This window comes from Algoriphagus marincola DSM 16067 (assembly GCF_000429405.1).
In the GTDB taxonomy this organism is placed as follows: Bacteria; Bacteroidota; Bacteroidia; order Cytophagales; family Cyclobacteriaceae; genus Algoriphagus; species Algoriphagus marincola.
Genome location: NZ_AUBU01000010.1, coordinates 57261 through 172603 on the forward strand (window position 1 = coordinate 57261; position 115343 = coordinate 172603).

The 115343-nt window shown below is 41.8% G+C and carries 112 protein-coding genes and 2 pseudogenes (2 of these 114 cut by a window edge); 62 read left to right on the plus strand and 52 right to left on the minus strand.

Annotated features, from left to right (window positions below):
- Both dnaB and G457_RS0110745 read right to left on the minus strand, forming a co-directional pair.
- Positions 1 to 210 carry the 5' end (the start) of a replicative DNA helicase gene (dnaB, locus tag G457_RS0110740; RefSeq protein ID WP_026946482.1) on the minus strand. Its footprint begins 1362 nt before the window's first position, so only the first 210 of its 1572 coding nucleotides appear in the window; it begins with the start codon at positions 208 to 210; its stop codon lies beyond the left edge, outside the window.
- Between the two features lie 65 nt (positions 211 to 275).
- On the minus strand, positions 276 to 983 hold the full coding sequence (locus G457_RS0110745; RefSeq protein WP_026946483.1) for a lycopene cyclase domain-containing protein: 708 nt from the start codon (positions 981 to 983) through the stop codon (positions 276 to 278).
- A gap of 97 nt (positions 984 to 1080) precedes the next feature.
- Here G457_RS0110745 and G457_RS0110750 point away from each other — a divergent pair, with 97 nt between their 5' ends.
- Both G457_RS0110750 and G457_RS0110755 read left to right on the plus strand, forming a co-directional pair.
- The gene (locus G457_RS0110750; protein WP_026946484.1) at positions 1081 to 2442 is read left to right on the plus strand and encodes a UDP-N-acetylmuramate--L-alanine ligase; all 1362 of its coding nucleotides are present in this window, start codon (positions 1081 to 1083) and stop codon (positions 2440 to 2442) included.
- Complete coding sequence (locus G457_RS0110755; protein WP_026946485.1) at positions 2439 to 3245, plus strand: 3'-5' exonuclease; 807 nt, start codon at positions 2439 to 2441, stop codon at positions 3243 to 3245. Before G457_RS0110750 ends, G457_RS0110755 begins: the two co-directional genes overlap by 4 nt.
- A 41-nt stretch (positions 3246 to 3286) precedes the next feature.
- On the opposite strand, the gene G457_RS0110760 is transcribed toward G457_RS0110755, so the two are convergent.
- Complete coding sequence (locus G457_RS0110760; protein WP_026946486.1) at positions 3287 to 4090, minus strand: M48 family metallopeptidase; 804 nt, start codon at positions 4088 to 4090, stop codon at positions 3287 to 3289.
- 84 nt (positions 4091 to 4174) lie between these two features.
- On the opposite strand from G457_RS0110760, the gene G457_RS0110765 reads away from it, so the two are divergent.
- Positions 4175 to 4681 carry a DUF4442 domain-containing protein gene (locus G457_RS0110765; protein WP_035483667.1) on the plus strand — a complete coding sequence of 169 codons (507 nt, stop codon included), beginning with the start codon at positions 4175 to 4177 and terminating at the stop codon, positions 4679 to 4681.
- Here the strand turns inward: G457_RS0110765 and G457_RS0110770 are convergent.
- Together G457_RS0110770 and G457_RS0110775 are read right to left on the minus strand one after the other, a co-directional pair.
- Positions 4678 to 5415 carry a peptidase associated/transthyretin-like domain-containing protein gene (locus G457_RS0110770; protein ID WP_155847131.1) on the minus strand — a complete coding sequence of 246 codons (738 nt, stop codon included), beginning with the start codon at positions 5413 to 5415 and terminating at the stop codon, positions 4678 to 4680. The genes G457_RS0110765 and G457_RS0110770 overlap by 4 nt on opposite strands.
- A 54-nt stretch (positions 5416 to 5469) precedes the next feature.
- On the minus strand, positions 5470 to 6135 hold the full coding sequence (locus G457_RS0110775; RefSeq protein ID WP_155847132.1) for a DUF6503 family protein: 666 nt from the start codon (positions 6133 to 6135) through the stop codon (positions 5470 to 5472).
- A 30-nt stretch (positions 6136 to 6165) separates the two neighbouring features.
- On the opposite strand from G457_RS0110775, the gene G457_RS0110780 reads away from it, so the two are divergent.
- Positions 6166 to 7044, plus strand: a complete 879-nt coding sequence (locus G457_RS0110780) for a glutamate--tRNA ligase family protein (protein WP_035483672.1) — start codon at positions 6166 to 6168, stop codon at positions 7042 to 7044.
- Positions 7045 to 7128: 84 nt separating this feature from the next.
- Here the strand turns inward: G457_RS0110780 and G457_RS0110785 are convergent, their stop codons facing one another.
- The 4 genes from G457_RS0110785 to G457_RS0110800 form a co-directional block, all read right to left on the minus strand.
- Positions 7129 to 8610 (minus strand): S10 family peptidase, encoded by a 1482-nt coding sequence (locus G457_RS0110785; protein WP_026946491.1) that lies wholly within the window; start codon positions 8608 to 8610, stop codon positions 7129 to 7131.
- Positions 8611 to 8680: 70 nt separating this feature from the next.
- Positions 8681 to 9385, minus strand: a complete 705-nt coding sequence (locus G457_RS0110790; protein WP_051260789.1) for a potassium channel family protein — start codon at positions 9383 to 9385, stop codon at positions 8681 to 8683.
- The gene (locus tag G457_RS0110795) at positions 9378 to 10178 is read right to left on the minus strand and encodes a PhzF family phenazine biosynthesis protein (protein WP_026946493.1); all 801 of its coding nucleotides are present in this window, start codon (positions 10176 to 10178) and stop codon (positions 9378 to 9380) included. Before G457_RS0110795 ends, G457_RS0110790 begins: the two co-directional genes overlap by 8 nt.
- 1 nt (position 10179) lies before the next feature.
- Complete coding sequence (locus G457_RS0110800; protein WP_026946494.1) at positions 10180 to 10695, minus strand: DinB family protein; 516 nt, start codon at positions 10693 to 10695, stop codon at positions 10180 to 10182.
- A 296-nt stretch (positions 10696 to 10991) separates the two neighbouring features.
- Here G457_RS0110800 and G457_RS0110805 point away from each other — a divergent pair, with 296 nt between their 5' ends.
- Complete coding sequence (locus G457_RS0110805) at positions 10992 to 11537, plus strand: ferritin (RefSeq protein ID WP_026946495.1); 546 nt, start codon at positions 10992 to 10994, stop codon at positions 11535 to 11537.
- A gap of 290 nt (positions 11538 to 11827) precedes the next feature.
- A complete protein-coding gene (locus G457_RS0110810; protein WP_394373336.1) occupies positions 11828 to 12802 on the plus strand; it encodes a formylglycine-generating enzyme family protein in 975 nt (324 codons plus the stop codon).
- 48 nt (positions 12803 to 12850) lie between these two features.
- Here G457_RS0110810 and G457_RS0110815 read toward each other — a convergent pair whose 3' ends face one another.
- Positions 12851 to 13438, minus strand: coding sequence for a riboflavin synthase (locus G457_RS0110815; protein ID WP_026946497.1), 588 nt, complete (start codon positions 13436 to 13438; stop codon positions 12851 to 12853).
- Between the two features lie 107 nt (positions 13439 to 13545).
- On the opposite strand from G457_RS0110815, the gene G457_RS0110820 reads away from it, so the two are divergent.
- From G457_RS0110820 to G457_RS0110845, 6 genes are all read left to right on the plus strand, one after another.
- A complete protein-coding gene (locus G457_RS0110820) occupies positions 13546 to 14211 on the plus strand; it encodes a protein-L-isoaspartate(D-aspartate) O-methyltransferase (protein WP_026946498.1) in 666 nt (221 codons plus the stop codon).
- A 92-nt stretch (positions 14212 to 14303) separates the two neighbouring features.
- A complete protein-coding gene (locus G457_RS0110825; RefSeq protein ID WP_026946499.1) occupies positions 14304 to 14831 on the plus strand; it encodes an acyl-CoA thioesterase in 528 nt (175 codons plus the stop codon).
- Positions 14832 to 14900: 69 nt separating this feature from the next.
- Positions 14901 to 15476 (plus strand): hypothetical protein, encoded by a 576-nt coding sequence (locus G457_RS0110830; RefSeq protein ID WP_026946500.1) that lies wholly within the window; start codon positions 14901 to 14903, stop codon positions 15474 to 15476.
- Positions 15477 to 15788, plus strand: coding sequence for a DUF3817 domain-containing protein (locus tag G457_RS0110835; protein ID WP_026946501.1), 312 nt, complete (start codon positions 15477 to 15479; stop codon positions 15786 to 15788).
- Between the two features lie 5 nt (positions 15789 to 15793).
- Positions 15794 to 16816 carry a hypothetical protein gene (locus G457_RS0110840; RefSeq protein WP_026946502.1) on the plus strand — a complete coding sequence of 341 codons (1023 nt, stop codon included), beginning with the start codon at positions 15794 to 15796 and terminating at the stop codon, positions 16814 to 16816.
- Between the two features lies 1 nt (position 16817).
- A complete protein-coding gene (locus G457_RS0110845) occupies positions 16818 to 17609 on the plus strand; it encodes a cation transporter (protein WP_026946503.1) in 792 nt (263 codons plus the stop codon).
- 2 nt (positions 17610 to 17611) lie between these two features.
- Here the strand turns inward: G457_RS0110845 and G457_RS0110850 are convergent, their stop codons facing one another.
- From G457_RS0110850 to G457_RS0110860, 3 genes are read right to left on the minus strand one after another with little or no spacing between them, the layout of a single operon-like run.
- Complete coding sequence (locus G457_RS0110850) at positions 17612 to 18199, minus strand: Maf family nucleotide pyrophosphatase (RefSeq protein ID WP_026946504.1); 588 nt, start codon at positions 18197 to 18199, stop codon at positions 17612 to 17614.
- Entirely contained in the window at positions 18168 to 19478 is a 1311-nt protein-coding gene (locus G457_RS0110855; protein ID WP_026946505.1) for a DUF1015 domain-containing protein, read from the minus strand. Before G457_RS0110855 ends, G457_RS0110850 begins: the two co-directional genes overlap by 32 nt.
- Positions 19471 to 20979, minus strand: a complete 1509-nt coding sequence (locus tag G457_RS0110860) for an acetyl-CoA carboxylase biotin carboxylase subunit (protein ID WP_026946506.1) — start codon at positions 20977 to 20979, stop codon at positions 19471 to 19473. The genes G457_RS0110855 and G457_RS0110860 overlap by 8 nt, the downstream gene beginning before the upstream one ends.
- Before the next feature lie 176 nt (positions 20980 to 21155).
- Between G457_RS0110860 and G457_RS0110865 the strand changes: the two genes are divergently transcribed.
- A complete protein-coding gene (locus G457_RS0110865) occupies positions 21156 to 22406 on the plus strand; it encodes an aminotransferase class I/II-fold pyridoxal phosphate-dependent enzyme (protein WP_026946507.1) in 1251 nt (416 codons plus the stop codon).
- Positions 22407 to 22505: 99 nt separating this feature from the next.
- Positions 22506 to 22682, plus strand: a complete 177-nt coding sequence (locus tag G457_RS21355) for a histone H1 (RefSeq protein WP_035475384.1) — start codon at positions 22506 to 22508, stop codon at positions 22680 to 22682.
- Between the two features lie 63 nt (positions 22683 to 22745).
- Here G457_RS21355 and G457_RS0110875 read toward each other — a convergent pair whose 3' ends face one another.
- Positions 22746 to 24587 carry a M1 family metallopeptidase gene (locus tag G457_RS0110875; RefSeq protein WP_026946508.1) on the minus strand — a complete coding sequence of 614 codons (1842 nt, stop codon included), beginning with the start codon at positions 24585 to 24587 and terminating at the stop codon, positions 22746 to 22748.
- 167 nt (positions 24588 to 24754) lie between these two features.
- Here G457_RS0110875 and G457_RS0110880 point away from each other — a divergent pair, with 167 nt between their 5' ends.
- A complete protein-coding gene (locus G457_RS0110880) occupies positions 24755 to 27877 on the plus strand; it encodes a VPS10 domain-containing protein (protein WP_026946509.1) in 3123 nt (1040 codons plus the stop codon).
- Positions 27878 to 28041: 164 nt separating this feature from the next.
- Here G457_RS0110880 and G457_RS0110885 read toward each other — a convergent pair whose 3' ends face one another.
- Together G457_RS0110885 and G457_RS0110890 are read right to left on the minus strand one after the other, a co-directional pair.
- Positions 28042 to 28473, minus strand: coding sequence for a hypothetical protein (locus tag G457_RS0110885; RefSeq protein ID WP_026946510.1), 432 nt, complete (start codon positions 28471 to 28473; stop codon positions 28042 to 28044).
- Positions 28474 to 28549: 76 nt separating this feature from the next.
- The gene (locus G457_RS0110890) at positions 28550 to 29059 is read right to left on the minus strand and encodes a hypothetical protein (RefSeq protein WP_035483676.1); all 510 of its coding nucleotides are present in this window, start codon (positions 29057 to 29059) and stop codon (positions 28550 to 28552) included.
- A gap of 121 nt (positions 29060 to 29180) precedes the next feature.
- Here G457_RS0110890 and G457_RS0110895 point away from each other — a divergent pair, with 121 nt between their 5' ends.
- Positions 29181 to 30773, plus strand: coding sequence for an ATP-dependent DNA ligase (locus tag G457_RS0110895; RefSeq protein WP_026946512.1), 1593 nt, complete (start codon positions 29181 to 29183; stop codon positions 30771 to 30773).
- Entirely contained in the window at positions 30763 to 33222 is a 2460-nt protein-coding gene (locus tag G457_RS0110900; protein ID WP_026946513.1) for a ligase-associated DNA damage response DEXH box helicase, read from the plus strand. The genes G457_RS0110895 and G457_RS0110900 overlap by 11 nt, the downstream gene beginning before the upstream one ends.
- Here G457_RS0110900 and G457_RS0110905 read toward each other — a convergent pair.
- The 4 genes from G457_RS0110905 to G457_RS0110920 all read right to left on the minus strand — a co-directional run bounded on the left by G457_RS0110905 (position 33219) and on the right by G457_RS0110920 (position 38383).
- Complete coding sequence (locus G457_RS0110905; protein ID WP_026946514.1) at positions 33219 to 34664, minus strand: TrkH family potassium uptake protein; 1446 nt, start codon at positions 34662 to 34664, stop codon at positions 33219 to 33221. The genes G457_RS0110900 and G457_RS0110905 overlap by 4 nt on opposite strands.
- Positions 34665 to 34666: 2 nt before the next feature.
- Positions 34667 to 36013 carry a Trk system potassium transporter TrkA gene (gene trkA / locus G457_RS0110910; protein ID WP_026946515.1) on the minus strand — a complete coding sequence of 449 codons (1347 nt, stop codon included), beginning with the start codon at positions 36011 to 36013 and terminating at the stop codon, positions 34667 to 34669.
- 119 nt (positions 36014 to 36132) lie between these two features.
- Positions 36133 to 37371, minus strand: a complete 1239-nt coding sequence (locus G457_RS0110915) for a DNA recombination protein RmuC (protein ID WP_026946516.1) — start codon at positions 37369 to 37371, stop codon at positions 36133 to 36135.
- A complete protein-coding gene (locus G457_RS0110920; protein ID WP_026946517.1) occupies positions 37361 to 38383 on the minus strand; it encodes an alpha/beta fold hydrolase in 1023 nt (340 codons plus the stop codon). Before G457_RS0110920 ends, G457_RS0110915 begins: the two co-directional genes overlap by 11 nt.
- A 79-nt stretch (positions 38384 to 38462) precedes the next feature.
- Between G457_RS0110920 and G457_RS0110925 the strand changes: the two genes are divergently transcribed.
- Genes G457_RS0110925 through G457_RS0110940 form a run of 4 tightly spaced genes read left to right on the plus strand, consistent with a single transcriptional unit; the run spans position 38463 to position 41131 of the window.
- Positions 38463 to 39698, plus strand: coding sequence for an Nramp family divalent metal transporter (locus G457_RS0110925; protein WP_248602853.1), 1236 nt, complete (start codon positions 38463 to 38465; stop codon positions 39696 to 39698).
- Between the two features lie 50 nt (positions 39699 to 39748).
- Positions 39749 to 40297: an RNA polymerase sigma factor gene (locus G457_RS0110930; protein WP_026946519.1), complete on the plus strand. Its 549-nt coding sequence runs from the start codon at positions 39749 to 39751 to the stop codon at positions 40295 to 40297.
- Positions 40298 to 40331: 34 nt separating this feature from the next.
- The gene (locus G457_RS0110935) at positions 40332 to 40697 is read left to right on the plus strand and encodes a hypothetical protein (RefSeq protein WP_026946520.1); all 366 of its coding nucleotides are present in this window, start codon (positions 40332 to 40334) and stop codon (positions 40695 to 40697) included.
- Positions 40694 to 41131 (plus strand): hypothetical protein, encoded by a 438-nt coding sequence (locus tag G457_RS0110940; protein ID WP_026946521.1) that lies wholly within the window; start codon positions 40694 to 40696, stop codon positions 41129 to 41131. Before G457_RS0110935 ends, G457_RS0110940 begins: the two co-directional genes overlap by 4 nt.
- Positions 41132 to 41160: 29 nt before the next feature.
- Here the strand turns inward: G457_RS0110940 and mscL are convergent, their stop codons facing one another.
- Positions 41161 to 41586, minus strand: coding sequence for a large-conductance mechanosensitive channel protein MscL (gene mscL, locus G457_RS0110945; RefSeq protein WP_026946522.1), 426 nt, complete (start codon positions 41584 to 41586; stop codon positions 41161 to 41163).
- Positions 41587 to 41744: 158 nt separating this feature from the next.
- Between mscL and G457_RS0110955 the strand changes: the two genes are divergently transcribed.
- The 6 genes from G457_RS0110955 to G457_RS0110985 all read left to right on the plus strand — a co-directional run bounded on the left by G457_RS0110955 (position 41745) and on the right by G457_RS0110985 (position 48291).
- Positions 41745 to 43793 carry a S9 family peptidase gene (locus G457_RS0110955; protein ID WP_026946523.1) on the plus strand — a complete coding sequence of 683 codons (2049 nt, stop codon included), beginning with the start codon at positions 41745 to 41747 and terminating at the stop codon, positions 43791 to 43793.
- A gap of 92 nt (positions 43794 to 43885) precedes the next feature.
- A complete protein-coding gene (locus G457_RS0110960) occupies positions 43886 to 44257 on the plus strand; it encodes a methylglyoxal synthase (protein WP_024282615.1) in 372 nt (123 codons plus the stop codon).
- Positions 44257 to 45243, plus strand: coding sequence for a 6-phosphofructokinase (pfkA, locus tag G457_RS0110965; protein ID WP_026946524.1), 987 nt, complete (start codon positions 44257 to 44259; stop codon positions 45241 to 45243). Before G457_RS0110960 ends, pfkA begins: the two co-directional genes overlap by 1 nt.
- A 97-nt stretch (positions 45244 to 45340) precedes the next feature.
- Complete coding sequence (locus tag G457_RS0110970) at positions 45341 to 45886, plus strand: hypothetical protein (protein WP_051260791.1); 546 nt, start codon at positions 45341 to 45343, stop codon at positions 45884 to 45886.
- Between the two features lie 67 nt (positions 45887 to 45953).
- A protein-coding gene (gene prfB / locus G457_RS0110980; protein ID WP_134201715.1) for a peptide chain release factor 2 occupies positions 45954 to 47055 on the plus strand; the annotation gives its coding sequence in 2 pieces (ribosomal slippage) (positions 45954 to 46013 and positions 46015 to 47055; 1101 coding nt in all).
- Between the two features lie 36 nt (positions 47056 to 47091).
- Positions 47092 to 48291: an MFS transporter gene (locus tag G457_RS0110985; protein WP_026946528.1), complete on the plus strand. Its 1200-nt coding sequence runs from the start codon at positions 47092 to 47094 to the stop codon at positions 48289 to 48291.
- Positions 48292 to 48304: 13 nt separating this feature from the next.
- Here the strand turns inward: G457_RS0110985 and G457_RS0110990 are convergent, their stop codons facing one another.
- The 5 genes from G457_RS0110990 to G457_RS0111010 form a co-directional block, all read right to left on the minus strand.
- On the minus strand, positions 48305 to 49657 hold the full coding sequence (locus G457_RS0110990; protein ID WP_026946529.1) for a M24 family metallopeptidase: 1353 nt from the start codon (positions 49655 to 49657) through the stop codon (positions 48305 to 48307).
- 61 nt (positions 49658 to 49718) lie between these two features.
- A complete protein-coding gene (locus G457_RS0110995; protein ID WP_026946530.1) occupies positions 49719 to 51062 on the minus strand; it encodes an MATE family efflux transporter in 1344 nt (447 codons plus the stop codon).
- Between the two features lie 5 nt (positions 51063 to 51067).
- Entirely contained in the window at positions 51068 to 51607 is a 540-nt protein-coding gene (locus tag G457_RS0111000) for an NUDIX domain-containing protein (RefSeq protein ID WP_026946531.1), read from the minus strand.
- A gap of 54 nt (positions 51608 to 51661) precedes the next feature.
- Positions 51662 to 52156: an Lrp/AsnC family transcriptional regulator gene (locus G457_RS0111005; protein WP_029660975.1), complete on the minus strand. Its 495-nt coding sequence runs from the start codon at positions 52154 to 52156 to the stop codon at positions 51662 to 51664.
- A gap of 198 nt (positions 52157 to 52354) precedes the next feature.
- On the minus strand, positions 52355 to 53536 hold the full coding sequence (locus G457_RS0111010) for a tetratricopeptide repeat protein (RefSeq protein WP_155847142.1): 1182 nt from the start codon (positions 53534 to 53536) through the stop codon (positions 52355 to 52357).
- Positions 53537 to 53630: 94 nt separating this feature from the next.
- On the opposite strand from G457_RS0111010, the gene G457_RS0111015 reads away from it, so the two are divergent.
- The gene (locus tag G457_RS0111015) at positions 53631 to 54278 is read left to right on the plus strand and encodes a hypothetical protein (RefSeq protein WP_026946533.1); all 648 of its coding nucleotides are present in this window, start codon (positions 53631 to 53633) and stop codon (positions 54276 to 54278) included.
- Here the strand turns inward: G457_RS0111015 and G457_RS22540 are convergent.
- Together G457_RS22540 and G457_RS0111020 are read right to left on the minus strand one after the other, a co-directional pair.
- A complete protein-coding gene (locus G457_RS22540) occupies positions 54262 to 54414 on the minus strand; it encodes a DUF2256 domain-containing protein (protein ID WP_081701428.1) in 153 nt (50 codons plus the stop codon). The two genes, G457_RS0111015 and G457_RS22540, sit on opposite strands and share 17 nt — an antisense overlap.
- Before the next feature lies 1 nt (position 54415).
- Positions 54416 to 55885, minus strand: a complete 1470-nt coding sequence (locus tag G457_RS0111020) for an FAD-binding domain-containing protein (RefSeq protein WP_026946534.1) — start codon at positions 55883 to 55885, stop codon at positions 54416 to 54418.
- 39 nt (positions 55886 to 55924) lie between these two features.
- On the opposite strand from G457_RS0111020, the gene G457_RS0111025 reads away from it, so the two are divergent.
- Positions 55925 to 56209, plus strand: coding sequence for a TIGR03643 family protein (locus tag G457_RS0111025; protein WP_026946535.1), 285 nt, complete (start codon positions 55925 to 55927; stop codon positions 56207 to 56209).
- A gap of 27 nt (positions 56210 to 56236) precedes the next feature.
- On the opposite strand, the gene G457_RS0111030 is transcribed toward G457_RS0111025, so the two are convergent.
- The 4 genes from G457_RS0111030 to G457_RS0111045 form a co-directional block, all read right to left on the minus strand.
- Positions 56237 to 56572 carry a rhodanese-like domain-containing protein gene (locus tag G457_RS0111030; protein WP_024282629.1) on the minus strand — a complete coding sequence of 112 codons (336 nt, stop codon included), beginning with the start codon at positions 56570 to 56572 and terminating at the stop codon, positions 56237 to 56239.
- A gap of 76 nt (positions 56573 to 56648) precedes the next feature.
- A complete protein-coding gene (locus G457_RS0111035) occupies positions 56649 to 56906 on the minus strand; it encodes a hypothetical protein (RefSeq protein WP_051260792.1) in 258 nt (85 codons plus the stop codon).
- On the minus strand, positions 56885 to 57760 hold the full coding sequence (locus G457_RS0111040; RefSeq protein ID WP_026946537.1) for a sterol desaturase family protein: 876 nt from the start codon (positions 57758 to 57760) through the stop codon (positions 56885 to 56887). Before G457_RS0111040 ends, G457_RS0111035 begins: the two co-directional genes overlap by 22 nt.
- Before the next feature lie 9 nt (positions 57761 to 57769).
- Positions 57770 to 58576, minus strand: coding sequence for a sulfite exporter TauE/SafE family protein (locus G457_RS0111045; protein ID WP_026946538.1), 807 nt, complete (start codon positions 58574 to 58576; stop codon positions 57770 to 57772).
- Between the two features lie 192 nt (positions 58577 to 58768).
- On the opposite strand from G457_RS0111045, the gene G457_RS0111050 reads away from it, so the two are divergent.
- On the plus strand, positions 58769 to 59569 hold the full coding sequence (locus G457_RS0111050) for a universal stress protein (protein WP_026946539.1): 801 nt from the start codon (positions 58769 to 58771) through the stop codon (positions 59567 to 59569).
- A 1-nt stretch (position 59570) separates the two neighbouring features.
- Here the strand turns inward: G457_RS0111050 and G457_RS0111055 are convergent, their stop codons facing one another.
- Entirely contained in the window at positions 59571 to 60227 is a 657-nt protein-coding gene (locus tag G457_RS0111055) for a Crp/Fnr family transcriptional regulator (RefSeq protein ID WP_026946540.1), read from the minus strand.
- Positions 60228 to 60483: 256 nt separating this feature from the next.
- Here G457_RS0111055 and G457_RS0111060 point away from each other — a divergent pair, with 256 nt between their 5' ends.
- The 6 genes from G457_RS0111060 (at position 60484) to G457_RS0111090 (ending at position 67909) form a co-directional block, all read left to right on the plus strand.
- Positions 60484 to 61746 (plus strand): NAD(P)/FAD-dependent oxidoreductase, encoded by a 1263-nt coding sequence (locus tag G457_RS0111060; RefSeq protein ID WP_026946541.1) that lies wholly within the window; start codon positions 60484 to 60486, stop codon positions 61744 to 61746.
- An 88-nt stretch (positions 61747 to 61834) separates the two neighbouring features.
- On the plus strand, positions 61835 to 62449 hold the full coding sequence (locus G457_RS0111065) for a hypothetical protein (RefSeq protein ID WP_026946542.1): 615 nt from the start codon (positions 61835 to 61837) through the stop codon (positions 62447 to 62449).
- A 93-nt stretch (positions 62450 to 62542) separates the two neighbouring features.
- Positions 62543 to 62767 (plus strand): FeoA family protein, encoded by a 225-nt coding sequence (locus G457_RS0111070; RefSeq protein WP_035483680.1) that lies wholly within the window; start codon positions 62543 to 62545, stop codon positions 62765 to 62767.
- A gap of 3 nt (positions 62768 to 62770) precedes the next feature.
- Positions 62771 to 64906, plus strand: a complete 2136-nt coding sequence (gene feoB / locus G457_RS0111075; RefSeq protein WP_026946544.1) for a ferrous iron transport protein B — start codon at positions 62771 to 62773, stop codon at positions 64904 to 64906.
- Positions 64907 to 65071: 165 nt separating this feature from the next.
- Positions 65072 to 66547, plus strand: coding sequence for a lipopolysaccharide biosynthesis protein (locus G457_RS0111085; RefSeq protein WP_026946545.1), 1476 nt, complete (start codon positions 65072 to 65074; stop codon positions 66545 to 66547).
- A gap of 441 nt (positions 66548 to 66988) precedes the next feature.
- Positions 66989 to 67909, plus strand: a complete 921-nt coding sequence (locus tag G457_RS0111090; RefSeq protein WP_026946546.1) for a universal stress protein — start codon at positions 66989 to 66991, stop codon at positions 67907 to 67909.
- Here G457_RS0111090 and ypfJ read toward each other — a convergent pair.
- The gene (gene ypfJ / locus G457_RS0111095) at positions 67906 to 68799 is read right to left on the minus strand and encodes a KPN_02809 family neutral zinc metallopeptidase (protein WP_026946547.1); all 894 of its coding nucleotides are present in this window, start codon (positions 68797 to 68799) and stop codon (positions 67906 to 67908) included. The genes G457_RS0111090 and ypfJ overlap by 4 nt on opposite strands.
- 121 nt (positions 68800 to 68920) lie before the next feature.
- Here ypfJ and G457_RS0111100 point away from each other — a divergent pair, with 121 nt between their 5' ends.
- Positions 68921 to 69700 carry a 3-keto-disaccharide hydrolase gene (locus tag G457_RS0111100; protein ID WP_026946548.1) on the plus strand — a complete coding sequence of 260 codons (780 nt, stop codon included), beginning with the start codon at positions 68921 to 68923 and terminating at the stop codon, positions 69698 to 69700.
- Positions 69701 to 69760: 60 nt separating this feature from the next.
- Here G457_RS0111100 and G457_RS0111105 read toward each other — a convergent pair whose 3' ends face one another.
- The 6 genes and pseudogenes from G457_RS0111105 to G457_RS0111125 form a co-directional block, all read right to left on the minus strand.
- Entirely contained in the window at positions 69761 to 70177 is a 417-nt protein-coding gene (locus G457_RS0111105) for an energy transducer TonB (RefSeq protein WP_026946549.1), read from the minus strand.
- A gap of 29 nt (positions 70178 to 70206) precedes the next feature.
- A pseudogene (locus G457_RS23130) lies at positions 70207 to 70530 on the minus strand (energy transducer TonB); the annotation flags it as partial.
- A gap of 216 nt (positions 70531 to 70746) precedes the next feature.
- Positions 70747 to 71484, minus strand: a pseudogene (locus G457_RS23135) (M56 family metallopeptidase); the annotation flags it as partial.
- Entirely contained in the window at positions 71481 to 71855 is a 375-nt protein-coding gene (locus G457_RS0111115; RefSeq protein WP_026946551.1) for a BlaI/MecI/CopY family transcriptional regulator, read from the minus strand. The gene G457_RS0111115 and the pseudogene G457_RS23135, both read right to left, overlap by 4 nt.
- Positions 71856 to 72072: 217 nt before the next feature.
- Entirely contained in the window at positions 72073 to 72906 is an 834-nt protein-coding gene (locus G457_RS0111120; RefSeq protein ID WP_026946552.1) for a DUF4249 family protein, read from the minus strand.
- On the minus strand, positions 72906 to 75293 hold the full coding sequence (locus G457_RS0111125; RefSeq protein ID WP_026946553.1) for a TonB-dependent receptor: 2388 nt from the start codon (positions 75291 to 75293) through the stop codon (positions 72906 to 72908). Before G457_RS0111125 ends, G457_RS0111120 begins: the two co-directional genes overlap by 1 nt.
- 139 nt (positions 75294 to 75432) lie before the next feature.
- On the opposite strand from G457_RS0111125, the gene G457_RS0111130 reads away from it, so the two are divergent.
- The 13 genes from G457_RS0111130 (at position 75433) to dprA (ending at position 87466) form a co-directional block, all read left to right on the plus strand.
- Positions 75433 to 76398: a vWA domain-containing protein gene (locus G457_RS0111130; RefSeq protein ID WP_026946554.1), complete on the plus strand. Its 966-nt coding sequence runs from the start codon at positions 75433 to 75435 to the stop codon at positions 76396 to 76398.
- Between the two features lies 1 nt (position 76399).
- Positions 76400 to 77044: a hypothetical protein gene (locus G457_RS0111135; RefSeq protein WP_026946555.1), complete on the plus strand. Its 645-nt coding sequence runs from the start codon at positions 76400 to 76402 to the stop codon at positions 77042 to 77044.
- A complete protein-coding gene (locus G457_RS0111140; protein ID WP_026946556.1) occupies positions 77034 to 77648 on the plus strand; it encodes a hypothetical protein in 615 nt (204 codons plus the stop codon). Before G457_RS0111135 ends, G457_RS0111140 begins: the two co-directional genes overlap by 11 nt.
- A gap of 41 nt (positions 77649 to 77689) precedes the next feature.
- A complete protein-coding gene (locus tag G457_RS0111145) occupies positions 77690 to 78871 on the plus strand; it encodes an acetyl-CoA C-acyltransferase (RefSeq protein ID WP_026946557.1) in 1182 nt (393 codons plus the stop codon).
- Between the two features lie 46 nt (positions 78872 to 78917).
- A complete protein-coding gene (locus G457_RS0111150; RefSeq protein WP_155847133.1) occupies positions 78918 to 80009 on the plus strand; it encodes a toxin-antitoxin system YwqK family antitoxin in 1092 nt (363 codons plus the stop codon).
- A 54-nt stretch (positions 80010 to 80063) separates the two neighbouring features.
- Positions 80064 to 81008, plus strand: coding sequence for a phosphoribosylaminoimidazolesuccinocarboxamide synthase (locus G457_RS0111155; protein ID WP_026946559.1), 945 nt, complete (start codon positions 80064 to 80066; stop codon positions 81006 to 81008).
- Positions 81009 to 81107: 99 nt separating this feature from the next.
- Positions 81108 to 81497 (plus strand): STAS domain-containing protein, encoded by a 390-nt coding sequence (locus tag G457_RS0111160; RefSeq protein WP_026946560.1) that lies wholly within the window; start codon positions 81108 to 81110, stop codon positions 81495 to 81497.
- Positions 81494 to 82411, plus strand: a complete 918-nt coding sequence (locus G457_RS0111165) for a ribonuclease Z (RefSeq protein ID WP_026946561.1) — start codon at positions 81494 to 81496, stop codon at positions 82409 to 82411. The genes G457_RS0111160 and G457_RS0111165 overlap by 4 nt, the downstream gene beginning before the upstream one ends.
- Entirely contained in the window at positions 82408 to 83199 is a 792-nt protein-coding gene (locus G457_RS0111170) for a queuosine precursor transporter (RefSeq protein WP_026946562.1), read from the plus strand. The genes G457_RS0111165 and G457_RS0111170 overlap by 4 nt, the downstream gene beginning before the upstream one ends.
- Before the next feature lie 219 nt (positions 83200 to 83418).
- Positions 83419 to 85140 carry a DEAD/DEAH box helicase gene (locus tag G457_RS0111175; protein ID WP_026946563.1) on the plus strand — a complete coding sequence of 574 codons (1722 nt, stop codon included), beginning with the start codon at positions 83419 to 83421 and terminating at the stop codon, positions 85138 to 85140.
- Positions 85141 to 85214: 74 nt separating this feature from the next.
- Positions 85215 to 85919 carry a 16S rRNA (uracil(1498)-N(3))-methyltransferase gene (locus tag G457_RS0111180; protein WP_026946564.1) on the plus strand — a complete coding sequence of 235 codons (705 nt, stop codon included), beginning with the start codon at positions 85215 to 85217 and terminating at the stop codon, positions 85917 to 85919.
- A 94-nt stretch (positions 85920 to 86013) separates the two neighbouring features.
- Entirely contained in the window at positions 86014 to 86367 is a 354-nt protein-coding gene (locus tag G457_RS0111185; protein WP_026946565.1) for a MerR family transcriptional regulator, read from the plus strand.
- Positions 86348 to 87466: a DNA-processing protein DprA gene (gene dprA, locus G457_RS0111190; protein ID WP_026946566.1), complete on the plus strand. Its 1119-nt coding sequence runs from the start codon at positions 86348 to 86350 to the stop codon at positions 87464 to 87466. Before G457_RS0111185 ends, dprA begins: the two co-directional genes overlap by 20 nt.
- Here the strand turns inward: dprA and G457_RS0111195 are convergent, their stop codons facing one another.
- The 3 genes from G457_RS0111195 to G457_RS0111205 form a co-directional block, all read right to left on the minus strand.
- Positions 87467 to 88015, minus strand: coding sequence for a PepSY-associated TM helix domain-containing protein (locus G457_RS0111195; RefSeq protein WP_035483684.1), 549 nt, complete (start codon positions 88013 to 88015; stop codon positions 87467 to 87469).
- Positions 88016 to 88017: 2 nt separating this feature from the next.
- A complete protein-coding gene (locus G457_RS0111200) occupies positions 88018 to 88866 on the minus strand; it encodes a hydroxymethylglutaryl-CoA lyase (protein WP_026946568.1) in 849 nt (282 codons plus the stop codon).
- 89 nt (positions 88867 to 88955) lie between these two features.
- Entirely contained in the window at positions 88956 to 90311 is a 1356-nt protein-coding gene (locus G457_RS0111205) for a DEAD/DEAH box helicase (protein ID WP_026946569.1), read from the minus strand.
- A gap of 164 nt (positions 90312 to 90475) precedes the next feature.
- Between G457_RS0111205 and G457_RS0111210 the strand changes: the two genes are divergently transcribed.
- From G457_RS0111210 to G457_RS0111235, 6 genes are read left to right on the plus strand one after another with little or no spacing between them, the layout of a single operon-like run.
- On the plus strand, positions 90476 to 91537 hold the full coding sequence (locus tag G457_RS0111210; protein ID WP_035483689.1) for a carboxypeptidase-like regulatory domain-containing protein: 1062 nt from the start codon (positions 90476 to 90478) through the stop codon (positions 91535 to 91537).
- A 10-nt stretch (positions 91538 to 91547) separates the two neighbouring features.
- Positions 91548 to 93422 (plus strand): gamma-glutamyltransferase family protein, encoded by a 1875-nt coding sequence (locus tag G457_RS0111215; protein ID WP_026946571.1) that lies wholly within the window; start codon positions 91548 to 91550, stop codon positions 93420 to 93422.
- Between the two features lie 30 nt (positions 93423 to 93452).
- Positions 93453 to 94910 carry an amidohydrolase gene (locus G457_RS0111220; RefSeq protein WP_026946572.1) on the plus strand — a complete coding sequence of 486 codons (1458 nt, stop codon included), beginning with the start codon at positions 93453 to 93455 and terminating at the stop codon, positions 94908 to 94910.
- A 57-nt stretch (positions 94911 to 94967) separates the two neighbouring features.
- Positions 94968 to 95423 carry a DUF4440 domain-containing protein gene (locus G457_RS0111225; protein WP_026946573.1) on the plus strand — a complete coding sequence of 152 codons (456 nt, stop codon included), beginning with the start codon at positions 94968 to 94970 and terminating at the stop codon, positions 95421 to 95423.
- A gap of 7 nt (positions 95424 to 95430) precedes the next feature.
- Entirely contained in the window at positions 95431 to 95697 is a 267-nt protein-coding gene (locus G457_RS0111230) for a hypothetical protein (protein ID WP_134201678.1), read from the plus strand.
- 1 nt (position 95698) lies between these two features.
- Positions 95699 to 96181 carry an acyl-CoA thioesterase gene (locus G457_RS0111235; protein ID WP_026946575.1) on the plus strand — a complete coding sequence of 161 codons (483 nt, stop codon included), beginning with the start codon at positions 95699 to 95701 and terminating at the stop codon, positions 96179 to 96181.
- Between the two features lie 16 nt (positions 96182 to 96197).
- Here G457_RS0111235 and G457_RS0111240 read toward each other — a convergent pair whose 3' ends face one another.
- The 4 genes from G457_RS0111240 to G457_RS0111255 all read right to left on the minus strand — a co-directional run bounded on the left by G457_RS0111240 (position 96198) and on the right by G457_RS0111255 (position 99354).
- Positions 96198 to 97868: a DUF6909 family protein gene (locus G457_RS0111240; RefSeq protein ID WP_026946576.1), complete on the minus strand. Its 1671-nt coding sequence runs from the start codon at positions 97866 to 97868 to the stop codon at positions 96198 to 96200.
- Between the two features lie 77 nt (positions 97869 to 97945).
- Complete coding sequence (msrA, locus tag G457_RS0111245; protein ID WP_026946577.1) at positions 97946 to 98530, minus strand: peptide-methionine (S)-S-oxide reductase MsrA; 585 nt, start codon at positions 98528 to 98530, stop codon at positions 97946 to 97948.
- 32 nt (positions 98531 to 98562) lie between these two features.
- A complete protein-coding gene (locus tag G457_RS0111250; RefSeq protein ID WP_024282674.1) occupies positions 98563 to 98802 on the minus strand; it encodes a DUF3253 domain-containing protein in 240 nt (79 codons plus the stop codon).
- A 6-nt stretch (positions 98803 to 98808) separates the two neighbouring features.
- A complete protein-coding gene (locus G457_RS0111255; RefSeq protein ID WP_026946578.1) occupies positions 98809 to 99354 on the minus strand; it encodes a class I SAM-dependent methyltransferase in 546 nt (181 codons plus the stop codon).
- A 78-nt stretch (positions 99355 to 99432) separates the two neighbouring features.
- Here G457_RS0111255 and G457_RS0111260 point away from each other — a divergent pair, with 78 nt between their 5' ends.
- A complete protein-coding gene (locus G457_RS0111260) occupies positions 99433 to 101436 on the plus strand; it encodes an LTA synthase family protein (RefSeq protein ID WP_026946579.1) in 2004 nt (667 codons plus the stop codon).
- A gap of 2 nt (positions 101437 to 101438) precedes the next feature.
- Here G457_RS0111260 and G457_RS21365 read toward each other — a convergent pair whose 3' ends face one another.
- From G457_RS21365 to G457_RS0111285, 5 genes are read right to left on the minus strand one after another with little or no spacing between them, the layout of a single operon-like run.
- A complete protein-coding gene (locus G457_RS21365) occupies positions 101439 to 102620 on the minus strand; it encodes a hypothetical protein (protein ID WP_051260793.1) in 1182 nt (393 codons plus the stop codon).
- Between the two features lie 9 nt (positions 102621 to 102629).
- The gene (locus G457_RS0111270; RefSeq protein WP_026946580.1) at positions 102630 to 103859 is read right to left on the minus strand and encodes a YaiO family outer membrane beta-barrel protein; all 1230 of its coding nucleotides are present in this window, start codon (positions 103857 to 103859) and stop codon (positions 102630 to 102632) included.
- Entirely contained in the window at positions 103856 to 105319 is a 1464-nt protein-coding gene (locus G457_RS0111275; RefSeq protein WP_026946581.1) for a glycosyltransferase family 2 protein, read from the minus strand. Before G457_RS0111275 ends, G457_RS0111270 begins: the two co-directional genes overlap by 4 nt.
- Complete coding sequence (locus G457_RS0111280) at positions 105312 to 106874, minus strand: HEAT repeat domain-containing protein (RefSeq protein WP_026946582.1); 1563 nt, start codon at positions 106872 to 106874, stop codon at positions 105312 to 105314. Before G457_RS0111280 ends, G457_RS0111275 begins: the two co-directional genes overlap by 8 nt.
- A 1-nt stretch (position 106875) precedes the next feature.
- Positions 106876 to 107235 carry a response regulator transcription factor gene (locus G457_RS0111285; RefSeq protein WP_024282681.1) on the minus strand — a complete coding sequence of 120 codons (360 nt, stop codon included), beginning with the start codon at positions 107233 to 107235 and terminating at the stop codon, positions 106876 to 106878.
- 422 nt (positions 107236 to 107657) lie between these two features.
- On the opposite strand from G457_RS0111285, the gene G457_RS0111290 reads away from it, so the two are divergent.
- The 5 genes from G457_RS0111290 to G457_RS0111310 form a co-directional block, all read left to right on the plus strand.
- Positions 107658 to 109346, plus strand: a complete 1689-nt coding sequence (locus G457_RS0111290; protein ID WP_051260794.1) for an amidohydrolase family protein — start codon at positions 107658 to 107660, stop codon at positions 109344 to 109346.
- A 4-nt stretch (positions 109347 to 109350) separates the two neighbouring features.
- Positions 109351 to 110733 carry an amidohydrolase family protein gene (locus tag G457_RS0111295; RefSeq protein ID WP_026946584.1) on the plus strand — a complete coding sequence of 461 codons (1383 nt, stop codon included), beginning with the start codon at positions 109351 to 109353 and terminating at the stop codon, positions 110731 to 110733.
- A gap of 19 nt (positions 110734 to 110752) precedes the next feature.
- Positions 110753 to 112054, plus strand: a complete 1302-nt coding sequence (locus G457_RS0111300; RefSeq protein ID WP_026946585.1) for an amidohydrolase family protein — start codon at positions 110753 to 110755, stop codon at positions 112052 to 112054.
- Between the two features lie 83 nt (positions 112055 to 112137).
- Entirely contained in the window at positions 112138 to 113307 is a 1170-nt protein-coding gene (locus tag G457_RS0111305) for a C40 family peptidase (RefSeq protein WP_026946586.1), read from the plus strand.
- Positions 113308 to 113309: 2 nt separating this feature from the next.
- Positions 113310 to 115343: the 5' portion of a M28 family peptidase gene (locus tag G457_RS0111310; RefSeq protein WP_035483692.1), read on the plus strand. Its footprint extends 69 nt past the window's final position; only the first 2034 of its 2103 coding nucleotides appear in the window; the start codon lies at positions 113310 to 113312; its stop codon lies beyond the right edge, outside the window.

A 115343-nucleotide genomic window follows, 5' to 3' on the forward strand; every position in this document is an offset into this window, starting at 1 on the left:
CTGAAAAATGGCCTGATGCGAATCCTTGTAAAAACTCTCAACCTTTAAGATATCAATGACCTGCGTCAGTGCATCTTTTTCAAGCATAAGAGCACCAAGGACTGCCTCTTCCAAGTCAGTAGCTTGCGGCGGAAGTTTACCTAGGTTGTTCGGGTTTTCGTAAGTGGGCTTTTTACGGGAATTACGTGGGTTGGCTGGCTGTTCACTCATTTAACAAATGTATTTTCTTTCTGCGGGTATTTTTAAACAAGTTTTCCAGAACTTGTCCACAAAAATTAAGCCCCGATCGGGGAAACTTCCTTGTAGTACACTCCATTTCTATACCCACGAAACATGGAGCAAAGCACCGCCCAACCAAAATGCCAAAGCATTTCAGAGACTGGAATACCGATTATTTTATAACCCAAAATAGGCTCATCGTTCAGCATTCCATATTTATCCCAAAAATCAGGATAGAGCAGGCCAAAGGTGATGTAATAAATAACCATAACGATGGCCAAAGTAGCAAAACCCGAAATCAGCGAAAGCTTGATCAAATCGGGCCTTTGGATCCAGATATAAGTCGCTAAGCCCATGAAAGTCAGGAATGTGACATATCCAGAGTGAATATCCAGAATCAGACTGAAAACTGTCAAGCTAGCGCATCCGATCAACCATAAAATAAAAAAATCACGGTTTTTGGCGGCTGTTTGCCTTTCGAAGTCTATCTCCTTTTTAGTAAAAGAAGAGTGGATATATCCACCAACTCCAAACATCGCAAAGCCAATAATAAAATCCTCAATTCCCGGCCAACCGGTTTTCCAAATCATCGGAGGTCTCCAATAATCGTGGAAATACCAAACTTCTGCAATGATTCCCATCAGCCCGCCAATAATTCCCACTTTGATCATCCCACTCTTCCAGGGACTTTTGATAAAAACTACAAACCAAGCCAGTAGATAGAGTAAAGAAAGAATCAGGTATGCATACTTGTCATCCAGCATATTTTCTCAGTCTATTAATTTTGGTGAAATAGTTTGATAATGATTCGTTAGGCTTCCGCAAAGATTTAACTTTATATCGAAAACTAAAACAACCCAAATGAATAGCTATCATTTTATAGCCATTGGCGGAGCAATCATGCATAATTTGGCTCTTGCCTTAGCAAAAAAAGGACATCAGGTGAGTGGTTCGGATGACGAAATCTATGAGCCTTCGCGAAGTAGACTGGAAAAGGCGGGCATTCTACCGGACAAATTTGGCTGGTATCCTGAAAAAATTCATGAAGATCTAGATGGCATTATTTTAGGTATGCACGCCCGCATCGACAATCCAGAGTTGATCAAAGCCAAAGAGCTTGGCATTCCTATTTATTCCTTCCCTGAATTTGTTTTCAATCAAAGCCAGGACAAAAAGCGGGTAGTCATAGCAGGTTCGCATGGAAAAACTTCTATTACCTCCATCATTCTTCATGTTCTGAGAGATCAAAAAGTCCAGTTCGACTATCTCGTAGGAGCGCAGATTGACGGTTTTAATTTGATGGTTAGGCTATCTGATGCTCCTGTCATCATCATCGAGGGAGATGAATATTTGACTTCCCCCTTGGATAGACGGCCAAAATTCTACCACTACAAGCATGACATTGCACTTGTCTCAGGAATAGCCTGGGATCATTTTAATGTTTTTCCTGACTTTGATGAATACAAGGGGCTTTTTGCAAACTTGATGAAAATGACTCCAGAATCAGGAACTCTGATTTATTGCGAGGAGGATCCTTTAGTGAAACAAATTGCTGAGACTGAATCAATCAACGGGAAAAAAGTTCCCTACCCTACACACCCGGCAGCGATCAAAAATGGGAAAACTTACCTGATTACTGATCAGGGTGAAATCCCTATCCACCTATTCGGAGACCACAATCTCCAAAATCTCAACGGAGCAATGAAAGTTTGTCTGGAGCTCGGCTTGACTCAGGAGCAGTTCTATCAGTCAATCCAGACCTTCAAAGGTGCGGCTAAGAGGTTGGAGCTTCTGACGGAAAAAAGCGACGGTGTGATGTACCGTGATTTTGCCCACGCCCCATCGAAACTGAAAGCCACCGTCGAAGCTGTAAAGCGACAATTTCCCGACAGGAACCTGGTTGCTGTTCAAGAATTACACACTTATTCCTCGCTCAATCGGGATTTTCTACCTAACTATGCACATACGATGGAGGAAGCAGATGAAGCTATCATCTATCTAAACCCACATGCAGCAGCCCTCAAAAAGCTGGAAGTTTTGGATGAAGAAACTCTCAAAAGAGGCTTTGAGAGAAGTGATTTGAAGGTTTTTACACAGAGTCAGAAGCTGTTTGATTACCTTATTTCAAAGGATTACAAAGACACCAACCTATTAATGATGAGTTCGGGAAATTATGACAACCTTAACCTTCCGGCTCTTGAGAAAAAATTTAAAGAATCATGACCTTAAACCTTAAAAATCCCATTGTATTTTTTGACCTGGAAGCAACAGGAACAAATGTAGGGACAGACCGAATTGTAGAAATATCCTTGGTAAAACTCTTTCCTGATGAAATGAAAGAGATTTATACACAGCGCGTTCATCCCACTATTCCCATTCCTTTGGAGTCTTCTTTGATTCACGGGATTTATGACGCAGATGTTAAGGATAAGCCTTACTTCAAAGACATTGCAAAAGATGTACACCAATTTATTGGAGGTGCGGATTTGGCAGGTTTCAATGTATTGAAATACGATATTCCACTTTTGGTTGAAGAGTTTCTTCGCTCCGGAATTGACTTTGATCTTGACAAAAGAAATCTGCTAGATGCACAAAAGATCTTCCACCTGATGGAAAAGCGAAATCTCTCTGCAGCGTATAAGTTTTACTGTGGCAAAACTCTTGAAAATGCACACAGCGCTGAGGCAGATACCTTGGCTACCTTGGAAGTTTTTCGATCACAGGTAGTTCGGTATGCAGGCGAAGAAGTCGAAGACCTTCAGGGTAATAAACTTGGAGTTTTTGAAAATGACATGAAGAAAATCCATGACCTGGTCAATGAAAAAATGGTTGATTTGGCAGGTCGGTTTATTTTCAATTCGGAGGGGGTAGAAATCTTCAATTTCGGAAAGCATAAGGGGAAAACCGTCGAGCAAGTACTCAAGGAAGAACCAGGGTACTATGACTGGATGATGCGCGGAGACTTCCCGCTCGATACCAAACGGAAGCTTACTCAAGTCAAGCTGAGGGGATTTGGGTCCCGATAAGACAACAAAGCCGATTTCTTAATGAAATCGGCTTTTTTGATTTATTGCTTTTGGCTCGCCTCGTAGTACTCCATTGCCTTTGGCATGTTTGCTTGAAGCTGTTCGATTCTTCGATCTGGACCAGGGTGAGTTGACAAAAACTCAGGGGGAGCCTCACCTCCTGCAGCGTTCATTCGCTCCCAGAATTTTGGGGCTTCTCTAGGATCATAACCTGCCAAAGCCATAAAAATCAAACCCAACTCATCAGCTTCTAATTCATGTTTTCTGGAAAAAGCGAGCATTCCCACTTCTGATCCCATCCCCACAGATTGAAGCAATAATTGATTGGTGAGTGTGGGATTTTGACTCAAAGCTGTGGAAAGAACACTCATGCCAAATTGCTGCAACATCCCATTAGACATCCGCTCTCTAGAATGAGAGGCGACAGCATGGGCTACCTCATGCCCCATTACGACAGCGATTCCGGTTTCGTCTTGGCAAATTGGCATGATTCCGGTGTAGAAAGCAACTTTACCACCGGGCATACACCAAGCATTCACTTGCTCAGATTGTAGCAGATTAAACTCCCACTCAAAGGTTTCTACCAATCCAGAATAGCCTTTTTCGATAAGATAAGACTCTACTGCCCTTGCAATTCGCTGTCCCACTTTGACTACCTTTTGACCATCGGATGTATTGGTAAGGACTTTTGATTCATTCTTGGTCGCTTCGTATTGTTGATTGACTAGAGGCTGGATTTCTTCACTGGAAACCACTGCTAGTTGCTTCCTGCCTGTCAGGGGAACGGTGGCACACGCATAGAAAAAAAGTCCTGTCAATAGGACTGCTATAATTCGCTTCATAATGACAATTTTTAATGATAAAACTCAAAAAAGATACCAAGATTACCTTACGTTTCAAATTTTATTAACTTCAGAAAAATTTCAATTATGGAAACTAAGGTTCGAGAAATTACCCTAAACGACAAAGCGAAAGATTATCAGAAAAAGATGAGAAGTCCGCTTATTTTCTGGTTTGCAATGCTAGCAAAGCTTCCTTCCGCGGTCTTTTGGAGATTAAGAATCAAGGAGTTGACGGGGGACAAATGCCAGGTAACCATCCCTTATTTCTGGAGATCTCAAAATCCATTCAAATCTATTTATTTCGCAGCCTTGGCGGGGGCAGCTGAATTGAGTACCGGCGCTTTATGCCAATTGGCACTTGCAGGAAAAGGGAAATTCAGCATGCTGGTAGTGGATTTTCGCGCGGAATACCATAAAAAAGCAAATCAGAAAATCACTTTTTCTTGTGATCAAGGCAGGGAACTCTTTCAGCTCATTGATTCACTAAATGTGAATGATACCGCACAACTAACCATGATCTCTACTGGGACTTCTGAGTCAGGAGATGTGGTGGCAAGATTTTATGTCACCTGGTCTTTTAAAAGAAAGTCTTAATTTAAAAATGAGGTTTCGATTCGGATAAATTCTTCAAAGCTCTTCCTGACTCTCACCTCGGACCAATCCAAAAACTCATGTTCCTGATGAAACTGATTAAAGCGGATAACCAACTGATCCCAAGACTCTCTAGTCAACTGGAACTCTTCCATTAATTCTGCCCTTACCGTGTCGGACTCAATTATCTGATAATATCCTTTTCGACGCGCAAGCCATTTTTTTTTACGCTCATATTCCCTAGCCAATCTCGCCTTCTTGGTAAAATAGGAAATCGGACCACTGATTCCGATGCCACCTGTACCGTCACCATTGTCCAAAGGTCGAGTGATAACCTCCCCTTTTCGTGATGGCTCTTTGGCTTCATTCTCATCGCGGATTGTTAACCTTCCATCCTTAAAGCTATACGAGTAATTATTGCCCTCTACTTCAAAAGTGGGTAAGAATCGAGCTTTATCTTGCAACTCTATCATCAAAAAGAACTCAGAACTTAAAGCCTGACGCTGTGAGACAAATCCGGGAAAGGAAAAAACCAAGGTATCACCCAGAAATGCGGAAATAGAAAAATAACCTCTGCTATTACTCAATACTTCTTCGCCAGAACTTATGGATTGCACTTTCACTCCTTCCAAGAACCCCTTGTCCTGACTATCGATGATATTGCCAGAATAGGTGCGCTGTGCCAAAGCAGAAAGCACTAGGAAATAAGCGAAAAGAAAAAAGATAAAACGAATCACCAACGAAAATAAGCCTAGCTCCAGTTATCATAAAATAATCTCCGTTAAAAGACCTTAAGCTCCTTCAGAGGCCCTCACCAAAAAATCAGTTCCAAGAAACTCATCTTTCTCAGTTCTATACCAGGTTCGCACTTTTGGGATTTTCATGTCTGAAACTTCCAAAAGGCCATCCAGATAGATAATTTCTCCTTTTTGGGCAGCCTCATCTTGATAAAACTTGTAAGCTTTCATCTCAAAACTTTCTTTGTCCAAATAGAAATACCAAACATCTTTTTCATAAGGTACCTTCACCACCCAATAGGCTACTCCATTCAAAACCTCGGTTTTTATTTCTTTTTCAATTATGGTTTTTGGATCTTGAAGCTTCATGGGAAGCCCCCACAGATAGGAGTAATAATTTCGAAGCATAATGGCCCGGTCTTGAGCTATTTCCCCCTTGAAAACTTGGACTGAGTCATTCCAAACGATAAAATGAAGATCATCCTTCCGGTAGATGACCTTTGAAAGCTCATTGTCAAAAGAAACTGCATATTTCCGTGATGGACGATCTCCAGGAAGACTATCCTCGATTTCCAAGGTTCCCTTAAACTCAGCCCAATTTCCATCTGGGTCATGAAATTGAATGGACTTTTGAATCAGCTGAGGGCCTGTCAACCCGTCGCTTTGCCGCGAAGAGCATGAAAAAATCAAAACTGTACAAAGACAAATAAATGCACGCATTTTTTGTTTTAAGGTACGTATTTTTACTTGATGAAATTCAATCTGACTCGGATCGCTCCTACCCCTAGTGGCTACCTTCATTTGGGTAATGCCTATTCTTTTTTGGTGACCAAAGCATTGGCAGAAAAATCAGGTGCGAAAATCCTTCTTCGAATTGATGATTTGGATAGAGAGCGATTTCGGATGGAATATCTGGTTGATATTTTTGAGACTTTGGACTTTTTGGAAATCAACTACGATTTGGGGCCCAAAGGACCTGAGGATTTTTTGGTCAATTGGACGCAGCTGAATCGCCTTGATTTGTATCGAGAAGCTCTGGAAAGGCTTTGGGCCGAAGGCTGCCTTTTTTCTTGTACCTGCTCTCGCAAGAAAATTGCTCAAATGAACTCTTCAGGCTACTATCTTGGACATTGCTTGGATAGAAATATCTCCAAAACCAAAAAGGAAGCTGCATGGCGAATCAATACCTTTGAAGATGAACTGGTAAAGATTCAGGATATCCATGGGAAATCAAAAGAGGAGGTTCTTCCTGAAGATGTGGCTTTTTTCATCGTTCGAAAAAAGGACGAAATGCCGGCCTATCAATTGACATCGGTAATTGATGATACGCATTATGGTGTTGACCTTATCGTAAGAGGAAGAGATCTTTACAATTCCAGTTTAGCGCAGGTCTTTTTGGCCAAAAGCCTGAAGAATACAGCTTTTGAAAAAGTGAGTTTTTATCATCATCCAATTCTAAAGGGTCCAGATGGAAAGAAACTTGCAAAGTCGGATGGATCTACTTCCATCCAATTCTTGAAAAAAGGGGGGAAAAGTCTGGAAGAAGTATACCTCTTACTGGGAAAAATGATGCAAGTAGAAAAGCCTATTAGAAACTTTGATGAATTTAAGGTAGCATTAGCTTTTTGAAAAAGTCTGAATAAAAAAAGCTTGAGTGCTTCAATCAATTTTGACTAGCACTCAAGCTTATAATTTTTCAGTATTTAAATCAAATTAATCGTATTTGGCAGGCATACCTTCTTCGACCATGGATTTTTGGATAAACTGCCGGATATCCTCATTGGATGTGGCCAAATCTTCAGCTCTCAAATACATCATATGACCTGATCTGTAACCTTTGAATGATATTCGATCCGCCATTTTTCCATTTGGATCGATGTGCCAAAGGCTATATTTCGCATTAAAGAAATCGGTGCCTCCATCAAAGTATCCCGACTGAACCATCAGGTGCAAGTAAGGATTTTGCCGCATGGCCTGCCCCAAATCATATCCTGTAGTCTCATTGGATCGATCCCAAGGATGTACGGGTCCGAATAGATTGTAGGTTAGGTCAGTTTCGAAGCCCAAGACGTTTTTCGAATAATGATTAAAAGCCGGAGCAAAAGCATGATTCCAACTTGTCAATGCTGGATCGAAATCATATCGAACTCCTGCCTCCATCCGATCGAAACCTTTGTAGCGGCTGTCCAAACGACCCACAGTCATTCCTTCATCTCGAAGAAGTTCTTTCCAGAATAGGCTTGTTCCAACCATTAGGTTATTGGAAAGGAAAACCTCTTTGTCAAGGCCGGAATACCGAGCCATTTTGGTAGCCATTGCATCCTTTTCCGATGCAGAAAGGCTTCCACCTTTGACCATGGCTGGAAGAGCTTCCTCAACGGCAAATTTCTCCACTTCTGGAATGATTTCATCCAAATCCTTGCTTTGCAAATCAGATGGAAGCTGTCCATGATACCAAGCTGTAGCCGCGTAATATGGGAAATAGTTTGCCATTTTAACCGGTCCACCTCTTTCAATTCCCATATCGGTTGGTGAAACCAAAATCACCCCATTGAAATACATCCAGTGTGAATTCTGAAGTTGTGAAACCAAGCCAGCAACTCGCGTGGTACCATAACTTTCTCCAATTAGATATTTTGGCGAAGCCCAGCGATTTTGTCTGGTAACAAAAGTATTGACCCAATCCGCTAGATATTTGATGTCAGAATTAATACCAAAGAAGGTAGATCGTGGAGTTTCTTCATTTAGAATTCTTGAATAACCGGTATTCACAGGATCTACATAGACGATATCAGCCACATCCAGAATGGAATGAGGGTTTGACTTTGTGCCATAGGGCTGAACCGGGTATCCTTCATCATCAATTTTAAGTAAAACGGGCCCGGTATAAGCCAAGTGCATCCAAATCGATGCTGAACCAGGACCTCCGTTGAATGAGATTACCAGAGGACGCTTGGACTTATCACTGACGTCAGTCCGCTCATAAAAAGTGTAGAATAATGAAGCAATAGGATCACCGTTTTCATCCCAAACAGGCTGTGTTCCAGCTGTTGATTTATAAGGAACACGCTTTCCTTTGATGGTCACCTCAGCCAGCTTCTCAACTTTCGTTTCTACAGGGAGCTTACGAATTTCTTGCGCCCAGCCAATGTGGCAAATGGATGCAAATAGGATTATGAGTAATTGTTTTTTCATAGATAGGTAATTTGATCCTTAAAATAAGGATTGATCTTTTATTGCGAATTCAATTTTACACTAATGGAAGCTAGCGCCTTGATTCTCCTACCAGTTTGGCGATCACCACAGCAGGATACAAGATGCCGACGGTAGAAAGAAAAACAGAAAGCATTTTGGACATTACATTGATTGGATAAAGATCACCAAAACCTACGGTAGTCAATGAAACCATGCTGAAATATATGTATTCGGCAAAATCATCGTCCAAACCTAAAAGCGCCCTATCCCCGCCTGCTATGCTAGAACCGGTTGTTAAGTGAATAATTTCAAATACGAAAGCACCTAATATCGCTACACTTAAATAGACATTGATAGCTCCGATCACACGGTAAAGATTGACTTCCCTATCTCTAAATAACAAGCTGATATTCAATAAAATAAATATCATCATATTAAGTATACCTACGATTCTTTCTAGGAGATAGAATTCTACAGGAAAATCACTAAAACGCAATAGCCTCAATCCCAATTGCGTAAAGAAAAGCCCTGTTGTAAGGAAAATAAACACCTTTCTTTTTGAAGACCAGATTCCCGTAAAAAATAGAAAGAGGAAGACGAGGTTTACATAGAGCATGTCGATATGCCCATACTCAATCAATATTGGTAAGATGAAAACCGTGAATAACAAAACCAGAAGCAATATGCTAAAACTGGCATCTGTCAGCCAATAGTCTGTAAAATGCCTAAAATACCTTTTAATAGGTCTTCGAGTTGATTGTATATGATCAGTCATTTTTCAATTCCATTTCCGCTTGATAAACGACAACTGCCTTACCTTTGATGAGCACGCGATCATCATGTTTTTCCAGTTCCAATTCACCGCCTCTCCTACTTGCTTGGTATGCTTTCAATTGGGTTTTCCCTGTTTTTTGATTCCAATAATCCATTAAGGCGCAGTGTGCAAAACCAGTGACAGGATCTTCTGGCACTCCTACATTTGGACCAAAAAAGCGGGATACGATATCATATTTCTCGCCTGCTGCCGTGATAATGAAACCCTCCTCGCTATGCTTTGCGATCAGCATAAAATCAGGTTCAAGGGAACAAACAGAATGCTCATTTTCCAATTCAAAAATCCAGTTTTTATTCAATTGAGCAGCTTTCACTATCTTTTTCCCAAATAGCTCCTTTTGAAAAAAAGGATGCTGATCCTCGACCGTGGGAATCAAAGGAAAATTCATCTCCAAACCATCATGACTCGCATTTACAATCAGCTCACCACTCATGGTATGGAAATGGATAGGAACATTTTCTTTAGCCCAGCCTTTGCGAAGCATCCAAAATGAGGAAGCCAAAGTCGCATGCCCGCAAAGATCAATCTCCAAGGTGGGTGTAAACCAACGCAGATTAAAATGACCTTCTCGCTCTGTTCGCTGCACAAATGCCGTTTCGCTGAGATTCATTTCCATGGCTATATTTTGCCGCATTTCATCAGAAAGATCATGCTCCAACAAACAAACAGCCGCTGGATTGCCAGAAAAGGGCTTTTCGGTAAATGCATCAACTACACCTAGTTCTAATCTCATTTTAATAGCGAGTTTTTAATATATCCAAATGATGAATAAAATGGCCGGGAATGATCCAAAACAAAGCTCTCGGAGTCATTTGATTACCGTTCACCTGACCGGGAAAATCAAGCATTTCGTCTGATAAAGTGCGAATCAGGGAAACCAAAGCTTTTCTTGAAGCTGAAAAGTCCTCTAAGAGTAATTGCGTGGGTACCGCTCCAAATCGTGCATTCAGCACATAGGGATCCTGATCAAAACCCGGTAAAGCAGAACGTTCACCTCTTGCAAAGCAAAGACCACGAAAAGTCATGATACGCTCAGTATCGATCACATGACCAAGCACCTCTTTGGGAGACCACTTTCCTTCCTGATAGGGTTGATTTGGCCAATCTTCTGATTTGGACTTGAATAAATCCATCAAGTCATTTACTTGCTTTTCGATCAGTTCACAAAAGTTTTGATTTTCAACTAATCCTAAATATCGATCATAATAAGCGGGGTATTCGCCTTTCTTAGGCAAATTAAAATTATCCATTCAGTGCAAGATTTAATTTCGTGTCTCTGTTGGATAAATTTAGGATTAAGATCAAAACCATCCTTATTGAGCTTGAATTTTTATTTTGCTCCTATCTAAAAATCAAATTAAATCTCTTAAAAAAACATCGGGAGAACACGTTTATCCTACCAATTCGCAAACATTGTGATTTCGATTATAATGGCCAGAATTTTAACTCATCTTTAATTATATCAATTCTAAATTTTGAGTTAAAAGGCAGCAATTGAAACTACTTCACTTAGGTTTGGTTTTATTTGTATAAAACAAAATTAGACATGAAGGAAAGAGAAATAGTCACATTGCAGCGCTCTTTGCTGCACGACACAGAACAGCTATTAAATCAGCAAATCGAAATGGAAGGTAAAAGCTCAGCATATTACCTCTCCATGGCTTCTTGGTGCCATATGATGGGTTATGAGAACGCAGCCAAATACCTTTATACGCATTCTGACGAAGAACGCATGCACATGATGAAGCTTTTCCAATATGTAAATGAGGCAGGTGGTCACGCTATTCAGCCCGAAATCAATGGGATCAGACATAATTTCAATTCACTTCGCGAAGTATTTGAGTTGATTCTTGAGCATGAAATCAAAGTCACCAAATCAATCAATAACATCGTAGATCACGCCTTTTCTGTGAAGGACTTCGCTACGTTCAGCTTTATGCAGTGGTATGTGACCGAGCAGCGAGAAGAAGAGACCATGTCTCGTCGTGCACTTGAACTATTCGATATTATTGGAGAAGAGGGTGTAGGATTGTGGACTATCGATCAAGAATTGGGCAAATTGCATGCTTCTGCTCATGCTGACGAGGCCTAATTGCATTTACACAAGATTTTCGAAAGCGGTGGAATAATTTCTATCGCTTTTTTTGTGCAGGTATTCAGCAAATTTTAACAATAATCCAGAAGATCTCGAGTATACTTAGAGCTCAGAGTTCAAGAATCAAGATTTTGTTTATAATTTCAAGAATGAAAAATATCAGAGCCAAAAGGTTGATCAATACCAAAGTTGCTTTTCTTTCCCTAGTCATAATTGGATTTTCCTGTTCGGAAAAATCTCAAACCCAAAGCCCAGAATCCGAAGGTCAAATAGTCTACGACACACCGATGCCTTCCAAGGATACTCCTAAAGGAATGGCCTGGATTCCGGGAGGTGAATTTACGATGGGAACGAACGAGGCTGACGCCTATGCTGCTGAAAAGCCTGCAGTTCGACTGAAAGTAGAAGGCTTTTGGATGGATACTCATGAGGTTACGAATGCAGAATTTGCAGAATTCGTGGAGCAAACAGGCTACATCACCATGGCTGAGCGTCCTATCGAATGGGAAGAATTAAAGAAACAACTTCCTCCAGGCACACCAAAACCAGATGATTCGGTGCTAGTTCCTGGATCCTTGGTTTTTACTCCACCACCCTATCAAGTTCCGCTTCAGGATATTTCACTTTGGTGGACCTGGGTCAATGGAGCATCTTGGAAGCATCCTGAAGGGCCTGAATCTAACTTGGAGGGTCGAGAAAATCACCCTGTCGTTCATATCGCCTATGATGATGCAGTAGCCTATGCAGAATGGGTTGGGAAGCGTTTACCTACAGAGATCGAGTGGGAGTTTGCTGCCAGAGGTGGAATGAACGGAAAAAGGTTTGCCTGGGGTGATGAGCTCACTCCAAACGGCCAATATCTAGCAAATACGTTTCAGGGGAATTTTCCAAATGAAAACACAGGAATGGACGGTTTTGTGGGAACAAGCCCCGTAAAATCTTTTGCACCCAATACGTTTGGACTTTTTGATATGATTGGGAATGTCTGGGAATTGACCAGCGATTGGTATGATGCACTGAAGTTTGCAAGATTGGCAGGAGAAGCACCCAAGCTTGATGCCGGAATGAATCCATGCTACAACCCTGATAATCCTTTCGCTCAAGAGCGAGTCATCAAAGGTGGCTCCTACCTTTGCGCAGCCAATTACTGCGTAAACTATCGTCCCTCTGCTAGACAAGGTCAAGCTTACGATTCAGGAACTTCCAATGTCGGCTTTAGACTGGTAAAGGACCCTGAAAACAAGAATCTTACGCTTAAATGAGCATTGATTCGACACAATAAAGGCCTCTCATTTTGGAGGCCTTTATTATTAGTAACCTTTAAGGATTCGCTTGATATACTTTCCTACGATATCAAACTCCAAATTGACTGTATCCCCTACTTTCAATTGGTGAAAATTGGTGTATTCGTAGGTATATGGAATGATGGCAACAGAAAACACCCCTGGTCCGGAATTAAAGCAGGTCAAACTAGTCCCATTAATCGTGATTGATCCTTTCTCTACAGTGACATTCCCAAGGCTTGAATCATATTCAAAATCAAAAACCCAGGACCCGGTTTCATCCTTTATTCCCGTAATTCTTGCTACTTGATCGACATGACCTTGAACAATATGGCCATCAAAGCGTCCGTTTGCAGACATGCACCGCTCTAAATTTACTTTTTTACCAACAGTCCATTCCGAGAGATTGGTCTTTTGAATAGTCTCATCAATTGCTGTGACTTTGTAGGTCTGGGGAGTGGTTTCAACAACAGTCAGGCAAACCCCATCATGAGCAAGCGATTGGTCGACCTTCAGTTCAGGAGCTAAATTGGACTCCAATAAAAAATGTGCATTTGAGCCTTCTCTTACGATTTCTTTTACCGTGCCAAACGATTCGATGATACCAGTGAACATGCGTGATTTCTTTTTGATTGAGTTTCAATGATTAAGTACAAAATGCCCTAAAGGGTTTCAAATTAAGCCAAATAATCACTTATCTTCGACCTGAATCCAAATAAAATATGCCACTTCTCAAGCTCGAAGACACCTACCTTCACAAGGGTAAAAGAAAAGCTCTCGTTCGGGAGATCAAGCAAAAGGGAATCTCTGACGAACGAGTCCTAGAAGCGATCAATACCCTACCCAGACATTTTTTCTTTGACTCAGCGCTAGTTTCTCATGCTTATGAAGACAAAGCTTTCCCGATTGGAGAGGGTCAGACCATTTCCCAGCCTTATACGGTTGCCTTTCAAACTCAGCTCTTAGACGTAAAGCCCGGTCAAAAAATACTAGAAATCGGAACAGGCTCAGGCTATCAGGCAAGTATTCTTCACTTGATGGGAGCAGAAGTTTATACCATCGAATATCAAAAGAAGCTTTTCGAGGGGACCAAAAAATTCCTTAATAGGCTTGGGATCACTGATATGAAGCTTTTCTACGGGGATGGATCTCAGGGCTTGGCAAGTCACGCTCCATTTGACCGGATTTTGGTAACTGCCGGAGCTCCTGTCGTTCCTGATGCACTAATCGATCAATTGGTGCCGGGAGGAATTTTAGTAATCCCTGTAGGTGACCGAAGCCGTCAAAAAATGCTCAAAATCACCAAACAAAAAGGAGGCAAATATACTTCTGAAGAATATGACTATTTCGCTTTTGTCCCTCTTTTGGGAAAAGACGGCTGGCGGTAATTTCAATTGAATCAGAATAAAATTTTGTTTCAAAATAAATGCAAGCCATTATTTAGAATATAATTTTTATTTTTGTCTCAAATCATTGAAATATGGCTAAGAAAAAATTCGCTAAAGATTCGGCAACTATCATGACAGAGATGGTATTGCCCAACGATACCAATACCTTGAATAACCTGATGGGAGGAAGACTCATGCACTGGATGGATGTGGTGGCCGCCATTGCTGCACAGAAGCACTCCAATCGAATCGTAGTCACAGCCTCTGCAGATAGCATTTCCTTCAAACAGCCAATTGCTTTGGGAAATGTGGTGACCCTGGCAGCTCAAGTCACTCGGGCTTTCAACTCTTCCATGGAGGTACACATTGAAGTCACGGCTGAGGATATTCCTGCTAACAAAAAGACGGTCACTCACCGGGCATTTTTCACCTTTGTAGCAGTAGATCAAAATGGCAAACCGATAGAAGTCCCTGAGGTGGTGCCAGAAACAAAAGAAGAAATTGAGCTTTACGAAGGAGCACTGAGACGACGACAGCTACGCTTAGTCTTAGCCAAACGAATGAAACCAGAGGATGCGGTGGAGCTTAAATCCATTTTCAATTTGGACATTCCGCAATAATTCGATCAGGAGACTAACAAAGTCTCCTTTTTTTTTGGGAGGTGACCAATTTTTAAGCAATTTTCAAGCATGGAAAGTGACACACTACATAGTCTGAAATTACTCCTGAACGAAGATTTATACTTGGTTCCAGAAGAGATTGATCAAATTTTATCCCCCGAAAAAACAGAGCTAGGAAAAGAGGTTAAGAAAGAAACAACTCCTAGCTACGATCAAGCTCCGCCTGTGGATGATTCCAGTGTCGCGGATGAGGTAAAAGAACCTGTTGCTCCAATCGTTAGAGGGCAATTTGCCAAAGGGATTTTGATCCTTCATGAGGAAGACGAGCTTGCAGATGAAGTGATGGATATGCTGTCGAAGATGGTTTCGGCCGTAAATCATTCCATGAGTGATGTGGGGCTTTTGAGCAGTGAAGAATTGAAGGGTAAAAGTCTGGAGGATTTTCAGGCAATCAATGCTCACAAGGTCATTAAGTTTGGAAAGATCTCACACCCTATCAACGCCCTGCCGATTCCTTCCTATCAAATCAAAACCGAGGAGGAAACCGAATACCTATTTGCTGATTCTCTCACACAAATTAGCATGGATAGAGCACTGAAAAAGAAGCTCTGGGAAAACCTTCAAACCCTATTTAATATCAGCTAAATGAATACCGAACAAGTAAAATGGGCCAAGCGCTTCAAATGGATAAGCTTAATCGAAGGAATATCTTTTTTGGTACTCCTCTTCATAGCTATGCCGCTCAAATATATCTATGAACTCCCAATGGCAGTCACCGTAGTTGGTTGGATTCACGGGGTATTATTTGTCATTTATATCTATGTGGTTTTTCCTACGGCTTCCAAACTGAAATGGAATTTTAGCCGGACATTCTTTGCATTGATTGCTTCAGTTCTTCCTTTTGGACCCTTTATTTTTGATCGAAATCTGCGAAAAAGTCAAAAAGTAGAATTGTAGTATCGATGGCATTGATCAGCAAAAAGAAGCAAGTCTATCCCATCAGTAAAGGGCTGAGAGATTACCTGATCAATCATGGAAGGGAAGTGGATATCCCCATCCACTATGATGAGCTGCTACGATATAAAGATTCAATAGCGCTGTATGACTCCAAAGAGCAGGATACGCTATGGGAGACTGTTTTTTATGAGCAGACTGACCGCGAAGAGATTCATTATAATGTCAAACGAATCTATGCAATCCTAAAAGCCGGAGGTGACATGTCGGTCATGGAGCACCTTTACATCGATCGAATTGATCTCTGCATTTATGGGAATACTCAGCCCTTCCGAATTCGAATCGTAAACCGGATCAATGATAATTTTGACTATTTCTACATCAAAAATGCAGACGCCTCAAGGGTTTACGGGCTAGAGCTGGAACATTTACTTTCTCCCAACAGAATTAGCTACCTCGTACATCGAAACACCCTGATTGAGGAGCATATCGCAGGAATTCCTGGAGATAAATTTATGCGATTGCATATGCAGGATTCCCACCTGAATCCCATTCGATTGGCGAAAGAGTTTGTAAAATTCAATGAGCGCTGTTTTGTAAGATTGTTAGGAGACATGCATTCTTCAAATTTTGTAATCGATGTGACTCCAGACTTTGAAGAAACCAATTATCGGATCCGGGCTATTGACTTTGATCAGCAATCCTATGAGGGTAAAAAGTCTATCTACCTACCCCAATATTTCAAGGAAAATAATGTCCTGATCCAATTGGGCATGAAATACATCACTCCGGAATCTATGCGCCAATATCAGCGGGAAGAACGAGCCCTGATCGCTACCCGAGTCAAATCATCTAAGCAAGAAATTGAATCAATCCTTCAGGCGATGGAAAATGATCAGATTTCACCCTTAGAAAATATCGATAGCCTGAGGAGGGAACTGGCAAGGCATTACAAAAACCAAAAGTTTATGAGTTGCCAAAATATGGGACAAATCCTTCGGGTAAGTTTACAACAGGTCCTTAATTATTAAAATGAACAAGTCTACTTTTTCAATTTCTCAAATGGATTGTCCATCCGAAGAAACCATGATTCGGATGAAACTTCAAAACCTCGAAGGAATTGCCGGGCTTTCATTTGACTTGGAGAAAAGGGTTTTGGATGTCTCGCATGAAGGAGATGTGAAGGAAATCTCGGCTGCACTCGAGGAGTTAAACCTTGGAAGCAAATTTATTCAAACGACCGAGATTGAGAAATTTAAAAAGTCTGAGGACGGAGTTCAGAAAAAGCTTCTGTGGACAGTTCTGATCATAAATTTTTCATTCTTCCTGATTGAAATGATTTTCGGATGGCTAGCGGGATCCATGGGATTGGTGGCCGATAGCCTGGATATGCTTGCCGATTCCTTGGTTTATGCGCTTAGCCTCATTGCCGTAGGAAGCAGCATCACGAGACAAAAACAAGTAGCAGGAATAGCAGGTGTTTTTCAGCTTTTATTGGCAGCCGGTGGATTTTATGAAGTGGTCAGAAGATTTCTGAATGTGAATGAAAGACCTGATTACCAGTGGATGATCCTTATTTCCATTCTGGCATTGATTGCAAATGCTTGGTGTCTTTACCTTTTGCAAAAATCAAAAAGTCAGCAAGCCCATATGAAGGCAAGTATGATTTTCACCTCCAATGATATTCTGATCAATGCAGGTGTAATCGTTGCCGGCTTGATGGTTCTTTGGCTAGATTCCTCCCTCCCAGATTTGATCATCGGGGCATTCGTATTCGTTTTGGTGAGTTTGGGAGCTTGGAGGATTTTGAAATTGGCAAAATAAAATCACCACTTTTTCAATTGCTCATAAACCAAGTGGAGAGGAAAACCCATGACATTAAAATAAGAACCTTCAATCCGGGAAACACCAATGAAACCAATCCATTCCTGAATACCGTAAGCACCGGCTTTGTCAAATGGCTTGTATTCCTTGATGTAATGCCAAATCTCCTCTTCCTCCAAAAATCGAAAAGTGACCAAGGTCTCATCTTCTAAGGTGATTCTTTTCAGACGATCCTTGATGGTGACGGCAGTCATCACGGTATGAGTGGCTCCTGATAGGCTTTTGATCATATCAAAGGCCTCCTGATCGGATTGGGGCTTACCTAAAACATGCCCATTTTCAATCACCACAGTATCAGAAGTAATCAAAATCTCGTTTTCCAGAAGTTCATCGGGAAAGGATTCTGATTTCAATTTAGAAAGGTAAGCAGCTACGTACTCAGCCGGAATATCTGAAGGAATGGATTCGTCCACCGGACTGGATTTGATCTCAAACTCAATCTCCAGGCCTCGAAGCAATTCCTGCCGACGAGGTGAATTGGAGGCTAAAATGATTTTCTTATCCTTCAGATTTTCTAAAAAACGCATCATAGTTGAATTCAAATTCGCTTTGCTCGATACTGGCGAAAAGCAGCCCGCTCAAAGCCTTGGGATAAAAGTACGTAGATTTTTGCGGCATCAAATGCCCTGATTGACAAACTTCCATGACAGTTCGCATTGAAAGTTCTCGGGTGATCAAAGCAAAGCTAGCTTGACCCGATCTGACCTGCCTAAGACAGCGAGCGAAATTCCGCTCATAGGAAATCTGTGATGAATTCCGCTGTTCTTCTCGATTGATTCCCAAGATTTGATTGAAAACCACCTCATGTAAAACAGCAAGGTCCAGCTTTCGAATCACTTCCGGTAAATCATGATTGATAGTCTGGTACTTCTCTGGAATTAATTCGAGTACATATCCCTCCTCTCCTAGTAGCAGACCAAAAGAAAATGGTTTGTGCAGGGCATAATTCCCGATTTCTTCAGCATCCCCAAATTTCTTGACTTCGAACCAAGCTGATAATTTTTCTAAAAAGGAATCTTGCCTATCGGTCAATCCATAAAATAGCCTGTGGGTTGGCAGGATTTTCAGATCATCTGATGCCGCATTTGTCAAATACATCAGGTGGTAATCATGAGCTTTCCATTTGCGGTCTAGAAATTCATCTTTCATTTCCTTCCTCAAAGCTATACTCCCTTCTATCCGATGATGACCATCTGCCAAGACAACCTGCTTTTGCGCAAGCAAATCCAAAAACTCGGATATCACTTTCCGATCATGAATCACTGCCAAAACTTCCCTAACTCCCTGATAATCTTCTAATTCATAAAGAGGGCTCTGAATAGCTTCATCCATCCATTGCTCTAGTTTGAATTCCGGATCATCGTATAATCCATGGGTTGGAGATGCTTGAATTTTAGCCTTTTTAAGAAGATCTACTCGATCATTTACAGCAGAAACGATGGTGTTTTCATGCCGTAAGATTTGCTTTTCTTCCCAGTCATAAGCTTTGATTTGTGCTATAAAACCCTTTCGACAGCGCTCTGTGGTCTCCCCGGGAAGTCGGAAGTATTGATAGTAAACATAGATTCCGGGCAGATAATCCTGACGGAGGATTCCCTCTGATTTCCACTTCTGAAGTGTTTCAAAGGCCTCCTTTCCAGGATCAGCGCCTTTTGGGACAGAAAGATGAATACTGTTTAAGGGATTTTCATACAAAAGCTCCCGTTGCTTGGAAGAAACAACATCGAAAAGTGGCGCGGTAAGTTCTTCTATTTTGGAATTGAAAGTGTCAGCATATCGCCATGCTCGAAGAGGAAGGATTTCAGCCATCTATTTTCAATCTTTTTCTCCATGCCGAGTTCTGATTACTTTTCGCACTTTCGCCTGACACTTGAGTTGCCTGTTTTTCTTTTTCAAAAAACTCTACGGCCAAAGCCGCAATAAGTGACTCCTCTTCTTCTGAAAGTGAATCATCCAGTACATCCGGAGTAAAATATTTCTCTACAAACTTGGTATCAAAATCTCCACTCACAAAAGCCTCATGCTGCAAAGCAAAGCGGCAAAATGATAAAGTAGTCTGAATTCCTGTGATTTGATAATCATCGATAGCCCGGATCATTCTTGAAATCGCTGCTTCCCGATTTTCAGCGTGTGTAATCAGCTTTGAAATCATCGGATCATAATAAATCGGTATTTGCATCCCTTCCTCGAAACCATCATCTACCCGGATTCCCGGCCCTTGTGGTCTTTGGTAAGTTTGAAGCTTCCCAATATCCGGAAGGAAATTATTTTTTGGATCTTCAGCATATACACGGACCTCTACCGAATGTCCATTGATTGTCAAATCCTCTTGAGCAAACTGTAATTCCCTGCCTTCTGCAATCCAAATCTGTTCTTTGACCAGGTCTTTCCCAGTGATCATCTCGGTGACAGGATGCTCTACTTGCAAGCGGGTATTCATTTCTAGGAAGTAGAAATTCAGATCTCCGTCAACGATAAATTCCACTGTCCCAGCTCCAAAATAATTACAGGCTTTGGCCACACCAACGGCCGCTTCTCCCATTGCTTTCCTCATTTCAGGGCTCACTACAGCTGAAGGAGCTTCTTCAATTACCTTTTGATGTCTTCGCTGAATCGAACACTCCCGCTCAAAGAGATAAACGACATTTCCATGCTGATCTCCCAAGACCTGTATCTCAATATGACGTGGGGAAGTGATAAACTTTTCAATAAAAACTGCACCATCCCCAAAAGCAGATTGCGCCTCGCTGACAGCGCGTTGCATTTGCTCCTCAAAATCTGCTTCCGATTCCACTATTCGCATTCCCTTTCCCCCACCTCCGGCAGAAGCTTTGATCAGGATAGGATAGCCAATTTCTGCAGCTCGCTCTTTCGCAGCAGGAATATCAGAAATGGCTTCCTCTGTACCAGGCACCAAAGGAATATCGTAAGTGGATACTGCCTGTTTCGCGGCCAGTTTACTTCCCATTACTTCAATAGACTCCGGAGAAGGTCCGACGAAAAGCAATCCCGCATCGGTAACTTTCTTTGCAAAAACTGCATTTTCAGACAAGAAACCGTAGCCTGGATGAATTGCATCTACCTTAAGATCTATACAAACTTCTATGATTTTGTCACCCAACAAATAAGATTCCGATGAAGGTGGTGGCCCCAAGCAAACTGCCTCATCTGCGTATTTGACATGAGGGGAAAGCCGATCAGCTTCACTGTAAACGGCAACTGTTTTTATCCCAAGCTCTTTTGCAGAGCGCATGATACGAAGGGCAATTTCACCTCGATTGGCAACAAGGAGCTTTTGAATTTTTCTCATGTTCTAAAGTTGGGTTTGGGTCTATCGAATCTAAAAAGCGAAGAAAACAAATATATTTGACTTAAAATAAAGATTAGGCCAAGCCATTTTGCTTTTTTGCTTGGTAGGCATATAAGTTGTATTTTTGGCGAATTTTAAAACCGAAAAATTATTGCTTAATCATAAATAATATCACCTTGGATTTATTTGCAAAACTACAAACCAACCTAGGTCCACTAGGCAAACATTCAGCTTGGTCAGACGGGTACTACATGTTTCCAAAGCTAGAAGGAGAGATTGCACCCCGCATGATGTTTCAAGGTCGAGAGGTCTTGACCTGGTCATTGAATAACTACCTAGGACTTGCCAATCACCCTGAAGTTCGTAAAGCTGACGCTGATGCAGCTGCTAAGTGGGGAGCTGCCTATCCAATGGGAGCTCGAATGATGTCAGGACAGACTACCCTTCACGAGCAGCTTGAAAGTGAGCTCGCTGAATTTGTAGGAAAAGAAAAAGCATACCTACTAAACTACGGCTATCAAGGAATCATGTCGGTAATCGATGCATTACTTGATCGTAAGGACGTCGTGGTATATGATTCAGAATGCCACGCCTGTATCATCGATGCTCTTAGAATGCACATGGGTAAGCGGTATGTGTATCCGCATAATGATATCGAAAATGCAGAAAAGCAATTGGAAAGAGCGACCAAGCTTGCAGCAGAAACAGGCGGAGGTATCCTTTTCATTACGGAAGGTGTCTTCGGAATGACTGGTGATCAAGGCAAGTTGAAAGAGATTTGTGATCTGAAGAAAAAGTTTCAATTCCGTCTTCTTGTAGATGATGCACATGGTTTTGGTACTTTGGGTAAAACAGGTGCTGGTACACATGAGGAGCAAGGAGTAATTGAAGAAGTGGATTTGTACTTCTCCACTTTTGCCAAGTCTATGGCTTCTATCGGAGCTTTCATTGCTGGTGATGAAAAAGTAATTCATTACCTACGCTTTAATATGCGTTCTCAAATCTTCGCCAAATCACTTCCAATGATCTTGGTAGAGGGTGGTTTGAAGCGATTGGAACTACTAAGAACTCGACCTGAGCTTAAGGATAATCTTTGGAAAATTGTCAATGCCCTTCGAAAAGGACTACATGATGAAGGTTTCAGCACTGGAAAATCAAATTCTCCTGTAACGCCAGTAGTATTAAATGGTACTGTAGGTGAAGCTGCGGCCCTTTCGCATGATTTGCGAGAGAATTACAACATCTTCTGTTCAGTAGTGATTTACCCTGTAGTACCTAAAGGCATGATTATCTTGAGGTTAATTCCTACAGCTGTACATACTTTAGAAGATGTAAACGAAACTGTAAAAGCTTTTGCAGCAGTGAAAGAAAAACTGACCAGTGGTCAATACAGGAATTCTGAACTTGCCATTACATTTGGTGAGTAAAAAATTTTCAAAAAAAAGGCCATTAGGATTGAAATAGTAAGTATTTGGGCTATATTGACCCTATAAAATTATCATCAACCTAAAAAAACTACTTTTACTATGAGCAGATTTGACGAAGTAAAAAATCTTGTAATGGACCTCGAAGCTGATTTCGATAAGTTCTATTCTAAAGGAAATCAGGCAGCTGGTACACGTGTTCGTAAAGGCATGCAAGACTTGAAAAACCTAGCGCAAGATATCCGTAAAGAAGTACAAGATATGAAGAACGCTGGTTGATCCCACTGAAAATAAAAAAGGTGACCAAATGGTCACCTTTTTTTATGCCTAAAAAGTAGAGCCTTAAAACTCTACTTTGTTATTTTCTGGCTGTACATCCGCCATTCGCTTGGTTGGATCAATTTCGATTGATTTAATGGTCTCTAGATTTCTATCAACAACAAGTGTTTTTTCCAGATTAACCCAGGCCCATTTTTCAGTATGGATGCGAGTAGGTGTTCCTGCTTCCTGAGCTTTTTCACCCCGCATGATCACCAATGGCAAATAAATGGACTCTTGGCTTCCATCTTTGTAGGTAATGACCAAATCCACAGGCATAGGCATCAAGCCCACCCGCTGAAGCGTAATTTCTGTTTTTTCACCATTGGCTTTAGCTTCTTTGATCGCATAATCAATAGTCTTAGTGGTATGGACAAAATATTCCTTGTACCAGTCTAGCTCCAAGCCACTTTCTTTTTCCATGATTCGGATTAAATCATTCACGTTTGGATGCTTGAACTGCCACTCATTGAAGTATCGAAGTAATCCACGATCCCTAACCTCTGCTCCAATCACATAGCCCATCTGCTCCATGAAAACAGCACCCTTGGAATAAGCTGCAGCCCCATAGGCACGGTTTGTATGATAGTGATCTGAGTGTGTAGCCAGAGGCTCTTCTAGTCCAGATGCTACCAAACCAAAGTATCCACGGTAACTGCCAGCATGTACATTAGATCTACCAGGTGACATAATTTCTCCCATAGTCAAATTGGTAGCATAAGAGGTAAAACCTTCATCCATCCATGGATACAAAGACTCATTGGTAGCCAAGACCCCATGATACCAGCTATGTGCTAATTCGTGAACCATCACTCCAACTAAAGATGGTAAGCTACGCTCTCCGGTAATTAGAGTGGACATGGCATATTCCATTCCTCCATCTCCACCTTGTACTACAGAAAACTGCTTGTATGGATATTGACCAAAGTGCTTGGACATATATTCGATCGCCTTCGGGGTGAATTCTTTCAGTTTCTCCCAATTCTCAGACGTTTTTTCTCCAGGAATGAAGAAATGGTGAACGGTAATTCCATTATCCATCAACACCTTATCGTGTTGGTATTTTGGATCTGCTCCCCACATGAAATCATGAACCATTGGAGCTTTGAAGTGCCAATTTAGTGTTTCACCCGTTGGTTCTGGTACAGTTACACCTTCATCTTGGTAGCCATGACCAATTTCATTAGGGTTCTGCAAGTATCCCGTACCTCCGATAGTGTATTCCTTATCGATGGTGATTTTCACATCAAAATCTCCCCAAATTCCATAAAACTCCCGTCCGATGTATGGATTGGCATGCCAACCTTGCTCATCGTAGTTAGCTAATTTCGGATACCACTGTGACATGGAGTAGCGAACGCCTTCCTCAGAATCACGGCCCGATCTTCTGATCTGAACAGGAACTTGCCCATCAAATTCCAATTCTAAAGTAGCTTGGGAATTTGGTAAAATCGGCTCAGGAAGCGTTACTTCAAGGATGGTACCCACCTCATTCGCTTCGGCAGTTTTTCCATTCACTTTTAAATTTTTGACATGCAAATAACCAATCTCATCAGGAGAAAGCTTTGAAATCCGATCTCCTACCCTACGGTCTGGGTCAGCAATGGTACGAGACCGAACATCCATCATACTTCCCGGCTGGAAAGCATTGTAATACAAGTGATAAAAAACTCGATGCAGCGTGTCAGGCGAGTTGTTGGAATAAACCAGGCGCTGCGTACCTTGATACTGATTGGTATTCACATCCATGGATACTTCCATCTGATAATCCACCGCCTGTTGGAAACGACCAGTTTGAGCCCAGGCCACTGAACCAAAAAGGAATAGAAAAAGCCCTAAAACAGGCTTTTGATAACGATTCGACATATATTTTTAATTTTTTCTTAAAGAAAAGGAAAAATGCACTGACCCACCAAACCGATAATCAATTTTTAGAAAGAACTTCCTGTTCAGCACATTTTGAATCCATTAGAATAAAAATTAAAAATGGGTGGATTAGTTTTATTTTATTTAAAGAAAAAATCACCAATTCTATGAGAAAACTCTTTACTCTCTGGCTGATGTTCCTTTTGGGCTCAACAGTCATTGCACAAGATGTGGACATGGATCTTTTCAAATCCATGAAAACAAGAAATGTGGGACCTGCAGGGATGAGTGGAAGAATCACGGCTATTGATGCTGTAGATGATAATCCTTCCATCATTTATGCTGGTTCTGCCTCTGGCGGACTTTGGAAATCTACATCAGGTGGCATCCATTGGGAGCCAATCTTTGATGAGCAGGTTGTCCATTCCATTGGAGCGATTTCCATTTATCAGAAAAACCCTTCTGTAATCTGGATTGGAACCGGAGAAGGAAACCCTCGAAACTCACTAAATCTGGGATATGGAGTATACAGATCCCTAGATGCAGGCAAAACTTGGGAGCGGATGGGTTTGGAAAAAACTCGAGCCATCCACCGAATTATCGTTCATCCTGACGATCCCAATACCGTGTATGTGGGTGCAATCGGTTCTCCTTGGGGAGAGCAGGAAGAGCGCGGTCTTTACAAAACCACAGATGGAGGAAAGACTTGGGATAAAATCCTTTACATCGACGAAAAAACGGGAGTGGGAGAAATGATCATGGATCCCAATAATCCAAACAAGCTTTTTGTCAACATGTGGCAGCATCGCCGTTATCCGTGGTTTTTCGAATCAGGAGGACCTTCTTCTGGTTTATATGTAACACATGATGGTGGTGAAAACTGGAAAAGGCTAGATGATAAAAATGGCCTTCCAAAAAGCGACTATGGTCGTATGGGACTTGCCATTTCTGCCGCAAACAGCAACAAAGTATATGCTTTAGTTGAGTCCAAAAAGAACGCACTCTACGTTTCTGAAGACGGAGGCGAAAATTTCAAAATGATCAATGACAAGCCAGAAATCGGCGATCGACCTTTTTACTACTTTGAAATTCACGCGGATCCTAAAAATGAAAACCGCATTTACACGCTCTATTCTCGTGTGGGAATGAGCGAAGACGGTGGAAAGTCATTTAGCCAAATCTTGCAGTATGCGGGTGTTCACCCCGACCACCATGCCTGGTACATCAATCCTAATGATCCCAAGCTCATGATGGACGGGAATGATGGAGGGTTAAACATTACCCGAGATGGTGGCAAAAACTGGTATTTCGCCGAAAAACTACCTGTCGGACAATTCTATCACGTCAATGTAGACAATGAACTTCCATACAATATCTATGGAGGAATGCAGGACAACGGCTCTTGGGTAGGTCCGTCTTATGTCTGGAGAAGAGACGGTATCCGAAATACTTATTGGCAGGAAATCTCTTTTGGTGATGGATTCGATGTCGTTCCACATCCGGCAGATTCTAGATTTGGATATACCATGTCACAGGGTGGAAATCTATCCCGCTTTGATAAACTTACCGGCCACAACCGATTCATCCGACCTACGCATCCGGACAAGGATGTTTTCCTACGATTCAACTGGAATGCAGCGATCGCAGAAGATCCCCACAATGAAAACGGTGTGTATTACGGATCACAGTTTTTACACAAGTCCAGTGACAGTGGAGAAACTTGGGAAATCATCTCTCCTGATTTGACTACCAATGACTCTACCAAGCAGCGTCAGCAGCAAACTGGAGGTCTTACATTTGATATTACCGGTGCTGAAAACCATACGACGATTATTTCCATAGCTCCTAGCCCGGTAGATCACGATGTGATTTGGGTAGGTACTGATGACGGCAACCTTCAAGTCACTCAGGATGGTGGTGAAAATTGGACAAATGTTGCTTCAAAACTTCCCGGACTGCCTAAGGCAAGTTGGATCGCTCAGATTCAAGCTTCCAAGTATGCTGCAGGAGAAGTTTGGGTGATTGCCAATAACTACCGAAACAATGACTTCACAGCTTATGCTTATCACAGCAGCGATTTTGGAAAAACTTTTACACGGATAGCTGACGATTCCAAAGTTTGGGGTTATACGCTTTCCATTAAGCAGGACCCTGTAGAGCCTAACTTGGTTTTCTTGGGTACAGAATATGGTCTGTACGTTTCCTTTGACAAAGCAAAAACCTGGAATAAGTGGGAACATGGCTATCCTAAGGCTGTTTCTACTTACGATATGGCCATTCAGGAAAGAGAAGCGGATCTCGTGATCGGTACATTTGGCCGATCCATGTGGGTACTCGATGATATTCGTCCTTTGCGGATTTTCGCTGCTAATAACGGAGCCATGCCTGCGGCCAAAATCACTGCAGTTCCTGCTCCAGATGCTTATCAAGTGGAAATTCAGCAGCCTCACGGAGAGCGATTCCCTGCTGATGGAAAATATGCCGGTGAAAACCGGGAGACAGGCGGCCGCTTGAGCTTCATTTTGAATGATGACAAAGAAAAGCTGGACACCGTTACGGTAAATATCTACAATCAGGCAGGCGAGCAAATCCGGACGCTGAAGACTACACCAGAAAAAGGAGTCAATCGGGTAAATTGGAATCTCGATAGAAAGTCAACTGCTGAATATTATGGAGAGCGAACCAATAGAAACAGATTCTTTGAGCCTTCTGGAGGAGATGTCATTCCTGGCACCTACAAAGTAGAATTTGTCTATGGGGAGGAAAAAGCTGAAACCATGATCACTGTTCATTCAGATCCAAGAATCGAAACTCGAATTGCTGATCTTCAGGCAAAGGATGCATTCATGAAGGAAATGGAAGCTTTGCAAAGCAGAATGAATAAGGCTAACCATCAAATGGACGAAGCAGAAAAAACCATCAAAAAGGTACAGGATATGACCAAAGACCTAGACTCTGAGGAAGCAAAAGCACTGGCTGATGCTGCTAAAGAGATCAAGAAGAAACTGGAGACAGTCAAAGAAGCCTTCAACGGACCTACTCGAGAAGGACAGGGCATCGTAAGAAATCTTTACCCAACTACCATGACGCTTCAATTTGTACCAAGACGCTATGCCGGTAGTTCCTATACTGCTCCAGGCCCAACCGAACAGCGAACGCTAAACCATGCGAAAGAAGCTGCTGATGAAGCAATTGCCGTCTTGGATGAGTTCCTTGCAGGTGACTGGAAGGCTTTCGAGGAAAAGGTGAAAAGTACAAAAATTGACTTATTTGAGTCTGTTGAAGACTGATTCTAAAGTTGGGAGCAGGAAGCTTGAAGTTTGAAAAATGAAAAACTGAAGTAAAACCTGCTTCAAAACAATCAAATCAATACCAAAAATAGGAGGCTGTTCTCAATGAGGACGGCCTTTTATTATTATTAATTCATTAATAATTCAATTCCTAATTTGGAGGACTATTTCTCTTTTCTTTTTAAGAATGATTCTTTTAAAATTGAATTTTCCAAGACCAAGGTATCTCCATTGAAATGGAATTGATAAGAAGTAGAGCCTAAATAGTTCCCATTTGAACTAAAGGCTCTTAACTCAAGAGAATCTTCAATTATCGACCACTTAATTTTAGGATAATCCATTATTGACATATCGGATTCTTGTAGTTGCTTTCTAACGATTCTAAAATCAAGAATATAATCACCATTTTTTTTAAACGCATAAGTATATTTTTGATCAATGGATTCATCATCACGAATATTTCCATCTTTTTCAGACTTAACCATTATCCAAACTCCCATTAGTTTGTCTTCATCTTGAAAATAAGCGTCTATTTTTTCACGAAAATTTGGAATCAAAACCAAGAAACAAAAACTATAAATTAAAGAAAAGATCATGGTCGTTGATTTTAGTATTCAGAGTTAATTAAAAAAGCATTCTATTGAGGTGCTTTTTTAAATGTCATTGACACAATTAAAAATCCTTACCGCAAACTGCCATTTTGGAGGGATCGAAAACAGACTGCTCAGCTGCTAAACCAATATCACCAGCCACCAAGATAACTTCATAATCTGGTCCATCATTCGCTAAATGAATTTTGACATGCCCGTCAAATTGCGCAAAATCCTCAAAACTCAACTTAGATCCATCAGATAATTGCTCAAGAACGGTCACGCTTTGAAGTGAATTTGCAGGGACGGAATTCAGTACAAAGGCAATCGGAGCATCCTGCAATTGATAGTTGCCGAAATGAAGGTGTGCGGGATAACTTACATTGGAATTGCTATTTGCGCCATCTAGGATAATACTCAGTTCCAGCTTTCCTCCTACCAATTCTTTGACAGTCAAGGTGCCATTAAAATCAAAGTCTGAGGACTTATATAATTCGTATTCAGCGACTTTTCCCGTGTAAGTATCTGGCTCGGGATCACTGCAGGCAAACCCCAAACCTATTATCATTATACTCAGAAGTAACTTTTTCATGCTTGTTCAGTTTTCATAGCTAAAACGTCAGATTTACAAAACCTGTTCGTTTTCACATAAAATTATTGATTTTCGGCAATTCCTTGCGGACTAAAGTCACATTATCCTTTTAAATTTCAGAATGAAGCATTTTTCGCAGTTGATCACACAGCTCGATCAGTCCAATAAAACCAAAGATAAATTGGCAGCCTTGGATCAATTTTTTCACGCTGCTTCGGATCAGGACAAAGTTTGGGCTATTGCGATTTTCACTCATCGAAGGCCCAAAAGACAAATCGCAACAAAGCAACTCCGCGAATGGTGCATGGAAATGTCAAAAACTCCGGCCTGGCTTTTTGAAGAATGCTATCATACTGTCGGAGATCTGGCCGAAACTATTTCATTGCTTCTTCCCCTTCCTACCCAGACCCATGATTTAGACTTGAGTGCCTGGATTCAAAAACTACAGAATCTAAAAGGACTCAACGATGAAGGTAAAAAGGCATTTCTAATTGATTCTTGGAGTCGGCTGGATAGAATGGAGCGCTTTGTTTTCAATAAAATAATCACCGGAGGATTTCGAATTGGTGTCAGCCAAAACTTGATCACCCAAGCGCTCGCAAATTTCCTCGATCGGGAAAAATCCGAAATTGCTTACGCCCTGATGGGAAATTGGGACCCTGAAAAAATCAGCTTTCAAGATCTATTTGACCAAAGCCAAAATCAACAGGATTTATCCAAACCCTATCCATTTTACTTAGCCCATCCCCTTGAATCAGAACCTCAAGAACTTGGATCTTTGGATGATTGGCAAGCAGAATGGAAATGGGACGGCATCAGAGGACAAGTCATTTCCCGAAAAAACGAGTTCTTTATCTGGAGCCGTGGGGAGGAATTGGTGAACGAGAAATTTCCTGAATTAATGGATTTGGCTACTTCACTACCGGATGGAACTGTTTTGGATGGGGAAATATTGGCTTTTCGGAATGGGCAACCCCTCCCTTTTTCATTACTGCAAACTCGAATAGGAAGGAAAAATGTCTCCAAGAAAATCTTGAAAGATGCACCCGTGAGCTTTTTGGCTTATGACCTTTTGGAGTGGGAAGGTAAAGATTTACGAGAACTGCCACTATCAAGTAGAAGAAGTCAACTGGAATCTTTATTTGCACAAGTTGATCACAATCATTTTGAACTATCCGACCCTTTGACTACTGAGTCTTGGGAAAAATTAGCCGTCATCCGTGAAGACTCTCGTGCGCATTTCGCAGAAGGACTGATGCTTAAACACAAAAACAGTCCCTACGAGACCGGTCGAAAGCGTGGGAATTGGTGGAAATGGAAAATCGATCCGCTGACTATTGATGGGGTGATGATTTATGCCCAAAAAGGACATGGAAGAAGGGCTGATTTATACAGCGATTATACCTTTGCAGTTTGGGATGAAGATCAATTAGTCCCCTTTGCCAAAGCCTACTCAGGCTTAACTGACGCCGAAATGCGGGAAGTGGATCAATTTGTAAAAAAGAACACCAAAGAACGCTTTGGCCCGGTGCGTACGGTCAAACCTGAATTGGTATTTGAAATTGCTTTTGAAGGAATTCAGGACAGCCCCCGTCACAAAAGTGGTATTGCTCTTCGTTTTCCACGAATATTGAGGTGGAGAAAAGACAAACCAAAAGAAGAGGCCAATACACTCCAAGAACTCCGATCCCTACTCGACCTTTATGGAGGATAAAAACCTAGAACCAGCATTAGCATACTTCCGAGCGAAAAATTGGGAAGCCTTTGAATTCCAGAAAACTACCTGGAAGGACTACCTCGATGGCAAATCGGGTCTACTCAATGCACCTACGGGATCAGGAAAAACTTTTGCACTTTGGTTTGCTGTTATTTTGGATTTCATCCGAAAGAATCCTACCGATTGGAAAAGCAAAAAGAACAATGGGCTTCAACTCATTTGGATGACTCCACTCCGCGCTTTGTCTCAAGATATCCAAAAAGCCATGCAGGAGGTCTGCTATTCTATGGACTTACCTTGGCAGGTAGCTGTGAGGAATGGAGATACCGATGCCAAAACCCGGGCTGCACTCAAGCGGAAACCACCGGAAGTATTGATCACTACTCCCGAGACCCTACATATCCTGATTGCCCAAAAAGATCATGAAAAGCTTTTCAAAAACCTTCAGTGCGTGGTGGTGGATGAATGGCATGAGTTGGTCGGGAATAAGCGTGGCGTTCAGGTTCAATTGGGTCTGGAGTACATCCAATCCATTTGTAAACATACTTTTCGACGCTGGGGTATTTCAGCCACTATTGGAAATATGGAGGAAGCTGCCAAGGCACTTTTGGGCACCAAGCTTCCCATCCACCTGGTCAAAGCTGAAATCGACAAACCCATCATACTTCACTCGGTATTTCCTCCAGAAATCGAGAAATATCCTTGGTCAGGACATCTGGGCATTCGGATGATGGAGCAGGTCATTCCCATCATTGAAGCAGGCAGGACGGTTTTGCTTTTCACTAATACCCGTTCACAAACTGAGATTTGGTATCAAAAGCTTTTGGAAGCCAGACCCGATTGGGCTGGATGGATCGCCATGCACCACGGCTCATTGGACATGAAAGTCCGGGCATGGGTAGAAGATTCCCTTCATGAAGGTCGGTTGAAGTTGGTCGTTTGTACCTCAAGTTTGGACTTAGGTGTGGATTTTAGGCCGGTGGATCGGGTGATTCAGGTCGGTAGTCCAAAGGGCGTAGCTAGATTTATTCAGCGTGCCGGAAGAGCGGGCCATCAGCCGGGGTTACCTTCGGAGATCTTTTTTGTCCCCACAAATTCATTGGAATTGATAGAGGCAGCCGCATTGAGAAATGCCATTGAATCCGAGAGTCTGGAGTCTCAATTCCCACCTGAAATGCCTTATGACGTTTTGATCCAATTTTTGGTGACCCTTGCAGTGGGTGTAGGATTCCGAAAAGAGGATGTGTATCCCATCGTGAAAAACACTTTCTCTTTTAAGGATTTAAGTTCGGAGGAAATGGATTGGATTATCCGATTCATTACCCAAGGAGGGGATTCACTGAGCAGTTATGAGGATTTTTTGAAAGTAGTACTTGACGAGGATGGGCTTTATCGGGTAAAAAATAAGCGGATAGCGATGAAGCACCGGCTTTCGATGGGGACGATAGTATCAGAACCCATGATCAAAATCAAGTTTAAAAATGGTGCTTACCTCGGAACGGTTGAGGAGTACTTTATCACCAAAATGAAAATTGGTGATCGATTCTTTTTTGCGGGGAGATCATTGGAACTGTTGAAAATTAAAGACCTGACTGCCACTGTAAAAGTATCCGAGAAGAAGACTACCAATGTGGTGAGTTGGATGGGGGCTCGAATGTCGCTATCCTCCATGCTAGCTGACCAAATCCTTCAAATCCTTCAAGAGTATAATCAAGGACTGATGAAATCAGAGGAAGTCCGGCAAATAGCTCCTATTCTAGACCTGCAAAGCAGGCTTTCGGTTGTTCCAGACCCGGATACTTTATTGATTGAGTCTTTTCAGAGTAAGCAAGGCTATCATTTATTCTTTTATCCTTTTGAAGGCCGGATGATTCATGAGCTGATGAGTGCTATGATCGCCTATCGAATTTCTGTCAGCTATCCGGTGACTTTCAATATGGCAATGAATGACTACGGATTTGAGCTACTTAGTGACAGTCCCATCGCCATTGAGGAGATTTTGGAGGAGGATATTTTCACTCTAAAAAACCTAGAGGAGGATGCATTGCTTTGCGTGAATGAAAGTGAAATGTCCCGAAGGAAATTCCGGGAAATCGCAGGAATCTCGGGTTTAGTCTTTCAGGGCTTTCCGGGTAAGCAAGCCACATTTAAGCACATTCAGTCCAATTCAAGCCTACTATTTCAAGTATTTGAACAATACGATCCGGAAAACCTCCTACTCAAACAAGCTCAAAAAGAGGCCTTGAATCAACAGATGGAGCAAGAAAAATTCGTGAAAGCAGTCCAAAAGATTAACCGAAAACGAATCGATATTCGCTATCCGGTTCAGTTTACTCCCTTTTCCTTTCCGATCATGGTCGATCGACTTAGTCGTACCACCCTCTCTTCAGAAAGCTTGGAAGATCGAATTGCTAAAATTCAAGCTCAGTTCGAAATCCAGGATTAATTTGTCCTCCAGAAAAAAGGAGTGAATAAGATTAAAAGCGTGAAAAGCTCCAATCTTCCTAAGAGCATGATAAAAGAGAGGAAGATTTTCGCTATCGGAGAGAAGAATGCAAAATTATCCACTGGGCCGACCTGACCTATAGCAGGTCCTACATTTCCAAGACTTGTAGCTACTGCCCCGAGGGAGGTTGCCAAATCATAACCCATCAGCGAAAGCGCTAAAGAACCCAGCACGAAAGTCAAAAGATAGATCAACAGGAAGTTCATGATATGAGTGATAATCCTACCCGTTACACGATCTCCATTAATAACGAGTGGTACCACTGCCCGGGGATGAATCAATCTTTTGAACTCCAACCAAGAGTTCTTGATAAACGTCAGGTGTCTTACAAATTTGATCCCACCTGCTGTAGAACCTGCAGACCCTCCTAGGAAAAGTAGCATGAAGAAAATAAAAGTCGCTCCTTGTCCGTATTGGGTGTAATCATCCGTCACATACCCTGTAGTAGTAACAAGGGAAACAACCTGAAAAAGGGACTTTCGGAATGCCAATTCGTAATCGTTTCCTCCTGCAGCAATGGGATAAAACAAAATAACAGCAAGTGCCAAAACGGCAATTGTGTAGGCTTTGAACTCGTCGCTTCGCAGGACACGACGCACTTTACCAATCAATCCAAAATAAATAATCGTAAAGTTGGTCCCTGCCAAAAACATGAAAAAGATGGCCACATATTGAATAAAAGCCGAATCAAAATAAGCCATGGAGGCATTTTTGGTAGAAAAACCTCCCGTAGCCATCGTGGTCAATCCATGATTAATGGCGTCAAAAAAGGTCATTCCCCCTACCCAATACAACAAGGTGGCCGAAAGCGTCAGACCGACATATACATACCAAAGTCTCTTAGCCGTTTCAGAAATTCTAGGGTGAACTTTATCGGAAGTAGGCCCTGGAGACTCGGCTACAAAAAGCTCAATACCCCCTATCCCCAAAAGTGGGAAAATAGCCACCGTCAACACGATAATTCCCAAACCACCTATCCACTGAGTCATACTTCTCCAAAAGAGAATCCCTTTGGGCATGACTTCTATATCGGTCAGAATGGTGGCTCCTGTAGTAGTCAGGCCGGAAACCGTTTCAAAAATCGCGTCCTCGAAGGATGGGATTTGATGACTCAAAATGTAAGGCAACATCCCGAATAGACTCATAAAAATCCAGCTCAAAGCAACGATTAGATACCCCTCCCGCTTTCGGATATTTTGGTCTTGTTTAGAAAAGGATAAAAACAGAATAGACCCAACCAATCCAGAAATCCCCATAGAGATAAGAAGCGGCCATGCATTCTCATCGTAATACCATGAAAAACCAACTGCAGGAAGCATAAGCAGTGCAATAAGCACCAATAATGCTCCCATGATTTTGGCAATTTCCCGATGATGAATCATACTTAGTGAAAAAGTTTTTCTAATGAACTCTTGGCCTGAGGAAGCGCCAAAACGATCGCCTTATCATTTAATTGCAATTGGAATTCACCATCTGGAATAAATACTTCTTCTCCTCGAATGACTCCTGCGACAATTGCCGTATCCGGGAAATGAAGATCTTTCAGTGGGTTTTTGGTCAAGCGATTGTTTTTAGAAACTGAATACTGAATAAACTCAGCATCTACTCCATAAATCCCCGAAACCGCTTCAACGGTTCCTTTTCTGAGGTATCGGGATATCTCATTTGCAGCTACCAATTTTTTATTGATCAAAGAATCAACCCCAATGCTATGCGAGATATGAATGTACTCCCGAGTATCGACGTGAGCGATAGTCTTATATACTCCGTGATTCTTTGCAGAAAGACTGGTGATAATATTGGTCTCAGAAGACTCTGTCAAAGCCAAAAAAGCATCCATTTGCTCCAAGCCTTCTTCGATCAGCAATTCAATGTTTTTATAGTCACCATTGATTATCAACGTATTAGGAAGCTGTTCGGCTAGCCACTTACAACGTTCCTTATCTCTATTGACTAGGGTAACTCTAAAATGATCTTCTAGCCGCAGAGCGGTGGTCAAAGCCATATCATCCCCACCGATAATCATGATATTCTTGACTTCTCTTTTCTTTTGACCGATCAGCTCAAGGATACTCTCGGTGTGTTTTTTGGTAGAAATAAAAAACACGTGATCGTGATTCCGGATGATATTACTTCCCCGCGGGATAATAGTTTTCTGATCACGAAGAATGGCAATAATCCGAATATCCTCAAAAATCGGATTGGAACTCATATCCATAATCCGTTGATTTACAAGAGGATTAGACTCATCCAATGTGACACCTACGATATTTAGCTTTCCACCTTCAAAGTCAAAAACCTCCGTAAAGCTAGAGTTTTGAATCATATTGAAGATCTCCTTACTGCAAAGCATGGTAGGAGAAATCAGGTTATCTATTCCTAGATTATGAAAAAATTGAATATTCTCGCTGCTTTGGTAAGAGTGATTTCTTACTCTAGCCATGACCATTTTGGCTCCTAGTTGCTTTGCTAAAACAGCGGCTACGATATTGGTTTTTTCCGAAGTAGTGACTGCCAAAAGCATACTGGCATTCGAGACATTGGCTCGTTGAAGAACATCGATGGAGGTGGCATCCCCCATCACCGTCAAGACATCAAGCTTCGAAGAAACATAATCCAGTACTTCTCGCTCTGTATCAATCAGTGTGATATCTTTATTGTCATAACTCAATTGCTCGGCAAGGTGGTAACCCATGTCCCCTGCTCCAGCAATGACGATGTGCATCCCCATAGAATTGGTTCTGGTGATAAAACTGACGGCAAAGTTAATAGCTTTCTACATGGTAATCAGGAAATAGGAGAAAAATTTGAAGAATTGGACTATTAAGCGAAATAGCCAAAACAGACAAACTACTCCGATTGATTTAAAAGCTTGTTACTATCCTCCTGTGGTATCTCTTGTACATCCTTGAGTTTCCGCTGAATCACACGTGTCCGAACTCCGACTAGCTTATCCAAATCATCATTGGCCTCCTGAAGTTTCTTCTGCGTGCGCTCGATAAGAGTTCCAAATTTGGAGAATTCAGTTTTCACAGCACCCAAAATCTGCCAAACTTCTGAACTTCGTTGTTGAATAGCCAAAGTCTTGAAACCCATTTGCAGACTATTCAAAATCGCTGAAAGTGTGGTAGGACCTGTCACTAGCACTTTGTACTCTTGTTGGATTTCTTGTGCGAGACCAGGATGTCTGAGGACTTCTGCATAAAGACTCTCCACTGGGAGAAATAAAATAGCAAAATCTGTCGTGTAAGGAGGATTTAAATATTTGGATTGGATGTCCAAAGCGGATTTTTTAATAGCTCTGACCAATTCAGCACGATAAAATTCCACTTCAGAAACATTGCCATTGTCGTATGAATCCACTAATCGCAGGTAGGATTCCTGAGGAAATTTAGCATCAATTGGGAGTAAAACCGGTTCTTCATTTCCCGGCATCTTCACAGCAAACTCGACCCGCTCCCGATTACCTTTTCCAAGTGAAGCGTTGTTCAGGTACTGCTCTGGTGAAAGCATATTTTCCAATAAAGCTTGAAGTTGATACTCTCCCAGCACGCCACGGCTCTTGACATTACTCAGCACCCGCTTCAGGTCTCCTACTCCATTTGCTAAATGCTGCATCTCTCCAAGTCCTTTTTGAACCGCCTGAAGCTGCTTTGACACCAATTCAAAAGAATGCCCAAGCCGGGCTTCCAAGGTCTTTTGAAGCTTTTCATCTACGGTTTCACGGATTCTTTCAAGTTTCAATTCCGTGCTTTTTTGCAATTCTTCCTGCCGCTGATGGATGGATTCCAACTTTTCCTTTTGCAATGCATTCAGGTCTTTGATATTTTGCCTGAAAACCTCTGCAAAATTCTTGATAGATTCCTGTTGATCTCGGGAAGTCGACCGAAGTGAATCAAATACCAATCTAAACTGAGCAAGCAGATCTTGCCGGTTTTCTTTTCTTCCTTCCAAAAGGCTTTGATTCACCTCTTCTTTTAGCTGTCGAAAGGCGTCATTTTTCGAGCCTGAATAGCGCGACCAGATCAAAAAAATGAAAATTAGAAGTTGAAAAAGAAGAACTAGGATCAATAAATAATCAGTAGGCATAAGTCAGGATATTTGGCTCATCAAGGTACTTGGGCCTAACCTCAACTCCCAAAAAGGAAAGGTATTTTGAGACAGTCTCTGTCGGGATTTCTTCCATAGGCACATGGCCAGCCTCATCAAAGATTACCAGAGAAGATCCTGGAATGGCTTTTTCCAGAAGATATGCTTGTGTTACGGGAATCCAAGTATCCTTTTTGCCCCACATGATCAAAGTCGGCATGGTCAACCTCTTGAAATCAATATCGCTGTTTCGAGGAGATCGGAGCCTGTCCAAAGTTGCCTGCCGGTTGCCCTCAGATAGCATCAACTCAAAATAACGGTTTACAGCCTCTTTGGGGATTTTACTTTCATCTCCATAGACCTGCTTGAGATTCATCGCAAAAAGAAACTTGGGAGTACATTTCAACAGGACTTTAGAAAAAACTGGATGACCCGCCAACCGAAAAATCCAAGCGCCACCACCTCGACTGGAATTGTTTTTTGAACTTGATTCAATATTTCTTGGCTCAGGTTTGGGAGCTCCTGATGCGTCGATAAGATTCAAAGAAAGTACGCGATCTGGCCTGGTACTCGCCACTTGCATGGCTACTGCTCCTCCCATTGAGTTTCCTGCTATATGAAACTTCGGAAGATTCAATTTATCTGCGAGTCGGAGTATCAGTTCGCTGTAATCCATGATGGAGTACCGCTGCAAATCATCCGGCCCTGTCAATCCGTGCCCTGGAAGATCCACAGAAATAGTCATGAAATAGGGACTAAGCTCCTGCTGCCATTGATCCCAGGTGTGTAAGGAAGAAAAACTACCGTGAATCAAAAAAACAGGTATACCCTCTCCAAGGAAACGAACATGCAGGTTAATTCCATCCACTTCTATGAAATAGGACTCCGGAAGACTATACTTCTCCACAATTTCATCCTTTGGAATATCATTCCTAAAAAGAAGGAGCAGAAAAAAAACAAAAGACAAGAAAATGACAGCAACGATTTTGAAGCTAATTTTCAACCAATTCATAGAAATATCGAGTAAATAAGAATTTTATGAATCTATAACAAAAATTCTACCCAAAAGGCTATTTTTCCGAAAAGGAAAATTGTCACCCATCAAAAAAATCCTCCAAAATATCGGTCCCGGACCACTTGTAGCAGCAGCTTTCATCGGGCCAGGAACTGTCATGGTCTGTACACTTGCTGGCTTCAATTTCGGTTTTGAATTACTTTGGGCTTTGGGTTTATCAGTATTAATCACCATTGTCCTTCAGGAGACCTCAGGAAGGATTGGGATTGCTACCCAAAAAGATCTGGGCGAGCTTGTTAGGGAAAGTACAAGTCCCTTCATTTATAAATCGATCCAAATCCTATTGATTTTTTCAGCGATTGTTCTTGGAAACATCGCCTACGAATCCGGAAATATCACCGGTGCTAGATTAGGGTTGGAAGTATTTATTTCTTTGCCAAAAGTTGATGTAGCTGGACTATCCTTAGACTTGGGTAATCTTTTTATAGGATCGCTTGCCTTTGCTATGCTTTGGTTTGCCAAATATCGATCCATTGAGCGATTCTTGGTTTTCCTGGTGATTTTGATGTCCATTTCATTTATCTGGACGGCTATTGCTTTGGCACCAGATTGGTCAAAAGTGGCTGATGGTTTTATCCCAAGACTTAATTCTGACAATCTCACCAACGTGGTAGCATTGATTGGGACGACGGTGGTTCCATACAACCTATTTCTCTATGCATCATTGAGTAAAAACAAATGGAAGGACCGAAAAGCCTTTCATTGGATGCGGTGGGATATCGGCCTGGCCGTTGTTTTAGGCGGCTTAGTGTCCATGGCCATCTTGATCGTCGGCACATTCAATATGAGCGAGCAAATTCAAAACGCCCAATCCGTGGCAAATGGCTTACAACCTGTTTTTGGGAAAACGGGGTCTTATCTGATGGGTTTCGGGCTTCTTTCGGCAGGTTTGACCTCCTCAATCACAGCACCTTTGGCTGCAGCCTTAGTCATTTGCGGTATTTTAGGAAAAACCCAAGAGACTCAATCCACACCTATGCGCCTTTCTATTTTACTTGTCATGGGTTTGGGGCTGATTTTTGCCTCCTTGGGCATTAAGCCCGTACAATTAATATCCTTTGCACAGTTGGCTAACGGAGTGCTTCTGCCTTTTGTGAGTGTTTGGATTGTATGGATGGCAAGTCGAACTGCTGTCATGGGTAAGTCGAAAAGCCAAAATAGCTACCTGATTCTCTCATATTTGATCGTTTTATTCACCTTAATCTTAGGCTTGCGATCAGTTGCTTCTGTTTTGAAATGGGATTTTCTATAAAAATTTATGACCTGAGTAAACCCAAGATGAAAAGTCAAGTCTAAAATTCAATGATTCAGATAGACGACCAGGATATTCTTCGGCTTATTCGAAAGCCTGAAACCAAAAACCGTGGTTTTAGGATTTTGATCGAGCAGTATCAGCGTCGTATATACCAAGTGATCCGTCGGATGGTTTTGATTCATGAAGATGCTGATGATCTGACTCAAAATACTTTCATCAAGGCCTACAGACATTTGGATAAATTCCGAGAAGATTCCGGGCTTTATACTTGGATCTATCGAATAGCAGTGAATGAAACCCTGAGTTTTCTGGAGAAAAAGAAAAAGCGATTCTTCTTCTCAGTCGACGATCATCAGGAAAAATTGGAATCCTACATTGACCAGCCAGGAAGTCTTGATGGAAATGAAATCGAAAAAAAGCTGGCTAAAGCTCTGCTTACACTTCCCGAAAAACAGCGTCTAGTCTTTCATTTGAAATATCAAGAAGAAATGACCTACGAACAAATGGCCGAAGTGACAGGAACAAGTATCGGGGCATTGAAGGCGAGCTATCATCATGCAGTCAAAAAAATTGAAGAATCTTTAAAATCTGAATAAACCTTCCGCTTCTCAGCGAGTCAAATAAATTGAAATGGAAAAACTACCAAAATTACCCGAATTCAAAGCCCCCGATGGTTATTTCGAAGGACTACCAGATCAAATCCTTTCGAAAACAAAAACCAATTCGAACTATTCGTATTTGAAATGGGCGGCAGTATTTGTGTTTTTTGCTTCGATATCCATTTATCTCTTATTACCGAATTCTGAAAGCCCATCCCCTGCTGTGGCTTTGGATGAAAATATCAACCTTTATATTGATTCGGAATATTGGACAGCAGAGGATATTTTGGCAATGAGCGAAGACCCAAATGAATTACTCGATGAGCTTTTCGAAGAAGAGATGACTATTTTCGAAGAGTTTTTGGAAGAAGAAAACCTATCACCTCAGCAACAATGAAAAAGTTTGGAATATTCCTGATCCTTAACTTCTTGATTATTATTTCTGTACATGCTCAACGCCGTGGAATTGATCGTGAAAGACTTGAAGCAGCTCGGATTGCCTTTATCACAACCAGATTGGATTTAAGCCCTGAACAAGCTGAAAAGTTCTGGCCAATTTTCAATGAATTCAATGAGCAAAGAGAAGAGAAGTTGAAGCAGATTGCAAGTCTTAACCCTCGGTCAAGTACCGAGTCCATATCCAAAGAGGAAGCTCAAAGACTCATTAAGCAGCGATTTGAACTACAGCGGGAATTGATTGAAGATGAAGAAGTTTTTGTCCAAAAAGTAACAACAGTGATCTCCTACCAGCAAATTTTACAGCTAAACTCGATAAACAGGGAATTTGCCAGAAGCATTTACCAAAGGCAAAGAGATAATCGAAACCCATAAAAAAAAGAGCTCCAATTGGAGCTCTTTTTTTATTGCTTTTTGAGGAGATCACGGATTTCCTCTAGTAGTACTTCAGATTTTGGCGGTGGCGGCGGCGGGGCAGCAGCTTCTTTCTTTTCTTCCTTGCGATTCATGCGATTAATCCCCTTTACAGCTAGAAAGATTACAAAGGCTACGATCAGAAAATCTACAACATTCTGGATAAACATCCCATAATTCAATGTAACTGCAGGCGTAAGTATCTCTCCGGCTGCATCAAGTTCGGCCTCTTTGAGAGGATAGGAAAGATTTTTAAAATTGACTCCTCCGATCAGCAGACCTATTGGAGGCATGATGACATCATTCACAAAAGAGGATACGATCTTGCCAAAGGCTCCACCGATGATTACACCGACAGCAAGATCGACCACATTGCCTTTCATGGCAAATTCTTTAAACTCTTTAAGCATTCCCATAAGCGTTGGATTAAGGTTGATGGTTAGTAATTAGAGACTTAATAACTTTCTTTTTTTCAATTTTCACAATAGCTGAATTAAAATACCTCAGAATTTTAATAAAAATTGAACCTTCCTCCTTCATTTTGATTTGCTTTACAACCCAAAATCTCAAAAATATGAAGGCACCTATCGCCAAAAAGATAAATCACATTATAAAAACACATGGCCACGAACGAACCGATCCATACTATTGGATGCGGGATCGAGAAAATCCTAAAGTGATCAACTATCTAAAAGAAGAAAATAGCTACTTAAAGGAGGCACTAAAAGAAACAGAAGGGCTACAGGATCAACTTTTTCAAGAGATGAAATCTCGAATCAAAGAAGATGATCAAAGTGTGCCCTATTTCAAGAAGGGCTACTACTGGTATTCGAGATATGAGCAAGGCTGTGAGTACCCAATTTACTGCCGAAAGAAAGGATCCTTGGAGGCTAAGGAGGAGATTTTACTAAATGTGAATGAGCTTGCCGAGGGAAAGCCTTATTGTCAAGTGAGTGGATTGGCGGTAAGTCATAATCAACGATATCTAGCCTATGGACTGGATGTGGTAGGCAGAAGAATCTATGAGGTATTTTTCAAAGACCTCGAAACAGGGGAAACATCTAGCTTAACCATTCCCAATACGACCGGTAATATCACTTGGGCAGCAAATGATCAGCACCTTTTTTATTCAAAACAAGACCCTGAAACCCTTCGAGCTCATAGAATTTTTAGACATGAATTGTATTCTAATTCGGAAAATGACCAGTTGATTTTTGAGGAAAAAGATGAGGAATTTTCCTGCCATGTACTGAAAACCAAATCAGAGGCATTCTTACTGATTCATTCAGAAAGTACGATTTCATCCGAAATCCGATTTGTCGATGCAAGTCAACCTTTGGATGATTGGAAGGTTCTTCAGGCAAGAATTTCTCACCTCGAGTATGCTGCCGACCACTATGAAGATCATTTTTGGATCAGAACAAACCATCGAGCCCAAAATTTCAAAGTGGTTAAAGCTCCGGTTGACACTCCAGGATTGGAGAATTGGGAAGATTTCATTCCTCATCGAGAGAATGTCTTGATCGAGGATTTTGATCTTTTTTCAGGATTTTTTGTTTCGCAGGAGCGAAGCAATGGACTTACCCAATTACTGATCAAACCTTGGGATGGAAGTCCCGGACATGCTTTGGACTTTGGAGAAGAAGCCTACACCGCCTGGATTGGACACAACCCAGAATTTGATACTGAAATACTGCGATTTGGCTTCAATTCTCTGGTCACTCCAGCCTCAATATTTGATTATCACATGGTCACTCGCGAGAAAACTCTTCTAAAGCAACAGGAAGTGGTGGGAGGCTATGATTCTACGCTTTATGAATCAGCCAGAATTTGGGCGCAGGCAGAAGATGGGGTCATGGTACCGATCTCTTTGGTTTACAAAAAGTCAAGCTTTCAACCAGATAGGAGCAATCCCCTTCTGCTGTATGCATACGGATCCTATGGCTACAGTTCGGATGCGTATTTTTCAAGCAATCGTCTAAGCCTTTTGGATAGAGGATTTGTTTTTGCGATAGCGCATGTAAGAGGTGGTGAGGATCTGGGTAGGAAATGGTATGAAGATGGCAAACTTCTAAAAAAGCAAAACACATTTACAGACTTTATTGCTTGCGCAAAGCATCTGATCAATGAGAATTATACTCAGGCAGACCGTTTATACGGGATGGGAGGAAGTGCCGGCGGATTGCTAATCGGTGCCGTGATCAACATGCGACCTGATTTATTTGATGGGGTGATTGCTGCTGTACCTTTTGTGGATGTGGTGACGACCATGCTGGATGAAAGTATCCCATTGACTACTGGAGAGTTCCAAGAGTGGGGAAATCCCAAGTTTGAAGAGTATTATCATTACATTCTCAGCTATTCTCCCTACGACCAGGTCGAATCAAAGGCCTATCCCAATATTCTGGTCACCTCGGGATTACATGATTCGCAGGTTCAATATTGGGAACCTACAAAGTGGGTGGCAAAGCTGAGGGACTTGAAAACTGACGAAAATCTCCTATTACTTCACACCAATATGGAGGCTGGTCATGGAGGTGCTTCGGGTAGGTTTCAGGCACTTAAGGAACTAGCTATGGAGTATGCTTTTCTGGTAATGCTTGCAAATAAGAAAAGAATATAATTCCCTCAATCGACTTAACAGTTTATTGAACTGGCAAAAGATAGGAAAAGAGATTTTTTTCTAACTTTGACCCAACCTATTAAACTTAATTTATGAAAATTGCGCTCATAGCACATGATGGCAAAAAAGCCGACATGGTCCATTTTTTAAGTGGCTTCAAAGACATATTGCATCAAGCAGATGTAGAACTAGTAGCTACAGGCACCACTGGCTCACATATTCAGAAAGCTGGTTTTGAGGTACAGCGATTATTATCAGGTCCAATTGGTGGCGATGCTCAGATTGCAGCTATGGCTGCGCAAAAGGAACTCAACATGGTTATTTTCTTTAGAGACCCCTTGGATAAGCATCCCCATGAACCTGATGTGCAGATGCTGATGAGAATCTGTGACGTACATAATATTCCGCTTGCCACTAACCCTGCTTCGGCTGAACTCATGTTTAAAGCGCTAACTCAAGCCTAATGGAAACTAAAGTGATTAAAAAAATCGGTGTCTTGACCTCGGGAGGAGACTCTCCGGGGATGAATGCAGCCATTCGAGCAGCGGTCAGAGCAGGATTTTATTACAACCTAGAAATGTATGGGATATACCGTGGATATGAAGGTATGATCCTGAATGATATCAAAAAGCTTGATTCAAAAAACATCACACATGTACTGGAACGAGGTGGAACCTTCTTAAAATCCGCACGGAGTGAAGAATTTCGCACACCGGAAGGAAGGAAAAAAGCCTATGATAATCTTCGTTCTCATGGAATCGATGCGCTGGTAGTAATTGGTGGAGATGGTTCATTGACCGGAGCTCATTTGTTTTACAAAGAGTTCGGAATTCCGGCTATTGGCCTTCCCGGTACCATTGACAATGACCTCTCAGGGACTGATTCCACCATTGGATTTGATACTGCATGCAATACAGCAATCCAGGCAATTGATAAAATCAGAGATACCGCCACCTCCCATGATCGTCTCTTTTTCGTGGAGGTGATGGGTAGAGATGCAGGATTCATTGCCATCAATGCAGGGATAGGTTCAGCAGCAGCAGCGATTTTGATTCCTGAGAAAAAGATGCCCATCGAAGATTTGGTAGAAAAGCTGAAAATTAGAACCAAGGCTAAAAAGTCCTCCAATATTGTGATCGTTGCAGAAGGTGGAAAAAGTGGCGGCGCTGCAGAAATAGCCGAAAAAGTTAAAAAGCATTTACCCTATTATGATATTAAAGTGACCATTTTGGGTCATTTACAGCGTGGTGGAGCTCCTTCATCTTTTGATCGCCTACTTGCCTCAAAGTTGGGTGTTGCAGCTATTGAAGGACTATTGCAAGGCAAATACGATGTGATGGCAGGTCTAATTAACAATCGGGTTGTTTTCACCCCGATCAAAAAAGCAATCGTAGATGACAAAACTGTAGATGATGATGACTTTCGAGTTGCCAAAATTCTATCAACCTAATACTTCAAGCCCGTTCAAGCGGGCTTTTTTATTTTACACTAAAAGATTTTCATTTATTTTTTGCAGGATTTAGTGGGATTGATGTAATTTTCGATTGATGAGATCCAAATACTTTTCCAATTCCCCTCTCCTTTGTCAAAAACTGTTTTTTGCCTTGGGATTATTTTTATCCATAACTTTCAACAGCTCGGCTCAATCCAGCGACTTCTTACTTTTGAAGCGAGGAAACAACAGTAAATCCCAAATAAAATACCAAGTAGGAGAACAAATAACCTACAAGAGTGCCAAACTTGGCTACTATGTCACCGATGTGATCAAGGAATTCACAGCAGACTACATCTATCTATCTGAAAATATAATCTCTCCGGAGGATATTTTGGAGGTGGACATTAGGAATAAAGACCGAAGAAATAAGACTCTAGGCGGGCTGAATTATCTACTCCTAGGCTCTGGGCTTATGCTTTTTACCGTGGATGGAGTGAACTCTCTGTACCAACAAGGGGAACTCACAATCGACCGAAATGTCAGTATAATTAGTGGAATTTTAGTAGGCACTGGCTTAGCTTTGCTACCGGTCCGTTACAAGACATTCAGACACACAGGCAGAAATCGGATTCAAATCATTCAAATGCGGATGAACTGAGCATTTTTACTTGGCAAAGGCAGAATTTTTTGAGACTTTTGCAGCTTTATAATTTAAACTTAGAAAAATGACTTCAGAACAACTGAAAGACTTGAAAGCTCGCACCACGGCTTTGAGGAGGTATCTTTGACTACGATCGGAAGAAAGCAGAAATAGAAGATCTTGAGGCAGTGTCCTCACAGCCAGATTTTTGGAACAATCCAGACGAGGCTGAGAAAACCATGAAGCAAATCCAGATCCGTAAAGGTTGGACAAGTTCTTACGAGGACTTGGATCAAATTATTCAGGATTTGGAGGTTTTACATGAATTCTACAGTGCCGGAGAGGTCGGTGAAGAAGAAATAAAAACTGAATACGAGAAAGCTAGAAAGACAGTCGAGGAGCTCGAACTGAAAAAGATGCTTTCCTCGGAAGAGGACCAACTCAATGCCGTGCTGGAAATCAATCCCGGCGCAGGAGGTACAGAGAGCAATGATTGGGCTTCCATCCTCATGCGGATGTATATTATGTGGGGGGAGAAAAATGGCTACAAAGTTCGTGAAGTAGATGTCCAGCCTGGGGAAGTAGCAGGAATTAAATCAGCAACTTTGGAATTTGAAGGCCCATTAGCCTATGGCTTTTTGAAATCTGAATCAGGGGTACATCGATTGGTAAGAATTTCTCCATTTGATTCAGGAGGAAGACGTCACACATCTTTTGCATCAGTGTATGCTTATCCTGAGGTGGATGATTCTATCGAGATCGACATCAATCCTGCTGATATTGAACTACAAACTTCGAGATCAGGCGGTGCAGGTGGTCAAAACGTCAACAAGGTAGAAACCAAGGTTCAATTGACACATAAACCAACGGGTATCGTGGTAGTATGTCAAGTGGAGCGATCTCAGCTAGCCAACCGGGAAAAGGCGATGCAAATGCTAAAGTCCCGCCTCTATCAAATGGAACTGGAGAAGCGGAATGCTGAAATTGCCAAAATAGAAGCATCCAAACTTCGAGTAGATTTTGGTTCTCAGATTCGAAACTATGTCCTGCATCCCTACAAACTGGTGAAGGACAACCGAACTGGATATGAAACATCTGATACACAGTACGTTTTAGATGGTGGCTTAAATGAGTTTATGAAAGCCTTCTTACTTGCTCAAAGTGAGGAAGAAGCAAACAGAGAGTAAATTAAAGCCGGTTAATCCGGCTTTTTTTAATATTTTATGCAAAAATCCATCCTTCCCTCATTTTTCACGATTGACTTTTTCCTGCTCTGCCTGAGTTCCTTCCTATTTTTCTCTTCCTTCAATATGATAATTCCTGAGCTACCGAATTATCTCTCGTCCTTGGGGGGAGAAGACTACAAGGGCTTAATTATTTCACTTTTTACACTTTCGGCAGGCCTATCCCGACCTTTTTCAGGGAAACTGGCTGATAAAATCGGTCGAATCCCTGTGATGATTGTAGGAGCGGTGGTTTGCTTTGTCGTCAGTTTGCTTTACCCCGTTCTGAGCTTTGTAGGCGGATTTTTATTATTGCGGTTTGTGCATGGATTTTCGGCAGGCTTCACTCCTACCGGTACCTCCGCTTACGTCGCTGATATCGTACCATTCTTCCAGCGGGGCGAAGCGATGGGGATTCAATCCCTCTTCGGTTCATTGGGAATGGCAGTAGGTCCCGCACTTGGAGGATGGCTGGCCACCTTTTGGCCATTGAATTACATATTCTACACCTCAGCTGCAATCGCAATTTTTTCGATTCTCATCCTAGTTAGATTGAAGGAAACTCTGGAGCAACCGGAGCAAATGAGCTTTTCCCTACTAAAGCTCAAAAAGAATGAAATTATCGAAAAACGTGTTTTGATACCTTCCACGATCTTATTTCTTAGCGTTTTTTCATTTGGAGTCGTACTGACAATCATCCCGGATTTGAGCAATCATCTTGGGATAGAAAACAAAGGCTTGTTTTTTGCCATTTTTACACTTTCTTCTTTGGGGATAAGATTAATAGCTGGAAAAGCCTCTGATCGCTATGGTCGAGTTCCTGTACTCCGGGCAGCCTCAATCATGATGATACTGGCCATGTTGGCGATTGCTTTCGCAGAAAATAAATGGATGCTTTTCGGTGCGGGAGTACTTTTCGGATCGGCAGTCGGAATGAACAGTCCTACTACCGCTGCCTGGGTGATAGATCTTTCTTTAGATGCTTTCCGCGGGAGAGCCCTTGCTACCATGTATATTTTTCTGGAAGCTGGCATCGGCATTGGGGCCATTGTTTCGGGATTTCTCTATGCCAATAAAGCAGAAAATTTCTCCTTGGTTTTCTTAGTCAGTGCCGCTATGGCTGCTTCTGCCTTGGTGTTTTTACTTTTCATCAGGTCCTCGAATTACAAACCACTGAAAAAAGAAGAAGGGGCCAATTAAGCCCCCCTCTTGATTAATTATTCAAATAATTGGTTTGTCGAGGAATAGCTAAGATTTTGCGCTGTCTTCCATTGTAATAGGTCACCTTTTCCCCATCAAATAAGGCTCCCTCTTCGAGCATTATTCGCACATCCTTATTCCATTCTTGTACAAAAACCACGGCATTTAGCTCGATCGCATAGCCCGTATTTGCATAAAGTGGATGATCCCCTGCTCCCGGAGTATCGCCTTGATTATCCCACATCCCAATGGTAGGACCGGCAGAATGTCCGTAAAATCCTAAGGGATGTGTGTAAATACTTCCACGAATACCCTCACTATCCATTTGATTGCGAGTAGCCCGAAGAATCTCATTTCCTGTCCGTCCCGCTACAAAATTTTCTGTCAAAATATCCTGAACCCGATTTCCTGCTTCGAAGGCTTTATCCAAAAACTCAGGCACTTCAAATTCACCGGGTTTCAAAACGTAGGCAAGCTGCTGAGTATCGGTATTGAGTCGAAGGTAGGTGATACCAAAATCGATGTGCAACAGATCACCAGGCATGATGGTCATCTCGGAAGGACGAGAAGAAAAAGACCGGCTTGCACCATCAGAATCAGGATTAGCTCGCTGAATATCTACTGAGGGATGAAACCAGGTATCTAGCTTCATTTCTTTGATTTTCTCTCTATACCACCAAACTACGTCTTCGGTAGTTGTTTTGCCCGGGGTAATGACACGCTCGGACAATCCTTCTTGAATAATATAATTTGCAAGCTGCTGCACATGACGATAGCTGGCCATTTCGGGTTCTGTCCTCGTCTCAAGCCATCTTACTGCGAGTGTTTGTGCAGAAACTACATTTTCATGCATCGCATCCGGAAGATACTCCATGAAAAAATCATATTCAGTTTTTGTCAAACCATCAGCATGGCCATAGTCTTTGGCTACATTCAGACCTATCTTCTTCGGATTTTTCTCTTTGATCAAGTCCATCAATGCTTCCCACTGATCTGGCTGACTTTCAGGATCCCATGCACGCTTAAAGGCCTTTCCTACATCATACCTGGCGACTGCAAAAGTCTCCACCTTTCCACCTTTTTCTGGCTGATACATAACCAAAATGGTTCGCCGCCTCGCTGCCATCCATGTTGCTGGCAAAAGGGTACGGATCACCGGATCTTCATTGTACTCACGGGAGATGACAATCCACATATCGATCCCTGTTTCTGTCATTAAATCAGGAAGCACATTTTCGATTCGATAGTCTAGCCACGAATCGATCAGTTCTGCCTGGGCCTTTAAAGGCAAGACTGCAGGTTGCTGCGAAAGGGTCGGGAAAACATGGATAATGCTGACTAGCAGAGCAAGTAATAATCTTTTCATTGAGTTGGTGAATGGTTACTATGGCTAAGCTAGAATATTCAGCTGATATAGGAAACAAGTTTTACAACTTCTCCCTCAAAATAGCCTTTCTGCTCAGTCGATAGAATCGATAGAACAAAACCACCGCAGTAATACTGAGGCCAATCAGCAGCCCAAACCAAATACCTCGCTCTCCCATATCCAATCCAAATGCAAAAAAGTATCCCAATGGTAATCCAAGAATCCAATAGGCAACAAAAGTTAGCCAGGTTGGGAACCTGACGTCTTCCATTCCCCGAAGCACTCCCAATCCCACTACCTGTATACCATCTGACAATTGGAACATACCAGCAATAATCAAAAGTGTGGCTGAGGTAGCAATCACTTCCGGATCATCGATGTATAAAGAAGGAAGCATATTCCTAAAAAGAATGAAAATGACAGCTGAAATACTCATAAAGGCAATTACCATCCCAAAAACCATCATCCCAGCTTCGCGCATAGTTTGGAAGTCATTTCTACCTATCTGATTACTCACACGGACCATTCCGGCTGTGCCCAAGCCGGCTGCCATCATGTAGCTGATAGAAGCTAGATTAATTGCAATCTGATGACTGGCTAAAGCAGTCACTCCTATCCAACCCATCATAATTACAGCAGATCCGAAGGCACTAACTTCAAAAATGAATTGAAATCCGGTAGGTATTCCAATTTTGAGAATTCGAGATAAAAGAGGCGCACTGAATTGTCTGATTTTCAGACCTAAATCAAAGCCTTTGTACCGCTTGGAGCTCAATACATAAGCTCCCATCAGCAAGGCCATCAAAATTCTAGAAATCAAAGTCGCCCATCCGGCACCCATCAAGCCCATGGCAGGAAAACCTAACTTTCCAAAAATCAAAACCCAATTAAGAAAGACATTGACCAGATTAGAAAAAAGGGTCACATACATTGCCTGACGGGTTTGGCTCAGTCCTTCTGCAAATTGCTTAAAGGTCTGAAATATCATAAAAGGAAAAAGAGAAGCCGTAATGACCCACAAATAAGGAACAGCCGCTTCGACCACTTCTTCGGGTTGATCCAAAAATGATAAGCCTGTAGATAAGCCTAATATAATTCCAGTTAGGATCAAGGCCACAAAAATATTGATCCAAAGCCCATGCCTAAAGAGCTTTCCAATACGTAGCCCCTTACCTTTTCCTTCGGCAATAGAAATTAGGGGAGTAATACCCATCGAAACCCCCATACCAAACATCATCAATACGAAAAAGATAGAATTAGCAAGCGAAGCCGCAGCCAAAGGTAAAGCACCCAATTGCCCGACCATCATCGAGTCTGCTACTCCAACCATGACTTGGCCTAATTGACTGAGGATGACCGGATAAGCTAGATTAAAAGTAATCGAAAAGTGATTCTTGATATTCATATGATCTACTTCGCAAGTATTTTACTCACTTTCAAAATACCCGCTATGCTGATTCCGTCGGTAATTCTCCCTTCCATTACCCATTGTACAGCCTCCTCAAAAGGAAGCTTATGAATTTTGATCACCTCTGTTTCTTCAAATTCGGGTTCGCCTTCTTCCAAGTCCTCAGCTAGAAATACAAATCCCTCTTCATCCGTCACCGAATTGGAAGTGTGAATACGCAGAACTTCCGTCCATTTCTTTGCTGTCAACCCAGTTTCTTCCTTGAGTTCACGCTGGGCACTTTCTAGGATATCTTGTCCGATAGGCCCACCACCCATAGGGATTTCCCAAGAGTATTCATTGAGGGTATAGCGAAACTGCCCTACCAGCCAAGTATTTCCAAATTGATCAATAGGTATTATTCCTAAGGCCTTATTTTTAAAATGGACCTTTCCATAGATACCGGGATTACCCGCAGGGTTCAGGATATCATGTTCCTCCACGCTTATCCAGGGATTTTCGTAGATTTTTTTTAGCAATAGGGTTTTCCAGGGATTTTCCATACACAAAAAAAGGGTGGCTTTTTGCCACCCCTATGTTCGATTAGGTCTTTTAATTTAGACGGGAATTGGCAATACTTTTGAATCCTTAAAGGTCGAAAGAATAACCATGGATTGCATGGAATCGACTTCCTTAATCTCAGAAACTTTTTCCAGCATAAGCTTTTGGTAAGCTGTGATATCCTTTGCGATGATCTTTAGGATAAAATCACCAGTACCTGTTATGTGATGACATTCGATCACCTCTTGAATACCATTGATTTCCTTCATGAAAGCATCAATATTAGCTTTATTGTGGCCGATTAGACTAACCAAAACAAAAGTACTGACGCCAAGACCAATCTTTTCAGGATCTAGCTTTGCGTGATAGCTTTTGATGATTCCAGATTGCTCTAATTTTTTCACGCGCTCCAATGTAGGGGCCGGCGATAGACCAATGTCCTTTGAAAGCTGTGCATTGGTGATCTTGGCATTACCCTGAAGGATTTCAAGAATCTTCCGGTCTACCTTGTCAAATTTGATTCGGATGTTACTATCTACGTTCTCTTGCATATACAAAATATAATATCGTACAAAGTTAGAATAATTAAGGAAAGTTTTAAAGTGAATAAAACTTTTTTAAAGGGTCAAATTCGAAATTTTATTTATTAATCGGGACTTTTCGGCAAACAAAGCTTTCAAAATCACTTTTTTAAACTCCAAAATTCAAATTATCTCCTGCATACGAAGCAAAAAACGTAAACTCTCGAGTTAAAGTTTATTCTTTTTGATAAAATCTCTTGCAGCCTGATGAGCGGGATGTTTCCGCTTTGCATATTTCTTCACTTTCTTGAAATAATCCTTGGCCAAAGCTTTCTGATTTTCCTCCAAAGCGATTTGTCCCAATTGAACCAAAGAATGTAAATAATACCCACTTTCCTGAGATTCGGATTCCTCTCCATAGGAAAGTGTCTTGAGGTAATAGTATTTCGCCTCATCTCGATTCCCGATGCGTTCATAATATTGCGCCATGTAGAAAGCAGCGTATCGACCACTGTTGGATTCATAGCCTGTCATTCCTGTTTCTATCCTTTTCAGAATCTCTCCAGACTCCTCTACCGCTTCTGACCAGCGACCTACAGTATAAAGGTGACGTGCGTAGGATCGATGGAAGTAAGGATTATTTGGAAATTTCTCATGGAGATAGGAAGAAATCCTGAGTGCTTCGTAAGGTTTCTTCTCCTGAGAAGCATAGAGTCGAAATAAAAAATACATCGCCTCAATTCGTGTATAGAAAGCATTGGTTGCCACCTGCTCAAGTTGCTCCAAACCCAAATCTTTGTTCCCCTTGGGAAATAGAGCCATAACTGGCTTGAGCAAGGGATAATTATCCGGAATCCAGACAGAAAAATAATTAAAGAGTGCGTCTCCTAGCAAAAGTTCGGGATTAAACTCCTCTTCTCCCCTGCTTAGCTCCATGTACTTTAAGGCATTTTTACCAGCCCAGGCTGCTCCAGTCCAACTTTTCCGCTCCGCCTTCAATCTACCTTCAAATCCATATCCGGCGGCTAAAAAGAAAGCTGCTTCCTTATTGGTTGGATTTTCATCAAAAAGCGCCTCAGCTTTTTCATTCGCTCGGTCTATGTATGCCAAGAAAATATCATCATAGGATTCATTGGTGATATCTACTTCTATTCGCCACCAATAACTGAGTGCCATCAAAAAATCAGGAAGAGGATGGTTTGGATATTGATAAGCAATTACCTGAAAATCACGCTCTGCAGTCTCAAAGTCAAAGTTATACATACTATTGATTGACTTCGTAATCCGATACTGCAATCCTCTGTCTAAGAGTAAGTACGGCGATCTCTTCATCTCCATCAGACTATCCTCCGGAGCAGATTGACCATAAGTCAAAATCGGTACAAGAGAAAACACTATTCCCACCACCATCAAGAAAACTGACCGATACCATTGACGCTTCATGCGCACAAAATTATCGCTAAAAGTTAGATTTATGCTATCTTTCTCCATTCCTAATTTACCTATGACCGCATCAGCAAATCCACTAGCTCAACGAATTCAAGAACTTTTAGATTTTGACAAACGACTTTATTTTGTTTTGCTTGTCCTGCTTTTTATTCTGATTCGGTACCTGACCAACACATTGATCATAGAAGCAATTCCCGATTCACAAAATTTAGTAAACTCGGGAGCACTGACCTACTTCTATATTTTCAATTCGCTTGGCTATTTGGCTACCCCTATTTTGCTACTTTTCAAGTTTACCTTGATTTCATTTTTGATCTGGATAGCATCCTTTGCCCTTGGATACAAAGTGCCATACAAGGAGCTTTGGAAATTTGCTTTGGTCGCTGAAACGATTTTTCTATTGCCTGAGCTTCTTCGTTTCTTAATTTATTTAAACCCATCTCAGGCGGTCAGTTATCTTGAAATCGAATTAAACAGACCATTTTCCATGCTAAGCCTTGTTGGATTTGATCAAGTGGCGGAGAAGTATCAATACCCATTGGCTACCATCAATATTTTTGAAATAATCTACGGAGCTGCCTGGGTTTTTGGCTTTCTTTCGATCAGCAGAAGAAGTATTTCAGAATCAATTTGGGTGATTCTTCTCGGGTACTTTTTCCCTCTGGCGATTTACTTGGTCTGGTATATCATGGTCTATCGTTAGTATTTTTCTGCTTTGAGCTAGCGCATCGCTTGGAGCAGTATTTGACATTTTCCCAGTTTTTTTCCCACTTTTTTCTCCAAGTGAAAGGGCGGTTGCAGACCGGACAGGTTTTCGTTGGAAGATATTCTTTTTTCATTCTAAGCCCATCTATTAGGTAAAGTATGCCTTCCAAGGATCCGATTCGCCTCTTTTTTTACCTCAGGGAGCTTCTGAGCACCCCAAATTTTATCCCGCGCTGCTTTTCCTGACTTTTCCAGATCTACTATTGGAAATGGATAGTCCTTTCCTAGTTCCATCCCAAAAACTTGCAATTCCAGTGGTGGAATCTTCCAAGGCTCATGAATCTGAGGAGCGGAAATTTTGGAAAGTTCTGGCACCCACTTTTTGATAAAAACGCCATCTACATCATGATCTTGCGATTGCTTCACTGGATTATAAATTCGAACCGTATTGATTCCTGTCACCCCAGCCTGCATTTGAAGCTGTGGATAATGGATTCCCGGCTCAAAATCCAAAAAGCATTTCCCCAGATGATCTGCTCCTGCCTTCCAGTTTTGTCCAAGGTGATGTGTCAAAAAGGATACGACCATCGCCCGCATTCTGAAATTCAAATAACCCGTTTCTTTCACACAACGCATGCAAGCATCCACCAATGGATAGCCAGTCTTTCCCTCCTTCCAAGCCTGAATCCAATCATGATTTACTTTTGGATAAAATTCCAAAAAGCCCTTATTGATAGGTTCAAACTCCATTCGGGACTCCATTTCAAACTTTTGAATGAAATGACAGTGCCATCTCAGACGGGATTGAAAATTTGTAAAATTTCGAACCTGAAAACCTGACTTCTTCTTCAACTCGGATACCTGATAAACCTGACGAATGGAAAGACAGCCCCAAGCTAAATAAGGTGAAAGTCTACTGCAAGCAGTTCGGCTTAACTCTGGTTTTGAGATGTGTCTATTATAGTTTTTGACTCTGTCTTCAACAAAGCTCTTGAGATATCTCCAGGCCAATTTCTCCCCTCCTTTCTGCATTTTTGGATTCGGCTGGCTCCATGCCGGGTCTATGGGAAGGAAGTTTTCAGCTGCTAGAAATTTTTTAGAAAGGGAAACAAACAGAATCTTTTCTAAAGGGATTTCTTCAATAGTCGCTTTTGCGTGAGCAAACCAAGCTTCTTTCCATCCTTTACGATCCTTTCTCCCTCGCTTGACTCCCTGTTGAATGAATTCCTTCCATGGAATTTTGTGAGCTTTAAGATAGCTGGCTACGGCTTGATCTCTTTGATAAGTAACTGCAATTCCAGTCTCTTGGTGTGAATAGACCGCTTGAATGATATATTCCTGCTGCAAAGCCTTGAAAATATCTAAAACCTCAGCATGCAGAATGGTAACCTGAGCTTGGAATTCTTTCAATTGGCTATTTAAGTCCTCCAGGCTTTCCCATACAAAACGCCAATGCCTTGTATCACTTTGGGCCGCAGCAATAAGCGATGGCTCAAATGCATACAAAAGAAGAATGGGATACCCAGCCCGAAAGGCTTCCAACAGCGGAGGATGATCGCGTAAACGTAAGTCTCTTTTTAACCAGACTATGGAAATTTTTTGCACAATCAGTAAACCACTAGGCCATGTGATGGTTTGGAAGGTATGAGTAAAAAAATATCACTAAGCGAGCGAGAAATAGATCGCATTATAGAAATGGCTTGGGAAGATCGAACTCCCTTTGATGCTATTGAGCAGCAATTTGGCGTCAGTGAGTCAGAAGTCATCAAGTTGATGCGAAAAAACATGAAAGAGAGTAGCTTTCGAATGTGGAGGAAACGTGTGCAGGGAAGAAGCACCAAGCATATCAAAAAAATGGATAGCACCCTCACCAGATTCAAGAGTACTCGTCAAAAAACTATCAGCGACAATAAAATCGCAAAGAGATAAAAAAAAGCGGGCTTAAACCCGCTTTTTTTATACAGTTTCAAATGGCCAGGACATGATCCCTCTAGCCATATTTTTCACATTTTTGAAGCCCATTTCAGTCATTATTTGACAGGCTTGCCCACTTCTGTTACCACTTCTGCAGTAGAGCAAATAAGTTTTGTCTTTTGGAAGGTTTTCAATCTGCTGAGTGAAATTTCTAGACATGATGTCAATATTTCTTGCTCCCCGAAGTTTGCCTCCAGCGAACTCTCCGGCTGTGCGTACATCGATGATGACCGCATCCTTTTGCAGCATCAAGTCGTGAAATTCTCCTACAGATATATCTTCGTAAGCTTTAGGTGTTGATTTAAAGAAGTCAAACATATTTTTCGTGTTTCGTTGTTAAAGATTGATACAAAAGTATCTGACCTTATCCCTCAAAACAGTAATAAAAATCACATTATGACGCTTTAACAAGCTTTTTTCTGAGTGAAATAACGGAAAGCCTAACCAGCAATATCCAAGGCAAACCATGAAACAAGAGGTCTCCCCAATCGATCAGCTGCATGCCATTGGCACCACCCAATACCCAACGAATCTTTCCGAAGAAGTGAGGCTCGGGGACAAATGGGGCTAATCCCAAGGTCAAAGTCAAAATGATGACTGTTCGCCAATTATTGAATGGGTTGGTAGTAGTCAGCTCTTTTTGCGCAGCCATGGATAAGATATTTGTGACCAAAAGGTCTTTGGAAATTCTTCTACTTTTTCGAAGCCAAGCGGCTCATCTCTTCCTTCATTAGGAATATATGCCGTACCAAAAAGGTAATCCCAAATACTAAGGGAAATACCGTAATTGACACCGTGACTACCTTCGGGAAGGTGCTTGGCATGATGCCACAAATGCATGACTGGATTATTGAGAATATACTTCAATGGTCCGTAGGTCAATCTGATATTCGCATGGTTCAAGTGACCAATAGCGATGGTAAAAATGTGCAGGATGAAAAAGTCATCCAATCCAAAGCCAATCATTGCCAAAGGAACGTACTGAATCGATTTGTAGACGATCGTTTCCATCCAGTGGTAGCGAAGATGCGCTGCAAAGCCCATTTGCTCCACAGAATGATGCACTTTATGAAACTCCCAAAGCCAAGGCACTCGATGCAATAGTCGATGCGTATTCCATTGAATAAAATCCGCTACCAAAAACATCAATAGGAATTGCCCCCAAATCGGCCAGGAATTCACTTCAATAGCTACCAGATTAGTAATTCCAAACAAGCCTAGGAAGTCATTGAAAACCTCAACAAAAACATTGCTGAGCGAATTGTATACGATCAATGAAAAGAGGAAGAAGTTGAAGAACATATAGAACGCATCCAACCAGAAGTCTTTACGAATAATTGGCTGATTCTTTCTCCAAGGAAATACGATTTCCAATAGCCAGACTAAAAGAGATAAACCAACTAACCAGTAAAAGTAATTTTGCCAGGAAGGATACAGAATCTCACTTTTCAAATAATTCCAATATCCATAATATCCGTCAAGGAATATTTTGAAATACTTCTCCACCATGCCTTCTTATAGATTCATTAATTCTTTTCCGATGATGTAAATACCCATCACAAGGACAAACCAGCCAAAGCCTTTCTTCAATGCTTTATCATTGATCTTTTTAGAAAGTGCGCTGCCGATAAATATACCTACTACGGATAATCCGGTAAAGATTAACAGCATTTGCCAGTCGATGGTTTGCGTGGAGATATCACCCAAAAACCCTATCAAAGATTTAGCAGCAATAATCAACAAAGAAGTACCTACGGCAAGCTTCATGGGTAATCTTGCCAAGAGAACCAAAGCAGGGATAATCAAAAATCCTCCCCCAGCTCCGACTATACCGGTAATTACACCAACAACCGACCCTTCCAAAGCGATTAACGGAATATTGAATTTGACTTCACCGTTTTCATCCTCTCCACCTTTTTTCTTTTCCTTAATCATGGAATAAGAAGCGGCAAGCATAATCAGTGCAAAGAAAACCATGATTCCGACGCTTTTGGATACTTCCATATCGCCCATGGTAAACAAAGGATCAGGAAGCCAAGGAACCAAGAATTTTCTAGTCAAGAATACCGCAATAAATGAAGGGATAGCGAATACTACTGCAGTCTTATAATCCACCAATCCGCTTTTCATATAATTTCCAGCCCCTACAAGAGAGGTCGTACCCACCACGAATAAGGAATATGCCGTGGCTAAAACCGGATCGATATGCAGAATATAAACCAGAACAGGAACGGTCAATATCGACCCTCCCCCACCAATCAGTCCTAAACTAACACCGATCAAGATGGCTGCTGCATATCCTAAAATAATTATAATATCCATTGATTTTCATTTTTGAATTATGCCTCAAAAGTAAGCTGCAGCCACAGGGGTAAGCAGTAACAAAAGTTACATTAAAACATTTAGGCTCTTCAAAAGAATTCGGTTTAAGTTAAAGTTAAATCTCCTTTGGGAATGATTTTTTTCATGTTTTTTGTATGAAAAGGGCTTTATATTCGTAAAAACCTTAATGCCATGAAGATCATTGTTCCAATTGATTTTTCCACCAATTCTGTCAAAGCCTTAGAATTTGCGCTTGGACTTCATCGTGGAAGCAAAACCACTATTGTACTGTGCCATGTGGTAGAGATGATCTATGATTTTGCCTCCCAAACAGCCCTAGCACTCGACAATATGCATGCTGACGCCAGGAAGCTTTTGGAAGAAATGGTGGATAAATATAGCATAGGACCAATTGAAATTCACTCAGAAATAATTGAAGGAACTCCATCAATCAACGTCACCCGTCTGGCAGAAGAATTGGATGCAGATTTGATCATCATGGGAACACACGGCATGGGAGGACTCAAAAAAATCCTGGTTGGATCCACAGCTGTAAATGTGATCCGGGAGACTACGATTCCTGTACTGCTTGTTCCTGAAGAATCTTCCACCGAGCAGATAAAAAGTCTAAGCTTTGCATTGGAAGTAGCAGATCATGAGGAAAAGTTTATAGAAAAAGTGAATAGCTACGCCAGTATTTGGGGCTTAAAAATCCAGATTATCCATATCGTTAAGTCAAGGTCCTTTGTAAAGGAAATGGCCCTCAATGGCTTGAAGAATTACTTCGAAAAAGAAGCAGGATACTTACCTACCATACACCAATTGGAATCTGAGAATGTGATATCAGGGATCAAAAGCTTTGTGGAAGAAAATCCAGAATCTATTTTGGCCATGTGCCACACTCAAAAATCCATTTGGGATCAACTTTTGGGAAAAAGAAAATCTATCGAAATGGCTTACCAGGTTCGAGTACCGCTCTTGGTGATGGTGTGATTTATTTACTAATCAACTCCTCAAAGTCGTCACGGATGTAAATTACATTCCTACCTAGTTCAATCCATTTTTTCTTTTCCAGTTGTTTGAGCAGCCTTGAGATTACTTCTCTTGAAGTACCCAACTCATTTGCGATTTCCTGATGAGTTGTATGTAATTCATTAGTCTTATGCTGCTTCATTTTTGTAACGATGTAGCGCATTAGACGTTCATCCATTCTTCGGAATGCTACCGCATCCAAAGCAATCAGGAGCTCCTGAAATCTACTTTGATAGGTAGAAGAAACAAAGTCTTTCCATTGCTTGAATTCATCCGTCAACTGTTCATGGACATTGATTGGCACTCCAATTAAAAGTGTAGGTTCCTCAACAACAGCCTTGATTTCGCTTGGACGGGCAGCTGAGCAACAAGTCAGCGAAAGCGCACAGGTCTCCCCCGCATCCAAATAGTATAGGAAAAGCTCTTTCCCATCCTCATCCATCCGCATGATTTTAATAGACCCCTCTAGCACTATGGGAACCATCTTGACAAACTTACCGGGCTCCATTAAAATCTTACCTGGTTCAAGCCGCATGATTTGACCCTTTTCGATAAGCTTCTCAAGTAATTTTGGGTCAGTAAACCCTGGCAAGCTATTTTTTAATTCTTCTACAGTCATGTTTCGATTTGTGTGATAAAAAATCCGCTAGGTGAAAGTATATTTTTTTACCAGATTTTAAAAACGAAACTACGGTTAAGCCTTACCTGCTTTTGTGACTGATATCACATTTTGGCTGCTATAAATCATCGTTATTCAGGATAGTTAATTATAAAAAAGAAAGAACTTAAGCTGAAATCAGATCTTAACATGATAAATGTCAGGAAATTAGATTACTCCTTTTAGTACTTTTAAGAAACCCACAAACAACCCAATCATGGAACATTATCAAATAGTTATTATCGGAGGAGGAACTGCCGGCATAACTGTGGCGGCTCAACTTATGAGAAAGGACAAATCGCTAAAGATTGCGATCATTGAACCCTCAGAAAAACATTATTATCAACCTGCCTGGACTTTAGTAGGTGCTGGCACCTTTGATTTTAAAGACACTGAACGAGAAGAGGCTGACTACATACCAAAAGGCGTCACCTGGATCAAGGATAAAGCAAGCACTATAGATCCAAAATCAAATAAAGTAGGAACAGAAAATTCAGGTGATGTTGGCTATGACTATTTAGTGGTAGCTCCAGGCCTCGTCATGAGACCTGATTTATTGCCAGGACTTCCTGAGGCAATGGAGAAAGGCATCGTTTGCTCCAACTATACCGACCCAGAACATACTTGGGAAACCTTAAAGAATTTCAAAGGAGGAAATGCAGTTTTCACCCAGCCTACCACGCCTATCAAATGTGGAGGAGCCCCTCAGAAAATAATGTATCTGGCAGAAGACTATTTCAGAAAAGAGGGCATTAGAGACAAAGCCAATGTCATTTTTGCAACTCCCGGTACAGTTATTTTTGGGGTGCCGGACTTTGCTCGTACACTGAACAAAATCATTCATGATAGAGACATCATCTTCAAGCCTTTCTATGCTCCCGTCCGAATCGACGTAGAAAATCAGGATATTTACTTTCAGTATTCCAAGCCAGGAGAAAGCAACTGTACGGTAATGGAAGGAAATATAATTGGGGAAGAGCTAACTGGCGCTACTGAAATCAAAATTCACTTTGACATGCTCCACCTTGCACCGCCGCAAGCGGCGCCACAATTCATTCAAGATTCAGAAGTATCAATTCAGGAGGGTCCAGGCAAAGGTTGGGTAGATGTAGATATACATACCCTTCAGCATAAGCGATTCCCGAATGTTTTTTCTTTGGGAGATGTAGCCCATTTGCCTACAGCCAAAACCGGGGCAGCTATTCGGAAGCAAGCCCCAGTCTTGGTGGAGAACCTACTCAAATTGATGAAAACGCACCAAGTTGGTCATGAGTCTTACGAAGGTTACTCCTCCTGTCCACTAGTGACTGGCTATGGAAAAATGGTTTTGGCGGAATTTAAATACGACAATGTCCGTGACTCGGATCCGCTGATTTCAAAATTTGTGGATACCAGTAAAGAACAATACAGCATGTGGCTGCTGAAAAAATATGGGTTGCCATTTATGTACTGGAACCTAATGCTTAGAGGAAAAGCTTAAAATTGAAAGCCCGGAGATTTAAATCCGGGCTTTTTTGATAAACCAAAAAGACCTTCTTCCAGTTTAAGGAATGTAAATCATCATCAAATTGAAAAAGCTCATCACCACCAGCGCCCTTTTCATCACATTAGCAATGCTTCCTATTGCTTGTTCTGAATTTTGCAATAATCCTTGCGGTTGTGGGCCTGTTTTTGAAGTTATTGACTTTAGAGTTCAATCTTTCGAGACCCTTTCTCTAACTACCGAAGGTCAACAAGTAAGTCCTTCTACCTCTCTTCCTTACGATTTTATCACCAAGTCTTTCAGAATAAAAGAAACACAGAATGTGTCCTATTTTGAAGAAAGCAATAATTCAATCCCTGGAGTAGCTTTCGCATGTAGTCCGCCTTCACCTCAATCACAAGAAAAAATGATTGGGATCCAGATTATTAATTCCAAAGAGGTGGAATTTGCGGATGGAGAAATCTTCAAGGTAGGTCAGGACATTAGCGACTTTTTTGAAGTGAATTACTTTTTTGTCGAGCAGACTCGACCTATACCCGAGTTTTTGGAAAATGGATTGACACTTTTTAGAGAAGACCTTTTCAAATTGATTTTCACAAAGAATCCAGGAAAAGAAGTTCAGCTAGAATTTAGCATGCGAATCATGCTAGAAGGCGGCTTGGAGTTTAATTTGCAGAATGAAATCCTCAGCATTCGATGAGTTTTGAATTATTCCTGAGAAAATACCCTGATTTTTTCCTTAGATTCATTCCAAATAAGTTACTTTTGCAAGATTGATTCAAAGGCCATACGTATGACAGCAGATCAACTAAAGATCTCCCACAGCGCAATTATCGAAGACCTAATCGATTCGCCCCTTAAAGTGAATTTAATGGAATTGGGTTTTTTGCCTGGGAAAAAAATCACCCTGCAGTTCAAAGCTCCAAGTAACGGTCCCTTGGCTTTCCTATTAGAAAACACCCTCCTAGCACTACGCAAACAAGAAGCGGCCTTACTTCAAGTCAAAATTATCTCCTAATTCATGGCCCAAACACAGCCACCCTCTCTGACCAAACCGCTGAAAATAGCACTCATTGGAAATCCCAATGTAGGTAAAACAACTATTTTCAATCAGTTGACTGGATTGAACCAAAAAATCGGTAACTATCCCGGTGTGACGGTGGACAAAAAAACCGGGGCAATGATCTACCAGGATCAAGTTTATCACATCATTGATCTACCCGGAACTTACTCGCTTTATCCAAATTCAGAGGATGAAATCATCGCTCACCGGGTATTGAACCAGCTGAGCGAAATCGAAAAGCCAGATTTCGCACTGATGATTATCGATTCGGTTCAACTTTCAAGAGGATTATTTTTAGCTACCCAACTGATCGATCTTGGCCTCAATTTGGCCATCGCTCTGAACATGGCTGACATGGCTGAGAAAAGCCAGCTTGAGATAAAAACTTATGAGTTGTTCAAGCAACTCGGAGTGCCAATTCTTCAGACAGACGCTCGGCATCTAAAAGGAATGGATCAAATAAAAGAATTGATCCATCAGCAAAACTTCACGAATCCAGGTCCTTTTATAGAAGCAAAGGAATTCTTGGACAATTCCCAGCTTCAGGATGTCAAGGAGTATTTTGAACTGAGCAACGATTATCAAGCTTACCAGATTCTTCGATTTGGGCTGAAAGACAAGGGACTTTCAGAGGAAAAAAGAAGCTGGATTCGAAAAAAACTAGAGACACTTACAATCAATCTAGAAGCTGCTCAACTGGAAGAAACCAAAATCCGATATAAGCGGATCACCGAGGTTATCGAGAAAGTATTGGTAAAAAAATCCCATCAAGAGGTAGGTTCTGCTCCACTCGATAAGATTTTCCTACACCCTGTTTTAGGTTACTTAGTTTTTGGAGGAATTCTGCTCTTAATTTTTCAGGCAATATTTGCCTGGGCATCCGTCCCGATGGACTTGATTGATGGCTTTTTTGCAGATTTGGGAGCTTGGTTAAGCAGTACTTTGCCAGCTGGACCTATTTCAGATTTACTTTCTGAAGGGGTAATTCCCGGTATTGGGGGGGTTGTTATTTTCATTCCTCAGATCGCTCTTTTATTTGGTTTCTTAGCCATTCTGGAAGATACAGGTTACATGTCCCGCGTCGTATTTTTGATGGATCGCTGGATGCGGCCTTTTGGCTTGCATGGAAAAAGCATTGTACCCTTGGTCTCAGGTGTAGCTTGTGCTATCCCCGGAGTGATGGCAGCTCGAAATATTGGTAATTGGAAGGAGAAGATAATCACCATTATGGTGACCCCTCTGATGAGTTGCTCAGCAAGATTGCCTGTTTATATTATTTTGATAGGCTTGGTGGTTCCAGATGAGGCGATTTTTGGAATCTTCAACTTACAAGCTTTAACCCTATTTGCTCTTTATCTCCTTGGGGTAATTGGCGTTTTGGTGACTGCCTTTGGCTTGAAGTCGATTCTAAAAACATCCGAAAAATCTTTCTTAATGGTAGAGCTTCCTTCCTATCGGACTCCCAGATGGAAAGATGTCCTACTCACCATGTATTACAAGTCTCGCACATTTGTAACGGAGGCAGGAAAAGTGATCTTGGCCATCTCCATTATCCTATGGATTCTGGGTTCTTATGGTCCTCCATCCCAAATGGACGCAGTAAGAGAAATTCAAGAAGAAAAACTTGCTGCCGCATCCTCTGAAGAGCAAATAGCAGAAATTGAGGCCGAGACCTCTTCTCTATTACTTGAGAATTCTTTTATCGGGATTTTGGGAAGAGGAATTGAACCAGTCATCAAACCACTTGGATACGATTGGAAAATCGGAATTGCATTGATTGCATCCTTCGCTGCAAGAGAAGTGTTTGTTTCGACCATTGCAACTATTTACAGCATTGGCGGAGACGTGGAGGATGACCTCACAATTAGAGAGAAGCTCAATACGCAGATCAATTCAAATACCGGAGAAAAGACATTCAATAAGCCAACAGCCTTTTCGCTGATGGTCTTTTATGTTTTTGCCATGCAATGCATGAGTACTCTTGCTATTGTATACAGGGAAACTAAAGGTTGGAAATGGCCGTTGATCCAAACAGTATATATGACAGCACTGGCATATTTTGCTGCTTTATTGACCTATAATATCTTCTCTTAAGATGTTGCAAGAAATCATCATAGCGATAATTGGATTGGGAGCCTTAGCCTACCTTTGGCAAAGGTTTTTTGGAAAACCGACAGAAAAGGCCGGTTGTGACAAGTGCCAAAAAATCGATTGAAGCCAATCGATGTGGTTCTCCTGATTTTTTGATATTTTCAGCCCATGGGCAAAGTCGCCAATCAAAGTTTCCGCACTGCCATTTTTTCCTATTTGGGCGTAGTCATTGGCTACTTCAATGTCCTTTGGCTTTACCCCTATGCATTGGAAGCTGCAGAACTGGGTACTTTTCGCACCATTCAGGATCTTGCCCTGCTGATCGTCCCTTTCGCTCAATTAGGGCTAGGAAACGGGATTACGAGGTATTTCCCAAAGTTACAAAGCAACCAAAGCTCTTTCCTGAGTTTTAGCCTTTTAATAGCTTTATTAGGCTTTATTTTGGCGGCATCTTTGTTTTGGCTTTTTCAGGATGAAATCATTGGGCTTTTCGCCAAAAATTCCCCTGAAGTCATCAGATACCTATGGATTGTCCTTTTTATCACCTTTTTGGCCTTAGCCAATTCCATACTCGATGCCTATAGTCGATCCTATTTAAAAGTCTCCATACCAACATTCTTCAGAGAGGTTTTTTTGAGACTGCTGACCGGAATTTGGATGATCTTTTTCCTTATTAAGTGGATAGATTTTGATCAGATGATGGCTGGTTTAATTGGGGTATATGGCCTTCCGCTTTTAGGTATGGTGGCCTATCTCGTCTATTTGCGTGTATTGAAACTGGACTTTTCCTGGTCTAAATTTCCAAAGGGTTTTCGAACTGCCTTTATCCAATTCAGCCTGATTACCTTTCTGGCTACTGCTGCTTCTACCTTGATCTTAAAGATCGATTCCATCATGGTCAGTTCGCTTATTAGCCTTGAAGCGAATGCTATTTACACGATCGCATTTAGTATGGCTATCGTGATAGAAATGCCGAGGCGCGCCATTTCTCAGGTGATTATGCCTGTGATTGCTGATCATTTTTCCAAAGAAAATCATCCTGCGATTCAAAAAATCTACACTCAAGTTTCCAACCGTCAATTTTATATCAGCCTTCTGATTTTTCTGGGAATTTGGATCAATATTGATTTCATCTACCGATTGATCCCAAACAGTAGCCTCTATGAGGCAGGAAAATGGGTAGTTTTTTGGATTGGTTTAGGAAAAGTCATTGATGCCCTCTTTTCAGCCAACTCTGAGATTTTGGTCTTTTCCAAATACTTTAAATTCAACCTCATCGCAACCATCCTGATGAGTATAATGATCGTTCTGTTGAATTATCTGCTCATCCCACAATTTGGCATTTCCGGAGCAGCCATTGCATCAGCCTTGGTAATGTTACTTTTTAATATGGTTAAGTTCTTCTTTTTGAAATACCGTTTACAAATGAATCCATTTAGCCCGGAAACTTTAAAAATTTTGATTTTGGGAATAGCCCTTTTTCTACTGTTTATGGGCTTACCTACATTTGAAAATTACTGGTTGGATTTCGTGCTCCGAAGCCTAATCTTAGTTTCTTTCTTTCTTGGCTTGGCAATGCTGGGCTGGGTCGGAAAAGAAGAATGGGAATGGGTCAGAGAAAAAATTAAAAAGCCCAAGCCTTAGAGTGTTACAAACCTCCTTATAGACAAGATTTGAGCTGCCTTAAATCCGCAAACTTCCACTGTTATCCTGCGTTTTGTGCGAGGCCCCGATAGCTATCGGGGTGAGGCCTGTTTTTGGAAAGGGCTTCACTCGGTATAGTTGTTAATTGTGAAGTTTGAACATGTCAGCGGCCTGGGCTTTGACAAATATACGGATATTACATCGACGGGTTAAATTAGGGAGCGGATAATTCGTAATTCTCTTTTCTCTATTTAACTTTAAGCATGAAGAAAAGCATATTCCGGAAAATAAAATTCAGGAGCTTATTTTGAAAAATTCCTTAATACTTGAAATTCAATCTGTACAGAACAATTAAATTTATTAGGTTCAGAATTTTATTTCAATTCCATTAAAAAACTATCAAGAAGCCTTTAACTTTGTATTGTCAAATTTTGCACGCCCATGTACTTGATTAAGAAAATGATTGTTTGCCTGGATCAGTCCAGTTTAGACAAAACCTTGGTCGAATTCGCACAATTTATTGCCAGAGTCAATCAAACCAAGAAGATATTTTTTGTCAATGTGATCAAAAACCTTTCGGTTCCTAAGGAAGTCCTGGAGGAATTTCCAAACCTCATAGAGAATATGATCACTGAAAGGCAGAATGCAATGCAAAAAACTGTTTCAGAGGTTTTTGGAGATCAAAAAGACATCTCGCTCAACTATGTGGTAAAGGAAGGAAACCTATCTAAAAAGATCCTGAAGCTTTCCGAGGAAAAGTCAGTGGATATGATCATCATTGGTCGAAAAACCACCCTTCCAGGCACAGGAGTTGCTGCTTTGAGGCTCGCCAGAAGAGCAAGTTGTTCCCTATTGATTATTCCTGAAACTACCGTTCCAAAGGTCCAAAAAATCCTAGTTCCTTCAGACTTTTCTGAATATTCAAAAGATGCGATGGAAGAGGCAATCATGATCGCAGCAAAGCATGGCAATGCCGAGATTATTTGTCAGAATGTATTCAATGTTCCTTCAGGCTATCATTTTACCGGGAAGACCTATGAGGAATTCACCCAGATCATGCAGATGCATGCAGAGATAAATTACAAGAAGTTTATCCGCAAGATTGACACCAAAAACATCAAAATCACGCCTGTTTACACTCAAGATGACAATGATGATCCTGTACAGGAAATCATCGACAAAGCTTTGGAAATAGGTGCTGATGGCATTGTAATCGGTGCAAAAGGCCGGACTGCCGCCACAGCATTGTTCATTGGAAGTATGGCTGAGCGTTTGATTCAGTTCAATGATACCCTACCCCTCTTAGTCACTAGGCCGAAGGGAAAAAATGCCGGCATCTTAGATTATATATTGGAAATCTAAAGGGTCTCAGAACTGAAGGTATCACCTTGAGAAAGGTCTCCCGTGTCAAATCCCTTTTTAAACCAGCGCATTCGCTGAGTTGATGTACCATGGGTGAAAGAGTCTGGCACTACCCGTCCAGTGGCTTGTTTTTGTAGACGGTCATCCCCAATGGCATTAGCAGCATTCAGGCCCTCTTCGAGGTCTCCTGCCTCCATCATCCCACTTACTCGCTGTGAATGATGAGCCCATACTCCAGCTAGGAAGTCAGCCTGAAGTTCCAATCGCACCGAATATTGATTGTATTCCCGATCTGAAATCTTTCCACGAAGCTGCTGTACTTCGTCGGTAATTCCCATGATTTTTTGGATATGATGGCCTACCTCATGCGCAATGACATAGGCTTGAGCAAAATCTCCCGGAGCATTGAGTCGCTGCTCCATCTCTTGAAAAAAGCTTAAATCAATGTATAGTTTTTCATCAGCCGGACAGTAAAAAGGTCCAGTAGAAGCACTTGCATTTCCACAGGCCGAGGAAACAGAACCAGTAAAAAGCACCAGAGTTGGCTCTCGGTAATTTTCAATCAATTGATTCCAAACAATCTCAGTATCAGCTAAAATCACGGAGCAAAACTCAGCTAAGCGATCATCTTCCAGACTCGATTGGTAATTTACCTCAGTGGTAAATCCCTGACCTCCACCCAAAAATCCACCAATCAGAGAAAGTGGATTCACTCCAAGCAAGATTGAGCCTCCGATAAAGACTGCGACGATCACGAGACCTGTTTTCGAGAAAAGCATGCGAAGCAAAGGAGCAAGCAGCATTGGGTTTATTCCCCCTCCACCGCTTGGACCGCGATGCCCTCTTCGGTCTTCTACATTGCTACTGCGTCTACGACCTTCCCATTTCATTTGCTATTGATTTAGATTGATAAAAAACAGTATGAAAGCCCTAAATTCCATGAGAAACTTTCCGGCTTTCATAAAAATAACCAAATTACATGCATTCAACACAACCCAAAATAGTAAACCTATGAAAACCAAAAATCTCTCTCTTCAATGGATTATTGCTTTAGTCTTAATTTTTATGAGCACTGCTGTAGCAAAAGCCCAAGTTGGAGTTGGCACAGCTCCGATCGAAGGAGCTGAATTGATGCTAGATGGAAGCAAAGAAATGCTTTTAGAAAAATGGCAATACTGGCAGGGACCTCGTTTTTCGGCTGAGCCTCCCATCAAATGGATGGAAGTGAAAGACCCAGTAGATGGAGGAAAGGCGATCAGTAGCAATGATCCTGCAGCAGCAGGAGGAAAATATGGCGCAGCGGATATCGTCACAAAAAAAGAATATCGGGATTTTAGAGCCCATGTGGAATTTTTGATCAAAAATGAGGGAGGAAATAGCGGGGTTTACCTTCAAAACCGATATGAGATCCAAATCCTAGATGGAGACTATGGTTTGCATGGATTGGCTGCCGTGATCAATGAACATCTACCAAAGGAACAAGCTTACAATGGTCTTGGAAAATGGAATGCCTATGATATTGTCTTCAAAGCAGCCCGCTTTGAGAATGGAACACTTACAGAAAAAGCTCGGGTGACGATTTACTTCAATGGTAAAAAAATTCATGAAGATGTGAGTATTCAGCAGGTTTGGGGTGGTCCAAATTCCGGCATCGATGGCGGAAGTGATGGCGGAAAAGGAATAACAGACCGTCCTGGCGGATTGAAACTGCAAGCGGAAGGACACGATGTATTTTACAGAAACATCTGGATCAAGCCACTGAACTTAGATGGGCAATCCACCGATTTTTAATTTCCAAAACAAAAAAAAGGCTTTCTAGATTTAGAAAGCCTTTCTTTTTGTCATTCCGGATTATCCTAATTTAAAGCGAATCGGAAGTCTCATTTCTGTTCGTACCGTAGCTCCATCTTTTACCCCGGCTTTCCATTTCGGTGAAAGCTGCAAAACCCTAATCGCTTCCTCATCACAGCCCCCTCCTATTCCACGAAGGATCTGAGTTTCCGAAATTGTGCCATCTTTTTCAACAATGAATTTTACAATCACAGTACCTTCGATTCCTTTATCTCTAGCCATCTCTGGGTACCTTAGATTTTTAGCCAAATGAGAAAACATCCACTCATTCATTCCGCCTGGAGGCTCAGGCATCTGCTCTAGCGTATGAGCCTCTGTAGCCGAAACAGTTGATTCTTGGGCAAGAGCATTAATTCCAAAGATCATCATCCCAAGAGTAAGTAGAAAGGTAAAACTAGTTCTTAAAACCCTTTTCATAAATGTGGTAATTGATTGACTTGAAATTTTTAGCTTAGCTTAAACCGAATTGGCAATCGCATGCGGGTTCGAACTTCTCGTCCACGCTGCTTGCCCGGCTCCCAATTAGGTGCATTTTGAATCACTCGTAACGCTTCCTCATCACAGCCAGCACCGATTCCTCGAAGCAGTTCCACATCTGTGATGGAGCCATCTGTATTGATCACGAAAACCGCAATCACTGTACCCTCGATACCCATTTCTTTTGCTTGGGCAGGATATTTTAGATTTTGAGTTAGGTAATTATTCCATGCCGCCATTCCACCAGAAGGTGTAGGAGGAGTCTCAACCACATCAAATATTTCATCTGCTTCGATCTCGACAAGCTTTCCATTAACCATTTCCTTTAATTGAACAGTGCCATCCGCATCTTGAATTTCGACCACATTTTCAGGTTTGATTGATTCATCATCTGCAAGATTTTGATCGCAGGCAAAAACTATTACCATCAGTGAAACCAACGGTATCACCATAAGAAAGCGGCTTTTTGCAGTGCTTTTTGATTTTTCTCGATTCATCATAATAATTCTCTTTTTGGTTTGAAACTGATTAAAGCTATTGGTAAGCTGCCAGCTTTGATCTTTTACAATCAGCCTGAGAAGCAGCCGAGAATAGTCAAATTGAGAAAAAGATTTCGTCACACCCTGATCAGCTTGAAACTCGTGAACCTCACGCAATAACTTCTCATAGAGGTAAGCTAGTGGATTAAACCAGAAAACAGCCTTAAATAAGTGAGTGAAAAGAAGATCCCAAGAATGACCTTTTGAAACATGGACCGACTCATGAAGTAATATCTGACGCTGATCTTCTTCCTCTGGCTCGAAATAGGGCAAAAGAATATATCCAAAATAGGAAGCCGGTTCAAAGCTTGGGTGGACAGCTATTTTCAGGCCTTGGTAACTGAACTTTTCAACCAGTTGAAGTTGGAAAAAAGGTTTTACCAATCCCAAAATCACCTTCAGCAAAGCAATAGAAAATCCGATCACATATACTGTCAGCATCAAATCCATCCAGCCAAAGGAAACTTCCTCTGTGGCCACCCCCTTACCCAACTCAAAAGCTGGTAGGGTAAACTCTGCCAGTGCATTTTCTGGGTTGGAAAACTCAAAAGATAGAAAAGGCAATCCTATGGATAGAACTAGAAGAACTATCAAAAATCCTCTATTCCATTCGAAGAAGGTGAGTTTCTCCAGCGCTAGCTTATAGAATAACAAACCAATGGCCAGAATCAGACTTCCTTCGATCCACAAATCAATTAGCCAATTCATTTTTTAGCGTTTTTTTCTGCATCATCTATCAGCTTCTGGAGATCTTTAATCTCATTTTTGGAGATTTTTTTCTCATTCACCATGAAGGATAGAAAGTTGCTCACAGAACCTTGGAAGAAATTAGAAACCATGTGATTGATTTTACCCTTGGAATACTCCTCCTGAGAAATCAATGGAATATACATGTGTGTATTTCCATAAACCTTGTGCGTCAAATACCCCTTGCTTTCCAAAAGACGTACCGTGGAAGCAATCGTCGTGTAGGGCGGTTTGGGCTCATCAAGCTCATTCAAAATATCCCGAACTAATCCCTGCCCAATTCTCCAAAGTACCCGCATCATGCGTTCTTCATTTGCTGAAATCTCTTTCATAATTCAATAGTAAGATTAATTATTTAAACATACAACTTATTTTTCGTATTTCTACGATTCATGTTAACTAGTATCAATTTATTAAAAGCCTTCAATAATCAAAAGCTGAATTGCGATTAATTCAAATATCTTCTTGAAAAAGTCCTGAAAAAAGAGAGGACATCCTTCAATAAATTGGAAGTAAATTATTGAATTTGATCTAATTAGAGGAAAAAATCTATTCCTCTTCTACTATTTCAATGGATTCGGTCAAAACAGGACCCACAAAGAAATAACCTAGTATCTCACCGCTTCCTTGAGTAATTTGGATATTGGTGTCAGGATTTTGAGGCGGTGGACTGAAAAGTCCGCCATCATTAAATAGTAGACCCACGAGTTGGTTAAAGTATTCATATACATCGCGGTTCATACGGAAAAGCTCCAAGCGAACCTGATCTCCTTTTTCAAAAGCATAATTCAATTCTAAACCCTGAGAAAAAAATTCTACTCCGAAGGTGTCATCAAAAAGCAAATAATCCCCCCGATCGTTTTTGAGTGTATCATTTTCAATCACTCGAATCCGATAGTAATTATCCTCATCAAATGGAATCTTTCCAAAAGCTTTGATATAATACCCCTCCTCTCTGAATACGCGTTCCTCCCGAAATTCGAAAGTCAAACTATCCAATACCGGTGGCTCCAACATCGTCCCTTGGGAGCGATACTCTTGTTCATTCCATTTCACGAGCAATTCATAGCTCTCTCCTATTCGAGCCACTGACCTAGGGTCAAAAGGCTTGTAAAATCCAAACTGAGGTAAAAACTCAAACCTTGTAATTTCATTGGTTTCGAGATTTCTAATAGATACTTCCGCATCCTGAATCAAAAGTTCATCAGAATTATCAAAGTAATCCTGAGCTAATGAAATTCGTACCTGATTGAAACTAGGATTATCCGTCCAGCTACCTTCTATAACAGGAATCAAGCCGTCAATAGTAGCTAATGGCAGTTCTACTTCCTCTTGGCAGGAAAAAAAACTAATTGCTAAGAATATGCTAAGTAACCGCTTCATCAAAACTGGAAGTTATAGGTGATAGATGGAAGAAAAGTGAATAAGTAAGTCATCACAATACCCCGTCGGGAAGATTCTACAGGACCATCGGAAGGACTGACGGTAATATCGTCGTTGTATATCTCTCTAAACTCGTAAGCAAATGGGTTTTTGCGACCGTAAAGATTGTAAATGCTGAAATTCCAGCTTCCCCTCCATCGCTTGCCCTTATTGGAGTTTTTCCAAGTGACAGAAGCATCCATCCGGTGATAGTCAGGAAATCTGTCTTCATTTCTAAATGGTGAGAACAAAGGCAATTGCTGATTATCGGCGAGATAAGTGCCTACTGGGAAAGTGACCGCCTGACCAGTAGTATAAATAAAGGTCAATCCGGCAGACCACTTCTGAGAAAACTCATGGTTCAGTACCAAAGTGACATCATGTGGCCGATCGAACCGCGGATTGTAAGCTTGCCCTTGACTGATACCTTCAATTTCTCTCCAAGCTCGAGACCATGTATAAGCTAACCACCCGGTAGTTTTTCCTATATTTTTTCGAAGTAAAAACTCCACGCCATAGCTCCATCCTCTTCCGGAAAGGATTTCAGTTTCTACATTATCTGTGAATAGAACCTGAGCCCCATTTCTCAAATCAATGATTCCCTCCAGTGTTTTGTAATATCCTTCCACAGACAGCTCCCATTTGTTTTCTTCAAAATTTCTGAAGAAACCCAAAGAAAATTGATCGCTTCTGATCGGATCGACATAACTATCCGCCAAAATCCAGCGGTCAATCGGAAGACCTGCTGAGCTGTTGGAAGCGATCTGCACGTATTGGAAATTTCGATTGTAAGCAGACTTGACCGAAAACTTATCATTGATAAGATATCGGAAAGCTAAACGTGGCTCCAAACCTTGATAGAATTGGATATTTTGGAAGCGATCATAGCGAACCGAATCTATCACTTCTGCCTCAGGACCAGGAATACCTCCCTCATACTCATACTTGACCCCATTTCCGAGCTGATTATATAAACCCCATCGAAGTCCCGCTTCCACACTAAGCTTGCTCGTGATATCCAGAGAAGTACCTGCAAAAATATTGTTGAGCAGCCCATTTTTTGAATTAGTGGATATTCCCTGAATATTACTTCCAGGAGCGGGAGTAAGCTCAATGGGGGCAAATCGATAATATTGAGAGTGAAAGCCCCAATAGGTATTGATTCCTTTCCGATTGACTTGCCAAGTTCCTTTTACACCTGATTCAGAAAGGTTGTTGCCCCACTCAAAGCCATTTTCCGGATCGTCGAAGTCGATCGAATACCGATAGCGCGAATGGTAGGCATTCAAGTCGAAAAAGGTATCGTCACTGATATTTCTAGACCAGGTGGCAGCACTCACCCAATTGGTCCAGCCCAAGCCAAACTGATCGTCAAGCCCCAAAAAATCCCTTCCTTGATAGGTACTTACTCTTAAGCGGTCACGGTCACCGATTCGAAATACAGCTTTACCACTGAGGTCGTGAAAATTCAGCTTGTTATTTCGAATTTCTTCATCTCTTGCAAAGCCCAAAAACACATCGGCATAGGTTCTACGTCCAGAAACTATGAAGGTAGAGTTTTCGGAAAAAAGCGGCCCATCTATCGTTAATCGGGATGAAATAGTTCCTATCCCGCCTTCTCCGTGGATTTGTTGGTTATTTCCTTCTTTGAGGGATACATCTATTAGCGAGGAAAGCCTACCTCCAAAAGAAGCAGGCATATTTCCTTTATATAGTTCTACTCCACTAAGCGCATCTGGATTAAAGACCGAAAAGAATCCAAAAAAGTGGGAAGGGTTGTAAACTGGGGCTCCATCTATTTGGACTAGGTTTTGATCAGCTGAACCTCCTCGTACAAAAAGACCCGTGGTCCCCTCTCCTGCTGTCTGTACACCAGGCAAAAGCTGTAAACTCCGAAGCAAGTCAACTTCACCGAATAAGGCGGGAATATTTTTGATCGTCTGAATCGGAACGCTGTTTTTACCAGTTTCCAGACTTTTGATATTCTGATCGGGTCTCAATTCCTGAATCAACACCTCATCGAGAGATAACTCATCAGGCCGAAGGAATATTTTGACGGTTTTGTTGAGATCTTTTTCTGTAATGGAACGAACAGATGTCTGATAACCAACAAATGAGATAGTCAGGTTAGCAGGAAGATCAACCACGCTGATCTCAAATTCACCCTCAAGGTTAGAAACCACCCCGGCTGTTTTATTTCCTTCCCAGTAGATATTAGCGCCCGGAAGAGGAAATGAATTATCCACGTCAATCACAACACCCTTTATCAGCTGCTCTTGAGCGATAGAGCGAAGAGGAAGTAAGCTTATTAATAGAATTAGAATTTTGAAAAAAATGGCTTTGGACATCAGGTAGGATATAATTCAGCTTTCAAGTACACGGCCTAAGCGGCTTAATGTTTGTTAATTTTCAAATGGAGTCACAAATCTAAACTTACCATTCATCCCAAAGGTTATTTCCTTGCTAATTATTTTATAATTTCAGGCCATGATTTGGGCATATCCTGATTTCAAACTTTTAATCATTCTAGCCGGAGCTTTTGCTTTGGGGTACTTATTTTACATCTCCAGATTCTGGTTGATCAATCGCCGACTTAAAGTCGAAAAACGACGATTGCTTACTAAACTCATTCTACGAACAAGCTACTTTATTCTTTTTCTTATCTCATTTGCAGGACCTTCTATTGGCACATCGACCAAGGAAGTCAAAGAGGAGGGCAAGGACATTTTCCTGGCCATTGACCTATCTCAGTCTATGAATGCGACAGATATTGGCCCTAGCCGTCTACAAAGGATTAAATTTGAATTGAAGGAGTTGATCAAAAATTTTCCTTCTGATCGAATTGGCCTTATTATTTTTTCCTCAGAAGCTTACATGCAATGTCCATTGACCTTTGACCAAAATGTCATTCAGCTTTATCTGGATGGACTCAATACCGGCTTGGTTCCTAATGCTGGCACTGACCTAAGTGGTCCACTTCGAATGGCCTTAGATCGATTTGTAAGCGATGTTTCTCCAGAAGTCAAATCCAAATCAGTGGTTCTGATTTCAGACGGAGAGGACTTCGGAGGAGAATATGAGGATGTAGCCGCTTCTCTTGCAGAAGCTGGTATCAAGGTTTTTTCTTTGGGAATCGGTACAGATGCCGGAAGCTCTATTCCTCGCGGAAATGGCGTGGTGATTGATCCCAATACAGGGAGACCTGCGGAAACAAGACTGGACCGGGATGCACTTCAAAAAATTGCCATCGAAACAGGTGGAAGGTATTTTGAAATATCGGATGTTTCTCAGGAAGTCAGTGATTTGATCGGTAATCTAGAGCGATTGGAAGGCGGCACCATCGGTACCCGACAGGTAGAAGCCTCTTCCAACAAATATTTCTATTTTCTACTTGCAGGATTGATCCTTTCCGTTTTGGATATGATTCTTCCCATCAAAACCATTAAACTTTGATATGAACGGTGGAAAATTAATCATCGGCCTTCTTTTACTCATTCCTTCCTCATGGATGCGTGATTCGGAATTGAATGCTGCGATTGATGTGGCTGGGGAGAGTTTTGCCAATGGAGAATACGAACAATCCTACCAGGATCATCTTGCCCTGCAAGAACGCTTCGGCGTAAGCTACAGTGAGTTGGATTTTAACCTGGGTCTTAGTGCTCAGTATTCGGAGAAGCTTGATGAGGCAGCAGGTTACTATGACAAAGCAAGTACGAGCGCGGATATGATTCTATCTTCCTTCGCATACAATCAGGGAGGTGTTTTACTTGGAAACAAAAAGGAATACGAAGCTGCGCTTAGTAAATTCAAAACAGCCTTGATCAAGGATCCATTGAACGAAGTCGCAAGATATAATTATGAATTGCTTGCCAGATGGATAAAGCGAGACGAAGAACGAAAAAATCAAGAGGAGAATCCTCCCGAGCCATCAGACTTTGCCAAGCGAAAAAAAGCAGAAGCTGATCGCTTGGTTGAACAATTCCGGTTCCGAGATGCGTTAAACCTTATGAATGAAGCGCTGGCTCAGGATCAAACCGTGGCAGCCTACCAGCAATTCATCACCACTCTTCAAGAAGTCACTGAGATCAATGAAAACTAAAATAATACTACTTTCAGCAATCATTTTCACCTTTTCACTGACGTCCTATGCCCAGACAGCCGGTGACTTTTTTAATAAAGCAGCTCGCTCCTACGTAAAGACTGAAAAGGAACAAGCACTCCAAACCGTGAATGATGGATTGAGTAAATTTCCGGGAGATAGCAAACTGCAAGCATTGAAAGATAAGCTTGAACAAGAGCAAGAAGACGAGCAAAATCAAAATCAAGAGCAGCAGAATCAGCAAAACCAAGAACAGCAAAACCAAGAGAACCAACAAAGTCAGGGAGAGCAGGGCGAACAGCAGCAAAATCAGGATCAAGGGGAAAAAACAGAGCAGGATCAGGCAAAAGAATCTGAATCCGGAGATCCTCAGGAAAAAAGCCAGGATCCGGCCAGTGAAAACGCTAACGATCAGATGGATGCCAACCTTGCTGAGCGACAAAAAGCTTTAGAGGAATTCAAGGAAAAGCTAAAAGCGATGAATTTGACCCCTGAGCAAGCTGCACAGATTCTTGAAAGTATGAATGCCGCAGAGCTCCGCTACATTCAACAGAATAGAAAAAAGGCCACTCAGCGACCCAAGCGGGGAATTCCTGACTGGTAAACCCAAAAGCGAAATATTTTATCAGAAAAACCCAAATAAACATGTTCAAAGAAGTATACATCGTATCAGCCGTCCGGACACCACTTGGTAGTTTCGGCGGAAAACTTTCAGGACTAACAGCAGTAGAGCTAGGTACTACCGCCATCAAAGGAGCTTTGGAAAAGTCGGGCGTAAAAGCCGAGGCTGTTCAGGAAGTTTTTATGGGAAATGTCATTTCGGCCAACTTAGGTCAAGCACCCGCAAGACAGGCCGCGATTGGAGCGGGGATCGGATATCAGGTTCCTTGTACCACGGTAAACAAGGTATGTGCATCAGGTATGAAATCGGTCATGTTTGGAGCTCAAAGCATCATGCTTGGAATCAACGATGTAGTTGTGGCTGGAGGCATGGAAAGCATGTCAAATGTCCCATTCTACGTACCTAAAGCTCGTTTTGGATACAAATACGGTAATGCGGAGTTTGTAGATGGTCTTGTAAAGGATGGACTTTTTGAGGTGTATTATAAGTTCCCGATGGGCAACTGCGCAGACAACACCGCTAAGGAAATGAATATCTCGCGAGAAGAACAAGATGCTTATGCCATTCAATCCTACCAGCGTGCAGCTGATGCTTGGGCGAAAGGATACTTCAAGGATGAGGTAATTCCTGTAGAAATGAAGGGCAGAAAAGGCGAGACCATTCTGATCGATGAAGATGAGGAGTACAAAAACGTCATGTTTGAAAAAATCCCAAGTCTCCGTCCAGTATTCGATAAAGAAGGCACAGTCACAGCAGCCAACGCATCTACCATGAATGATGGAGCTTCTGCTTTGGTCTTGGTTAGCAAGGAAAAAGCAGATGAATTGGGTCTTAAGCCTTTGGCAAAAATCCGAGGCTTTGCAGATGCTGCTACAGATCCGCTTTGGTTTACTACTGCTCCGGCATTAGCCATTCCAAAAGCTATTCAGCATGCAGGTATCAGTGCCGATGAGGTAGATTTCTATGAGATCAATGAAGCCTTCTCAGCGGTAGCTTTAGCAAATCAAAAAGAATTGAAATTGGACCCAGCCAAGCTAAATGTCTATGGCGGAGCTGTTTCTCTCGGACATCCACTGGGAGCATCAGGTGCTAGAATCATTTCCACCTTGAATTCAGTCCTTCATCAGCAATCCGGCTCCATTGGTGTAGCCGGAATTTGTAACGGAGGTGGCGGTGCCTCTGCTATGGTAATTGAAAAATTATAATCAAACCCACAAACTATCCGCGGCATATTCTGTCGCGGATTTTTTTATGAAACGTTTTGCACCCTTCATTCTACTTCTGATCAGCCTCAGTCCCGTCTATGGGCAGGAAATGGTTCGGGTATTTTATGACGAGCAGCAGACTATGCTCAAAGAAATCTACCCTACCGTCAATGGCAAGGCAGAAGGAACCTTGAAACGGTTTAATGAAGAGGGTAAATTGATTCTACTCGGAAATCTCAAAGCTGATCAGCGTGAAGGGCTTTTCGTAGAATTGAATCCGGATACAGGTGACACCCTGCGAACCATCCCTTTTGAAAAAAATCTGAAGCATGGAGTAAGTCAGACATTCTTTTTGGATGGTACAATCAGACAAGAGCTCCGCTATGAAAATGATCAAATCGAAGGGCCAGTTACGACTTACTTTGAAAATGGTCAGCTTCAGGACAGGACTGAGTTTTCCAATAATGTCCCCAATGGAAAAAGTGAACGCTTTTTCCCGGATGGCGCTGTGCAGCAAATTATCCATTTTGAAGCAGGAAGGCTTCAGGGGCCATATGAAGAGTATTACCCAAATGGTAAAATCAAGCGAAGAGCAACTTACCGAGATGGGGAGCTAGAAAGTGAAGAGTTTACTTTCTATGAGGACGGTAGTAAATATGTCGTAGCCAATTACAAGAAGGGATTCTTAGATGGTGAATACCTTGAATATTTTCCGGATGGAAGTATCCAAAAGAAGACATCTTATAAAAACGGGGTAATTTCTGGCGAGTCGAAGGAATTTTATGAAAATGGAAAACTGCGTCAAAAAATTACTTTCAAAAATGGAATTCCAACTAGCCCTCTCGAAACCTTTCATCCAGATGGAAAAAAAGCTTTAGTCCGGGAATTTTCTCCCAGATCTGATCTAGCAAGCCGAGAACTACAGTATCACCCAAATGGACAATTGAAAATGGAAATCACTTTCCTTCAAGGACTTGAATCCGGTAAAGTCCAAGTATTTCGGGAAGATGGCTCACTTGAGGAAGTTCGCTTTTACCAGCGGGGAATTCCTACTGGCACTTGGGAGTATTATGATGAATCAGGCGAGCTAATCCGAACCGAGAAAAAAGAATCGATTAGAAAAAAGATTGATTACTAATCATTCCCTTTAATTGAATAAAAGCTTTCCTATTTTTGCCAAAACATCTGAATCATGAGCCACGCAATCAAAGAGACCAACTTCCAATTTCCTGCACAAATTGACTTTTACAAAGGAAAGGTAAGAGATGTCTATATTTTCGACAAAGAACTTGTAGTTGTGGCCTCTGATCGGATATCTGCTTTCGATGTGGTGCTTCCACGTCCTATTCCTTTCAAAGGCCAGGTATTAAATCAAATCGCAGCCAAATTCCTTGAAGCTACCTCTGACTTAGTACCTAATTGGGTCACCGCCACTCCAGATCCCAATGTCACAGTAGGAAAGCGATGCGATCCATTCAAGGTAGAAATGGTAATCCGTGGCTACCTGTCTGGACATGCCGCTCGCGAGTATAAAGCGGGAAAGCGAATGATCTGTGGCGTCCCGATGCCAGAAGGAATGAAGGAAAATGATGCTTTCCCCACCCCCATTATTACACCGACTACCAAAGCTTCCGAAGGACATGACGAGGATATTTCCAAAGAGGACATCTTAGCGAAAGGAATCGTCAGCAAGGAGGATTATGAAGTCTTGGAAAAGTACACAAGAGCCTTATTCCAACGCGGACAAGAGATGGCGAAAGAAAAGGGGTTGATCCTGGTGGACACCAAATATGAATTTGGAAAATACGAGGGAGAAATTTACCTAATCGACGAAATTCACACACCGGATTCCAGTCGATATTTCTATTCGGATGGATACGAGCAAAACCAAAAAGAAGGAAAAGCTCAGCGCCAATTATCGAAGGAATTTGTGAGGCAATGGCTGATTGAGAACGGCTTTCAGGGAAAAGATGGCCAGGTGGTGCCCAAAATGACTGATGAAATTGTACAAAGCATTTCGGATCGCTATATTGAGCTATTCGAAAAAATCACCGGAGAAAAATTTGTAAAAGCTGAAACGGATGACATAGAAACCCGCATCGAAGAAGCTATAAAAAAGTATCTAAACGAAAACTAAAATCAACAAGTATCAAGCAGGAAAGTCAATTATTTATTGATTTTATTTCCGGGCAGGATTCATCCTTTCATTTCGAAGGATAGGCAAAACAAAAATTATATGAAATATAGCATTGACAAAAAAGAACAATATGTGATTTTCACTCCAATGGAGGAAAAATTGGACTCTACGCTAGCACCAAAGTTGAAATCTGAGCTTTTGACCGTGCATGCAGAAGGCTACGAAAAGCTTGTACTAGACATGAGCCATGTAAAGTATGTAGATTCCTCAGGGCTTAGTGCCTTATTGGTTGGAGATCGTGAATATGGAAACAATGGAGGCTTGTTTTTGATCTCTGGTGTGCAGGATCATGTGCTAAAGCTTTTGAAAATCTCCATGCTGGACAAAAAGCTTAATCTAGTCAATGACTTGGAAGAGGCTGGAGAAGCGGTCTTCATGCATGAAATTGAAAACGGGGCAGTAGAAGAGGACGAGGAAGAAGAGGATTGAGACCAGAATTTGAGGTAACGATACTTGGGAATACTTCATCGATTCCTGTACATGGTCGCAATCACACCTCCCAGCTCGTAAAGCTGGGAAGTGAATTGATGCTAATCGACTGTGGTGAAGGCACGCAAATGCAACTTCGCAGGTTTCGGCTGAAGTATTCCAAAATCAATTATATTTTTATTTCACACCTTCATGGGGATCACTACCTTGGCTTGATTGGATTATTATCCAGTTTCCATTTGGCAAGGAGAAGCAATTCTTTGACTATTTTTGGACCAAAAGGTCTAGATGAAATCATCAGTACTCATTTTAGATGGAGTAATACTCAATTGACATATTCAATTGATTTTCATATTACTACAGATGATGGATTAAATCTATTGGTAAACACCCCACAATTGATGGTTTATAGCTTCCCGCTTCGCCACCGTCTTCCTACCACTGGTTTTTTGATCAAAGAAAAAGCAGGTCTTCGTAACCTGATTAAATCAAAATTGGAAGCCGAAAAGCTACCCCTTGAAGCTATTCAATCCCTTCGGAAAGGAATGGACTATATCGGCGTGGATGGCTCATTCTATCCGGTAGGGGAATACTGTTACCCACAGGAAGCTACACGGACATATGCCTATTGTTCGGACACCATTTATTGGCCCGAATTGAAAGAATACATTGCCGGGGTGGATTTACTTTATCATGAGTCTACTTTCTTGGATTCGGAGAAAGAAAGAGCAGAGCTCACCATGCACAGCACAGCAGGTCAGGCAGCATCCATAGCAGCAGCATCTTCCGTAAATAAACTGATTTTAGGGCACTTCTCCTCCAGATATAAGGATCTGAATCCTATGCTAGAAGAAGCCAAACCGATATTCGAAAATGTTGAACTGAGTGTAGAGGGAGAAACTTATCGACTATGACACGCAACGAATCTTCCAAAAAGACCAACCTCTTCATCATTTTGGGTTCAATATTTCTGACCAATGCGATCTTGGCGGAAATTATTGGAGTGAAAATATTTTCAGCAGAGCGAACTTTTGGTTTTGAGCCTGTCAATTGGAAATTTTTTGGGGAATATATTCTGGACTTCAATTTGACAGCAGGCGCTGTTATTTGGCCGATTGTCTTTGTGACCACAGATATTATTAATGAGTATTTTGGAAAGAAGGGCGTCCGTAAAATCAGTTTTCTGACTGCAGGATTAATTGCCTATGTATTTGTGGTTATCAGCGTCGTGACCATTTTAGTACCAGCTGATTTTTGGCTTGATGTCAATGCCCAAACTCCCTCAGGAAATTCCTTTGATATTTCCTATGCATTCAATACCATTTTCCGACAGGGATTGGGAATCATCATTGGTTCACTCACTGCCTTCCTCTTGGGTCAGTTGGTTGATGTCTTTGTATTCCAAAAACTACGAGCTGTCACCGGATCAAAAATGATCTGGTTGCGTGCCACAGGATCCACCTTGGTCAGTCAGTTTTTTGATTCATTTGTGGTATTGGGAATAGCTTTCTACATCTTCGGAAATTGGGAACTAAGCCAAGTTATCGCAGTGGGAATCATCAACTATGTCTACAAATTTTCAGTTGCAATTCTACTTACTCCCCTGCTCTATCTTGGACATGGGCTGATCGATCGCTATCTCGGGAAAGACCTGGCAGAAAAAATGATGAAAGAAGCCTCCTCCGATAGAACCTTCCTTTAAAAGCAAACTCAACAAGGGTCTACCAAATTATTTTTTATAAATCTCTCGATTTTTTAAACATTATTCTAAAACACTCAAACCCTCTCTTGTTTTACAAAATATTTATACATACTTTTGCACCGTCAATTTTGACACAGAATAATTTTTTCTGAGCCGTGATTTCCTTACTGTCGCTTGTCTGGGATCAAGGAACATGGCAAGAAAAAGTAAGGAAACATCATGGAAAACAACACAAAATTCTCAGACCTGGGGATTTCGAAAGAAATTCTACAGGCAGTGGAAGAGATGGGTTATACCCAACCTTCCCCAATTCAAGAACAAGCTATCCCTTACGTACTCGAAGGACATGACGTAATCGGTCAAGCCCAAACAGGTACAGGTAAAACAGCAGCATTCGCTATTCCGATCATTGATTTGGTCGACCCTGACTTCAACAAACCTCAGGCCATCATCCTTTGCCCTACTCGCGAGCTAGCGGTACAAGTAGAAGGTGAATTCCAAAAACTAGCAAAGTATCATCGCAAAATTACTTCTGTAGCTATCTACGGTGGCGAATCAATCGACAAGCAGATTCGAACACTGAAGAAAGGCGTACAAATCGTAGTAGGTACTCCAGGTCGAGTTCAAGATCACATCAATAGAGGCACCTTGAAACTTGAAGATGCTGGAATCATCGTATTGGATGAAGCGGATGAAATGTTGGATATGGGCTTTAGAGATGATATCGAAGCCATCCTTCAAGAAATGCCTGAAGAAAGACAAACCGTCTTCTTCTCTGCTACCATGGCCAAGCCAATTATGGATTTGACCAGAAAGTATCAGAATGACCCGCACATCATCAAAGTGGCGAAAAAAGAACTGACTGTCGATCGCATCGAACAGATTTACTATGAAGTAAAGCCTTCCTTGAAAATGGAACTGATGGTTCGATTGATGACGGTAAATAATTACAATCTGTCGGTTGTATTCTGTAACACGAAGCGAATGACTGATGAGGTAACTGAATCTCTCGGATCAAGAGGAATCGTAGCGGAAGCACTTCACGGAGACCTGTCTCAAGCTCAAAGAGACAAAGTGATGGGTAAATTCCGTAAAGGAATCTGTAATGTCTTGGTAGCTACAGATGTGGCTGCTCGAGGAATCGACGTGGACAATGTAGAGGCAGTATTCAATTTCGATCTTCCTTTGGACGAAGAATACTACGTACACAGAATCGGAAGAACAGGCCGCGCAGGTAAATCCGGTGTAGCAGTCAACTTCGTAACCGGTCGTAGAGATACGATGAAGATCAAGGATCTTGAAAGATTCACGAAGGCTTCCATTAATAAAATGGATCCTCCTTCTGTCAACGAACTGATTGACATGAAGAAAGCTCAGTTGGTAAAAGATGTACATCGCACCTTGGCCAAAGAAGAAGACAATCAGATCTTCGAAGAGACTTTGGGTCAATTACTTACTGAAGGACTTACCCCAGAGCAAATTGCGCTAGGTCTAATCAAAATGACCATGGGTGAGGCTGTTAAGGAACTCAGAGATCAGGATTTCTCCCTTCCTTCCTTCCAGGACAGAAGAAGAGAAAGAAATGATCGCGGAGATAGAGGCGGAAGATTTGAGCGTGGCGGAAGAGATCGCGATGGCGCACGTCGTGGCGAGCGAAGAGAAGGTGGTCGAGAGCGTAGAGGTGGCGGAAGAGCTACTGAAGCCAATATGGCTAGACTTTTCCTCAACCTCGGAAAGCGTGACCGTATCCGTCCCAATGACATCGTAGGTGCAATCGCCGGGGAAGCAGGAATCCCTGGACGAAGCATCGGTGGAATTGACATCTTCGATAACTTCTCCTTTGTGGACGTACCGCAGAAAGATGCAGATCATGTAATTCGCATCATGAAGCAAAACACCATCAAAGGGAAATCCGTAAATATGGAAATTTCAAAAGGTTGATTATAGGTTAAGGTTAATTTGGTTAAAGCACATTTCTTTCGGGAAATGTGCTTTTTTTGTATCAAAAATCAACCATGCCACTTTTTTTTCAAGAAAATATTCAGCCTCCTGAGGTCCAACTCGAACCAGAAGAATCCAAACATCTGATTCGTGTTTTAAGGAAAAAAACAGGTGATTCGGTAGATCTGACAGATGGAAATGGCAATTTGTATCATTGCAGGATTCAAGATGCTAATCCCAAAAAGACTAGCCTTCTGGTAATCGATGTTGAAAAAACTCCGGAAGATAATTTTCGAATTCATCTAGCAATTGCCCCTACCAAAAGTCCTGACCGTATGGAATGGATGGTAGAAAAAATTACAGAGATCGGTTTTCATGAAATCTACCTGATGAAGAGTCAAAATTCGGAAAGAACCTATTTGAAAACTGACAGACTCGAAAAGAAAATCATTTCTGCTTGTAAGCAGAGCAAGCAATACTTTAAACCCAGAGTCCATTCAGACATCAGCTTTTCTGATTTGATAGCAAATACCGCATTTTCGGGTTTTCAAAAATTTATTGCCTATGTGGATGAAAACCACCAAAATCATCTTTTGGACGTAGCCAAACCCATTCGAGACTACCTTATTTTAATTGGACCAGAAGGAGATTTTGATCCTGAAGAAATCAAGCAGGCGATTTCAAATGGTTTTGAACCTGTCTCCTTGGGAAAAAGCAGACTTCGAACCGAGACTGCTGGACTCGCTGCTGTGCAGATGTTGCAGATATTAAACCGTTAAGCAGTTTATTTTTATAGAAATCACTTCAAGTCATTCTTGAAGTCATCAATTGATTTTGTATTTTAGTTTATTGTTTGAAATAATTCCCAAAGCTGTGCCGTACAAAGAGAAAATCATAGAGAAAAAATATCATTCAATCGGTGAAGTTGCCGACATGTTTAAAGTTGCTCCTTCGCTTATTCGTTTCTGGGAAGGGGAATTTGATATCATCAAGCCCAAAAAAGACAAACGTGGTAACCGCAGATTTACCAAGGACGATATCCAAAAAATCCGTTTTGTCTATCATTTGGTAAAGGAAAAAGGATATACACTGGATGGAGCAAGGGAGGTCATTGCTCATGGACAGGAGCAAGGCTTTGATAAAGTTGCGGCAGTACAGAAGCTTCAGGAGATTAAAGAGTTTTTAGCGACCATTCGCGATGAATTCCATGCAAAATCCGGATCATGAACATATCCGGCATTTTATTGCTTTGGCTTTGGCTCCCAAGATTGGGCCAAGCCTTTTCAAAGCGATTTTAGCCTATTCGGGATCCCCAAAGGCATTTTTTGACATTCCAAAAGGCAAAGCTTCTAAAATTCCAAAAGTAGGTCCCAAGCTACTTGCACTTCGTGAAAGCAGAGAGGAACTTCTGCGAAAAGCGGATGATTTAATAGCAACTTCTGAGAAAAAGGGCTTTGAAATCCTTACCCATCTGGACCCAAAATTCCCCCAACGTCTAAAAGCACAGGAAGATGGGCCTGTTTTGCTTTTTTCGAAAGGAAAAGCTGATTTGAATTTCGAACGAACCATCGGAATAGTGGGCACCAGAAGTGCTACCTCTTATGGTCGGTCAGCCACAAAAAGAATCATTGAGGACCTTTCGGTTTATCAGCCTGCGATTATTTCTGGATTAGCATACGGGATTGACATTGAGGCACATCGAGCTGCTATTCATGCAGGGCTTCCCACCCTGGCAGTAATGGGCTCCCCTATCGATCAGATTTACCCGGCAGTTCATAGAAAGACCGCCGAGCAACTGCAGGAATTGGGTGCCCTTCTAAGCGAATATGCTCCCGGGACTAAAATGATGCCCGGCAATTTCCCTGCCCGAAACCGAATTATCGCGGGGTTGTCAGATGCATTAATCGTGGTAGAAGCGGCGGCTAAAGGAGGGGCGCTTATCACCGCGGAAATTGCTTACAGCTACGATAAGGAAGTATTTGCAGTACCAGGAAACCTTCAATCCAACTTTTCGGAAGGCTGCAACAACCTGATCAAGAAAATGAAAGCCTCTATTTACACTGGTCCCAATGATATTGCGGAAGCGCTCTTTTGGACAAAACCTGGAGAAGAGAAGATCCCAAAACCAAAATTGGATTTTTCAAATCGGGAAACAGAGGAATTAGCTATTCTCACCCATTTACAGGAAAAAGGAGAATCCGAAATCGACCAAATCTGCTATGCGACTGAGATTCCGCTGGGAACCTTATCCTCGAAGTTACTTTCACTAGAATTCGAAGGAATAGTCAAGTCTCTTCCAGGTAAGAAATTCAAGCTTTTGGTCTAATTACTTTTTCAGTCTCCGGATCAACTTCGGATAGTACCAAAGATAAAAGCCACTGATTCCCATCAGAATCAATCCCAGTGAAGTCAAGGTGGAATAAGTTAGCTTCGAACCTTCCCCATCAGTGAAATAATAGTCCAAAATACTGCCATCGTGGACTTTTTCGATCCAATCAGAATGTCGCGTTTCCACGGATAAAACTTCCCCAGAGAAGCCATCGAGCTGCACTTCGGTAAAATGAGTTTTAAAAGTCACTTTGGCAATTCCTTTATCCGGGCGAATATCGATTCTATCCACTTCCTCATCCCTACCCAGGTCCTTCATCTCCTCTTCCCCAATCCTAGTCATTTCGGATGGCAGAATCCAGGTTCCATTTTCCACTTGAGTTTTAAGCGTTGGAGGAAGCAATTCGGCTTTCTTTTTCCAAGCCAACAGAATGGATGTAATCCCGATCAGGAAAAAGAATATCAGCAAAGGCAATCCCAGCCATTTATGCAAATAGCGGTAGTTTCGGGTAGCCTTGACTTTGTGCTGGATTTTGGAGCTACTCATATTCAATAAAAAACAGAATTGGCAAGTTTCATGGCTTCTCCAAGCTCAGCCTTATTTAGTTGCAGGTCAAAGCCCTCTCCTTCCAATGCCTCAATCATCACTTCTGTAGCCATATTTCCAACTAAATCATCCTTGGCCATCGGACATCCTCCAAAACCTTTCAGTGCTCCATCAAATCTTCGACATCCTCCTTGGACTGCAGCGAGTACCTTTTCCTGGATAGATTCCTGACGGCTATGCAAGTGAGCCCCAAAGGTAAGGTGCGGAAAAGTGTTGATTTGTACTTTAAAAAGCTTTGTAATCAAATCCGTATCAGCTACTCCAATCGTATCACTCAGTGAAATGGTCTTTACATCCAACTGATCAAGTTTTTCTACAAATTCTGCCACCAATTCCGGTGAATATGGATCGCCGTAAGGATTTCCAAATCCCATGCTCAGGTAAACTACCTGTTCTTTGCCCTTGATTTCACAAAGATTTTGAATTGACTCGACAGTCTCTAAAGCTTGGGCAATGCTAGCCTTGGTATTTCTTTGTTGAAAGGTCTCAGAGACAGAAAGTGGAAAACCAAGGTAATCGATTTCTTCAAACTGCAAGGCATCCTCCGCGCCTCTAACATTGGCCACAATCGCCAAAAGCTTGGATTGAACCCTATGCAAATCAAGCATTTCCAATACCTCAGCAGTATCCCGCATTTGAGGAATGGCTTTTGGACTTACGAAGCTACCAAAATCAATGGTGTGAAAGCCTACCTCTAAAAGCTGATTGATGTAGGCTGCTTTGATAGAAGTATCTATGAAATCCGGAATTCCCTGCATGGCATCCCGTGGACATTCGATCAATTGAATCATGCTCGAAGATAGGCAGAATGATAATAACAAACTTCCAAAAATGTCTGAGCGTAGAATAGCCTGTTTGTCCGCTCAGAAATGAAAGCGCATCAATCAATTACATTTTTCCTATTTGAGAATTTTCCGGAAGCAGGTCTGCTTGGCTTGGGATCGTTGGGTTTGGATTCATTTTGCGAAGCTTTCGGCTGAAACTTCTCAGAAGGATTAGTCTTTTTGGAAAAATCTGAACCTCGCTTTTTGAATTTAGAACCACCTTTTTTCTTTTGGAATTTGGGTTTGTCATTTCTGGATCTTTTATCCTCCCTACTATAAGCAGGGCCCTTTTCAAATCCTTCTGGCAATTCCAACTGGTTGATTTCCATACCGATTAATTCTTCAATTCTTCGGAATTTGGGTTGATCCTTGGGATTAACAAAAGTGATCGCCTCACCTTCCATATCAGCTCTTGCGGTTCGACCCACTCGATGCACATAATCCTCGGGATCTCCTGGAGTATCAAAGTTGATCACTAGTTCAATTCCAACCACATCAATTCCCCTAGAAATGATATCCGTCCCCACCAGAATTTTCAAGGTCTTATTCTTGAAATTCGACATGATCTTCTCACGCTCAACTTGCTCTAAATCAGAATGAAATGCTTCTACTTCAAACTTCTTTCGCAGGACTTTATGAAGCGACTTGACCTTATCCTTAGTTGAGGCAAAAATGATCACTGCTTCATAATCTTTCTGAGAAAGGATATTGGTTACAAGGTCTTCCTTTTGGCCATCATACACAGAATAAAAAGACTGTGTCACGCCTTCTGCTGTCTTGCCTAAAGCGATGGAAATCTCCTCCGGGTTTTGAAGGATTTTCATACTAAACTGCCGGATTTTAGGTGGCATGGTAGCAGAAAAAAGAACTGTCTGGCGGTTTTTTGGGAGGTAATTGATGATTTTTAAAATATCGTCAGAAAAGCCCATATCCAGCATTCGATCAGCTTCGTCTAGAATCAGGTGCTCAAGTGAACTCAAGTCTATTTTTCCACCAGCAAGCAAGGCAATCAATCTTCCTGGCGTTGCTACGACGATTTCTGCTCCAGTCTCGAGCGCTTTTTTCTGCTGCTCCCAAACGATCCCATCACCACCTCCATATACTGGGATAGAACTGATTCCCAAGAAGTAAGCAAAGCCTTGAATCTGCTGATCGATTTGTATGGCTAGTTCTCGGGTAGGTGCTAAAATCAATGTATTGAGTGAGGAACTGCCTGATTTCGAAATTTTATTTAAAACCGGAAGTATAAAGGCAGCCGTCTTTCCTGTGCCAGTTTGTGCGCAGGCAATCAGGTCTCTATTTTGAATGATAACCGGTATGGCTTTTTCCTGAATGGGGGTAGGCTTTTCAAAGCCCATAGCATCCAGTCCTTCTTGTAGACTGGATTCAAAATTAAATACTGAGAAATCCAAAATGGGATAATTAAAGTGATAAAAAGCTTTACGAAGCTCATCAAATATAACTCGAATTCGGCTTGAAAGCCAATCTGCAAGCGATAAAGTCCTTCATCGACAGTTCAATTGAAATAACGTTCTGATTTGACTATCTTTCTTCAGTCTTATTTGATCGCCTGTTTATGTCAAAAACCCTTGCTCAAATTTCAATTTTCCTGCTCCTGTTTTTATCAGGCCTCGTACAAGCTCAGAACTTTTCCATTTCGGGGAAAATTGTCGATTCGGAATCCGGGGAATATATCGATGGAGTAAGTGTCACACTTCGTGGTACTGCTTTTGGTACAACCACTGTGGCTGGTGGTAATTTTGAATTTAAAAATCTACCAAAAGACAAATATATACTTGCGGTCAATTACAATGGATACAACCGGCTAGAACAAAGCATCAAACTCAAAGAAGATACAAACTTGGGAACCATTCCACTAGTAAGACTAGGTGCCTCAGGAAGTGGACAAGCCCTGCAAAAGACCATTCGAGCCGATAATATCATTCGCCTTCTCAATGAGCGCCCCAATTTTATTGGAGGAAATATGGTGTACGGAATTCCACCGGAACCCAAAAAATTAGAAGGAAATAATTATCTGGACAGCAAATGGAATAGAGCCTCTATCCTACTCTACCGAGACCAGCAAATGCTGGAAGGATTCCGTGCGCGTTATAACATTGTATCCAATATGTTTGAACTGATGGAACCAGAGAATAACCTGGTGTCTGTCATGCCTGGCCTACGAGTCCAAAATATCGTGTGGATAGACTCCACCTACCAAGTGCCTAGATATTTTGTGAATGGTATGGACTTCCGGGAAGATGGAGCCCCCATTTCTGGTTTTTTCGAAGTGCTTGTTGATGGAGAACTTTCACTGATGAGACGAACGACCGCTTTCCTCAAAGAATCAAATTATAATCAAGCCCTGATGGTTGGGGAGCGAAATGACAAAATTCTAAAGCGGAATACCTATTACTACCTAGAGGGCAAAAACATCATTGAAATCCCAAGAAAGCGAAAGAAGTTCTTCCAGATTTTTGGAGACAAAGCCGAAGAAATAGAAGCTTACACTTCCAACAATAGCTTCAATGTGAAAGACCCCAGTGCGATATTTCAAATATTCACCCACTACAACTCAATGTTCCCCGGATTCAAACCTATTATCAATCAGCTACTTGATGAAGTAGACCAACCCTAAATATTCTACGATGAAAAAAATCTTTACCCTTGTCACCCTGCTGTCATTTTCCTTTTTGACCTTTGGTCAAAATCTACCTGGGCTTGCCCCCGGACAAACCCCAACAGAAAAACCCATCCTACATGGTAAGAATTGGATGGCAATTACCGGAAAGCCTCTTGCAGCTACAGCCGGTGCCACTATTTTCAATCAAGGAGGCAATGCAGTGGATGCAGCTTGCGCGATGCTTGCTGCCACAGCTACCATGTGGGATGTACTCTCTTGGGGAGGTGAAACACAGGCATTGATTTATCACCCTGAACTCAAAAAAGTCATTGCTATCAATGCCCTTGGCTATGCACCCACTGGTGCGACAGTCGAGTTTTACAAATCTCAGGGAATGGAATACCCGCCAGCCTTTGGTCCTTTGGCGGCTACTACCCCTGGTACTCCCGGTGGTTTGATGACCATGCTGGCAGAATACGGCACACTTTCCCTAGAGCAGGTGCTCGCTCCTGCCATGCAACTCGCCCAAGGCTATCCAATCGAAGCGCAGACAGCCAATTCCATCGAAGGTTCTAAAGAGAGAATCAAAGAATGGCCCTACTCCAAAGAAGTTTTCCTTCCCTACCTTGGTGAGGAAAGGGAGGCACCAACACCCGGTGAGATTTTTGTTCAAAAGGACTTGTATGAGACTTTGAAGAAATTAGTAGAGAGCGAAAAGGAAGCCCTTGCCGAGGGAAAATCCAGAGAAGAAGCGATTTACGCCGCAAATAAGCGGTTTTATAAGGGAGACATCGCTAAGGAAATCGTCCGAGGTACCCAAGAGCAAGGTGGTCTTTTTACAGAAGAAGATCTAGCAAACTGGGAAGTGAAAATTGAAGAACCTTTGATGGTCGATTACAAAGGAATTCAGGTTTACAAGCTCCAAGAGTGGACCCAAGGCCCGGCTTTGCTTCAATCATTGAATATTCTGGAAAACTTTGATCTAAAGCAAATGGGCTACAACAGTGCCGAGTATCTTCACACAGTGTATCAAGCCATGAATTTAGCATTTGCCGACCGGGACTTTTATTACTCCGATCCAGCTTTTGAGCCAAAAAGCCCGATTCAAGGCCTGTTGTCGAAGGAATATGCAAAAGATCGAGCGAAACTAATCAAAGACATCAACGATCCCAAAATGGGCGCAGGAGATCCTTACCCTTACCAAGGAGGAAGTAATCCTTTCAAAAATATGCTTAGCCTTCAAGGCGAAACCACTAAAGAGCAAATTCACCTGGCTGAACTATCAGGTACAGATGATCCATATTTTGAAGCCTTTTTCAGTGGAACCACCTCCATACAGGCAGCAGATAAGGATGGTTGGGTTGTGTCCGTAACTCCAAGTGGTGGTTGGGTACCGGCTGTAATCGCAGGTCGTACCGGAGTGGGCTTGAGTCAGCGTATGCAGAGCTTTGTTCTGGATGAAAAGCTAAACCCATACAATCTCCCTGAGCCGGGAAAAAGACCTAGAGTTACTTTGACTCCAAGTTTGGCACTGAAGGATGGAAAGCCATTTTTATCCTTTGCAGTGCAGGGAGGTGACTCTCAGGATCAAAACCTACTGCAGTTTTTCTTAAATGTGGTTGAATTTGATATGAACGTGCAAGAGGCAGTGGAAGCTGCGAATATGAATTCCCTACAAATGCAAAGTTCTTTTGGAGCACATGAAATCAAGCCCGGCCATATGATTCTCCGGGATGACACCCCCGTATGGATCAGGTCTGAGTTGGTCAAGAAAGGCTACATCATGGACTTTTGGCCACGAACATCCGGACCTATCAATGCGATTTGGTTTGACTGGAAGCATGGCAGTATGTGGGGAGGAAGTGCGAACTACGGAGACGATTATGGGATCGCATGGTAATTAAATCAGAACCTTATCAAACCAAACAATATGAAGAACACCTATCAACTATCATCCTTTACGCTTTTGCTGCTTTTGTTAAGCCAGATTTCTTTTGCGCAGCGAAAAGCGAAACCTAACCCTCTCAAAGAAGCCGTGGTCGCCTCGGTGGATCAGCGGTTTGAATCATTGACAGATCTCAGTGATCGAATCTGGTCTTTTGAAGAGATTGCTTTTCAAGAAACTCAATCTGCGGAGGCTTTGTCGGATTATGCGGAGCAGTTGGGTTTTAAAGTCACCCGTGGAGTAGCAGAAATCCCGACAGCTTTTGTAGCAGAATATGGCTCCGGTAAGCCTATAATTGGAATTTTGGGTGAATTTGATGCCCTACCTGGACTTTCTCAAAACAAAGTTCCTTACAAAAGCCCGCTCAATGAAGGCAACCCCGGTCATGGCTGCGGTCACAATCTTTTTGGCGTAGCTTCATTAGGGGCGGCAGCAGCTATCAAGGATCTGATCGAATCGGGAGAAATCAAAGGAACTGTAAGATTTTACGGAACTCCGGCTGAAGAAAAGTTCTTCGGAAAGCTATGGATGGTCAGAGCAGGCCTATTTGATGACGTTGACGTAGTGATGGATTGGCATCCTTCTGCCGAGACAAAGACTGCTGTTCAAAAAGGCCTAGCATTGGTGGATTTCCAAGTGGAATTTTATGGACAGGCTGCCCATGCTTCCTCTGATCCTTGGAATGGTAGAAGTACAGGGGATGCCCTAGAGCTTTATACCACAGGGATCAATTATTATCGAGAGCATATCAAGCCTACCGTTCGGATCCATTACCACATTCAAGATGCCGGAAAAGTCGTGAATGTAGTTCCTGATTATTCCAGAATTTGGGTACGCGTGAGAGATTCTAGCCGGGAAGGTTTAATTCCTGTTTGGAAAAGAGTAGAAGCCATGGCAGAAGGTGCGGCGATCATGGCCAATGTAGACTACAAGGTCAGCCTGATCTCTGGGGTTCATGAGGTATTGGTGAATAGAACTGGTTCTGCGGCACTTCAGAAAAACCTAGAAACTTTAGGTCCCATTAGTTACACAGAGGAAGAGCAAGATTTTGCAAAGAAAATTCAGGAGGCAACTGGTAAGCCTCAAATCGGACTAGTTTCTAAGATTGAGCCGATGGAAGAAACTGCCGAACATAGCATGGGTGGTAGCACGGATGTAGGAGATGTGAGTTGGGTTGTTCCTACTATTCGACTATCCGCAACCACAGCACCTAATGGCACTCCTTGGCATTCCTGGGCGGTAGTAGCTTCAAGTGGAATGTCCATTGGCCACAAGGGCATGGCCTACGCTGCAAAGGCACTTTCCATGACTATGGTGGATCTTTTTGAGAATCCAGAACTGGTTGAAAGTGTCAAGAATGAATTCAAAGAGAAAAAAGGCGACTATGTCTACAAGGGCTTTGTCCCTGATGGACCTCCCCCTATCAATTCCAATCTCCAATAATATTTTCATGCTCGGGGCAGGATTGTCCCGAGCTATTTTACCCTAACAGTCTAAGCCATGTATTTTCGAAATATTTTTCTCACGCTAATTTTCTTAAACCTTGTCCAATTTGGCTTTTCCCAAACGAAATCGGATGAGAAGGCTATTCAGGACTTGATTCAAAATTCATTTGATGAGTTATTTTCTGAATTCAACGCCGAAAAGGTCTCAGATTTTTATACTGAGGATTTTATCCTTTTAGAGCAAGGGGAGGTTTGGGACTTGGAAATGATCAATTCGTACTTTTCTAAAGCCAAAAGTGATCCTGACAGAGCAACGCGATTAAATCGCTTTGAATTTATCAAAACCACCATAGAAGGCAATCGCGCTTGGATGGCCTATCATAACTACGCAACCTTCAAAAAAGATGGCTCTATCACTAGAGAAATCCATTGGCTCGAAAGTGCTACAGCCACCAAAACAAATGATGGTTGGCGACTGGATATGTTGCATAGCACCCGTGTAAATGAATAGGAATCTTATGGAAAATAAATCAAAACTAGAACTTCAAAAAGGACTGAAAAGTCTCCGAGCTATCCTCGCTATCATCGGACTTTTGATGCTTGGATTTATTGGCTATTATGGAATGACAGTCTGGCGAGATGGCTGGAATCAAAACCACAGCCTTGGATTAGGTGCCTTGGTGATGTTAGCAGCCGTATTCACAATGATAGCAGCCCGTGCCAAAGGAATCGAAAAGCAGTTAGAAAAACTGGAAGAAGACCCAAATTCAAAAAAAACTCTTTAAAATGACCAATAAAACCACCTTTCAGTTTATATCAGAGCCTACAGATGTCAATTTTGGAGGGAAAGTTCATGGAGGTGCAGTCATGAAATGGATTGATCAAACTGCCTATGCCTGTGCAAGCAGCTGGTCTGAAAGCTATAGCGTGACCGTCTATGTTGGTGGAATTCGCTTTTACAAACCCATCAATATTGGCGATTTGGTCAAAATAGATGCTTCTGTTATTTACACCGGGAAAACCAGTATTCATATTGCCGTAGACGTATTTTCAAAAAAAGTTACCGATCCAAACTACGAAAAGAAAACACATTGTGTAATTGTCTTTGTGTCAGTGGATGACCATGGCAACCCCACTCCTACCAAGAAGTGGGTTCCAAAAACCGAACGCGAAAAGAATCTCGAATCCTATGCAATAAAACTGAATGATCTAAGAGCTCAGATTGCTGAGGAAATGAAACCATTTATTGCAGCGGATGCTACTGAATGATTTGAAGTCCTACTGATTATTTCCCAAATAATCGCTCCAAAATTTTATAAGTGATCAGGTAAGTAGGTCTCACCCCCTCCATCCCCAAAGCTCCTGAAGCCAAGGTACTTCCTGTTTCTAGCGGATTATCAGATGCATAATAGGCGTAAAGGACTTTGACATTGGATCGAATGCTTTTTCGGATTCTAGAGGCTGATTGAATGGCTTTCTGGTAGTGTGCTCCTTCCATTTCCAGTCCAATTGCATTCCAAGAGGACTCCATGAAATAGCGAAGAATGTCCTTGTTTTGTAAGGAAGTTCCCAAGACCGTGACCATACTTCCAGAATACACTCCAAGCCCAAACCCTTCAAAGTCAGTAGCTTTCAACTCATTCCTAAATGGATAATTATCGGCTGTACCTTCAAAAACATGAGCGTCAGGAATCATCAGATCGCCTTTTCCTCCATAGAGAATTCCGGCTTTACCCATGATGGAAACCGATACGATATTCAGCGGGAATTCTTTGCCACCTTTCTTAAATGGCTTCAATAACTCATCCATACATTCAAAAGCCTGCTCACCAAAGGCATAATCCATCACAACAAAGACCGGTCTTTGCTGTACCTCTTCAGGCAAGGTTAATCCCGGCAGCAATTCAGACTTCTCCAACTTTGCGGTATCAATGATCTGAGTCCCGATATTGGTGCCAGACTGATCAGGAAGATCTACAAAGCCATGCTTCAAAGCATAGGCATAAATCTTTTTCCCAGCATTGTTCTTTTCTCCCATCGCAATTGAGGAGGCTATTTGCTCAATATCCTCGAAGCTCTTTGAGTCTAGCACTTGAGGAGCATAGATGGTATTCAAAACCGAATGAAGATTGGCCGAAATAATATGAATCGGCCTTTCTAATAAGTCCAATTCATCCAGCTTCTGCATGATTTTACCAGCCCATTGCTCTCCATAGACATGGTGTCCGATTCGTTCCCTCAAAGTGGCTGAAAATGAAATTTCCCGATCTTTTCCTTCCCGAATCTCCTCCATAGCAAGCTTACCCAGGTGATATACGATGGAAAATAGACTATTTGAATTCGAACTCTTTTCAAATTTGTTGACAGCCTTAGAGGTCTCTTCGAAAGTCCTACCGATCAAGTGGCTGAGGTAAGCAGAAGCCGCTTCTCGATCAAACAGCTCTCCGCTTTCCTCCTTCTTCACAAATTCCTCCAGCATCTTCCAATTGATAGAAATCTTTCCTTTCGGGTCAGTACTGTTTTGATAGATTTTGCTGCTCTCGATATACAAAAATGTCAGGTGGGTAAGAATATCATAGATATCTGATCTTCCCCGCGTCATTTCCACATACATGACTTGTTCATCGAGTCTGTAGCAGTTTCTTCTTCTTTTTGGCGGAACGATCGGTTCCAAATGCGAAGTCTCAAGACCTTCCCGACTAATCAAGCGAATGTATCGACACTGTTCGATTCCTCGTGGAAGACGCTCCATTACATAAAGAAGGCCGTCCAATTCTACCTTTTCCGGATCTGTGATGGTTCCGTAGATTTCTGGACTTAAAACTCGCAAAGCCTGAACCAAACTCTCACCAGAGACTCCCATCGGCTTGTAAGTACCTCGGGTAAAAAGATGTCTCATCGTGATATAAAGTCGCTCAATGGCAGCTCTTGATTCTTGGGCTCTATTTCTTTTCATCATAATTAATCTAAAAACAATGCAAATATAGGTCAGTTTTTGCCTGTCCTATAAAAACTCATTCAGGAAAATATATTTTAATCTTTTGCCAGAAGCTCTGAAAAGTACTTCTCTAGCTTGTCTACCTTTGGCTTAATCACAAACTGACAATAGGGCTGATAGCCGTTCTCATTATAATAATTTTGATGCTGATTATCAGCTGGATAGAAATTACTAAAAGCAGTGATTTCAGTGACAATTGGTTGAGAAAAGACCTGTTTTTCGTTCAATTCCTTCTTCAGTTTTTTGGCAATTTCTCCCTGCTCTTCGGTATGAAAAAAAATTGCAGATCGATACTGAGGACCGACATCTGCTCCCTGTCGATTGAGTGTGGTAGGATCATGCGTAGACCAAAAAACCTCTAATAGTCGCTCCAAGCTGATCACTTTGGGATCATAGAAAACTTGAATCACTTCTGCATGACCTGTGGTAGCACTGCAAACTGCACGATAACTTGGATTCTCGACAAAACCACCTGAGTAACCCGATACTACATTTTTGACACCCTCTAAGCGCTGAAAAACTGCCTCGGTACACCAAAAACAGCCTGCACCTAAAGTGATGACAGATTCTCCTTCTGGAATTGTGACTGAAGTAGTTGGTAATGATTGATTCGTATCCATATTGAGTATTTGGAATTCAAACCGAGTAAGAGTCACTTTAGTTTCGAAATCCTTATCGGTCCTACTGGAAGTGCTTCCTTATCGAGCAGTTTTCCTTTTTGAGTGATCAGAATTTCACCCTCTTGATACATTTCAAAGGCCTTTTGGCGGATATCCGGTAAAAACTCACGCCATGATTCAGGGTACATCCTTCTAACTACCTCAGATGGACAAAAAGAGGTATCCGGCCGCTGTCTACAAAACTCCAAAATCGCTATCCGCAAAATATCCATGCACTCTTAGCTTTGGCATACCATCACAAATGCAGGTGGCAGGTTTTTTAGGGTAAAACTCACATTGACTTCAGGAAAGTACTTCTTGAAAAGGTTTTTCAAAAGATAGGAATAGCAAATCTGTATGAATGCTCCTCCTTGGTTGAGAACTGATCGGGACTGACTTAGAATGGAATCTGTTATTTCTTTAGAAATGAAGGAAAAAGGCAAAGAGGAAAGGATGAAATCTACCTTTTCTCCATTTAGGTAGTTTTCAATTTGATCTGCCGAGTCATTGATGATTTGCACATTGGGATTGTCAAACTGCTTCCTCATCTCCTCACAAAACGATGAATTGATTTCAAAGACCAATAATTTTGTTTGTGGACCCATTTGGTTAATAATCCCTTGGGTAATACTCCCATCTCCTCCTCCCAATTCGACGATTATATCTGCATCTTTCAAGTCGACTTGGGTGACCATTTTTTTGACCAGTGCTTTTGAGCTAAAAGTCAATGCTCCTGTAGTGCTAAGGTTACTATATAATTCAATCAGTAAGTTTGATTTGCCCATATTGTCTATTTCAAAACTTGAAGATAGTTTATTTTGACCTATTTTCTTTAAAATTGCATCGAATCTAAGCCATCGTCAATGTCAAAAAAAGCAGCCATCCGATCTACACTACCAGGTAGAATCAATGTAATTCTGCAGAATTTCTGGGGTATGTCTTTGATATTCATATTCTTGATGATATTGCTGAGAGCGTTGGAGCTTTACCTAGTTTTTTCAAATCACGTGCTTCCTTTCGCGGTCGGAGACATCCTGAAAGACATTTTTATTCAAGATTTGACTTGGTTGGCTTATTTATTAGGACTTTTATTTACCTGCTATCTGGTTGTGGTTTTGATTTCTAGCCCACTAGCCAAATGGCTGCTCCTTTTATTTCTGACCATTTTGGTACTTGTACAGGCTGCATTGGTTTTTTATTTTTTCAAAACGCTTCTGCCTTTAGGAAAAGATTTATTCGCCTATAGTACCGAGGACTTACTCTTGACTATTCAAGCTTCAGGGCAACTTAATTTTTTCAGTGTGTCCATGCTTCTTTTCTCATTTGTTATGGTGGGTTTTCTGATGCATCTGGGTACTAGATTTTTCCGATTTCCGCTGAAAGCCATGTTATTTCTCACGGGCATATTTATTTTATCAGTAGTTACAGTGATTCTTTTGCCTGATTTAGTAGATGATTCGGCGACAGAGGTCGAAACTAATGTCACTCGCAACAAGTCCAGATACCTGACAGAAGAGAGCTTTGACTACTTGATGTATGGGGGCGAATATTATTTTGATTTTTACCTGAGATCCGGTACTGAAGATCTTATTGTCGAAAAGGAGTTTGTCGACGATACCTACCCTTTTGCTCACAAAGCCGACTATCCGGATGTGCTGAGTCCTTTCTTCGATTCCTTGGAGCAGGCCCCAAATTTGGTATTTATTTTTCTAGAAAGCTTTGGTAAAGCCTATTCAGGAAAGGATGCTTATTTGGGGAGTTTCACCCCATTTCTGGACAGTTTGGAACAACATAGCTTGGTATGGATGCATGCCTTGTCCTCTACTGGGCGAACATTCGGCCTACAGCCGGGAGTCTTTGGCGGGCTTCCTTTTGGAGAGAAGGGTTTCTTGGAATTATATCAGGAGTTCCCTTACCATGAAACGCTCCTTAGCATCTTAAGGAAAAACGGCTACGAAACACGCTATTTTATCGGTGCGGATAAAAATTTCGACCATGTAGGAAGCTTTATTGAATATCAACGGCCCGTTCAATTTGTAGATGAAAGATTATTTGATCCTAAATATTCCAAGTCTCCTTCCACCGGTAATTTTTCATGGGGCTATGCAGATAAGGAGCTATTCAAAAATGGACTGGAAAAACTCCCAAGAAGCTTAGAATCTCCTCAAGTCTTAGTGTTTCAGACCCAAACTTCGCATGATCCCTATCTTGTACCGGAGCGAGAAAAATATATCCAGAAATTCGAAAATCATCTCAGCAATTATTTAAATCTCAGTGAAGGTCAAAAAGCAGATTATCGAAGCTACCGAGATATCTATATGACCGTATTGTATGCTGATGATGCGGTTCGTGAGTTTTTCGATGAATATCAAAAGCGACCAGAGTTTCAAAACAGCATTTTTATCATTACAGGAGACCATCGATTGCCTGAAGTTCCGATGTCGTCTAGAATAGACCGATTCCATGTGCCTTTGATTATCTATTCTCCGCTCATAAAAAGATCCGAGTATTTTGAGGGAGTCAGTAGTCATTATGAAATTACCCCATCGATTCTTTCATTTTTGGAAGCACAAATAGATATCCAACTTCCAGAAGTGGTGACCTGGCAGGGTCAGGTCCTTGACACTGCTCAGACGTTTCAGTCTAGAATCGCCATGCCGCTGATGAGGAATAAAAATCAATTAATCGATTACATACATGGGGACATTTTCCTTTCAGATGGACAAATATTTCAGATTTCTCGAGGCTTGAACATTGACCCAATCACGAGCCCCAATGATCTAAATCGGATGATTGGTGAATTTGAGGAATTTAAAAACAAGAACAGTTACATGGTCCAAACGAGGAGACTGCTTCCCCCTCAATAAAACTATTTTGACCGATGTGCCTCTGAGAAAATCTGACTGATCAGTGGCTGATAATAGTTCCAAAAAAATCCATGGCGATCTCGATGATTTGCAACACTATAAAATCCCCTCCAAAGGGTAGGAAGTCCTGCAAATTTGGCTGACCCAAGGTTGAGCTTCGCATCTGCAAAATCCCCTGCAATGTAATAAGAACGCCCCTTTCCATTAGGTCGAAAGACCACTGCTGGAAAGAACCTAGGGAGCCCCATAGCACGGAGCCTTTCCAAACCTTCATTGGTGGGCTCGATATCGTAATAAGATATCACCTGAAACTCCCGCTGCACCAAAACCACATCAAACCAATCTGGATAAGGCACAATCTCAGGCAATCTGAAGTTCGCTTTATTCCTTCCTGGAGTCCGGATATATGGGATGGTATTTTGATAGTCTTTCTGATCTTCAAAGACTTCAATCTGTCCACTTTCATTTACAAAAACCAAACCTGGACCTTGATGGGGCCATGATTGCTCGTGTTGATCCAAATAATTGGAAATGAGCCAATCCGGTAGACCTTTATTTATGGCTGTGTCTAGCTCATCGAAATATCGCGCTACCCAACCCGTCCATCGAACACCAATGCTATTTTCCATCTGTGACCGAAGCCCCTTAGCAGTAGGTGAAGCCATGGAATTATACTCCAACAATACTGTTTTCTCCTTTTCTTGAGCTAATTCTATCAACTTGACTTCCTTACTATTCAATCCTCCATAGATCTTGTTACTGGGTTCGTCTGCATCTTCCTCATTCTCAAAATCATTCCTGTAAACCCCGTATGTATCTGCGTAATAAATGATATCACTTGACTCTGCCAATTGATCCAGCTCAGATTCGGAGTAATCCGAAAAGTCCTTGACAAAACCATACTTCCCGTCTTCTTGGTCTGAAGGGAAATATCCAAAATAGTCCTTATCAAGCTTATACAATTCACCCGTCTCGGGATTGACAAACTTCTCATATTCCATCGCCCAAAAAATACCCAAATGCTCTCTGTAATCCTTATTAGGGACTGTCTTATCCAAGATCAAAATTGATGCTTTCTTATCTGCCTTCAGCCACCATACACCAAAGCTCAGGCCTGGAAATACGACCAAAAGCAAAAAAAGGAAAGAAAGCCTCCTGAAATAAAGTTTAAGTTCCTCTTTCATAGATTTAGCTTAGAAGCGGTATTCACTACCAATAGATAGGTTCAAATTATTTCGAAACCGGTCTGCAGACAACTCATCACGACTATACCCTGTAAACCCAAAAATCATAAACCTTGGAGAAATGAGTTGTTGGTAGCCAAGCCGAATTCGGTAGGAATTAAGAAGTTGGGATTGATCCCTATTTTCTTCATCAGGAGAAACGCCCGAACTGAGTTGAACACTAAAAAAGTCCTCAGCAGTCTTGAAGTAATACCTGGCCTGAAAATTACCGGAAGTACTCACACCGTTATTATTACCGCTAGGAATGACATTTGCCCTAAAGTTCAACCACCAATTACCCACATACTTCCCAATGGAAGCGGTAGCAATATGGGTCACTTCGGTGAAGCCGAGGTATCGATACCCCCCCTCAATTTCCCAGGCTTTTGGAAGGTTGAAAAAGACAGAAGCTCCTAATCTCAATTTTGGGAAAAATCCAGCTCCTGAGCCACCAATATTTAGATAAGCATAAGAATTTTCTCCAAGAGAGGGATAAGCATCCAACTCATATTGGGTACCAAATCCATCAAACCGATGGCTTTGCGTGACTCGGGCAATCAAAGAACCCGTTAACTTGGTTTGCGCCCGGCCATAGACCGACCAAGTATGCCATGGGCTGATATCTCCAAAAAAAGTATCATAGTCATAGGTGGCACCAATAGCTGAATTTCGTCTCAAACGTTGAAGGTTTTGTAAATAACCCAGTATTCCATCCTGCTTATATCCCTTATCAAACAAAGCCTGGGCAATATCATAGGCTTCATTGTATTCTTCCTCATAATATAAAAGCCTTGATTTTCGGTAGGCGACGGCATCTGGCAAAGGATCACCAAGATTACTTTCCGCCCTTTTCAAAATCTCACCAGCTTTTTGATAATCTCCAGCCCAGCTAAGATTATCTAGAAAGGCCGAATACCCATCAGCATATTTGGGAGAAGCGGTGATTGCTCGCTCAAGGTAAATACTTGCAGAATCATTTTTTCCTTCCCAAGCATAACTCCTGCCCACCAAAATCAATATATCCGCGTAGGTGGGAGAAATCTCAAGTGCCCGGAAGGCAATTTTTCTACCCTCTTGATATTTTCCATCAAAAATTAATTCGCGCGCATCCAAGAGGAGTTGATCAGGATTCTGACTTTGTTGTGCCACAAGCCATTGAGTCGCTAAGAAGAAGGAAAGAAAAAGTGCAGCTTTTCTCATGATGTAGTGGATTGGGTGTCAAGGTTTTTACGGTCCTCGGCAGTTTTAAATCCTGCCCGAATCATCTTACCCCAGCCTCCCCGGCCGGCAATGAAGTCTATATGACCTTTCAATCCCCATAAGACCACCTTTGGATGAATAAAAAGTGGCTCGAGCAAAATGGTCCTGATCAGACTTCTTAGGTCATTTTTATCCTTGTAATTGTTGTAAGCGATCTGCTCATAAAGAATGCTAAATGCAGAGACAAGCAAGGAAAGAAAATAGATCATTAATATTAAGGAGAAGAAATATACAGCTGAAAAATCACCTATCAACAAGAGGATAAGGGTGTAGATCAAACCAGATATTTCTAAAATCGGCCCCATTTTTTCGAAAATAGACCAAAAGGGATAGGAAACTAAGCCTAAAACCCGAAAACGAGAATTATATCCAACTTTATTATGAAGCTGCAGGGTTTCAATCGTCCCACGCATCCACCTGTTTCGCTGTCGGCCCAAGACTTTTTCATCCTCAGGCACTTCTGTCCAGCAAAGAGGATCAGGAACAAAAGCCACCCGATAAGGAATATCACGCTCTTCTAGGTAGCGTCGCAAACGGACAACGAGCTCCATATCTTCACCAACAGTCTTTGGAAAATATCCTCCCACTGCCATCACAAGGTCTTTTTTGAAAAAGCCAAAGGCTCCCGAAATCAGCATCAGACCATTGATCCGGGACCAGGCCATCCTACCCATCAAAAAAGCCCTACAGTACTCTACCACTTGAAACTTACCGATTCTCGATTTTGGTACCCGATACTTGGTTACCGTTCCATCTTTGACATCACAGTTGTTGGCAATTCCAATCGCTCCTCCTACTGCTACTACCTTTTTATTAGTTTCCTCCATAAATGGTCGTACCATGCGGGTAATAGAATCACTTGCCAAAATGCAATCCACATCAATGCAAGCCAGTATTTCCATAGTAGAAATATTGATTCCGGCATTTAAAGCATCCGCCTTCCCGCCATTCTCCTTATCAATTACCCAAAGCCTTCTAAAGGATTTATTTTCAGAGCGATATACACCTCTTACAGGAGCAGTTTCTATCTGCGATTGATAAAAGAAAGAGGTCTTTTTCAATTCAAAAGCCTCAATGAGACGATTGAGTGTTTGGTCCTTTGAACCGTCATTGATAATCACGACTTCAAACTTCCCATAATGAAGAGCCAATAGGCTTTTAACGTTCTGTACAATATTCGATTCTTCGTTAAAAGCAGGAGCCAAAATTGAAACTCCGGGGGCTATGGGGCTCGTGATAATATCCTGATAATCTGCAAATCGATTTTTCCTACGAAAATCTCGCATTTCCAATGCGCTTAGGATCATGATCAGCAGGTAGAGTGTGACCACAGAAAAACTGAGAATCATAAAAATGACCCCAAAAACATCAATCAAAAGGTAGAATAGAAAATTATACATTTTGTAATAAGGGGTCTACAAGCTGTTCTCTCATTTGAAGGTTTTCCGGGTTTGAGTGCTCTTGAATATAACTTTCAAAAGCAACTTCATTCAATTCCTTAAGGCTTTCTAAGATTAGAAGTCTTATTCCCCTATCAGATGTCTCCTCCAAAAGCTGAAACAAAATCTTTTCGGAGGCTTCATCACCTATTTTACCAGCGACTTTAATGGCCATTTTCTGAACATCCTCGTCTTCTGAGGTAATATTTGCGTTGATAAATTCAGACTCCATGTGTGCACCCAATGTCAAGTAGGTTTGAAGGATTTCTATTTTCTCATTCCTTTGGGCACTTGGAACCAATATTTTTATTTGTTCGATCAAATCAAACCTTCCCAAAAAGGCTACAAGCTTGATGGCAAAAATCCGAACACTTTCATTCGGCGATTGGAAAAGTTCATGTATCATCAGTTTTTTGGTTGGGTGTACATACTTGATGATTCGCAGGTAATTCATTTGCTGCCAATCCGAAAGCGGATAGTCTTGGTTTTTTAAGAATGATAGGTCAGCTTCCTGAGATAAGTTGAGAAGTGTGGCTCCTGCACTACTACGAACATGAAAGTTATTTGAATTGGTGTGCTTTTTTACCTCTGGCAAAAGTTCTGAGAGATCCATTTCATTCACCTGTACTAGCCCTGTGGTGACATAGGACCATTTTTTACTCTTCAAGTTTTTCTCAGTGATTTTAATTAGATCCAGTTTTTTGTAGAGTTCTTTCAATTTCCCCTTAAACTCCCCTTTCATTTTTTTATTTAGCCCGATGATTCGTTCTATCAACACTTCCTTGAATAAAGGCTTTGGAAAGAGTTGGGCCGGAAAAATCTCCTTGAGTTCTTCCGGTTTCATTTCTTTTAATTCCTCCAGACTATTGGTAAAAAGTATGGTGGTCAAAGGATCAATAATGTCCTTGTCATAAGCTTTTCGAAGTTCCTCCCGCTGATTTCTACGGGCTTTGAAAATGACCAAAGCCAAAATAAGTCCCAAAGCTAAAATCAAGAATAAGGATAGAATCACGAGAACCCAGATCAATTTCCAATCAAATACTAACCAAGATGAAAGTGTATCATAAGGTTCATATATACTTTTGACGGCAGCCAGAATTAGAGACTCATTTGATTGCTCTTGGAAGCTTACCGGTAAAAAATCACCAGTTGCGTAAAGTGTATTCAGGTAGGAAATGACCCCCTCATAGTTTGTGGGTTCGCCGTATAGTAAAAAAATGGAATTAGCTTGTGAAAATACGCTTTGAAGGGAATCATACTTAGACCAGTCCTCAAAGGTTTTTGTAAGAAAACCCCCATTAACCGCTTGCAGATTTAAATCCGAGCTATCAATCCACTTTTGACTAAGGATACTATCAGGTAAAAAAAACTGAAATTCAAGCGAATTGACTTCTTTTTGCTTACTCAAATCAAGCAATAAATCCTCTTTACTTTGAAAAAGAGTATCCAAGGATTGAGCTGAAGCTATCTGAAAGAATAAGATCAGAGCAAGTAGTGCTGGTATTTTTTTAAGCATGCTAATTTAGTACGCGCTTGACACGAAGAGCTAATTCATTGGGATTGAATGGCTTAGGAATAAAGTCACTTACCCCAAGATGAAAAGCCTCCAAAACAACTCCCTCCTCTTCTCCTAATGAACTCAAAACAATGATGGGTATATCAGGAAATTCTTTTTTTGCGTAGTGGATCAGCTCAATCCCGCTTTTGAAAGGCATCATTACATCAGTAATTATCAGATCGGGTATGAATTCCTGAATAGCTTCCACTCCTTCATTCCCATCTACAACTAACTTAGTAATATAACCTTCCTTTTTAAGTCGGAAATCAACAAGACTACTGATCAATAAATCATCCTCTATAATCAGGATTTTCTTCATTTTTTGGGTCATTTGACCAATAAAGATAATGACTTAATGGAAATACCAATAATTATAATCCGTGCAGATAGACAGGATTTTTTATAGCAATCATAAAAGAACAAAATAGCTGCTACAAAAAGCAGTTAATTGCCATTGATCAAAAAAATTGCCACCAAAAAAAAATCTAGCGGGATTCCCTAATTCCTTTTATTAGCTTACCATTTAAATAAACCATCAATCAAACAGGTATTTTGCACATAAGTAAAAACTCCAAACATTCAGGCGCTTTTACTTGTCAATTCCTAGAAATCCTAGTTGGATTTAATCAATCAAATTAACACACACACATGAAATCGAGCAACATGCGGGCAACTCACTCTAAGATGATTGTTTAAATGTGCGAGATTCCATGTGACCTTCGAAAAACAAATTATTAACACATGAAAAAACCACTTTGGAAATCCGGCCTCTTGGGTCTGTGCGCATGGGGGCTTTTCGGCAGTGGGGCTTTGTTCGCACAAAGTGATCCCACCGGTCAGAAACCTATCACCCAAACCTATGCATTCACCAATGCCACAGTCTATGCTTCCCCCGGAAGTGAAGGACAAAAAGCTACCATCGTTGTCAAAGACGGTGTAATTATCAGTGTAGGATCTGGAGTCACTATTCCTGCAGTTGCAAAAGTAATTGCAGGTGACTCGCTTTATATCTATCCAGGATTCATCGATGCTGCTTCTCAAGCTGGCATCACAAAGCCGGAAGATCCAGAAAGGCCGAGCGATTTTGTATCGTCAAACCCACCAGATGAGATCGCAGGTATCACCCCTTGGAGATCTGCTACGGATCAATTTGACATCAGCTCTTCACAGGTAGATGATCTGAGAAAAGCTGGTTTCACTATGGCACATGTACTTCCTGATGGAGGAATGATCGCGGGAAAAGGTGCTATCATGGTGCTCGGAACCAAAGGTTCTACTAATCTAATCAAGTCAAATACAGCACTTGCCGCAAGCTTGAATGGATCTAGGGGAATGTATCCTGGTACGACCGTAGGCGTCATGGCTAAATTTAGAGATGTGTACAAAAACACCGATCTAACTCAGGACCGAATTGCAACCTTTACTTCAAACTCCGGAGTGACCCGTCCTGAAATCAACCAGACTTATTCGGCAATGACCGAGGTAGTCAATGGTCAGATTCCTGTTTTTTTCGAAGTTGAAAATGATTTAGAAGTTCGCAGAGCTATCAGCCTTCAGAAAGAACTTGGTTTCAAATTGGTGATTTATGGCCTTGAGCAATATGATGAAGTAATTGACCTACTAAAGTCTAGTGGGGCAGGAGTCATTCTAAAGCTGGAAATACCTGACGACAAAGCCATCAAAAATCAAAAAGACGATGTAGATGAGGCGGTTCAAGCTCAATATTACCGAGTAAAAGAATCATACGATCGCACCATTGCCCAAGCAGGCAAATTAGCTGAGGCTGGCGTAGCATTCGCATTTTCTACAATTGATGCTAAGCCAAGTGATGCGATAAAGTCTCTTCGTGCAATGATCGAAGCAGGACTTACTGAGTCAGCGGCTATGGCTGCTTTGACTACCAACGCTGCTAGTATGATTGGAATGAATCGAATCGCTGGAACGGTGGAGCAAGGAAAACTTGCCAATCTGGTAATCACCACCGGTCCAATTTTCAGTGAAGATTCTCAGATAAAGCATGTAGTCGCAGATGGAAGCATTTTCGATTACGAAATTAAAACCAAGAAGAAGAATGGTAACGGGGAAGCAACTGTAGAAGTCGCTGGAACTTGGGACTACACCTCCGAAACTCCTGCAGGAAGCTCTGGCGGAAAGCTTACTATCGAAAAAGATGGAAATGATTATTCAGGAACCATTACTTATGACGATCCTTCAGGAAATGGAACCGCTAACTCTCCCATTTCTGATGTAAGTGTTTCAGGTTCACAGTTGAGCTTCTCTTTTGATGTCTCCGCAGGTGGAATGGCTATTTCTGTAAGTGTTTCTGGAGAAATCTCTGGCAACACAATGGACGGATCTATGAACATCGCACAGTTTGGTTCTTTCCCAATCTCTGCAACCCGTAATCCAAATTTTATTTCAAACAACTAAGGAAATGAAGAAAATCAATATACTACTCGCACTTTGTCTGAGTCTATGCTTGTCATTTTCTTGGGCACAAACTCCCAAAGGGAGCGTGTTAATTAAAAATGGGACGGTACTGACCGTCACAAATGGAACTTATGAAAATACCGATGTCCTAATTCAGGATGGCGTAATCAAGAAAATCGGGAAAGATCTAAATGCTCCTTCCGGGGTAACCACAGTAGATGCTACCGGCAAATATGTAATGCCGGGTATCATCGATGCTCACTCACACGTGGCATTGGATGTAGTCAATGAGGCCACTGCCCCTATTGTAGCTGAGGTCAGAATGAAAGATGTGGTTAATCCTTACGAAATCGGAATCTACAGAGCCTTGGCAGGTGGCGTGACTATTTCACATGCTATGCACGGCTCGGCAAACGTAGTCGGTGGTCAAAACGCCACACTAAAGCACAGATGGGGATCAAGCAACCCCGAAGATATCATTATGCAGGATGCACCTCGTACGATCAAGTTTGCTTTGGGAGAAAACCCAACAAGAGTACACGGTAGAGGAAATGGAATCCAGCCAAGAAGCCGGATGGGTGTGGAAGCTATCTTGAGAAATGGTTTCAATGAAGCACTTCAGTATAAAAAAGCTTGGGAAGATTTCAATAAAGCTAAAAGTCAAAAAGGAAGTACTGCTGTAGCTCCTGAATACAATGAGCGACTACAGACATTAGTAGATATCCTAGATGGTAAAATCATCATTCACTGTCACTCCTATCGAGCTGATGAAATCTACATGCTCATCAATGTGGCAAGAGATTTCGGAATTGATAAACTGGTGTTCCAACATACCAATGAGGGATTCAAGGTTGCTCCTGAGATTGCTGAGTATACCATGGGTGCTTCAGTATTTGCTGACTGGTGGGCATATAAATTTGAGGTTTACTACTCAACAGCTTTCAATGCAGCTATTTTGCATAGAAACGGTGCAATCACTTCAATCAATTCTGACTCTGCTGAATTGATCCGTCATTTGTACCACGAAGCGGCTAAAACTCAACGATATGGAAACTTATCCGATGATGAGGCTTTGTCAATGATCACTATCAATCCTGCCCGTCAGTTGGGAATTGATGATAAGGTAGGATCACTCGAAGAAGGAAAGCACGGAGATGTGGCAATTTTCGAAGGTCATCCACTATCATCATATGCTATTCCTCAAATGACCTTTGTGGATGGAATCAAGTACTTTGATATCAATGAGGATCAAGATGATCAGCGCCAGCAAGTAAGCCCTATTGAGACCGTAGAGCCAATTCTACTTACTGAGCACAATCACCGTTGTATGCAGGACACTGAGCACCTTTTTGAGACTGCAAGTGCCTTATTTCAAATGAATCAATAATCCCCTCAACATCGAAGACATGAAAAGAATAAATAAAACCTTTCTGACCTTCCTGATTGCCCTACTGCCAATGATGGCAATGGCGCAAATTGACGGGGAATTTATTAAACCCCGTACAGGAAAATTTCTTTTGCAAAATGCAACCGTTCACACCATCACCAAAGGTGTACTCTCTGGAGCTTCTGTTTTGATAGAAAATGGGAAAATCATACAAGTTGGCTCCAATGTTTCAGCAGATGGAGCTGAGGTAATTGACTGTAGTGGAATGGTGATCTACCCTGGAATGATCGATAGTGGCACGACACTAGGTCTAGCTGAGGTAAGTTCAGTAGCTGAAACAGTCGATTATCAAGAGATCGGAAATGTAACGCCGAATATGCAAGCACTTACAGCTGTCAATCCAAACTCTGAAGCCATCCCGGTTACACGAGTTTCTGGGGTTACTACCGTAATTGCAAAGCCTAGTGGTGGACTATTCCCTGGAACAGCTGCACTAATCAATTTGGTAGGTTATACTCCTGATCAAATGTATGCTGGATTTAAGGCAGTAGCTATGAATTTCCCAAGCTCAGCGAGAAGAGGTCGATTTGATCGTAGATCGGATGATGACATCAAAAAGGATAATGAGAAAGCTTTGAAAGAAGCCAATGAGCTAATGGAAAAAGCCACGCAGTATCATGAGTTGAGCAACAAAGGTGCAGAACTTGAGTACTACCCAGAAATCGAGCAATTAGCAAAGGTGATTTCTAAAGAACTTCCGCTAATGATCGAAGTCAACGCCGCATCTGATATTCAAAACGCCATCAAATGGGTGAAGGACATGGATATCCGTGTTATTTTCTCAGGTGTAAAAGAAGGTTGGAGAGTTGCTGATGAGATTGCTGAAGCAGGTATACCTGTTATCACAGGTCCAGTTCAGGATCTTCCTTCTCGTCAATCTGACCGATATGATGCAGCATATACCAATGCCGGCAAACTTGCCAAAGCTGGAGTAAAAGTGGCACTCAGAACTAATGAAACTGAGAATGTCAGAAATCTTCCTTTCCACGCTGCTTTTGCAGCTGCCTATGGCATGGGAAAAGAAGAAGCATGGAAAGCAGTGACCATCAATCCAGCAGAGATTTTTGGTTTAGGCGATCAATTAGGATCTATTGAAGCAGGAAAGGTTGCCAACCTTATCGTGGCAACTGAGGATCCATTCGAAACACGATCTCAAATCATGCATGTTTTCATCAATGGTTATCGCATTCCACTTAGCAATAGACATATCAGATTATACCAGGAATTTCTTGAGCGATCTCCTGACCTGAACGCGAATTAATTCAACCCCACACTATCAGAAACCACAAGGCTCCTCTTGATAAAGGAGTCCTTGTGGTTTTCTTTTGTATTATATTTAAAGCTATGAAGAAAATACTATCGGCATGGCCTGCTTTATTTGTTTTTTACCTGGCATCATGCGCTTTATCTGATGATAATCAATCAGTCAATCAACTAATTGAAAACTACCGGTCTTCCACAGCCCCTGACAAGCGGGTTGCCCTTTGGAATCTAAGTTTTGAAAATGATTCCTTAAAAGGAGAAACAGATCGTTTGACCGCTTTGGATAAACTTGTCTCTGAGCTAAAAGAGCAAGGAATTCAGTTTACAGATGCTGTGAAGCGCTTGCCCGATTCAGAGCTGGAAGGTAAAACCAAGGCCGTAGTGACTATCTCAGTAGCCAATATTCGAAGCCAACCGAAACATTCCGCTGAACTAGCCACCCAAGCTCTCATGGGTACTCCCCTTACGGTGCTTAAAGGCGATGGCAGTTGGTACATGGTGCAAACGCCGGATCAGTACATTTCCTGGGTAGATCAGGCTGGCATACAATTAATGACCGAGGCAGAATTAGAAAAATGGTATGAAGCTCCAAAGGTAGTTTTCACCCCTCTTACAGGTCATGTCTGGACTGGAAAAGACCAAAAAGAAATGGTTTCTGATCTGGTTGCAGGAGATTTTTTGACAGGCTTAACTAGCGATGGAAACTGGGTAAAAGTACAGCTTCCGGATGGTCGCGAGGGCTGGGTAGAATCCGCACAGCTAATGCAATGGGAAGAGTGGATCAGTAGCAGAGAGACATCAGTCGACAATTTGATTTCAACAGCTAAATCTATGCTTGGCGTGCCCTATCTCTGGGGTGGCACCTCTATCAAAGGAGTGGATTGCAGTGGTTTTACCAAAACCATTTTTTACCTCAACGGACAGGTGATTCCTAGAGATGCCTCCCAACAAATCAATGAAGGGGAAGAGGTGGACACAGAAAAAAACTGGGGAAACCTTCAAGTAGGCGATCTTCTGTTTTTTGGAGAGAAAGCTACCGATGATCGAAAAGAACGAGTTGTGCATGTAGGTATGTGGATTGGAAACAATGAATTTATCCATTCCAGAGGGCGTGTACGAATTTCAAGTTTTGATCCAGCGAGTCCCAATTATGATGAATATGAACTCAATCGTTATTTAAGAACCAAGCGAATTGTCAACCAAAAATCTGACGGGGTGCTTTCCGTCTCTGAAATTATCCAACCTAATTAATTATGAAGTTATCATTTAAAACAAGTACTGTATCCTTGGCTTTGACGGCCATGACAGTCTGCGCTGCCTTTGCGCAGGATGGCTTTTTTGAAAAAAATCAAGCCGAAAGACTGCGTGTCGAACAAGAGTTTTTGAAATCAGTCGACTTTAGCCGATTCAAAGTTCACCACCAGGAACTCACCAAAAATCCCCACATCGCCGGCACAGCAGAAAATGAGCTCGTACAGCAATACATGAAAAAAATCATGGAAGAAGCGGGAATGGATGTGCAGCTTTATCCATACGATGTCTACTTACCCAATGATCCCGGTAAATCAGAATTGGAAATCGTATCACCGGTACAAATGAAGCTTTCTCAACAAGAGAAAGTCCTCGACGAAGACCCTTTCACCAAAGACGATCGTCTTCACCTAGGATTCAATGCCTATTCAGGAAGTGGAGATGTGACAGCCGAAGTTGTCTATGTTAATTATGGAAGAAGAGAGGATTTCCAAGATTTGGAAGAGATGGGAATAGACTTGACTGGAAAGGTTGTCATAGCTCGCTACGGAGGAAACTTTAGAGGATTTAAGGCAAAATTTGCCGAGCAGGCAGGCGCAATAGGACTTATCGTCTACACGGACCCTATCGACAATGGATTCACAAAAGGAGAAGTTTACCCGAATGGACCTTATTACAATGAAACTACCATTCAGCGTGGCTCCATGCTTACTCTGGACTGGACTGGAGATCCATTAACACCTTATGAACCAGCACTTCCTTTGGATGGGCCTGTCCAAGTAGACCGATTAGACCCGAAGGATGTAGCTTTTCATACGATTCCTGTCACTCCTATTGGATACGGAGCTGCGGAGGAAATTTTATCTAGAATGAAAGGTCAGCCTGTTCCTGAGGAATGGCAAGGAGCACTGCCTTTTGATTATAAAATCGAGGGAGGCGCTGACTTGAAAGTCCGAGTGATGGTAGACCAACCCGTAGATTTTGTACGAGTCAATAATGTGATCGGAACCTTCAAGGGAGCAAAATACCCTGATGAGTGGATCATTCTAGGTTCCCACTTTGATGCCTGGAGCTTTGGTGCTACAGATCCAAACTCAGGTACTGCTATGCTTCTGACCTTAGCTGAAGCTTTGGGTGAACTTGCCAAAAAAGGAATGCGTCCAGATAGGTCAATTATGATTGGGCATTGGGATGCGGAAGAACAAGGAATTCTGGGCTCGACTGAATGGGTGGAGCAACTTCGTGACGAACTTTCTGCGAAAGCCATTACCTACATGAATTTTGATGGTGGCGTTTCAGGAAGAAATTTTGGTGCTGCTGCTGCCCCTACCCTCAAGAAGCTAATCATCGATGCTTCTAAAGAAATCACGTATCCAGACTCAACCAAAACGGTCTTTGAAATCTGGGCTGGAAATAATCCAGAGCCAAGCATTCGGAACCTTGGAGGCGGATCGGATCACATTGGTTTCTACATGCATGTAGGGATTCCTAGCCTTAGTGGTGGTACCGGAGGAGTGACTGCTTATCACTCAAACTATGACAACTTCAATTACTACAGCAAATTTGTAGATCCTACATTCAAAATGGGTGGTGCTGTCGCACAACTTTTCGGATTGGTGACGCTTCGAATGGCCAATGCAAATGTTATCCCTTACGATGTGCCACGTTATGCTCAAGATTTGAAAGGACATTTTGATCAGGCCGTGAAAAATGTGAAAGAAATTGCTCCGGGGTTTGAAGATTTTAAACTTGTGAGAGAGGCATTGGTAAGACTGGAAAGAAGCTCTGCTGACTATCAGCAAAAACTAAATGAAGCCATGGATCAGGGCTCCATTGATGAAGAAAAGCAGATTCAAATCAATCAGGGCTTGATTGGTTTGGAGAAGAGTTGGATCGACCCACAGGGGATGTATTACGGAGATTGGTACAAATCGCTTTATGTGTGCAATGACCCATTCTCAGGCTATGCTTCCTGGATTTTGCCCGGAATTCAGTACGAAGTCGCAATCAACAGAACCGAAAAACTCGATGAATGG

Excerpts from the sequence above, each read along its gene's own strand:
- G457_RS0110745 (WP_026946483.1), bottom strand. The coding sequence starts at position 983 with ATGCTGGATGACAAGTATGCATACCTGATTCTTTCTTTACTCTATCTA.
- G457_RS0110750 (WP_026946484.1), top strand. The coding sequence starts at position 1,081 with ATGAATAGCTATCATTTTATAGCCATTGGCGGAGCAATCATGCATAAT.
- G457_RS0110755 (WP_026946485.1), top strand. The coding sequence starts at position 2,439 with ATGACCTTAAACCTTAAAAATCCCATTGTATTTTTTGACCTGGAAGCA.
- G457_RS0110765 (WP_035483667.1), top strand. The coding sequence starts at position 4,175 with ATGGAAACTAAGGTTCGAGAAATTACCCTAAACGACAAAGCGAAAGAT.
- G457_RS0110775 (WP_155847132.1), bottom strand. The coding sequence starts at position 6,135 with ATGCGTGCATTTATTTGTCTTTGTACAGTTTTGATTTTTTCATGCTCT.
- G457_RS0110780 (WP_035483672.1), top strand. The coding sequence starts at position 6,166 with ATGAAATTCAATCTGACTCGGATCGCTCCTACCCCTAGTGGCTACCTT.
- G457_RS0110785 (WP_026946491.1), bottom strand. The coding sequence starts at position 8,610 with ATGAAAAAACAATTACTCATAATCCTATTTGCATCCATTTGCCACATT.
- G457_RS0110790 (WP_051260789.1), bottom strand. The coding sequence starts at position 9,385 with ATGACTGATCATATACAATCAACTCGAAGACCTATTAAAAGGTATTTT.
- G457_RS0110795 (WP_026946493.1), bottom strand. The coding sequence starts at position 10,178 with ATGAGATTAGAACTAGGTGTAGTTGATGCATTTACCGAAAAGCCCTTT.
- G457_RS0110800 (WP_026946494.1), bottom strand. The coding sequence starts at position 10,695 with ATGGATAATTTTAATTTGCCTAAGAAAGGCGAATACCCCGCTTATTAT.
- G457_RS0110805 (WP_026946495.1), top strand. The coding sequence starts at position 10,992 with ATGAAGGAAAGAGAAATAGTCACATTGCAGCGCTCTTTGCTGCACGAC.
- G457_RS0110810 (WP_394373336.1), top strand. The coding sequence starts at position 11,828 with ATGCCTTCCAAGGATACTCCTAAAGGAATGGCCTGGATTCCGGGAGGT.
- G457_RS0110815 (WP_026946497.1), bottom strand. The coding sequence starts at position 13,438 with ATGTTCACTGGTATCATCGAATCGTTTGGCACGGTAAAAGAAATCGTA.
- G457_RS0110820 (WP_026946498.1), top strand. The coding sequence starts at position 13,546 with ATGCCACTTCTCAAGCTCGAAGACACCTACCTTCACAAGGGTAAAAGA.
- G457_RS0110825 (WP_026946499.1), top strand. The coding sequence starts at position 14,304 with ATGGCTAAGAAAAAATTCGCTAAAGATTCGGCAACTATCATGACAGAG.
- G457_RS0110830 (WP_026946500.1), top strand. The coding sequence starts at position 14,901 with ATGGAAAGTGACACACTACATAGTCTGAAATTACTCCTGAACGAAGAT.
- G457_RS0110835 (WP_026946501.1), top strand. The coding sequence starts at position 15,477 with ATGAATACCGAACAAGTAAAATGGGCCAAGCGCTTCAAATGGATAAGC.
- G457_RS0110840 (WP_026946502.1), top strand. The coding sequence starts at position 15,794 with ATGGCATTGATCAGCAAAAAGAAGCAAGTCTATCCCATCAGTAAAGGG.
- G457_RS0110845 (WP_026946503.1), top strand. The coding sequence starts at position 16,818 with ATGAACAAGTCTACTTTTTCAATTTCTCAAATGGATTGTCCATCCGAA.
- G457_RS0110850 (WP_026946504.1), bottom strand. The coding sequence starts at position 18,199 with ATGATGCGTTTTTTAGAAAATCTGAAGGATAAGAAAATCATTTTAGCC.
- G457_RS0110855 (WP_026946505.1), bottom strand. The coding sequence starts at position 19,478 with ATGGCTGAAATCCTTCCTCTTCGAGCATGGCGATATGCTGACACTTTC.
- G457_RS0110860 (WP_026946506.1), bottom strand. The coding sequence starts at position 20,979 with ATGAGAAAAATTCAAAAGCTCCTTGTTGCCAATCGAGGTGAAATTGCC.
- G457_RS21355 (WP_035475384.1), top strand. The coding sequence starts at position 22,506 with ATGAGCAGATTTGACGAAGTAAAAAATCTTGTAATGGACCTCGAAGCT.
- G457_RS0110875 (WP_026946508.1), bottom strand. The coding sequence starts at position 24,587 with ATGTCGAATCGTTATCAAAAGCCTGTTTTAGGGCTTTTTCTATTCCTT.
- G457_RS0110880 (WP_026946509.1), top strand. The coding sequence starts at position 24,755 with ATGAGAAAACTCTTTACTCTCTGGCTGATGTTCCTTTTGGGCTCAACA.
- G457_RS0110885 (WP_026946510.1), bottom strand. The coding sequence starts at position 28,473 with ATGATCTTTTCTTTAATTTATAGTTTTTGTTTCTTGGTTTTGATTCCA.
- G457_RS0110890 (WP_035483676.1), bottom strand. The coding sequence starts at position 29,059 with ATGAAAAAGTTACTTCTGAGTATAATGATAATAGGTTTGGGGTTTGCC.
- G457_RS0110895 (WP_026946512.1), top strand. The coding sequence starts at position 29,181 with ATGAAGCATTTTTCGCAGTTGATCACACAGCTCGATCAGTCCAATAAA.
- G457_RS0110900 (WP_026946513.1), top strand. The coding sequence starts at position 30,763 with ATGGAGGATAAAAACCTAGAACCAGCATTAGCATACTTCCGAGCGAAA.
- G457_RS0110905 (WP_026946514.1), bottom strand. The coding sequence starts at position 34,664 with ATGATTCATCATCGGGAAATTGCCAAAATCATGGGAGCATTATTGGTG.
- trkA (WP_026946515.1), bottom strand. The coding sequence starts at position 36,013 with ATGGGGATGCACATCGTCATTGCTGGAGCAGGGGACATGGGTTACCAC.
- G457_RS0110915 (WP_026946516.1), bottom strand. The coding sequence starts at position 37,371 with ATGCCTACTGATTATTTATTGATCCTAGTTCTTCTTTTTCAACTTCTA.
- G457_RS0110920 (WP_026946517.1), bottom strand. The coding sequence starts at position 38,383 with ATGAATTGGTTGAAAATTAGCTTCAAAATCGTTGCTGTCATTTTCTTG.
- G457_RS0110930 (WP_026946519.1), top strand. The coding sequence starts at position 39,749 with ATGATTCAGATAGACGACCAGGATATTCTTCGGCTTATTCGAAAGCCT.
- G457_RS0110935 (WP_026946520.1), top strand. The coding sequence starts at position 40,332 with ATGGAAAAACTACCAAAATTACCCGAATTCAAAGCCCCCGATGGTTAT.
- G457_RS0110940 (WP_026946521.1), top strand. The coding sequence starts at position 40,694 with ATGAAAAAGTTTGGAATATTCCTGATCCTTAACTTCTTGATTATTATT.
- mscL (WP_026946522.1), bottom strand. The coding sequence starts at position 41,586 with ATGGGAATGCTTAAAGAGTTTAAAGAATTTGCCATGAAAGGCAATGTG.
- G457_RS0110955 (WP_026946523.1), top strand. The coding sequence starts at position 41,745 with ATGAAGGCACCTATCGCCAAAAAGATAAATCACATTATAAAAACACAT.
- G457_RS0110960 (WP_024282615.1), top strand. The coding sequence starts at position 43,886 with ATGAAAATTGCGCTCATAGCACATGATGGCAAAAAAGCCGACATGGTC.
- pfkA (WP_026946524.1), top strand. The coding sequence starts at position 44,257 with ATGGAAACTAAAGTGATTAAAAAAATCGGTGTCTTGACCTCGGGAGGA.
- G457_RS0110970 (WP_051260791.1), top strand. The coding sequence starts at position 45,341 with ATGAGATCCAAATACTTTTCCAATTCCCCTCTCCTTTGTCAAAAACTG.
- G457_RS0110985 (WP_026946528.1), top strand. The coding sequence starts at position 47,092 with ATGCAAAAATCCATCCTTCCCTCATTTTTCACGATTGACTTTTTCCTG.
- G457_RS0110990 (WP_026946529.1), bottom strand. The coding sequence starts at position 49,657 with ATGAAAAGATTATTACTTGCTCTGCTAGTCAGCATTATCCATGTTTTC.
- G457_RS0110995 (WP_026946530.1), bottom strand. The coding sequence starts at position 51,062 with ATGAATATCAAGAATCACTTTTCGATTACTTTTAATCTAGCTTATCCG.
- G457_RS0111000 (WP_026946531.1), bottom strand. The coding sequence starts at position 51,607 with ATGGAAAATCCCTGGAAAACCCTATTGCTAAAAAAAATCTACGAAAAT.
- G457_RS0111005 (WP_029660975.1), bottom strand. The coding sequence starts at position 52,156 with ATGCAAGAGAACGTAGATAGTAACATCCGAATCAAATTTGACAAGGTA.
- G457_RS0111010 (WP_155847142.1), bottom strand. The coding sequence starts at position 53,536 with ATGGTGGTGGGAATAGTGTTTTCTCTTGTACCGATTTTGACTTATGGT.
- G457_RS0111015 (WP_026946533.1), top strand. The coding sequence starts at position 53,631 with ATGACCGCATCAGCAAATCCACTAGCTCAACGAATTCAAGAACTTTTA.
- G457_RS22540 (WP_081701428.1), bottom strand. The coding sequence starts at position 54,414 with ATGAAAAAAGAATATCTTCCAACGAAAACCTGTCCGGTCTGCAACCGC.
- G457_RS0111025 (WP_026946535.1), top strand. The coding sequence starts at position 55,925 with ATGAGTAAAAAAATATCACTAAGCGAGCGAGAAATAGATCGCATTATA.
- G457_RS0111030 (WP_024282629.1), bottom strand. The coding sequence starts at position 56,572 with ATGTTTGACTTCTTTAAATCAACACCTAAAGCTTACGAAGATATATCT.
- G457_RS0111035 (WP_051260792.1), bottom strand. The coding sequence starts at position 56,906 with ATGGCTGCGCAAAAAGAGCTGACTACTACCAACCCATTCAATAATTGG.
- G457_RS0111045 (WP_026946538.1), bottom strand. The coding sequence starts at position 58,576 with ATGGATATTATAATTATTTTAGGATATGCAGCAGCCATCTTGATCGGT.
- G457_RS0111050 (WP_026946539.1), top strand. The coding sequence starts at position 58,769 with ATGAAGATCATTGTTCCAATTGATTTTTCCACCAATTCTGTCAAAGCC.
- G457_RS0111055 (WP_026946540.1), bottom strand. The coding sequence starts at position 60,227 with ATGACTGTAGAAGAATTAAAAAATAGCTTGCCAGGGTTTACTGACCCA.
- G457_RS0111060 (WP_026946541.1), top strand. The coding sequence starts at position 60,484 with ATGGAACATTATCAAATAGTTATTATCGGAGGAGGAACTGCCGGCATA.
- G457_RS0111070 (WP_035483680.1), top strand. The coding sequence starts at position 62,543 with ATGACAGCAGATCAACTAAAGATCTCCCACAGCGCAATTATCGAAGAC.
- feoB (WP_026946544.1), top strand. The coding sequence starts at position 62,771 with ATGGCCCAAACACAGCCACCCTCTCTGACCAAACCGCTGAAAATAGCA.
- G457_RS0111085 (WP_026946545.1), top strand. The coding sequence starts at position 65,072 with ATGGGCAAAGTCGCCAATCAAAGTTTCCGCACTGCCATTTTTTCCTAT.
- G457_RS0111090 (WP_026946546.1), top strand. The coding sequence starts at position 66,989 with ATGTACTTGATTAAGAAAATGATTGTTTGCCTGGATCAGTCCAGTTTA.
- ypfJ (WP_026946547.1), bottom strand. The coding sequence starts at position 68,799 with ATGAAATGGGAAGGTCGTAGACGCAGTAGCAATGTAGAAGACCGAAGA.
- G457_RS0111100 (WP_026946548.1), top strand. The coding sequence starts at position 68,921 with ATGAAAACCAAAAATCTCTCTCTTCAATGGATTATTGCTTTAGTCTTA.
- G457_RS0111105 (WP_026946549.1), bottom strand. The coding sequence starts at position 70,177 with ATGAAAAGGGTTTTAAGAACTAGTTTTACCTTTCTACTTACTCTTGGG.
- G457_RS0111115 (WP_026946551.1), bottom strand. The coding sequence starts at position 71,855 with ATGAAAGAGATTTCAGCAAATGAAGAACGCATGATGCGGGTACTTTGG.
- G457_RS0111120 (WP_026946552.1), bottom strand. The coding sequence starts at position 72,906 with ATGAAGCGGTTACTTAGCATATTCTTAGCAATTAGTTTTTTTTCCTGC.
- G457_RS0111125 (WP_026946553.1), bottom strand. The coding sequence starts at position 75,293 with ATGTCCAAAGCCATTTTTTTCAAAATTCTAATTCTATTAATAAGCTTA.
- G457_RS0111130 (WP_026946554.1), top strand. The coding sequence starts at position 75,433 with ATGATTTGGGCATATCCTGATTTCAAACTTTTAATCATTCTAGCCGGA.
- G457_RS0111135 (WP_026946555.1), top strand. The coding sequence starts at position 76,400 with ATGAACGGTGGAAAATTAATCATCGGCCTTCTTTTACTCATTCCTTCC.
- G457_RS0111140 (WP_026946556.1), top strand. The coding sequence starts at position 77,034 with ATGAAAACTAAAATAATACTACTTTCAGCAATCATTTTCACCTTTTCA.
- G457_RS0111145 (WP_026946557.1), top strand. The coding sequence starts at position 77,690 with ATGTTCAAAGAAGTATACATCGTATCAGCCGTCCGGACACCACTTGGT.
- G457_RS0111150 (WP_155847133.1), top strand. The coding sequence starts at position 78,918 with ATGAAACGTTTTGCACCCTTCATTCTACTTCTGATCAGCCTCAGTCCC.
- G457_RS0111155 (WP_026946559.1), top strand. The coding sequence starts at position 80,064 with ATGAGCCACGCAATCAAAGAGACCAACTTCCAATTTCCTGCACAAATT.
- G457_RS0111160 (WP_026946560.1), top strand. The coding sequence starts at position 81,108 with ATGAAATATAGCATTGACAAAAAAGAACAATATGTGATTTTCACTCCA.
- G457_RS0111170 (WP_026946562.1), top strand. The coding sequence starts at position 82,408 with ATGACACGCAACGAATCTTCCAAAAAGACCAACCTCTTCATCATTTTG.
- G457_RS0111175 (WP_026946563.1), top strand. The coding sequence starts at position 83,419 with ATGGAAAACAACACAAAATTCTCAGACCTGGGGATTTCGAAAGAAATT.
- G457_RS0111180 (WP_026946564.1), top strand. The coding sequence starts at position 85,215 with ATGCCACTTTTTTTTCAAGAAAATATTCAGCCTCCTGAGGTCCAACTC.
- dprA (WP_026946566.1), top strand. The coding sequence starts at position 86,348 with ATGCAAAATCCGGATCATGAACATATCCGGCATTTTATTGCTTTGGCT.
- G457_RS0111195 (WP_035483684.1), bottom strand. The coding sequence starts at position 88,015 with ATGAGTAGCTCCAAAATCCAGCACAAAGTCAAGGCTACCCGAAACTAC.
- G457_RS0111200 (WP_026946568.1), bottom strand. The coding sequence starts at position 88,866 with ATGATTCAATTGATCGAATGTCCACGGGATGCCATGCAGGGAATTCCG.
- G457_RS0111210 (WP_035483689.1), top strand. The coding sequence starts at position 90,476 with ATGTCAAAAACCCTTGCTCAAATTTCAATTTTCCTGCTCCTGTTTTTA.
- G457_RS0111215 (WP_026946571.1), top strand. The coding sequence starts at position 91,548 with ATGAAAAAAATCTTTACCCTTGTCACCCTGCTGTCATTTTCCTTTTTG.
- G457_RS0111220 (WP_026946572.1), top strand. The coding sequence starts at position 93,453 with ATGAAGAACACCTATCAACTATCATCCTTTACGCTTTTGCTGCTTTTG.
- G457_RS0111225 (WP_026946573.1), top strand. The coding sequence starts at position 94,968 with ATGTATTTTCGAAATATTTTTCTCACGCTAATTTTCTTAAACCTTGTC.
- G457_RS0111230 (WP_134201678.1), top strand. The coding sequence starts at position 95,431 with ATGGAAAATAAATCAAAACTAGAACTTCAAAAAGGACTGAAAAGTCTC.
- G457_RS0111235 (WP_026946575.1), top strand. The coding sequence starts at position 95,699 with ATGACCAATAAAACCACCTTTCAGTTTATATCAGAGCCTACAGATGTC.
- G457_RS0111240 (WP_026946576.1), bottom strand. The coding sequence starts at position 97,868 with ATGAAAAGAAATAGAGCCCAAGAATCAAGAGCTGCCATTGAGCGACTT.
- msrA (WP_026946577.1), bottom strand. The coding sequence starts at position 98,530 with ATGGATACGAATCAATCATTACCAACTACTTCAGTCACAATTCCAGAA.
- G457_RS0111250 (WP_024282674.1), bottom strand. The coding sequence starts at position 98,802 with ATGGATATTTTGCGGATAGCGATTTTGGAGTTTTGTAGACAGCGGCCG.
- G457_RS0111255 (WP_026946578.1), bottom strand. The coding sequence starts at position 99,354 with ATGGGCAAATCAAACTTACTGATTGAATTATATAGTAACCTTAGCACT.
- G457_RS0111260 (WP_026946579.1), top strand. The coding sequence starts at position 99,433 with ATGTCAAAAAAAGCAGCCATCCGATCTACACTACCAGGTAGAATCAAT.
- G457_RS21365 (WP_051260793.1), bottom strand. The coding sequence starts at position 102,620 with ATGAAAGAGGAACTTAAACTTTATTTCAGGAGGCTTTCTTTCCTTTTT.
- G457_RS0111270 (WP_026946580.1), bottom strand. The coding sequence starts at position 103,859 with ATGAGAAAAGCTGCACTTTTTCTTTCCTTCTTCTTAGCGACTCAATGG.
- G457_RS0111275 (WP_026946581.1), bottom strand. The coding sequence starts at position 105,319 with ATGTATAATTTTCTATTCTACCTTTTGATTGATGTTTTTGGGGTCATT.
- G457_RS0111280 (WP_026946582.1), bottom strand. The coding sequence starts at position 106,874 with ATGCTTAAAAAAATACCAGCACTACTTGCTCTGATCTTATTCTTTCAG.
- G457_RS0111285 (WP_024282681.1), bottom strand. The coding sequence starts at position 107,235 with ATGAAGAAAATCCTGATTATAGAGGATGATTTATTGATCAGTAGTCTT.
- G457_RS0111290 (WP_051260794.1), top strand. The coding sequence starts at position 107,658 with ATGAAAAAACCACTTTGGAAATCCGGCCTCTTGGGTCTGTGCGCATGG.
- G457_RS0111295 (WP_026946584.1), top strand. The coding sequence starts at position 109,351 with ATGAAGAAAATCAATATACTACTCGCACTTTGTCTGAGTCTATGCTTG.
- G457_RS0111300 (WP_026946585.1), top strand. The coding sequence starts at position 110,753 with ATGAAAAGAATAAATAAAACCTTTCTGACCTTCCTGATTGCCCTACTG.
- G457_RS0111305 (WP_026946586.1), top strand. The coding sequence starts at position 112,138 with ATGAAGAAAATACTATCGGCATGGCCTGCTTTATTTGTTTTTTACCTG.